This is a genomic window from Hyphococcus formosus (assembly GCF_046736345.1).
Lineage (GTDB): Bacteria > Pseudomonadota > Alphaproteobacteria > Caulobacterales > Parvularculaceae > Hyphococcus > Hyphococcus formosus.
Window position 1 is genome coordinate 1,696,436 of sequence record NZ_CP157210.1, and the last position, 113,887, is coordinate 1,810,322.

Sequence of the window (113,887 nt, forward strand, 5' to 3'; positions counted from 1 at the left end):
AGACCCTAAAATAATGGCCTGACCAAGTCCCGTGCCGGGGCCGATGATTAATGTCGGCTTTCCCTTTTCTACTATGCCGGCTTTGATCTCCAGAAAATCCTGATCAGTCAAAAATTTTATCCCCTCCGCCAGAGCGACAAAGTCATTAACCAGTTCAAACCTTTCTAGCTTGAGCGTCTTCCGAACATTTTCCGCATTGAGGTGCCATTTCGAATTTGTAAAAGTGACCTCGCCGTCAATTATCGGCCCCGCAACAGCAAAACAGGCACAACCGGGGCTGAAGCTGGATAGCTGTAGATATTCTTTTGCCACATCGATAGCGGAATTATGTTTTGCAACCTCATAGCGACGGATTTCGGATAGTGAATACGTATCATCGACACGTTGAGCGATTGCAAAACGTGCGTTTGTTCCCCCAATATCGGCAACCAATATCTGATCAGTTGACGGCACAATCGAAATCTCCGCGTTGATTTGCGTTCTCCCATCCTAACCGGGCACGTGCATCAAGGCCATACAGTTATAACCTTCGTATATTTCTTGCTTTTAATGACTGTTTTTGCGGGTTTTTCTCGGTTCCCTCCTTGCACTGAGCGGTATTCGTCACTTAATAAAATTGTAAGCGGAGGAGAGATTTTTGATTGACGCAATCAATCTAGCAATTCTAATCGGTGCAGGTCTGGTAATCCTCAGTACATTAACCAGCCTGGTCTCTCAACGCATTGGCGCGCCGCTTCTTCTTGTTTTCTTGGGTATCGGCCTACTCGCCGGTCAGGATGGCCTTTTAGGGATTCAGTTTAATAGTGGCGGAACGGCCTATTTCATTGGTTCTTTAGCGCTTGCGATCATTCTCTTTGATAGCGGTTTCGAAACCCCTTTGCGCAGCTATCGTCTTGCGGCCGCGCCTGCGTTGACGCTGGCAACGCTCGGCGTTGTTTTGACCGCTGGCCTGATCGGCGTTGCCGCACATTTTCTCTTCGGCGTAAGCTGGGTCGAAGGGTTTCTCCTCGGTTCAATCGTCGCGTCCACTGACGCTGCTGCGGTGTTTTTCCTTTTGCGTGTGGGCGGTTTAAAGCTCCGCGATAAAGTTAAGGCGACGCTCGAAGTGGAGTCCGGCGCGAACGACCCGATGGCGATTTTTCTGACGGCCATGTTCGTGGAACTAGCTGCCGCGCAAAACAATCCTGATTTTGGGTTCAATCTCGGGTTTATTTGGGCTTTTATCGAGCAGATCGGATTAGGCCTCGTAATCGGCGTAATCGGTGGGGCCGCAGTGGCCGCCCTGTTGAACCGGCTTCGCAGTTTGGATGCGGGCCTTTTCCCGATTGCGGGCCTTTCCACTGCGCTGGTGGTGTTTGCAGCCAGTGGCCTTCTTGGTGGAAGTGGCTTTCTGTCGGCTTATGTTGCGGGGGTAGTCGCTGGCAACCGCCGTGTCATCTTTCCGCAGCGCATTCGGCGCTTTCAGGTCGGCATGACATGGCTGGCGCAAATCGGCATGTTCCTGACGCTTGGCCTATTGGCGACGCCCTCTGAATTCGGCGCGATTATTCTACCCGCGATTGCCCTTGCGATTGTACTTATCTTTTTCGCACGGCCAATCGCGGTCTGGCTATGCTTGCTTCCCTTCAAATTCAAATGGCGCGAAAAGCTATTTGTCGGTTGGGTCGGGTTACGCGGCGCTGTGTCGATTATGCTCGCAATATTGCCGGGGCTTGGCGGCGTCCAAAATGGCGAAACATTTTTCAATATCGTTTTTGTAATGGTCCTTGCCTCACTTTTGATCCAAGGGTGGACCATCAGTTTCGCCGCACATCTTCTGAATATGCTACGGCCACACGGGCCGGGATTGCTGGACCGAATTGAGCTGGAACTGCCAGGTGACGCCGAGCTTGAACTTGTCAGCTATCGAATTCATCCGGAGAGTTCGGTGGCAATTGGTGAGCGGGTTCCCCGCTGGGCACGCCCGGTTTTGATTATGCGCGGAAGTCGCACATATTCCATCCATAATATTGGTCATCTGAAGGCGGATGATCGCGTATATCTATTCGCCTCACCGCGCCAACTCGACATTCTCGACAAGATTTATGCGAGCCCGGCAGACCCGGAAAACCCATCCCTTTACGGAGATTTCGTTTTTGATGGCGACATAAAGGTGTCCGACATCGCGCAGCAATATGGCATCCAGACTGTTGATTTAGAGAGCGACGAGACAGTTGGCCAATATCTGGAGCGAGAATTCAGCGGTGAACCGGTTGTTGGTGATAGGTTATCGGTCGGAAATGTTGATCTGGTCGTGACCGCAGTCCTTGATGACATGCGGGTAGAGAAAGTCGGTTTGATCGTCGATCCAGAGAGTATTGAGCGACCCAGCATGGCGAGACGGTTCACCAATCGAGTTCGTCAATCCATTCGCAAATTCCGGAGCCGCAAAGCGACCGACCCTGCAATTCAGACTACGGAAATCGAAAAACCGTCTCAGGCCAGCTAGATGGCAATTCGTTGCAATCAGAAAAACTGGCCTGATAGAGCAATATAGTCGAAAAAAATTGTTTTGAGACAATCGTTCAGAATTTGCGAAATAGCATTAGGAACGGCGCTGTGTTCGGCGGCATCATCGCCGGGCGGCCGTCTCAATAACCTGCCGCCTGATGCGTTTTATTCAGTCGCCAGTGCGGCCAGGTTATTTTTCGTCTTTGATGTACTGTACTCAATTAAAGGCCCCCCATCTGAACAACGCCGTCTTACACGTCATGGCTGGCGAATGGGTTTTTCATTTTTCCTTGCAACGGGAAGCTTTTTCTTCGGTAACAACCACGTATTGCCGGAAGCATTAAGAACACCTCTCTTTTTGTCAGCGCCCGTATTATTGGTGATTCTTTGGACATTCTATTTTTCGGTAAAAGCCAGGTTTTTATCCATTGGCAGGAAAGTATAATTAACTTGCGGCAATTCGTAATGTCCGGTTTCGCCCGTATCTTGGGCCTCATGATATCCCTTAAACCCGACAAATAGATCGTCGATTTTGGATAACGGCAAGGTCATTAAAACATTCGGTGAGTTGAACAAAGATCAATCTAACGCGAAACCGGTCAAAAACGACCCGGCGCGCTGAATCCCTTCATACCCTTGCGGAATTCTTCCAGAAAACGAGACACAACCGTGCACGGTGTTGCGCGCCCGGAATACTTCAACCGCGACGCCACTTTTTTTTAAAAGCGCAGCATATTTCTCCCCTTCGTCCTTGAGCGGATCAAGGTCTGGCAGCAGGATAAAAGTCGGCGGTGTCTGATCGAGTTTCGGACTCAATATCGGAGAAATCCTAGGATCTTCAGGATCGTTTGCATCGCCGCAATACCATGAGGCGGCACCCAATATCCCGTCTTCGGATAAAAAATATTTTCCCGATCCGAACCGGCGGCGCGACCGATAGCGGGCGGACGGGCGCAAATCGAGCACCGGATAAAACAGAGCCTGGCCTCTAATCGCTTTGGCGAAACGTTTGTCGGAACTGATTGCTGCAGCAAGAGTTCCCCCGGCGCTGTCGCCGGCGAGAAACAAAGGCGCTTCGAATTGAGTCTGCGCCCAGTCCGTTACTGTCACAAGCAACTCATACGCCGCGGGAAACGGATGCTCAGGCGCTTGCGGAAAGTCGGGGACGATAACGCGCATTCCCGTTTCAGCAGCGATAGCGCGGCACAATGGTGCGTAACATAACGCAGAGCCAAGCGACCAGCCGCCGCCGTGAATGAATAGGATCGAACCAACTGCAGAATTTTGCACCGGTTCGACAATGAGCGCATTCGTTCGATGGTCTTCTGAAGCGATTTCAATCCAGTCTTCGCGCGTTGGCACCGCCGCGCCGGCGGTCCAGGCGCTGAAGACCCGGTCATAGGTGGCGCGCACGACATCGATGTCCTCGCTGCCGCGCGTCAATGCCGGTTCTGCCGCTAAATCTTTAAGGACTGCGCGCGTGGCTTTATCTGCCCCCATTGGCCGCCCCTAATATCGAACCGAAGCGGTAATGCTCCAAGTGCGCGGCGCACCGTAGTAACCAAGTTCGTAACCAAGGCTATCCGACAGATCGAAACCTTGCTGTCGATACCGCTCGTCGGAAAGATTTTTGCCGACGGCGCGGATTGCATAACGTCCGTCGGCAAATTCAAACCCTGCGGACGCATCGTATAAAGCGTAACTTTCCTGAAACAGAACAGGGCTGGAACTGACTGTTGGAAAGACGTCTCCGCGATAGGCAAAAGCGCCTGCCACAACAAACTCGGCATTTTGCGTAATTGGCGTGCGGAATTCGGTGCCGATACGCGCCGTCCATTTTGGAGAGTTCGCCGGGGTGAGCACATCGGACACGTCCAGCCCGCCCGCGCCAATAAATTCCTGATATTCTGCATCAAGATAACCGACCGCCGCATCAAGTCGTAGCCCGTCCACAGGGCGCGCTACAGCCTCAAGTTCAAATCCGTAAATCCGCGCAGAAGCGGCGTTTGTGAAAATCGCGGCGAAGTTCCCCGGGTTATTCGGATCGGCAGTGAAACTCGACACCTGAAGATCGCTATAATCATTGTAGAAAAAGGCCGCGCCGCCGCTGAGGCGATTATCATAAAAACTGCCCTTCAAGCCGGCCTCATAAGCCCACAATGTTTCGGCATCAAATGGCACCGCTTCAAGGTCGGAATTTGACCGCCCGTCGAAGCCGCCGCTTTTGAACCCGCGGCTCACGGAGGCGTAACCGGTGACACTATCGGTAAAATCATAGCTTAAGGTCGCGCGCGGCGAGACATTAAAAAAGTCTTCCGATACGTCGACGTCAGTGACGCGCAGGCCCTGCCCTAGGGGTGGCACAAGCGGCGTCGCCGCGCCGAAAAATTCCTGAATGCGCGCAAAATCTTTTTCTTCGTAGGTAAGCCGCAAACCGGCGCTTATCGAGAAACGGTCGGTTACGTCATAGCTCGCATCCGTATAGGCGGCGTAGCTGCGTGTGGTCTGATCGTTGAGCGAATTGGAAATGAACGCGATATCCGGACCGAAAATACCGGATTCCGTAATGTCATGTTCACGGAAAAAATAAAGGCCGCTGACGACCGCCAGATCGCCGCTCTCGACGGAGAGCTGCAGTTCCTGACTAAACTGGTCCTGATCCTCGAAAACAAAGACGCCGAATAGCGGGGCCGCCGTCGCATCAAGGTCAAGATGCGTATCATAGGACATTTCACGATAGGCGCTGATTGAAGTGAGCGTTGCTGTGTCCGATAATTCCCAAACGGCACGTCCGGACAGACCCCAAACTTTGAGGTCGTTCAGATCGTTAAAGTCCGCATCGATAACGAATGGGTCATCATTCGGCGGAAAGGCACCGAATACGGCAGTTTCACGCGCGGGCGTGCGCGACGTATCCGGCTTATCAACGGACCCGTCTGTCGACAGTTCGAAACTGAACCGGTCGGTTGGTTTCGCCAGCAATGAGGCGCGCCAGGCAATGGTGTCCTTATCGCCGTCATCTTCGCCTGTAACGGTGTTTTGCGAATAACCGTCCCTGCGGAGATAAGCGACCGCCGCTTTGCCAAGCAATTTATCGCCTGCGATGGGACCGCTCAAACCCGCTTTAACATCGACCCGGTCATAGTTGCCGTATGTAACTGAAGCGTAAGCCTCGGGCGTCTCTGACGGCTGTCTGGATACGAACTTGATTGCGCCGCCGATCGTATTCCGCCCATAAAGCGTACCTTGCGGACCTCGCAGGACTTCGATGCGCTCAACATCGAAAACGTCGAGGAACGCGCCCTGCGCGCGGCCGAGATAAACATCGTCAAGATAAATTCCGACGCCGGGATCTGCGAAAGCGAGGCTGTCGAGTTGCCCGACGCCGCGAATATAGGCGACTGTATTTTGCGCATCGCCTTCATGCAGGACCAAGTTTGGAGCGGCGGACTGGATATCACCGATTTCAACGGCGTCAAACTGAGTTAACTGATCGGACGATACTGCTGTGACAGATCCCGGCACATCCTGCAGCCGTTCTTCGCGACGGCGCGCGGTCACTACGATGACATCGTCCGCATGTGCGCTTTGCGCGGACGCCGCTCCTTCTTCCTCTTGTGCGTATGCTTCCCATGAAAAAATTGAAATGGCGGATACGCCGGCCAGCAATGCGGCGACATGCATTTTGCGTCTTAGGGTCAAAATCCCCTCCCATCGTTCAGCGCATTGTTTATTTTTTGCGCTTTCACCAGGACTTTGCGACACAAGAAGCAATGGTTTAAGGGAATAGATGTCCGAAATAATAACCGCAAAATCTGCGCCTATCTCTATCCCTGATTGTTGGGCAGAATTTTTTCGCGGGTGCGGATCAGTGTGCGCTGCAAATGGCCGATGATCAGCGTTTCGAGTTCCGGCGTCGGACGCACGATCGCCGCGCGGCCGTCATCGGCACCCTTTTCCTTTACGAGATAACCGTCGTCAACGGCGCGCTTAATCCTCTCTTCGCGGGTGCGATTCGATCCGGATTTCATGCTGTGCGCAAGTTGGCTTACCGTAAGCGGATGGCCGGCCCAGTCTGCGCGCAGGCACCCCACAAGCATATACCAAAATTCTTGCGTGAAATAACTCGGGCGCCCCCCGAAGGATTCGTCCCAATCACGGGCGTAAAATTCAAGCGCATCCATCCACGCCACGAGATCGGCTTGCGCATTTTTGCCGATGGAATTCAAATTGCTTTTCTTAGGTTGTGTCACATCGGTAGAATAGGTCTGTTATGTACGAGGTGGCAACTCGACGAAGGTCGATAAGTCATCGGTGGTGAGTTCGAACGACTTGGCCTGCCCCCGCGCGCGTTCTTCCCCCAGCATCAACAAACACTCCGTGTCATGATGGCCGTTGTGCGATAATTATGTGCATCGCTCACATCTTCAGTTAGTTGGTGGGAATTCAAGGACTGAATGGTGGGCGGTGCAGTCTGCCGCTAATGCTGCTTTGCGTCCTGGTTTTCAAAAACAGGGTATTTACAGGGAATTTGATCGAATCTGGTTCGGTTTTGCGGATTTCCACGTCCAAAAAGCACGAAAAATCGGGCAGTTTTGCACAAATTCCCTGCTCTTTGATAACAGGGAATAGAATCCAAGGGTCAGGGAAGCCACTCGCCAATAACAGCGAATTCCTACTCAAGAACACGGAACGCGATGTTGCCGAAGTCGCGAGTGAGAACGGCTCTTTCTCCTCATCGGCTTGGGAAAAGAAACCCGTGTTTCGGGCGATTTTTGTTGTGATGGGCCTTGATCAAATTCGCGAAAAATAGGAACGTAAGGGGAACAGGGAGACAAAAGAGGAATATTTGAAAAAAATGAAAGGCATCATATCCGATGTTAGAACACCTCAATCCCGACTCGTTAAAGCCCAATCCGCGTAACGCACGCACCCATTCCACAAAACAGATCAAACAAATCGCCGAAAGCATCCGTGCCTTTGGCTTCATCGCCCCTGTTTTGATCGACGAACACTGCATGATCCTTGCTGGTCACGGCCGGGTCGAAGCGGCAAAACGCATTGGACTTTCCACCATTCCCTGCCGACGAGTCAGCTCTCTCACCGCAAAACAAAAACGCGCTTACGTGCTTGCCGATAACAAACTCGCCCTTAACGCCGGATGGGACGAGCAACTCCTCGCCGAAGAACTTGACGAATTGGTCAGCCTGGATCTCGGTTTTGAGATCGAAGCAACCGGCTTTTCGATCCCAGAGATCGATCAGTTGGTGGAGGGCTTAACGCCCGAGGAACCAAATGATCCTGCTGATGACCTTCCCGCGCCTGATGGCCCGGCGCGATGCAGCCTCGGGGATGTCTGGCAACTTGGGCGGCACCGCCTCATCTGCGGCGATGCTCTTGATCCCGATGTCGTATCTCTACTGATGAATGGCCATTTGGCGCAAATGGTCTTCACGGACCCGCCATACAATGTGCCCATCGATGGTCATGTCTCCGGTCTTGGTAAGACCCAGCACCGTGAGTTCGCAATGGCATCCGGTGAGATGTCCGCGCCACAGTTCACGCAGTTTTTGCAAACGGCCTTTCGCAATCTCGCCGAGGTCAGCGTTGATGGCGCTATTCATTTTATCTGCATGGATTGGCGGCACCTGTCCGAGCTCATGGCGGCGGGTAGCGAAGTCTATAGTGAGCTCAAAAACCTCATTGTTTGGGCGAAAGACAATGGCGGCATGGGAACATTCTATCGGTCGCGTCACGAACTGATCTTTGCCTATAAAGTTGGGGATGCGCCGCACATCAACACCTTCGAACTCGGCCAACATGGTCGCTATCGCACCAATGTTTGGAACTATCGCGGCGTCAACACCATGAAAGCCGAGCGGATGGAAGAGTTAGCGCTACACCCCACTGTCAAACCGGTACAGATGATTGCGGATGCCATCAAAGACGTCTCCGGGCGCGGCGACATAGTCCTCGACCTCTTTGGGGGCTCAGGCTCAACCTTGATCGCTGCAGAAAAAACCGGGCGACGCGGATATTTGTGTGAACTCGACCCTATTTATTGCGACCGGATCATTCGTCGGTGGGAAGCCTTCACAAAAGATGAGGCAGAACAAATTATCTGCGGCGTTGCGGCCAATCCAAAGAAGGTGGCCGCATGACCCGGAAAACGATTCAAAAACACAAGCAACGCGCCAAACTCTCGCGATCAGAAACAGGTTACGAGGTTGGGTATGGCAAGCCGCCGAAATCTTCTCGTTTCAAGAAGGGTAAGTCGGGGAATCCAAAAGGCCGTCCGAAAGGGTCTAAGAACCGCCGTCCCTACCTCAATGAAGAGCGGCTCAAGGACATCATTATTGAAGAAGCCTATCGCACCATAGACGTCGTCGAGGGCGGCAAAACCGTGTCCTATCCGATGGCACAAGCCGTGATACGAGCGCTCGCCGTCAATGCCGCCAAAGGGCAACTTAGGGCACAAGAGTTATTTACGAGCCTTCTCGCTTCGACAGAAGACGCAAACAATCAGCTCTATGCTGAATATTTTGACACAGTGATGTCGTACAAGCTGAACTGGGAGCGCGAGCTTGAAGACCGCAAATTGACCGGTCGGATAGGCCCTGAGCCCATCCCTCACCCCGACCACATCGTGGTCGATATGAAGACAGGTTTGGTTGAAGTCAAAGGGCCAATGACGAATGCAGAAAAGCGAATATACGACAAACTGCGGGAACAAAAGGCGTGGGCATTGGAAGAAATCGAGGAACTCACCAAAGATCTAGAAACAGAAACCGACCCTGCCATACGGAAATTAATGGAAGATGATATCCGGCGCGATACAGAGTTAGTCGAGAGAATCAGTCGGGTGATTACGGATTGAGGATGTCGGTCAGTTGCAGGGAACGCAGCACGAGCCGCCATTAATCGAAAGAAAACGACGCTTGCAGCGGTATTGTGAAATATTTTATTCAACGTCACGTTTGTCGCGAAACACCGGTTGCGACCAAGCACGTTTGTCATTTGATCCAATAATTGACGCACGCACATAAATTTCCGATCCCGTAAAGCGATAGCTTGGCGTCAATCCCGCAACGGCTGCAAGCACCTCCCCGTCTTGTCCGATAAAACGCGTTAAATAGCGTGGACCATTTTCTGGTGAATCAATTTCCAAAGTCATCTCTTTGTCGCTCACTCTGTCCAGCCCCGCTCATATAGGCCACTTTTTCATATAGTTTCCGGGACGGACGGACGCATGCCGAGCGCTTGATGCGGACGGACATGATTGTATTGGCGTAGCCAATTTCCGATGACAGTTTTTGCTTGGTCAATAGTCGCAAACCATTCTGCATTCAGCACTTCCCGCCGCAACGTTCCATTGAAACGTTCGTTGTATCCGTTCTCCCATGGACTGCCGGGACATATCTGGATCGGCTTGACGCCGACTTTCCTTAGCCAGGCTTGCAGCGCCTCAGCGGTGAACTCTCTTCCGTTGTCTGACCGAATGAATGCGGGCTTTCCGCGTTTTAAGATCAACGGATAAAGCGCTTCGAGCACGTCCGCCGAACCCATCTTTGGCTTGACGGTGACGCAGAGCGCTTCGCGCGTATACTCATCAATAACAGTCAGCATCTTGTAGGTTCGCCCATTGGCGAGGTTGTCGAACACAAAATCAACGCTCCAGATGTGGTTCTCATATTGCGGGCGCAGGCGGATCACCGACGTATCTTTGTGATAGAGGCGCTTGCGACGTTTGTGCCGTATCGGAAGCTGCAGGCCTTCCTCTCGCCATAAGCGTTCAACTTTCTTGTGATTGACGTTCCATCCCTCAATACGAAGAAGCTTGGCGATCTTGCGATAGCCATAACAACCATATTGTTTGGCGAGCCGGATCAACGCCAGCCGCAGGGCATCATCATCTCGCCAGGGCTTTGGCTTATATTGCTGTGATGAGCGTGCCATGCCGACCGTTCTGCAGGTTCGCCGCTCGGACGTATCCAATTTTTGGCGGACCCGAATGACGGCCTGACGGAGATCGGCGGCGGTCAGGCCTTGGGCTTTAGATAATCAAGCGTTTCTTTCAGGATCAACTTATCGAGTTCGAGGTCAGCGACGATCTTCTTGAGGCGACTGTTCTCCTTCTCAAGGTCTTTCATCTCACGGAGCTGGGACTTTCCCATGCCGCCATACTTCTTGCGCCACGTGTAATACGTCGCATCGCTGATCCCCACTTTGCGGCAGGCGCTCGCTACATCGCTGCCGCTCGAGAGTTCAACCTCAATTTGACGCAGCAGATTCAATACATCTTCATCTGAAAACCGTTTCCGAGCCATCAATCCATTCCCCAACAGACTTAGTGATCAACATATCACATGGCCCAACTTTAAGGGGGAAGGACAAAATGCCAATACACGTCCTTTACCCTGACGAAATGGCTAAAAGGCACCTCCGGTGCAAAAAGCGTTCACCAATAGTCTGTAAAGGTTCAAATCGTTTTCGACCCATTCTATTTCTAAACACACGACTCAAGGGAGGTTTTCTCTTTCACGCTGGTACACTTAATCCAACTCAAATCACGTCTGGGCTGTCCCCTCGAAGTAGCACAACTCATTTGTTAGCGCCGACAACTGTTGTGGAAGCAGGCCAACTTTCGATAAATTTTAAGTTGTGCTGGAAAATTCCGACTTTCGAAAGCCTGTCGTGCCACTAGTCCAGTAGTCCGTAATACCACGGCATGAACAAACTGAAAGTAATCCAAAGCAGTACAACCAATGGCCACCCGGCGCGCATGAAATCTTTGAAACGGTAATAACCCGGGCCCATCACAAGCAAATTCGTCTGGTAGCCGACCGGCGTCACGAATGAACAGCTGGCACCGAACATCACAGCCAGCGCGAAAGGCGTGGGATCAGTGTCCAGTCCGTTCGCTAGACCCAACGCTATCGGGGTAAAAAGGATAGCCGTGGCGTTGTTGGACAGGACATTTGTCAACAGAGCGACAAGCAGAAACAACGCGGACAGGACCGCCGCCTTTCCCGCCGGACCGGCCAGTCCGATCACGCCGTCAGCAAGATACGAAGCCGCGCCAGTCTCCAGCATGGCGGCACCAAGCGCCAAAGATGCGCCCACCATTAAAAATATCTGCCGATCAAGAGCCGCTGTCGCTTGGTTCAGGGTTAAAACGCCGGTGATCAACATCATTACAACGCCGCCGACTGCGGCCGCAGCAATAGGCAGAATACCGGTAGAGGCGAGGAAAATAACGCCGGCAAAGATGCCCCCGGCCATCTTAGCATTGCGGGCCGCCGGGAGTTGCTGGGTGGTGCCGTCAAGCATCACTACGCTGCGATGATTGCGCATACGGTCGAGCGCCTCACGGTCGCCCTGCACCACAAGCACATCGCCTTCTTGCAGCTGAGCGCCGGTAAGATGGCGCTGAATCAGGCGGGATTGCCGCTCTATTCCTAGCACCAGACAGTCATACCGGGCGCGAAACCCGACCTCTTCGAGGGAAAGCCCGGCGATATTCGATCCCGGCGCAATCATTACCTCTGCAATCATCTGGCCCCGTGACAGCCATTTCTTGCGCTCCTCTTCGTCCGCCGGAAGATCCTGTTTTCCCGACACGCTGAACATAAGACGGGAAAATTTGGTTTGCGCTTCGGCTAACGCCTTATGCGTCGCCATGAAAACCAGAATGTCATTATCGCGTATGTTTAATTGCGCGAATGGAGGAATGTAAGCATGTTCGCCACGCTGAACGTGAATAAGGCGAGAACCGCGTATGCCCAGGATGTTGAAACGGGCAGTCTCGCCGACCAATTTAGACTCTCGCCCCACCGTAAGCTGTGCGATGAAGCGCCGGTTCTTGCCTGTCATGTATCGCTCAACGGGCGAGTGACGGCGGGGCAGCAAATGCGGCATTACAATAATGACATAGAGAAGGCCCACGCTCGCAAGCACCAGACCGGGAACAGTGAAATCGAAAAAACCTAGCGGTTCTTTACCGAGCTGACTGAGCGCGCCGGAAACAAGCAAATTTGTTGAAGATCCGATTAGCGTGGTCATGCCAGCGAGGATCGCGATGAATGAAAGCGGCATCATCACTCGGCTTGGCTCCAAAGAAAAGCGCCGCGCAATCGTCTCCATGATCGGAATGAAGATTACGACGACTGGCGTATTATTCACAAATGGACTCGCCACGAACACGGTCGCGAAACAAATCCCAATTGCAAGCTGTCGTCGGTTGCCAACGCGGTCGAGGAAAATGCCCAGAGCCCAATCCAATGCTCCCGAACGCCAAAGTCCGTTCCCGACCACTAATAATGCGAGAACTGCTATAAGAGCGGGATTTGCAAATCCTGCCAGCAATCTAGCAGTATTGAGCGAATTTTCTTCTTCAGACCTGCCAACAGGGACAAGTTCGAACAGTAGGAGCATAGCGGTCAGCAAGAGAAGCGAAGTCACCTCAATCTTAATTCGATCGGATGAGAACCCCACAATAGCCATTACGACCAGCGCAAAAGTCGCCCAGATATGAAAGGCACCTGTCATTGTTTCTGTCATGAGCACGCCATTCACCCTACCCTTCCAAGATGAGGGAGTTCATAAACTCCAGAATTGGCCGCAGTTACGCGCTTCCGCTCAATGTCATTAGTCCGTACAAAAATATTTCTCTTATATTGATTATGCCCATTGTATTGAGAGGCCTCTGCACCCATTTGATAGAGTGCACCAGCAAATCATTGCCGTGCAAAATGAAAGTTACATGACATGTTCAAAAAAAGCGATAATCAAAGCGATAAAGCCCCGAAACAAGAAAACAAAGACTATGTTTCCAAAACGACAGAGAAGGCTGAAAAATCTGCGACAGCTTCAGAAGAAACGGCTGCGCCTGCCAATGAAGACAAGAAATCTTAAAACGCATTGCGGAGGGGCTTTTCTCCTCTCCGCGACCATTTGAAATAGCGCCATGTATCATCATATGGATTTTTCCATTGCGCGCGCCAGTAGTCTTTTCGCGAGTCAATTTCCACCATCCCTTTTCTTTAACAGGCGATGCCGCGATACAGCCTTGCCGGGTCGTAAAGCATCGAAACCCGCGACCGGCATTATTGGACATTCCCGTTCTCTTGGGAGAAAAAGACGAAAGCCACTATCCGATTGCACACGCTGTCGGGGCCGCAAGACAGTCGGCATGAGGTCGAACTTGATCGAGAAATTTATTCTGTGCACTGAAAAGCGACCATTTAGCTGTAGCTGCATGATGTAGGCGATGTCGTACTGCCGATTCCCGCGCCTTCTATGCGGATAAGTGCTTAATCTGTGTGTTGTCAAAGGGCAACTCCACAGTTTTACGTTGAAGCCTAAAACCGTCTCGCGCCATATTCTTCAACATTGAAAGCAGGACATTGAATGGCCAGTAAAATTTTGAAAACTCTCAGGGCCACCATGGTTTGCATGGCACTTCCGTTCACACTGCAGTTGACGGTTTTCGTCGCCGCCCCAGCGTCAGCACAGGCGCAATCGCGCAGCTTCGATCCGCCTCAAAACGGACACAAAAGGAGCTATGGCGGCGGCTGGGAATGCGACCAGGGCTTTCAGGAAGAGGCTGGTGCCTGCGTCGCTGTGGTCGTTCCTGAAAATGGTTATGCCACAAACGTTTCTTATGGGCGCGCATGGGAATGCCATCGCGGCTATCGTCGATCCGAAGGGGCGTGTGCTGAAATCAACGTGCCCGAGAACGGCTACCTTACTTCCTTCGGGGATCAATGGAGCTGCAATCGAGGACACAGGAAGACAAACGGGACTTGCGTTGAAATCACCGTGCCTGAAAACGGCTTTCTTTCCGAGAAGGACTATGGAGAGGGTTGGGAATGCAACCGCGGTTACCGCATCAGCGAGGAAGGCTGCGCTGCTATAGCCGTTCCCGTCAACGCATATCCAACGAATACATCCCATGGTTCTGGCTGGGAGTGCGAGCATGGTCATCGTGCTGTTGGAGACCGATGCGAGGCTATTTCCGTACCAAAGAACGGATTTCTTGTGGTTTCAAGTTATGGTCGCGGTTGGGAGTGCGAAAGAGGTTATCGTGTGACCGATGAGTCCTGCGTCAAGGTATATGTGCCCGAGCACGGATTTTTGACGGGAAACCTCTACGGCTCCGGTTGGGGATGCGAAAGAGGGTTTCGAGCGAACGGAGTAAATTGCGCCGCCGTCATTGTTCCAGAGCGCGCCCATCTCGATTATTCCGGCAATGACTGGGAGTGCGACAAGCTTCACCGGCGGCGGGGTGATCAATGTCTGGCGGAATGACTGCGCCCCCAACCGAATCCGTTTCAATTCTACGCTGGGAATCAGAAGGCGGCTCCGTGACGTCGCAGATGCCACCGCTTTACGGGCGTGACCAAATAGACGGATCTGAGAGCGCCGCGCCGCGCCGCCTCTCAAAATTACGCAATGACGAGGGGATTGCCGAAATCCGGATCGGGATGAGGGAGTTCGAATGTATTGGAGCCTCGCCGCCCCATGACCATCCCCATGTCTATTTGAATATGGGCTTGTCCGATTCCATGCTGTGCCCATATTGCGCGACTGCGTTTTACTTCGATACGGCGTTGGCACCGGACGGCGTCATGCCGAGAGAATGCCTCTACAGGAAGTGTTGATTTTCATTTCTTACCGCCCTTCTTTGGTTGCGGATTGGGCTTGTTTTCAAAGGTTGCAGAGACGCTTGAAAGCTTGCTTTCTGTCTTTTTGGGCTTGTTCTGCTTCGGCTTTTTGGGTTCTCGATTGCCGCGCTTGTGACCTTTGGCCATGTCGGAATATTCCTGTTCAAATAGAATAATTTTGGGAGAACGGCCCGCTGGATGAGGACACCAGCAGGCAATCCTTCTCCCCCAAGGCTCAAATTCATCAGTAACTATGTAGCGAATTGTCAAAACCTGAGCGCCAATTGCGATTACTTCGAAGACGTGCATTGGCCTTTTAAGGATGCGCCTTAAATAAGACATTTGCAAGAAAATTTCCGTATTCTAACTAAATACATAGTACTGCTAGAAAAAGCTACTAAATGTCTTTTTTCGATTGAATAGCGTCGACCGAGTTGCCATATAAATAATTTAAGGAAGTATAGAAAATGGCGGAAGAAATCACTAAAGCCGATATTGTAAGCCGATTGGAAGGCGAGATGCAGAAATATGGGATCAAGTGCGTCCCCGTCGATTATTTTCACGTCAATGGCTTTCGATATACCGACCTTGAGGATGCCATAGCTCAGGCGAAACTCATGAACGCTTCAAAAAAGATTTCAGCTTAAACGACTATCTTACGATATAATTCAGGCACATTATTCGAGATATCCTATGAAGAATAAGGTGGCCGTGCTCGCAAGGAAAAGATTATCGGACGCAGACGTTTTCGATTTGTAACAACAGATAGTGTTGAGCTCGGATTCAGGCCGTGAAGTACCATCAGCGTGTCGTAGAATAAGTGATTGTATCAAAGTAACCGAGAACACTTACCTAAAGCTCGCAAAGGCGGAAGAGAAAAGTGATTCGAACGGTACGCTAATTCCTTATTTCAGAGGTGTACGTTTTAATTCTGTCTAAGCCGACGTTTGATTTGGCAAGTCTCTCATAACCTTTTGGACCTGCCCTTCCCCCTTATGATTAGGGCCAGAACAATAAAAGGATCATCACCAAAAAAAAGTCATTAGAAGAGCCGAATAAAGATGACGCACAGCACACGCCCCCGCCATCCCGGTCTATAGCCATCGCGAAGTGAGAACTCCTAACTAACTCTACGCCGCCTACTGACGTTGTAAGCAAGAGCAGACATTGAGCATTAAATGACAGCAGCTTTTGTTTCTTCGATGAGGCGTCAAGACCTCCATGCCGCACACCTCTTCTCCCATCGTAGAAGCTTTTCCATGGCCCCCTCAAAATGCCAATACACGTCCTTTACCCTGACGAAATGGCAAAAAGGCACCTCCGGTACAAAAAGCGTTCACCAATAGTATGTAAAGGTTAAATCTGTCTCCGGCCCATTCTCTTCCTCATGTTATGAATCGAGATAAATTCTTTCCTTCACATTGCTACACCTAATCCAATTCATGTCAGTGAGCCTGATTAATCTTTAGTGAAGCTCGTCCGCTTAATCCTCTTAGCCGACATAGGGCTCGGAAATACCAATTGCGGGGAAGGCGTAAAACCGAGCATTTAATTTCAGTCAAACGTGGCTGGTTTGGGCAATAAACTATAATTCTGAGCCGCGTACCCCATCACCCGCCAATTCCGAGCGCTTTCAGGATACGAGACAAAAGACCATTGCGCTTGGAGACTTTTCCGTTGGCCGAGGGCGCCGCTTCCGGCTTTACGCGCAGACTAGTTTCAAACGAGAAATAGTTCTCGCGTCGTGTTTGATCTCGACGTCGGCCAAGTGCGATCTGTTCTTTATCCCAGTCGCCCGCCCATTCGATACGATTGCCTGTAATCAGGTAGTGAGATCGGCAGGGGAAGCCCCAATTACCGACGGATGGCCGCATTGTGATGGCCTTTCCGTCGTATGTGAGACGCCAATCGGTAGGGTGGAGCGGCAGAACGACCTTTTCACCGCATCCGCAAGCACATAGGTGCGCCGTTGTGGCAAATTCTATGGAGATATAGAGCACACCTGGCTCAAGCGTCTTGGGCACGAATTCGACGAAACGAGGCGACAGCGCTGTCAGGCCGCCCATCATGCCGCCACCTTGATCAGAGTGCGCGTATCCAGTTGGTAAATCCAGACGTCTTCGCCGAGATTAACATAGAACCCTCGGTGGGCTTTCCAAAGTTGGATCGCCATGTTGGCGTTGAAGCTATTAAGATCGGCGATCTGAATGTTATTTGTATAAAGAGCATCCTCTCCTGGGGCATCAAGAGGTATGTGTGGCCGGACCGCATCACGATTGGCGTCATGGCTCAGCACTGCCCGCAAAGTCCCGCCAATCGTGTCGCCACTTCTGTGAAGGCCCATTCCGACTTCAACATATGGAATGCTTAGCGCTTCGAGCTTTTCTATGATCGAGCGTTTAAATGGACCAAGATCCATGGAGACAAAAGCGAAGGTGATGATTTCGAGCAGATTTAGATTTTCAGGAGTGAAATAAACGGGGTGCGGCTGAATGCCTCTTTTTATTTGACCCAAGCGCTCTGCATGGAAATCGACCTTGAATGGTGGCGGCTGAAGATCGCCACGCGACGGCGTACCCGGCGACCTCAACACGTTGTGTGGATAGTATTTATCCCCGTCGAACGGATGAATCTCCATGACCGGCGATCTCGCCACTTGGTCGAAAATAAACGAGCCCGTACCGCCGAGACCAATGATCGCCACTACTTCCGTGGAAAGTTGGTCGCCGATGTCGGCGATGCCGGCGCGCGCCGACGCTGTGTCTGGGATAATGAAAGGTCCGTCCGGCGCGTCCGTCGCAGGAAGCGCCCCGACTTTTGACGTCGCCGATGGATCGACAGCGTGAACCTCCCGCATAATGATCGCCTCATACGTGACGACCTTCTCATAGAAATCGCGGTAGTCCCGCGGACCTGACGCGCCCCTCGGTTTATTCGAAAAGGCTTGATTTATCTCAAGCTCGCCCACCCGCTGCATCGATGGAGACGTCATTCCCAGCGCCTCGAGTCGGTGCCCGTGCCGATCGCAGGGAAACGCACCGGAAAACCACATGACGTGATCGCCAGCTGGCGGCGTTGCCATCTCGCCATTGGAATGGAACGGACAGACGAACGCACCGCGGCGAACATTTCCGTCGGCATCAAGATAAGGAATTTCTTCAACAATCAGAAAATTGCTCTCGATACGGAGGGCGTAGCCCTCCGCAACGAGTCTGTTGAGATCGGGGCTACGACTTATCAGTTGCTGAGACATTGAACGCCATCCCCTCTACGACGCGAATTTTGCCGCCTTCAAGCAATGCGCCCTCTGGCCGCCGCTTCGGGCCGCGGGAAAATGAAACGGTGAAACAAATCAATTCGCGACCGAAAAGCTTCGGGAAAGCGAGCTTCGCCAGGTCTTCAAAGGTAAGCTTGCCCTTATCGACTGTGATCTGTTCGCCGTTCAGAATGATGGTGACCGTCTCGTCTTTCGGGTCAACCGACCGGACGCGTTCAACGCCCTTCTCCCGGAGAATTACGGCACCGTCATCAGGAATCAGTTGATCGCCATCCGAATCAAGCACAAGGTCTTGGTCGTCAGGGATCTGACCGATTTCCCGAAGGTCCGACGCGGTGATACGGCCCTTTCCCCACACGACCTCCCGTTCATTCAGGAGCGCTCGGAACAGTCGATCTGAGTCGAACGCCCGCAGCACAGGCCCATGGCCTTCATCGAGGCGGAGGGTTTCGTCTAGACCCAGCAACTCGGTGCCGAAATTCTTGTAGATGACAACGGAATAGTCGGAAGCGGATCGGAACCCGCCATATCCGAGAGCGTCCCGAGCCGTGATGGCCGGGTCGTCAGTAGTGAGCGTTTGGTCGTTCAAGACAAACGCAAATTGGTGTTTACGCGCGGCGGTCGCCATTAGGTATCTCCTTTCATGGCCAGCCCTCTCACCGGGTCCGGTGGAGCTTGACGTCAGGCCCGCAGCGTGATTCTGTGTTTCATCAAAAAGACGTTTCACGCAAGAGGCGTATTCTGTCTCACCCATGAAACAGATAGGAGCACCGCCCATGGTTTGTCAAGGGACGCGTCAAGCGACGCGCGCAAAATGAGTCTCACCATTGAAAACCTTAAGAATTTGGTCGCCGAACGCCGCGGCACGCTTGGCGTTCGAGCCGCCGCCAAGGAGATCGGGATCAGCCCTTCCACGCTATCGAGGATCGAAAACGGTCACGTCCCGGACCTCGTTACTTTCGCCGCTATCTGCCAGTGGCTTGGCAAAGACCCCAATCAGTTCCTCGGGATGCGGCCGGCGTCCTCTTCCGAAAGCGCTGCCACAGTCCATCTTAGGAAGAAGAAAACGACGTCAATGGATACGGCAACAGCGCTCGGCGGCATGATCATTCGCGCTCAGGAGGCTCTACGGGACCTCGAAGAGCTTTGACGATGCGGCGCGGCTTCAAGACCCAGGCGGAGAAGCTAGCGCTTCAGCGACGGTCTGCGTTTGGCTTGGCCCCGACGGATCGATTGGATCCCGTTTCGTTCCTAAGGTCCGAGGGACTTGTCGTGTGGCGACCAAATGACATTCCCGGTCTAGATCCGGACCATCTGCATCAGCTGACAGTAATCGGTAAGGATGAATGGGATGGAATGACCATTAAAGAATACGGTTTCACGGCAATAATCATCAATTCGAGCGACGCAAGAACGCGCCAGGCCAATACGCTGATGCACGAGTGGGCGCATATTGAGCTCCGCCATAAGCCGAGCCGGGCTGACCGCTCAGACGGCGGGATTCTACTTCTCAGCGATTATCCGGCTGAACTGGAGGAGGAAGCTGACTGGCTTTCAGGCTGCATGCTGGCCCCGCGCGATGGTCTACTCACACATTGCGGCCGTGGATTAAGCGCGACGCAAGTTGCCGCCCATTACGGCATCAGTCCCCAACTCGCCAATTGGCGAATCCGGATGACGGGCATCCAGAGACAGCTCGGCCGACGGTAGCGCCAAATTCCAAAATAAATAATGCGTTCAAATGAAATTCAGTTTGTGTATTATTGTGACTTTAAATGGATCTATTGGTAAGAGGGGCCATGTCGCAGGCGATACTAAAATGGCTAAGGCTCGCAACACCTGGCCTTATTCTTCTTATTCTCGGTGGATTACTTGGGTCCGTTACTGGGCTTTGGGGGGGTGTATTGGCCGAACGAGCCGAAAGAAGCGGTGGCCAGCCTTAGTGTTCTTATCATCGGCGCGATCTACTACGTCACGCCACTGCGCCACTGGTCTAACCAAAAGTTTTTTAATGACATTACCGAAATCCTTCGCACGCGAATTGTCCAGATAGCCGGTGAGAATGACGACCCTAGCCTTTATTCTTGGAAACGCCTTCGCGGCATTTTTTTCTCGATAATAGATAACGACAAGAGCTTAGCGATCAAAGCGTCTCAAGCTTATTTCAACGGATATATCTGGACGACGTTAGCAGATCTTCGCGTTCTCGCGGCATTGATGACAATACCAAGCGTAGCACTAGCCTTGTTGGGGCAAACTGAAGCTTGGTTCGCGGTTGGTGGCTTTGTGAGTCTCGCGCTTCTGACGATACCGGCGTCCTTCGCTGTCACGAAGACCCACAAGAAAATTGGCGAGCAGCAAATCGAAATAATCGAACACAATCATCTCGACACGCTTCGAGAAAAACTGAGGGGAATTCGTGAGAGATCCGATCCAAGCCATCGCAGCAACCAAGACGGCGATTGAGGAAAACCCTTCAGCCCGTTGGATTATTGGCTTTTCTGGAGGAAAGGACTCTACCGCGGTACTTAAGATTTTTACCTCAGCTTTTCGTAAAGCCAATCCGAGGCCAAACGTTGTCGATATCGTTTATTGCGACACACGCGTCGAAAATGTTTTATTGGATCATTATGTTAAAGCGCTCATCCGTAAACTGAGAAAAGAGTTCAAAGAGGATGAACTCCCGTTCCGCATCAATGTACTAGCCGCGCATGTAAGCGATGGATTTTTCGTCAAGCTGATTGGCAGAGGCTACCCACCGCCCACAAACAATTTTCGGTGGTGCACGAAGAATCTTCGAATTAAGCCTGTAGCAAAATTCATAAGTGAAGCTGCAATCGAAGATGCAATCGTCGTCCTCGGCATGCGCCGTTCGGAAAGTATCCAGCGCGATCGGTCGCTTGACAAAGCAGGCGGCGGGATGTGGCAAGCTCAGCGCGAGGGACGTCATTCGTATCGCCTTTTCCTGCCGATCATCGATCTCGATTTAGGAAACGTTTGGGACGCAGTATTCATGCTGGAACGGCCGCGCAGCATTGATCATAACAAACTGGAGTCCATCTATCGCGGCGCATCGGGCGAATGCCCAATGATCAAAGCACCGGACGCGCCCCCTTGCGCTTCGGGACGTTTCGGTTGTTGGACATGCACGGTAGTAAGGCGCGATCGCTCCGCCGAAGCGCTCATCGAAGCTGGTGAAGTCAGCCTCAAGCCCTACCTACGTTTTCGCGATTGGCTCGCTGATGTGCGCAATGACCCTAACATGCGGTGGCCTGTTCGACGTAATGGCGTCGAACGCCCAGGCCCTTTTACCCTCAAAGCGCGAGGCCGCATTCTCCGTAAACTTGAAGTACTTGAAGCTAAGACTGGCAAAAATCTTTTAAACGCACGCGAGCGCAAAGAAATCTTCCGACTTTGGGAACTTGACATCCCAATTGAACGTCAACTCGGGCTGCGCCGTCGCTAATAGGATACGGTTCGAATTCGCGCTATTGCAAGGATTAGGGTCTAGCGGGTTTTTGGAGATAACCGTCTACTAAAATACTCCGTCGCTACCCACACGTATTCGTGCAAACGACAATGCAAATTCGCACTGAAATCAGATAATCCATTTGGATTGTGGCCATAAAGGGGTCGGCCATTCTTGTTTCGATCCTTATGTCTCCTTTTGCGCGCAAAGCTGACCTTTTTTGAGATCGAAAACAAGCCCCTTTGAATCGGTGCCCAGTAATTTGCAATCGTTAGCGTTCGAACCTACCCCCAACGCATCCGCTATTCCCGAACAATTCACTGGACTTCCTCCTTACAAAGAGCGTTGCTGTGGCTGTCGCGAATGCCTTGTTTCGCCTCCTGCCCGACCGTGTTCGACGCCGGGCTTGTCGCGGTGCAACAACGAGGAGGCAATCATGGGCCAACATGGAAAGATTACGGCTAAGCGCCGGACCCAAAGCAACGCACCTGAAAAATCAAAGAAGGATCGAATTCTAGCGCAGCTACGGCGTAAAAGCGGGGCAAGCCTTCAGGATTTAGCCGCGGTCTCTGGGTGGCAAGACCATTCTATTCGCGGGTTTTTATCCGGCACCGTGAAGAAAAAACTTGGCTATTCGCTGATAACGGAAAAACCAAATAGGGGACCACAGCGCTATTACATCCGAGAGGCTAAATGACCCGGCATGGTGATACCGCAGCGTTGGAACAAGCACTCTCCAGCCTTGACGACCTTTCATTTGGGGACCTGAAGCAGCTCTATCATAAGCACCACAAACAGTTGCCGCCCAAACGCATCGGCCGCACGCTTTTAATCCTCGCCATCGCCTATGAGATGCAGCGTAAATTCCATCGCGTACGTGTTGATCGTCTGCACAAGCGCGTGCTGGCGCTGAGTGCGAGCAGCAAAAGGCGTCAGGATACCTCCAAAGAAAAGACGGCCCCTCGCCCATCCCTGCGGCCGGGCGGGCGGCTGGTCCGCGAATGGCGCGGCAAGCAATATGAGGTCTATGTCGCGGATGATGGATGCTATTTAGACGGTAAGCGCTTTCGATCACTGTCGGCAGCCGCGGAAGCCATTACCGGTGTCAAGCGCAATGGCCCAGCGTTCTTTGGGCTACGGTCGACACGCGTGCGTGCACAATGAAACGCTGCGCCATTTATACGCGTAAGTCGACGGAGGAAGGGCTCGATCAAGCGTTCAACTCTCTCGATGCGCAACGGGAAGCTTGTGAAGCGTATATTGCTTCACAGCGACACGAAGGCTGGAAACTGGTGAAGACCCGTTTTGATGATGGGGGCCTCTCCGGCGGTAATATGGACCGCCCTGCCCTCAAAGCCCTCTTGGCAGAGATTGATGCTGGGCGCATCGATCTCATCGTCGTCTACAAGGTGGACCGCCTCACCCGATCGCTGGCCGACTTCGCTAAACTGGTGGAGCGCTTTGATGCACAGGACGTCTCCTTCGTCTCTGTAACCCAGCAGTTCAATACGTCATCTTCCATGGGTCGGTTAACGCTAAACGTGCTCTTATCCTTTGCCCAATTCGAACGGGAGGTCACAGCCGAACGGATCAAGGACAAGATCGCAGCCTCTCGCCGCAAAGGCCTGTGGACCGGCGGCAACCCACCCCTCGGCTATGACAATATCGATAAGAAGCTTGTGGTGAATGAGACCGAAGCGGTCATTGTACGGTCCATCTTCGATCTCTATCTCAAAACGGGCAATGTCCGTGCAATCGTTGACCATGGCGTTAAACAGCGATGGACCACCAAACGGCGCGCCAGTGGCAAAGGCGGCAAGCCACTTTCTCGGGGACCGCTTTATCACATCCTTGCTAATCCGATTTACGCAGGGCTGATGCGTGAGGGCAAAGATCTTCATCCCGGCAAACATGACGCGATCATTGCGCGTGACTTATGGGAAAAGGTTCAGGAGAAACGCAAAGCGAGCACAAAGTGGACGGGACCAACAGGAATGGTAACAAGTCCCCTCGCGGGCAAACTCTACGCGAACGATCGTCGCCTTACACCAAGCCACACGTCAAAAAGCGGAAGGCGTTACCGCTATTATATAAGTGATGCGAATGGATCCCCGGCAGGTGGTGTACGGATAACGTTAAGAGCGGATGATGTCGAACAAGCGGTCGCTGCGGCACTAGATCGTTGGGCAGAGAACCCGAAATCAGCGACGTTCCAACTTGTAAAGGCCGGCACATCGCTGGCGGTTATAGAGCGCGTTCGAAATGCGCTCGAGCACCATCTTAACGATCCATCGAACCTACCAGCCTCCGACCTCGCGCGATGGGCACCGATCATCGAGCGAATTGATCTCACAGAAGACGCGGTTTCGATCTCCCTTGACGTTGCAGCGCTTCTTCAAACATCGGAGTTGCAGACCCACCTCAGCGCCAAATGCACAATCACCGCACCTGCAACCATCCGCCATTGTGGACAGGAGCGCCGGTATCTACTCGGAAATGTCGACCATCAGCGTGGTCCCGATCCGGCCATATCTGGATTGCTTTCCCGCGCCCACCATTGGAAGAACGCGTGGTTCGAAAACCCTGAAAGAGAGCTTGCAACAATCGTTGACGCAATAGGTGCCGATCAAAGTACAGTCAGCAAAACCATCCGCCTGGCGTTTCTTGCGCCCGACATTATCGAAGCTTTCCTCAGTGGCACGGCCCCCATTGAAATCAAAGCGGAAACACTGAAGCGGCTTTCTCGGCTTCCAGCCAGTTGGGCGGAACAACGCAAACTGCTTGGCTTCGACGAACGTCGATAAGTCAACGCTGGTAAGTCCGAACGACTTGACTGCCCCCGCGCTCGCCCTTCCGCCAGCATCAACAAACACTCTGTATAATGATGGTTGCTGTGCGATAACAGTGTGCATCGCTCGCATTTTCAGTTGGTCGTCGAAAATTGGTTTTAGAGACTTTCCGCGAATTCGGCTCTGCTTTACGCAAATGGAGATCGTAGAGACAACGTCTTCTCGCAAAATCCCGCGGACATGCAGGCCTTGGGGCTTGTTCCAGTTGGTCGGCGTGAATTGGAGGACTGAATGGTGGGCGGTGACGGGTTCGAACCGCCGACCCTCTCGGTGTAAACGAGATGCTCTACCAGCTGAGCTAACCGCCCGGATCAATGAAGGGAGTTCTTAAACTTCCCTCAGAGCCGCAGTCCATAGCGCGAGCTTGCCGCGCATGCAATGCCCTATTTGAAAAAGAAAACGCCGGCCGCGAGTTTCCGCGGGACCGGCGTTTTCAAAGACGAAATTTGCTTAGTTAAGCGCGTCTTTCAGGCCCTTACCGGCCGAGAATTTAGGCTGTGTCGATGCCGGGATCTGGATAGTCTCGCCGGTGCGCGGATTACGGCCTTCACGGGCCTTACGCTCTGCGGCTGAGAAAGTACCGAAGCCAACGAGACGAACATCGTCGCCCGCTTTCAGCGCTTCCGTGATCGCGTCAAACACCGCATCAACAGCCTTCGCTGCATCTGCTTTGCTCATGTCCGCTGTGTCAGCGACTTTGTCGATAAACTCGTTTTTGTTCATTCCTCCGGCCTTTCATTTTGGTGCTTGGAGTTGAGAAATTTCGTTCTGAGCCTGATTTTACGCGGGGTTCAGGGGGCTTGGCCAAGGAAAAATGGCTTAAAATAAGGGTTTGCTTTCCACAACCCCATTAATCCATTGAAATTACTTATATTTTTTCTTTAGAAGAATTGTGCTCTTTTGCCCAAATTTCGTGCTCATGGTCGATACAACGGTCAATTAGGAGCCGCCAAACCGGTTCAGCGATTCGTTTCGAGAGCCCCTGTTTATCGGCTTCTGCCAGCACTTTTGCGACGACATCCTCTATTCGCCAGGGCAAACGCACCTCATCCTTCCGGGGTTTGATCCGGCCAGCAGCCTCTATATAGCGCTGCCGCACTGAGAGAATCGCAACCAATTCCCGGTCGAGCGTATCAATACCGAGACGCACATCTTCCATCGACTGGCAGGCTTCGGGCGGGACAATGTCATGAGCTGTTTTCATGGTTTGAAGTTAGTCCTTTGCCGCCCATGAAAAAAGGTGCGATGGCGTATCACGGCGTCGCACCTTAACTATTTCGTTCAAGAGAGCCCTTAATGCGTGACGACGTTTCCGCCATCATCACCGGCCTCGCCGGCTGGCGTCGGATCGACCGGCTCTGACCAGTCAATTGGCGTCAGCTTTTGCGTCAGCGCATGGCCTAGCACCTCGTCAACGGTGCTTACCGGAATGATTTTCAACTCACTTTTGACGTTGTCCGGAATATCCGCGAGGTCTTTTTCATTGTCCGCAGGGATCAGAACCGTTTTAACGCCAGCACGAAGTGCGCCGAGTAGTTTCTCTTTCAGGCCGCCAATCGCCAATACCCGGCCCCGCAATGAAATCTCACCGGTCATCGCGATGTCTTTATGAACCGGCACTCCCGTCAGAACCGATACAATCGCAGTTGCCATCGCAACACCAGCTGACGGACCATCTTTCGGGGTCGCGCCTTCGGGCACGTGCAGGTGAATGTCGGTCTTTTCAAAGACCGGCGGCTCAATTCCGAATTCAACCGCGCGACTTCGCACATAAGAAGACGCAGCCGATACGGACTCGCGCATAACATCTTTGAGGTTACCCGTTGGAGTCATCTTGCCTTTACCGGGCATCTTAACCGCTTCAATGGTCAATATCTCACCGCCGACAGATGTCCATGCCAAGCCGGTAACCACACCAACCTGATCCCGGCCATCAATCTCGCCGTGACGATACTTTGCGACACCGGCGTAATCCGCAAGATTATCCGCAGTAACAACAATGCTTTCTGCTTTTCCGACTTCAAGATCACGAACAGCTTTTCGCGCAAGCCGCGAAAGTTCGCGTTCAAGATTCCGGACACCGGCTTCGCGCGTGTAAAGACGAATGAGCGCCAGAAGGCCGTCATCTTCGATCGACCACTCACCTTCTTTAAGGCCATGGTTCTCAACCAGCTTTGGAATGAGGTGACGGCGAGAAATCTCAACCTTCTCATCCTCTGTGTACCCCGGAATGCGGATGATCTCCATCCGGTCAAGCAATGGCTGCGGCATGTTCAGGCTATTGGCCGTGGTAATGAACATCACATCCGACAAATCATAATCGACTTCGAGATAGTGATCCGCAAATGTCGAGTTTTGTTCAGGATCCAGCACCTCTAGCAAGGCAGACGCAGGGTCGCCACGGAAATCCTGCCCCATTTTGTCGATTTCATCGAGCAAGAATAGTGGATTGGATTTCTTCGCTTTTTTCATGGACTGAATAATCTTACCGGGCATCGAACCAATATAGGTCCGGCGGTGGCCACGGATTTCGGCCTCGTCACGCACACCGCCAAGCGACACGCGAACGAATTCCCGGCCGGTTGCCGCTGCAATTGACTTACCGAGCGAGGTTTTACCAACCCCGGGTGGGCCGACCAGGCAAAGAATCGGACCTTTAAGCTTGTTCATGCGCTTTTGGACTGCGAGATACTCAACAATCCGTTCTTTGACTTTCTCCAGACCATAATGATCTGTATCCAGAACTTCTTCGGCTTTTTTAAGGTCACTCTTTACCTTTGAGCGGTTGTTCCATGGAATGGCGGTCAACCAGTCGAGGTAATTTCGAACAACTGTGGATTCGGCCGACATAGGCGACATCTGGCGAAGCTTCTTGAGTTCTGCTTCAGCCTTTGCCTTTGCTTCTTTCGTCAGCTTGGTTTTTTGAATCTTTTCTTCAATTTCAGAAAGCTCATCGCGACCATCATCGGACTCGCCAAGCTCTTTCTGGATCGCTTTCATCTGTTCGTTGAGATAATATTCGCGCTGGGTCTTTTCCATTTGCCGCTTAACGCGGTTGCGGATCTTTTTCTCAACTTGCAGCACGCTCATCTCGCCTTCCATGAGTGCATAGACGCGCTCAAGGCGTTCGGAGACGCTCGTGATCTCGAGGAGTTCCTGCTTCTCGTGGATCTTGATATTGAGGTGAGAAGCGACCGTATCTGCGAGCTTCTGGTTCTCTTCAATTTGGGAAATTGAAACGATCACCTCTGGCGGGACCCGCTTATTGAGCTTCACATAGGCTTCAAACTGCGTAACCACTGATCGCGCCAGCGCCTCAAGCTCCGCATCGTCGCCTTCCGTTTCTTCAACGTAGAGCGCTTCAGCTTCGAAATACTCATCGGTGCGGACATAGTTCTCGATTGACGCTCGCGCCTCACCCTCAACCAGAACTTTCACCGTACCGTCTGGCAGTTTGAGCAACTGGAGAACGGACGCAATCACCCCGATATTATAAATATCATCGACCAGCGGATCGTCATCAGTCGCGTCTTTTTGAGCGACCAACAGGATCTTTTTGTCATTTTGCATGACATTTTCGAGCGCATTCACGGATTTCTCGCGCCCGACAAATAACGGCACGATCATTCCCGGGAACACGACGATGTCGCGTAGCGGCAATACTGGATAGGTGACGGTCTCACTCATCGAAAACTCCTTTTGGCGCACAATTATAGCGACGCCCGGCTATTCTTCACGACCTTACTCTATTGGGCAGCGGTTCGACCGGATGCGCAACATTGGATTGAAGCTGCTACGTCACTGATTATACACAACCCGGGTGACAGGTCGGTTAAAGGCCGAACCGCCGCTGTGATACAGCGGCGGTGACTATAGAACCAATGTGGTTTTCAAAATCGCATTTTCAAGTTGTAAAATCGGTGTTCACAACTCTTGTGAGAACCGCGGCTTCGAAAACCCGCGGTTTTCCCCAATTTATGCGCTGGCGTCGGCCTCAACCGCGCCTTTGTCCCGCTCGGCGTAGATATAAAGCGGTTTTGCGTTGCCGTCGACGACTTCAGCGTTGACGACCACTTCGACCACGCCCTCAAGGGTTGGCAGTTCAAACATGGAATCGAGCAAAATGCCCTCCATGATCGACCGCAGACCACGCGCACCAGTTTTGCGTTTGATCGCCTTGCGGGCAATTGCAAGGCACGCATCGTCAGTAAAGGTCAGCTTGACGTCTTCCATCTCGAAGAGGCGCTGATACTGCTTGATGAGCGCATTCTTCGGTGATGTCAGGATCTGTACCAACGCTTTTTCATCGAGATCTTCGAGGGTCGCGATCACCGGCAGGCGGCCAACAAATTCGGGAATAAGCCCGAATTTCAGCAGATCTTCCGGCTCTACTTCCTGAAGGATTGTTCCGATACGGCGATCATCAGGGCTCTTTACCTCAGCCCCAAAGCCGATTGACGAACCCTCTCCACGCTGACCAATCACCTTTTCAAGGCCAGCGAATGCACCGCCGACGATGAATAGGATATTAGTCGTATCAACCTGCAAGAACTCCTGCTGCGGATGTTTCCGGCCACCTTGCGGCGGAACCGATGCAACAGTGCCTTCCATGATTTTCAGCAAAGCCTGCTGCACACCCTCACCCGATACATCGCGGGTAATCGAAGGATTATCAGACTTGCGCGAAATCTTGTCGACTTCGTCGATATAGACGATGCCGCGCTGAGCACGCTCAACATTGTAATCCGCAGACTGAAGAAGCTTGAGAATGATATTCTCAACATCCTCACCGACATAACCAGCCTCGGTCAATGTGGTCGCGTCCGCCATAGTGAACGGTACATCAAGGATTCTTGCCAATGTCTGCGCAAGAAGCGTCTTACCAGAACCGGTCGGGCCAATAAGAAGAATATTCGACTTCGCCAATTCGACGTCATTATTCTTGGCCGCGTGATTCAGGCGCTTGTAATGATTGTGGACGGCAACCGCGAGAACGCGCTTGGCCTGAGACTGGCCGATGACGTAATCGTCGAGGACCTTATGAATATGTTGCGGATCCGGAACCCCGTCCGTCGCTTTTACCAATGAGGACTTCGATTCCTCACGGATAATGTCCATACACAGCTCAACACATTCATCACAGATGAAGACTGTCGGGCCGGCGATCAGTTTCCTGACCTCATGCTGGCTCTTGCCGCAGAATGAACAGTAAAGGGTATTTTTCCCGTCGCCGCTGCTTTTCCCGCCGATCTTGCTCACTATAACTGCACTCCTTCGTCAACGCTGCCACTCACCGCGCCATGCCTGTTTATTATCGCACCCAATTCCGGTAGCGGCGATGCCGCGCCCCTCAAAGGGTGCATGAAAGGCGCCACGGACCTCCGGGATCAGCGCCATAGGACCATAATCCGGTCGGGCCAATCAAGAAACCATTTCCTAATTGACCCAATGAATAAGGTGAATCTTAGGCGTCGCTTTCCGCCGGAGACCCACGTTCGGCCAAAACTTTATCAATCAGCCCGAAGCTGACCGCCTCTTCCGGGTCCATGAAATGGTCTCGGTCGAGCGTTTTCTCAATAGTTTCATAGGATTGACCAGTGTGATCGACATAAATCTCGTTCAACCGGCGCTTAATCTTAATAATATCCTGCGCGTGACGCTCAATATCAGACGCTTGGCCTTGGAACCCGCCAGATGGCTGGTGAACCATGATCCGGGAGTTTGGCAGCGAGAAACGCATATCCTTTTCACCGGCTGTCAGCAAAAGCGACCCCATAGAGGCGGCCATACCAACACACATCGTAGAAACGGCCGGACGGATATATTTCATCGTGTCATACATCGCGAGACCAGCAGAGACCGAGCCGCCAGGAGAGTTAATATAGAAAGAAATCTCTTTCTTGGGGTTCTCTGCCTCAAGGAACAAAAGCTGAGCGATAATAAGGGTTGAGACCTGATCGTGGACCGGTCCTGACAGGAAGATAATGCGCTCTTTCAATAGGCGCGAATAAATGTCGAAAGCGCGCTCACCGCGGCTAGATTGCTCGACAACCATTGGCACGAGCGTGTTCATATAAATATCCAAGGGGTCTTTCATCGACATTCTCTTCCTTTAGCGACCTGTACTTACGTTGGAATATGACCGGCTAGTTAATAATCTTCCCTAACATGGGGACGGAATCTCACTGTACCAGCCCCATTTTTCACAACCCTAACGCGTCTGACTTAAGCGAGGGTTATTCTTTTGAAAAGGCAAGCCATGTTTCACATCGGGGCGATTGCTGATTTTCACCAATTCACCCACATCGAATTCCACACGACATTGTCTCGAAACGGAAACGGGCCGCTAAAATAGCGGCCCGCCCCCAAAAATTCGTGAAAATCCGTTGCTTAGGCAAATGCGCCTTCGCCTTCCGGCTCTTCCATCAATTTTTCTTTGGTGACGGTTTTATCTGTAATTTCAGCCCGCTCGATAATGTAATCGACCACTTTCTCTTCGAACAATGGTGCCCGGATCTGCTGAATGGCCGCTGGGTTTTCCTGATAGAATTTCAAGACTTCCTGCGGAGACACATTCTGACCCTGCATCTGCATCATTTGTGATTCGCGCATCGCCTGCTGCTGGATCGCCTGCTGCAGTTCGTTCGATGGGACCTGAACTTCTGAACGTTTGCCGATTTCTGCCAAAACCAAGCCAAGACGCACACGGCGTTCGGCGATTTTGCGATATTCTTCTTTCAGTTCGTCTTCAGATTTGTCTTTGTCTTCCTCATCCCGCTCAGATGATTCGACCTGACGCCAGATCTGCTCGAATTCAGCGTCGACCATGCCTTTTGGCAGTTCAAAGTCATGCGCTTCGTCAAGTTTATCGAGGAGCGCGCGCTTTAAGTGGCCGCGAGAGAGATTCTTGTAATCAGCTTCAAGACGCTCTTTCAGGCGCGTCTTGAGGTCTTCTAGGCTTTCAAGTCCGAGCTTGGTCGCCAATTCGTCATTGATCTCAACCGCTTCTGGCGCTTTGACTTCATTGACCGTCACCTCAAAGACTGCGTCTTTTCCGGCAAGGTCTTTGGAACCGTAATCTTCCGGGAAAATCACTTTAACTTCAGTTTCATCGCCGGTTTTGACGCCGACCAACTGCTCTTCGAAGCCCGGAATAAAGGTGTTTGAACCAAGTACGAGTTCAATGCCCTCGCCCTTTCCGCCAGCGAATTCCTCGCCGTCAACGCGACCAACGAAGTCGATGACGAGCATGTCTTTGTCTTTCGCCTTGGCAGTCTTGCCGCGTGCTTTGTAGCTCTGCTGCTGCTCAGCAATATTGGTGAGCGCCTCTTCGACATCCGCCTCAGGCACATCACAGACCGGACGAGTCAACTTGAGCGTAGAGACATCCATCGGTTCGAAGGTCGGCAAAATTTCTGCGTGGATATCGAATTCGAGATCCGCCTTACCTTCAATGACGTCTTCAATCTTATTCGCAAAATGCGGATGCGGAGATGTCGCTGGCTGTAGGTCGCGCTCAGTAAAGGCTTTCATAGAGGTCTCATTGACGACCTCTTGGATGATCTCGCTCATCATGCCTTTGCCATACATCTTCTTCAGGAAGGAGACCGGCGCTTTACCTTTACGGAAGCCCTTGAGATTGACCTGTCCTTTGACCTCGTTCAGCTTCGCCACCAACTTTTCGTCTAGTTCAGCGGCAGAGACTTTCACCAGAAACCGGCGATCGAGACCTTCGGCGCTTTTTTCAATGACTTCCATTTGTGCTCTCGTATTTCCTCAGGCCGGAAGGCCAAATTTAATTCTCTTTGTCGGGTGTCTGCCTTCGCAAAATTTTGACCGAGCCAAAATCAGCGAGACCTATTGGTGCGGATGAGAGGACTTGAACCTCCACGCCTCTCGGCGCCAGAACCTAAATCTGGTGCGTCTACCAATTTCGCCACATCCGCATTGCCAACAGGGGCAAACGTAAAACGGGCCGCGGCGTTCGCAGCGACCCCTTACTTAAGCCCGCGCTTCTATAACAGACAAAACCGCCCTGTCGAGCGGTTTAGCGCCTTTTCTCGACGGAGATTGTGACAAATCCATTGCACACCCCCTGTAAGGCGGGTTTTAAACGCATAATTCGCCGTATGGACCGCCCCAAAGACCTATAAATTGCCTCGCCAAATTCAAGTTTTCTGGGCGGAAGCCGAGGATTGTTCCGGCTGATCTTTATGGAACAGCATACGTAATACCTGAGGCACCGCCTCGGGCAAATCCTCTGCGATGAGGCCATCTCCTGCGGCTTGGCCTGCCGCGCCATGGAACCAAACCCCAGCGGCAGCGGCGAGAAACCCGTCCATTCCTTGTGCGCGGAAGCCAGCGATAAAGCCGGCAAGAACATCACCGGAGCCGGCCGTTGCGAGTGTCGGCGGTGCATTCGTATTGATAAGCGCACGCCCATCCGGGGCCGCGATCACGGTATCAGCCCCTTTGTAGACGACCACCGCATTGGCTTCTTTTGCCGCTGATCGCGCCGCTTCGAGCTTGCCCTTCTGCTTTGCCGCTTCCGGGAACAACCGTGTGAACTCCCCGCCATGGGGCGTTAGAACGTCGTTACTGCGCAATGAAGAGAAAAGCGTTTGTGGCTCTTTTTCGAAACTCGTGAGCGCATCGGCATCCAGCACCGCCGCTGCATTAGATTTCAGCATGGCCAATACATTTGCGCGGGTACCCTCGCCGACACCGGCAGCGGGGCCAATTACAGCCGCCATAGGGATTTTATCAGCCGGTCGAAGCGCCGCTGCGATCGCCTCCGAATCATCGGCGACTTGAAGCATGATAGCGGTCAGATGTGCGGCATGAACCGGCGCAGCAGTTTGGGGGGAAAGCATTGTTACCGCTCCGGCCCCAATGCGAAGCGCCCCACGCGCCGCAAGTCGTGCTGCCCCCGTATTCAAGGGACCACCCGACACAACCATTACCGAACCACGACTATATTTGTGACCACCCCAATGCGGCATCGGCAGGTGTCGGCCCCACACACCCGGCTGATTAGAATAGGTCTGTGCGCCCGTCTCGGCGGTGATTTTTTCTGATATGCCGATATCGACGATATCAACACCGCCACAGAGGACCCGACCCGGAAACAAAAAATGTGCCGGTTTCTGGGCATGGAAGGTTACGGTTCGCATAGCATGCACCGCAGCGCCTGGCCCGGTGCCTAATACGCCACCCGTATCTGTTTCCACGCCCGACGGGAGGTCGATTGCCAATACAGGTGCAGGATGGGCATTCATCGCGGCAATGGCCTCATTGGCCTTGCCTTCGACTGGCCGCGACAGGCCGGTTCCGATTATCGCATCGATAATCAGGCCACATTCCCCAAGCGTGTCGCCATCAAACGATACAACTTCGCCATCGAAATGATCGGCCATCAGTTTCGCGTCGCCCGAGAGTGAATCGCGTGGGCCAATTAGCGCAACCCGGACCGGCCAGCCCGCAGCCTTCATTATGCGGGCCGCGACAAAACCATCGCCGCCATTATTACCGGGGCCACACACAACAACCGTGGGGCGCGGGGTCCAAAATCGCATTGCGTGCTCCGCAACGCCATTTCCGGCCTTTTCCATTAGCGCTGCAGAGGCTATTCCTCCGTCAATTGCAGATTTTTCCGCCGCACGCATCTCATTTGCTGTTAGGATAATAAATGGGTTCACGCTTGACACCTCCTGAGACCCACTCTCTTTTTGGCCCGACTTTGTACACTGGGCCCAGTTCTAAACGAAACAAGGCATGAAGCCATGAAGAAAATTGAAGCTATTATAAAACCTTTCAAACTCGACGACGTTAAGGAAGCGCTACAGGAGGTTGGCCTCCAAGGCATGACCGTGACCGATGTACGGGGTTTTGGCCGTCAAAAGGGGCACACTGAACTTTACCGCGGCGCAGAATACGTTGTCGATTTCCTCCCCAAAGTGAAACTTGAACTCGTGGTGAGCGACAATCTAGTTTCAACCGCTGTCGACGCCATCAAAAACGCCGCCCATTCTGGCCGGATTGGAGATGGCAAGATCTTCATTTCCAATGTCGAAGACGCAGTCCGGATCCGCACCGGGGAAACGGGTCGCGACGCGATCTGATGGAATTAACTGGATCACCTACCAAAAACGATGAAGACCGGATATTCGCGAGCGTAAAAACCTCACTCGCGAATGCCGAGCGCTTTAACGCGCCCTACACTCATTGGTATTTGACCGGCCTTTTCCCTGATGACATCGCTGCTGCCTATCGCAACCTTGCCTTCCCCGTTTCTGCTGTTGGCGATCTTTCGGGCAAACGCGAATATCACAATGACACCCGGCACTATTTCGATACGGACAATATCGCGAAATACCCATGTATTGCCGCAGCCGCGAATGCGTTTCAGGCTCCGCGGATGATTTCCGTTGTCGAAGAGTTCTTCGATATTGATCTCGAAGATACGTTTCTGCGAATCGAATATGCGCAAGACACAACAGGCTTCTGGCTCGAACCACATACGGATCTGGGCGTTAAAAGACTAACCTTGCTAATCTATATCTCTGATGAACCTGCACACGACACCTTGGGAACCGACATCTTCAATGCGGATAAATCCTGGGCGAAGCGTTCCCCATTTGCACCAAATTCCGCCATGGCATTTGTGCCCAGTGATCATACGTTTCACGGCTTCAAACAACGCGAAATAAACGGTGTCAGGAAATCGCTAATCCTGAATTACGTGACAACTGATTGGCGCGATCGAGATCAACTGTGCTTCCCCGAAAGAACCGTTTCGCGTTCCCGCTAAAGTAATTTCGCTTCGAGCGGCTCAATTAATTCCGGCCCGTCATTCCTTGGAGAGTTCACGGCAGTCGACACCGCAAAGCCAGACCATGTTCCCTTGTTCGCGGCACGAAGCAGAGGGTTCAGCTCCTTCAGGTCGCGCTCGTCGGCTTCGAGCCATAGCGCATAATGCTCGCGATCAATCACAACCGGTTCCCGGCCATGGATTGATTTGAGATCTGGCCCGGAGGCAACAGTCAAAATCGCTAGCGTATCTATCTCCCCGCCATCGGGATCTTGGGCGGTCTCCCAAATCCCCGCCAGGCCGAACACAGCTCCTTCGTTTCGTTGGAAAATATATGGCTGTTTTGGGCCGTCCTTCTGCTTCTTCCATTCGTAAAAACCATCCGCTGGCACCAGACATCGCCGCCGTTTAAACGCGGATCGAAAGCTGGCCTTTTCCAGAACCGTTTCACTGCGCGCATTGATCAATGGCTTGCGGGCGAGATTGTCCAGAAACTCACCTTTTGCCCAGCTCGGTATGAACCCCCAACGCATCAACCCATATTGGCGTGCATTGCGTTCATTCTGATAGACCACAGAAACTGGCTGCGTCGGACAGATGTTGAACCGTGGCGGAAAATTATCGCGCACATCGACATCAAACTCTGCCCCAACTTCAGCCGGTGGAGATTTAAGGGTATAGCGACCACACATAGTCATAGGGTAGCAGCGAAAGATGAACGCAAGCGAGAACATTTTTATCGGCGTCGGCGCGGTAGTTTTCCGGGGCGATGACGTTTTGCTGATCAAACGCGGGAAAGCACCATTTCTTGGACATTGGTCGATCCCCGGCGGGCGGCTTGAATATGGTGAGCGCTTGATCGACGCCATCACCCGCGAAATTCACGAAGAAACGGCAACAACAGTCAGAATTCTCGGCTTGCTCGATGCCTTTGAGGCACTGCCACGAACCCCGCAGCAATTCGACCGCCACACCATCATGATCGACTATGTCGCGGAATGGGTGTCTGGCGAACCCGTGGCCGGTGATGACGCAACTGAAGCTGAATTTGTTTCAATCGACGAAGCGATGACACGCCTTTCGTGGGACCAGACCCGGCTGGCGCTGAGCCGAGCAATCGAATTACGGCCGTCGTTCGCTAAAGCGCCATAATGACGCTATAATTGCGTATAGAAGGTTAGAATCATGAAACGCAATTTGATCATTATCGGCCTGATATGCCTGCTTGCACCGCTCGCACACGCGCAGGGGCTAGAGCAATATCAAAACCGCCAGAGCGACCTGACCAACCTTGCGGGTATTTTCGGAGAACTGCACCATTTACGCCGAACCTGCGAGCCCCGATTTGAGGCTGATGTCTGGCGGGACCGAATGAAAAAGCTGCTCGATCTGGAAGAGCCACAAGCCACGGATCGAGAAAAAATGATCGCAGCGTTCAATAATGGGTATCGTGATGCCCAACGGCGCTATCGCGGTTGCGATCGGCGCGCTCGTGACTATGCGGCAAGCCGTGCAAGTGACGGTGATATTATCGTCAGGCGGCTGACCGCGCAGTTAAGACAAGATGAAGGGCCCGAACTGGTTGTCGGACCCCGTCCCTATTAACGGCCAAGCGTTTCTTGAAAGCGAACGGGCTTACCGGCCGCATCGCCAATTATTTCATCGCCCCACATGACCTTCCGCCCACGGATGATGGTACCAACTGGCCAGCCGGTTACGTTCATGCCGTCAAAAGGCGTCCACCCAGATTTGGTCGCTGACCATTCATTCGTAATGGTGCGTTTTTCTTTTAGATCAACAATGGTGAAGTCGGCATCATACCCCATTGCCAATCGGCCTTTACCCGCAATACCGAATACACGGTTTGCGCCGTGACAGGCCAGATCGACGAAACGCGCGAGCGACAACCGCCCTTCCGCCACATGGTTAAGCATGAGCGGTACATAGGTCTGGACACCGGGCATTCCCGAAGGTGATTGCGGATATGGCTTTGACTTCTCTTCAACCGTATGCGGCGCATGATCAGAGCCAATGACGTCAAATACGCCCTGCCGCAATCCATTCCAAAGGCCCTCGCGATGACGAGAGTCTCGAATTGGCGGATTCATCTGCGCAAAGGCTTTCAGGCGCTCATAACAATCTGGCGCTTCTAGCGTTAAATGCTGGGGCGTGACCTCACATGTCGCCACATCTTTGGCGGCCGCTAGCATCGGAATCTCGTCCGCCGTCGAAATATGCAAGACGTGAATCCGCCGACCCGTTTCACGGGCTAGCTTCAACAACCGCTCCGTACACCGAACAGCGGCTTCAGCGCTGCGTGCTTCCGGGTGGGACGTCCAGTCCCCTTCCCTCGCCTTTGCCTTGCCTTCACGTAGCAAATATTCGTCTTCTGAATGGATCGCCACGCGGCGTTGCCCATGCGCCAGTACTGCGCGGACGCCCTCATCATCTTCAACCAAAAGATCACCGGTTGATGCGCCCATAAATATTTTAACGCCGCATACACCGGGCAACATCTCAAGTTCAGCTAGTTCGACCGGGTTGCCATGAGTTGCGCCAACATAAAATGCATGGTCACAGAACATGCCGCCATGATCGACCTTACCGGCCGCGCGATTGAGCTTGTCTTCGATGGCTTCCTGAGTAACGGTCAGCGGCGAGGTATTCGGCATTTCAAACACTGCCGTGACACCGCCCAAAACTGCGGCCCGACTACCTGATTCCAGATCTTCCTTATGGGTTGGTCCCGGTTCCCGAAAATGAACCTGAGTATCAATCACCCCGGGCAGGACATGAAGGCCGGAACAATCGATGATTTCCGCTGCATCTGCGTTGCCGGAGATTCCGATCTCGGCAATTTTCCCGTCGCGAACCCCAATATCCCTCAGGCCCTCGCCATCATGGTTGACGACGGTGCCGTTCTTCAAAATCAGATCAAATGTGTTTGTCATGCCCGTTGTTTAACGCCCGGCGCAGCATTCGCAAACATGAATTGGCGATCTAAATCAGATTCCGTTGGCCGGATGTCCGATTTTGGGCCTTTGCGCGATGAAGATTTGTCCATATATGCGGGCGTATGAGCAATATTGAACATTTAAAAACCCGCCGCATCATCCGACTCGAAGGCGACGACCGCCGCAGTTTCCTTCAAGGACTGATCACGCAGGACATCGACCAGCTCACCCGCGAAAATGCCATTGCTTCGGCTCTTTTAACGCCGCAGGGCAAAATCCTCGCGGATTTCTTTGTTGCGGAGATCGACGACGCGTTTCTTATCGATTGCCATCACGAAATCTCAGAGGCGCTAATGAAGCGCTTATCGATGTACAAATTGCGGGCGAAGGTCACTCTCTCGCTTGACGACACTCTTTGCGTATTTGCCAGCGCCGGTCCCATCGAATCTGCGGCAAGCACCTTTAAAGACCCGCGAGACGAAAGCCTTGGCTGGCGCGCAATTGCAGAACCGGACTTAGACTCAGCATCAGAAGCTGAATATCATGCGCGCCGTATCACGCTTGGCGTACCGGAATTTGGCTATGATTATGATGCGGACGACAAGTTTTTGACCGATGTAAATGCGGATCATCTCAATATTGTGCATTACAAAAAAGGTTGCTTTATCGGTCAGGAAGTAACGAGCCGCATGAAGCGCAAAGGCGAAGTGCGCAAACGCACACTTGTGGCTCAATTCGTTCAAGATGCACCCGCAAAAGGGACGCCCGTGACCGCAGGGACATCGACACTTGGCGATGTCCTAAGCAGTTCAAACGGCCGCGCATTGGCGTTCATTCGTGCTGAACGCTGGGAGAAAGCGATGGCCGAGAATACTTCAATCGAGGCCGAAGGCACACCACTGCAATTGCGCTTTCCCGATTATCTAAAACAGGACTAACCTCCCCGTCAGGCCTGCATCAAACAGGCGATAAATGGGAGGCGTATGATGACACCAACAGCGACGACCCTACTCGGCCTAGTAGCTTGGTCAGTATTTCTAGTGCTTTGTCTTGGTTTCCTTCGAAGCGCGCTTGTGATGACCGGCAAGCGTGCGGCTAATGCGTTTAATCCCTCAGGCGAGGACATGGAAGCGTTTGGCAAGCGCCTCACACGAACGCACGCAAATTGCTACGAGAATTTACCCGTTTCTGCCGCGATTTTACTTTATGCCATCGCAACGAACCAGATGGGCGTTACTGACGGCCTCGCCTATATTTTTCTTGGGGCGCGGATCGGTCAATCTCTCGTTCATTTGATATCGACAAGCCGAACCTTTGTATTGATCCGCTTCAGTTTTTTCGTAATACAAATATTGATATTACTCGTCTGGCTTTATTCGCTTTTCGTCTAACGCCACCCTATTCCAGAGGGCCCAATGACCAAGAAAGATTATTGCCTTTGGGCCCCGTTGGATGACGCGATCTACCGTCAGTATCATGACGAAGAATGGGGCGTGCCGGAATATGATCATCGCGCCCTATTTGAGAAACTGATACTCGATGGATTTCAGGCAGGCCTTTCTTGGCGAACCATCCTTTATAAGCGCGACAATTTTCGCAAAGCATTTGATGGTTTCGACCCGGAAAAAATTGCGCGTTATAAACCAGCAAAGATCGACAAGTTATTGAGTGATGCGGGTATTATCCGCTCAAAGACAAAAATCAACGCCGCCATTGGAAATGCCAAAAGTTATCTCGACATTATGGAGAAAAACCCAGAAGGGTTTACTGGCTTTTTGTGGAAATTTGTTGATGGCGAACCGATCAACAACAAAGTCAAAAATTACCGCGACCATATGGTAAAATCGCCCGAAAGCGAGGCCATGTCGAAAGAGCTTAAAATGCATGGTTTCAAATTTTGTGGTCCCGTCATCGTTTACGCTTTTATGCAGGCCGTAGGCATGGTCAATGACCACGAATATGCCTGTCCGCGTTGGAAGGAAGTCCAAAAGTTGAGTAAACCCCTATGAACCTGAACGAAGCCAAATCGCCATATGTCGATAACGAAAAACGCCTCGCAGACGTTATTGCGGCGATACAGACATTGGGTACCTATCGCTTTTATAAAATGGATTTTAAGGGGTGGGCGGATCGAATCTCTGGCGATGAAGCCATGAGTGACCATTGGGAAACCGTATTCAAGGAGCATCCCGAATTTTTTCGGTTGGATGCAACCCGAAAACAGGTTTCACTGGTGATCCGGCGTCAGCACAACAAATTGTTCAATGTCGACAGCCATGAAGAGATCACAAAAAGCGAATTTTTATCGCTTACAGATGAGCAAAAATCGCGCATTTCACGAAGCCCCCTTTCTCCCGATGAAATCTCCACCCTCATCAACACGGCGGTTTTGCTGCACGCCCGCGCGATTGAGCACAAAAGGAATTTGCGATGGTGGATACCGATTTTGACGGCGGGCATCGCCGGGCTTAGTGCCACAATTGGCGCATTTATCGGTTCTATGTCGGGTAACAGCTAAGATGGCTGGACAAAGCCAGAGGTTGAAACACCTTACATCTGCGGGTCGATGCCGTTAGAATATAAAACAATCAATTAGGACACAACGATGAAGAACTCTGACGTGCGCATCGCCGCAACCGGTCTTTACACCCCGCCCCACTCGATTTCGAATGACGAACTGGTCTCTGCATTCAACGCCTATGTGGATCAGTTCAATGAAGAGAACAGCGCGGCAATTGAAGCAGGCAAAATTCCCGCACTGCAAAAATCCTCAGCAGAATTCATCGAAAAGGCTTCCGGCATCAAATCACGCCATGTCATGGATAAAGATGGCATTCTCGATATTTCGCGTATGGCCCCCTATTTTGAGCCGCGCTCAAATGACCAATTGTCCGTACTCGCTGAAATGGCCGTTAACGCGGGCCGCGAAGCCATGCGAAATGCTGATTTGACCGCAAAAGATATCGATGGCGTGATCTGCGCCGCGTCGAATCTGCAGCGGGCCTATCCGGCAATCGCGGTCGAGATACAAGCCGCACTGGGCATCGACGGCTATGCTTTTGATATGAATGTCGCCTGTGCCTCTGCGACGTTCGGTATTGAAACCGGTCTTGGTCTTATCCGTGCTGGCGCTAAGCGAATTTTGATGGTGAACCCTGAAATTTGCACGGCGCATCTGAATTTCCGTGACCGTGACAGCCACTTCATTTTCGGTGATGTCTGTACAGCCGTCATCCTTGAGCGCGCTGAGGGCGAAGCGAATGGCGAAGCTTGGGAAATTCTTGGCACCCGCCTGAAAACTCAGTTTTCGAGCAATATTCGCAATAATTTCGGCTTTTTAAATCAGGCCGAGCGAAAAACCGGCGAAGATGCAGACCAGCAGCGCGACCCGTTTACGGACAAATTATTCAAACAGGAAGGCCGTAAAGTATTCAAGGAAGTCGTCCCGATGGTGAGCGCGCTGATCAGCGAACATCTTGAAGAAACGGGCGTTAACGCCGATCAGGTCAAACGCTTTTGGCTCCACCAGGCCAATCTTTCCATGAACGAATTCATCGCGCGGAAAGTGTTGGGCCGCGACGCAACCCGCGAAGAGGCTCCGGTCGTTCTCGATGAATACGCAAATACCTCATCTGCGGGTTCAATCATTGCATTCCACAAGCACCGGGAAGACTTTGCGCCGGGTGAGGTCGGCGTAATTTGTGGTTTTGGTGCCGGATATTCTGCAGGATCGGTCATCGTCCGTAAGATTGCCTAGGGCCGCGGCTTCACAATTCTTTTGAGAGTGCTAAGCCCTGTCAGCAAGAACGCTGACACTGAGAGATAAAAGCCATGACGAACCACCTGCACAAAGGCGACCTGCCAGAGGGACTAGATTTGGGCCCCGTTGTTGCGGTCGATAGCGAAACAATGGGGCTTATCCCTCATCGCGATCCGCTTTGTCTGGTTCAGTTATCGGCGGGCGATGGCGATACCCATCTGGTTCAACTGGACCGCAAAACCTATGACGCACCGCGACTGAAAGCACTCTTGAGTGACACGAAGGTGCTGAAGATTTTTCATTTTGCACGATTTGATGTTGCTGCTTTTCAGCAATGGCTGGGTGTGGTCACCGCGCCGGTCTATTGCACAAAGATCGCGTCGAAACTCTGCCGCACCTATACTGACCGCCACGGCCTTAAAGACGTGACCCGGGAATTGGTCGGTGTCGACCTTTCCAAACAGCAGCAATCGTCGGATTGGGGCGCTGAAGAGCTCTCTGACGCGCAAATCGAATATGCGGCTTCGGACGTTCTTTACTTGCATCAATTGCGGGAAAAACTCGACGAAATGCTCGCCCGCGAAGGTCGCACCGCCCTCGCCCAAGCCTGTTTCGATTTTCTTCCCGTACGATCTGCGCTCGATATTGCCGGATGGCCAGAGACTGACATTTTCGCCCATTCTTGAGGAATTTGCCCCAACTAGGCGAAAATCAGGCGATTTCTATGAAAATTGTCCCTATTGCTTCCCTCGCGGCCGCGCGCGACTATATGGAAATAATGGCCGATATGACATTATCGAGCTTTCTTAACTGTCTGGAATATTAGGGAAACGCAGCTGGGCATGAACAGCACCGCTAATCATCAGAACCAAGCGAGCGATCCGCCAAAAACGGACCCGCAGCGCCGCGTTCTGGATAGCCTGCCGATGGAAGCCCGTACGACTGGCGACCAAGCCGCTGCCCGGTCGCGACTGGTACGTCGGCTTAGGGTGATCCTGCCCATTACGGCGCTCGTGCTTGTGGCCGCCTTTTTCTTTAATACCCAATCCAACACGGTCGATGATGCATTCCTCGAAGACTTCAAGGATATTTCCGCTTCGGCTGAGGAATTGCGCATGGCGAGCCCCAAATTTGTCGGCACCGACGGCAGCGGCAAGCCTTTCGAAATCAGTGCAGATACGGCCCTTCAGCATACTTCTGAAAAAGACACGATTGAATTAGAGAAACCCCGCGCGGTCCAAGGCGAAAATTCCGAAACCACGGTCGTCACCGCCGAAAAAGGCGTTTACCGCACCGAGACGAAAATTCTCGAGCTACGCGATAGTGTCACCCTTGAGCATGAAGTCGGTGATGAGATTTACATTTTTCGCACCCCGGCCGCCACGGTCTCAATTGACGATGAGATCGTCACGAGCGACACCGGCATCGGCGGAAGCGGGCCGGATGGGCGCGCTCTAAAGGCCGACAAGATGAAGGCCTATAACAGCGAAGGCCGGGTCGTTTTCGAAGGAAATGTTCACATGCGCATCTATCCCAAGAACGTGACCTCATCCAAAGATGAACCGAATGGTGCTAACCCAGCGCCGGAATTAAAAGACCCAGAAATAGAGGCGCCGCAATGACATTGAAAAAATGGATGAGTTCCGCCCTTTGTGCAGTTAGCTTTTTAGCGGCGAATGCGCAGGCACAATTGATCGCGAATGACAGTAACGAACCTGTCGACATCACTGGTGACACTGCTGAATTTCAAGACAATGTCGCGGTTTGGACCGGGAATGTCCGCGTCGTGCAGGGCGAAGCGATCCTCACAACGGAACGGCTCGAAGCCCAAATTTCAGAAGACGGGAATTTTGAAACAATCACCGCGATTGGTTTGGTGCGCTATTCCAACGGCAAAGAAGCGATTACCGGTGAGCGCGCGGTCTTTGACGACGCATCCCGCACAATTACAATAACGGAAAATGTGATCGTTACCCAAGGCAAGCAGGTCATGTCTGCGGGTAAGATCGTTTATTGGGTCGATACAGGTAAGGTTTTGTTTACCCCAGAGGCTGGCAAACGCATTCGCGGCCTATTTTTCACCGGAGAGACCGAAAAACCGATATAGTCGGTAAAATTTTAGCTTTCACCGAACGTTAAAGAGAGACGCGCTTAATGAGCGATAAGATGGAAACACCCGTAGATACCCAACCGGCAGCCAATGAGGCCGCGCCAGTAAAACCCAAGGTGATTTCGGGTGGCGGTTCGCTTTCCGCCGAAAATCTCGGCAAATCATTTAAACGCCGTCCGGTCGTCCGTGGCGTTTCCATGAGCGTAAAACGCGGCGAAGTTGTTGGCCTTTTGGGGCCGAATGGCGCTGGTAAAACCACCTGCTTTTACATGATTACGGGGCTTATTCCGGCGGACCGCGGACGTATTTCCATTGACGGAAACGACGTGACCAACCTGCCGATGTATCAGCGCGCACGCCTCGGCGTTGGTTATCTCCCGCAGGAAGCATCTATTTTCAGGGGCCTGACAGTCGAGCAGAATCTGCGCGCTGTTGTGGAGCTGATCGAGCGCAATAAAGACAAGCAGCAAGCGATCATCGATGATCTCTTGAACGAGTTTCATATTACCCATTTGCGCGGTGCGCCGGCGATTGCCCTCTCCGGTGGTGAGCGTCGCCGAGTTGAAATTGCACGGGCGCTCGCAACTGCGCCGTCATTTATGCTCCTTGATGAGCCATTTGCCGGTATTGACCCTCTCGCAATCGCGGAAATTCGCGAATTGGTTAAACATCTTAAGGATCGCGGTCTTGGGGTTCTCATTACTGACCACAATGTTCGCGAAACTTTAGACATTATTGACCGTGCATACATTATTCACGAAGGCGAGGTACTACTCGAAGGTGCGCCTGGCGATATCGTCGGCGATAAGGACGTTCGCCGCGTTTATCTGGGTGATCGTTTTCAAATGTAGGATGAAAGTTTAAAGGGGGCATCGTGGCGTTAGGCCCAAGATTAGAATTCAGGCAGTCGCAGCAACTGGTGATGACGCCGCAATTGCAGCAGGCGATCAAGCTGTTGCAACTTTCCAATCTTGAACTCACCGAATATGTCGAGGAACAGCTCGAACAGAACCCCTTCTTAGAGCGTGACGAGTCTCCTGTTGACGGTCCTGCCGAACGGCGCGGGGAGCGCGATCGAGAGCAAAAAGACGAGAAACCCAGCGAAACTTCAGGCGTTGACGAAACGTCCGCCAAAGAAGCCAGTGAAGCGCTAGACGCCGAATATGACGATATCGATCCCGGTGCCTCTGGCAGCGATGCAGCTTATGGCGATTATCAGCCAAATGATTGGGCAAGCTCGTCCGGTGGCGGCAGTTTCGATGGCGACGACCGAGAATTTGGCTCGAACCTCAAGAAAGAGATTTCGCTCGCAGAGCATTTAACCGAACAACTCCACGTTGCGACCCGCAATCCAATGGAACTGATGATCGGGGCCTATATCATCGACATGATCGATGAGGCCGGCTATCTGCGCGAAGATCTGGAAACCGTGGCTGATCGTCTTGGTGCGGAGCTTAAAGACGTCGAGACCACCCACAAAATGATCACTTCATTTGATCCTTCTGGGGTTGGCGCTCGCGATTTAAAAGAATGCCTAAAATTGCAGCTTATTGACGCCGATCGTTTCGACCCGTCAATGCAGGCTTTTGTCGAAAATATCGAACTTCTTGCGCGCAGCGACCTTAAAGGCTTGATGAATGCGACGCAGGCGGATGAAGAAGATGTTCGCGACATGATCGCGGAAATTCGCGCCCTCACCCCAAAGCCGGGATATGCCTATGGCGGCGGCGTCGTCCAGACAATCGCGCCAGACGTATTTGTGACGAAATCGCCTGAGGGCGGCTGGAAGGTCGAACTGAACAGTGAAACCCTACCCCGTGTTCTGGTCAATCAGCGCTATTACACCGACGTAAAAACCGTCAATGGAACTGGCGAGGAAGACAAAACCTATATCGCTGAACAATTTGCAAGCGCGAATTGGCTGGCAAAAAGCCTCCATCAACGGGCACAAACGATCCTCAAGGTTTCGAGCGAGATTGTCCGGCAGCAGGATGCATTCCTCGCTTATGGCGTGAAACATTTGCGCCCGCTAAATCTAAAGATTGTAGCGGATGCTATAGATATGCATGAATCGACAATTTCTCGGGTGACATCAAATAAATATATTGCCACCCCTAGAGGATTATTTGAGCTTAAATACTTTTTCACTGCGTCCATCGCGTCATCAAGTGGCGGCGAAGCGCATTCGGCTGAGGCTGTCCGCCATCGGATTCGCGAGATGATAGAAGCCGAAACCAAAGACAGCGTCTTATCGGATGACAAAATTGTTGAAATCTTGGCAGCGGAAGGTATCGAAATTGCCCGCAGAACAGTAGCCAAGTATCGGGAAACGTTACATATTCCTTCTTCGGTACAGCGCCGGAGGGCTATGCTACAAACGGCAATTTAACCCTTTAAACGGTGCCACCGACCACAATATGATGACTATGGAGCGGTTGTTACACGACTGCCATTTTCAGGAGGTCCAATGGACATTCAGGTCACCGGCAAAAACATGGATTTGGGCGATGCTCTTCAAACTCATGTTTCCGATAAACTCGCCGATAGCGTAAAAAAATACTTTGATCGGGGCGCAGAAGCGTCCGTTACATTCACCAAAGAGCGCCACCTCGTAGAATGCGATGTGACGGCCCATTTGGCCTCGGGGGTCTTTCTGGCTGCCCATGGCGAAGGTGGGGACGCCTATGGCGCTTTTGACGCAAGTGTGGAGAAGCTTGAGAAGCGGATCCGCCGATATAAGCGTCGTTTGAAAAATCACCACGCGAATGGGAAAGAACCATTTCCCGCAGAGAATGCGTCATATTATCTCCTCGAGCCCCTCGGCGAGGAGTCTGATGACGATTCCGTCGATGATGATCATAACCCAGTTGTCGTCGCTGAAGGGCAGACTCCCTTACGCGAAATGACTGTAGGCGCTGCGGTTTTACAGCTCGATATTGCCGAACAACCAGCGGTTGTTTTTAAAAATGCCGCTCACGGGCGAATCAACGTCGTATATCGGCGGCGAGATGGTAATATTGGATGGGTTGATCCTTCGGCCTCATAGGTCTATTGGCGTGCGGCCCGCATCGGAGATCTCGTTAAGATTTCCATCGGGCCCACGACGAGGCGACGGATGAACCAGAGCCAGTGGTAGAACCAATGCGATACGCGCCAGTGAAATGAGTAAGTGTGAGTGTCATGGGACTTGAAGATCTGCTCAGCCCTGAGGGCGTGATCCACAATCTCCGAGCCAAGTGCAAGCGGGACGCACTGCAGGCCCTCGCCGATCAAGCGAGTGTCATTATCAATCGACCTGCGTCCGACATTATGGCCACCCTGCTCGAACGCGAACAGCTCGGCTCGACCGGCGTTGGCGACGGGGTTGCAATTCCTCATGGGAAAATGGAAGACCTCAATAAGATTGTTGGTGTTCTCGCCCGCGTCGAAACACCAGTGACTTTTGATTCAGTGGACGATCAGCCAGTTGATCTGGTGTTTATGTTGCTAGCGCCTGCTAATGCCACTGCGGCACATCTCAAAGCCCTTGCTAAAGTATCGCGCTTGCTTCGCGATCCCGAGGCCCGAGATGCCTTGCGCGGCGCAGAATCCGCCGAAGCGTTGTTCGCGATTGCCACGTCTGACCGCAAAAACCACGCGGCGTAAAAACCAAATTTTCTGAAAATACTTGTGTAGCGTTTAGTGGACGCTGACGGGATTCATCTCATATTGCCGGGCCGCAGCAAATGCCAGCTCCCGGCTGCCGACGAGCGCAATGCGCTCACCGCTCGAAGAGTGAACCGAGTAAAGCGTATCATCGTCTTCGACCTCAATCGCTAACTCGCCGTCGTCGTCGAGCAGATCATCAAGAACATCACGCGCGACCACGGTGCGAATATAGACCAGCTTGCGCCCGCCCAATTCGGCAAAGTCACGGGCCGACAAAGGGATACTTTGCCCTTCCGTTGCAATCGCTCCGTTCTTCATTATCGCCATCGGTTCTCACTTCCTTGGTCAACAGCGTTTGATTTCGCTTCCAGTCATCGACGCGTGACGCGCTCTATTTTGCCGTATTATTGGCTAGCAAAATGTGAACGCCGACCACATAAATCGAAGAATTCTTTCAACGACTTACACACCAAAAATTGGTTTCTGATCGATTAAGTTAGTGTCTTCTGCTGACAGAATTATATGTGAGGCTATTTTATATCGTTTCAATAGCTGCCTTTTCCACACTCGCAAATGTGAATTTTACACGACAACGATATAAGCAATTGATTTCCGGTCTATTTCCGCGGAATCGGCTGGCCGTCCAAAATCGCTGAAAAGATAGCCGGATCAACATTTCCGCCGGAGAGAACGATCGCTGTCGTCTTTCCGCGCCCATCAAACTTGCCCGATAATATCGCGGCCAGCGCCGCTGCGCCGCCCGGTTCAACCACCAGCTTCAAGTTCTGGAACGCAAAGATCATCGCCGCGCGAATATCGCTTTCCGTGACCGCAACGCCGCCACGGACCAGCCGTTCCATAATTGGCAGAGTCAATTTTCCAGGCTGCGGCGTCGCAATAGCATCGCAAAGAGTCCAACGGCTAACATCGGCAATTTGCGGCTTTCCGTCACGAATAGTCGCCCAAGTCTCGTCATAATGCTCAGGCTCCGAGATCCACACTTCTGTGTCGGGCGAAACCGCCTCTAACGCCAGCGCGCTACCCGCCGTCAGCCCGCCACCACCGCAACAGATGATGAAGCTATCCAGGTCGGTTTCTCGCTCCAACGCATCTTCAAAGGTTTCGAGCGCCATTGTGCCCTGCCCCTCAATCGTATGCGGATGATCAAATGGCGGCGCGATCGCCAATCCATATTTCTCGATAATAGGCCGCGCGACTTCTTCGCGGTCCTCTGTGTAGCGATCATAGGTGACGATATTTGCGCCTAAACGTTTGACGTTTTCCGCTTTTATTTTTGGCGCATCTTCTGGCATGACAATGGTGGCATTGATGCCAAGAAGCTTTGCTGCAAAGGCGACACCCTGCGCATGATTACCCGATGACCAGGCAATGACCCCGCGCTCGCGCGCCTCCGGTGCGAGCTGAGATAATAAGTTATATGCGCCTCTGAATTTGAATGAACCGTAGTGCTGAAGAACCTCCGGTTTAATTATCACTCGTCCGCCGACAGCCTCATTCAGAACGACGCTTTCGATAAGGGGGGTACGGATTGCCTTGCCCTTAAGGCGCTCTGCTGCGCGCATAACTCCGTCAGCGGAAATCAAAGCTAAATCTTCAGTCTTGGACAGCATTTTAAATTCCTAAACTCTTCGACGTATTTGTGGCGATAGATAGCGCCCGCGCCAAGACATTTTTATGGCAAATCGAAGTTATTATGCAGCCATCAATTGCCCTGCAAAGACCAGAAGCAAAATCCCAAAAATTACCCGGTAAATAACAAATGGGGTGAAACTCATTTTTTGCGTAAGGCGCATCAAAAAGGCAATCGACGCGAAAGCGCAAATAAAAGACAAAACAGCGACCACAAATGCGCTGATCATATCTGCGCCGGCACCCTCTTGAGCAATCTTGATGGCAGCAAAGAAACCCAGCGCCAAAATGGTTGGGATCGCCAAAAGCATTGAAAAACGCGCCGCTTCTGGGCGTGAGAGGCCTAGATAACGACCGACGGTCATGGTGATACCGGAACGGGAAACACCCGGAATAAGCGCGATCATCTGCGCCGCCCCAATTGAGAGCACATCCCGCCAAGTAATTGTATCAAGTCCTTCTCGGGCACCTTTGGAGCGATCACCATGCCAAAGCAACAATCCGAAAATGATACTGGTACAGCCGATCACAAAAGGCGAACGCAGCATGTCAGAAATGCCGAAGGTGACAAAAACCCCCGCAAGCAAAAGCGTTGGGACGGTAGCAACGGCAATAAAAAGAAAAAGCTTTCTATCGTCACTGGCGCGGAAAAAGACGGTGTCCATTCCGCCGCGAAATAGTTTCGCTGTCTCCACCCGAAAATAGAGCAACACCGCCACCAACGAGCCTACATGCGCCGCAATATCAATTAACGCGCCTTGGTCTTGCCAGTCCTTTACGGCAATCGGCGCAAGAATGAGATGCGCAGATGATGAGATCGGCAGAAACTCCGTGATCCCCTGAATGATGGCAAGAACGACAAGTTGTATAAGGGTCATATGCCGCTCTTATACGGGTTTGCGCGATTAGTAAGCTAATAAATAAACTGATTGGCGTGGCAATATTGCGGCCCGTCTATGGCAGACGAACCCGTTCCACCATCAGCCATTCGCAGAGAGTAATTCAGGGTGCTCTTCGGCGTCGATCAAGCCCAGTTCTGCGAGCTTACTTGCGATGGCAAATTTGTCGAATGGCTTTAGAATGTGATGATTGGCACCGGCTGCCCGAGCGAGCGTAAACTGCTGTTCGTCATTCTCCGTCGCGCAAAGAATGATTTCAGGCTTGCACGCGCCCTCGAAGTTGGCGGCACCCCGCAGGAAGTCCAGCGCGCCCATCGATGGCAAATCCCAATCAAGGAAAACCGCTGCCGGAGCCTCTCCGCGACAATATTCCATGGCCTCTGAAGCGTTGGAGACGCCTTTAGTCTCCAAGCCAAGATCAGTGATAATGCGCATTGCGATTTCGCGGATGACGTCAGAGTCATCAACAACAAGGCATGTTTTTGTGGCGCTCATGTTCCGGGTCCATTCAATGAATATCCCCCTAATTCTGCCCGCTTGTCGTTAGCGCACTGTTAACGCATCACTATGATTGCCGCGAATATTCTATGATTCAGCATTAAATGCGGCTTTGAACGTTACAGCCTCTTCTGTTTTCGTCACCTTCACAACACCGCCGACGGAACTCACTAATTGAGACGCGATCAATGCCGGGGTGTTTTTCGGGGCGAGTTCGGATGCATCGCCATTAAGGGCTTTGACAAGATCATCGTTGAGCAGCAATTTTTTGCCTGTCGCGACGATCGTAAAACTCTCGATATCTCCGGAAATAGAAACCAGACCACCACGCGGCACACAGTCAGCCGCAGCGTAAGCAAGCACCAGAAGTACTTTCACATTTTCTTTCGCAGCCAATCCCGAACCGATCCCCCATTCTAGATCAGCTTTGGTAATGTCGAAAAGTCCTTCTAAGGCGCTCCGTGCATCTTCGAGGCTGATCTGCGCGCCAAAACCACCCGCAGCGCCATAGGCGAGACGCGCATAGGACAACAAAGCGATCGCTTTTTTGGCACCCGCGCGAATCAAATCCATCGCCGCGTCGTGCATTGTCTCTTCCATCGAAGGGTCGTCCAGCACTTCTAGCCCTGAACTAAGTGCACCAACGGGATTAATCAGGTCGTGACAAACCCGCGACGAAAGTAACGCGGAAAGCGCCAACGCATCTGGGCCTTCATCATCAGGGGGTGTGAGATCAACAGCTTCGGACATGGATAAGAGACTCTTGTTGCTAAGAGTCCCTTATCCACGATTCGTATCTGGTTGGCCCGTGTAAAATCGGTTTCTGGCTAAACCTTCACCCACTGACCGGCCTGATTGCGGATGCATTGTCCGGCAGTCGCACCGTTTAGCAACTTTTCTGCCGTTAGCGCAGCAGTGACCTCAATCGTCACACCATTTCGCTTTGCGAGATTCGCATAAGCGGTTTTACGCTGTTGATTGATATCACGAATTTCACGCCGGAGTTCGTCACTTACATTCGCACCAGTAACGACCCCGAGATAACCATCCGCTTGTTCACCAACAATACAACGGTTTTTGGCGTTTTCGACCAGCGCACTTGCCGCTGACACAGGTGACATCGTTGCGGCTAGTGCAGTGCCTGCCGCGACCAAACTCATCAATATTTTTCGCATCGAGTTTTCCATACCGGCTTTCCCCCTAGAATATGTCCGGATTGTCTGAAATCAAATCCTCGATCTCACGATCGAGTTTCACGCGTACTTCCTGGTCGATCTTTACGTTCAGATTGACCACGATCGGCTCGTTTTCGTCACCTTTCAAAGTGACGGTTGTGCAGGCCATGAGGGCTACTGCGATAATTGGCCCAAATAACGCTAGCCTTATTTGCTCTGCCTTGATCATACCGGAACGCCCTCCGCCAGTCTGCCCATTAATCCAAGAATGGATTTTTCGATTTAATTTTCATTTGAAACTCAGAACGCTACTACCATAGCCTGACCATCAGGCAAAAAATAGGCGGAATTAAGCGTCCTTGGCGCCGATTTCGCCTTATTCCACATTTTGCAGGCCCCGCTCGATCTGCAATTGGAAACTTCGCGACAGGTTGGCCTGCTGGAGCAACTCCAGTAAAGCGGCATCAAGGCTGATGGTATATTTAACCGGAACGCGCCCCTTGGCATTTTCCATGTTAACTTCGCCCGTTCCTTCGAAAAACATCTGGAAATCAAGTCGGCCATCAAGCGCGCCATTTACGCGAACTTCCATCGAGTTATATCTGAGGTCTCGCAGAATATCGAAGGCGATTTTGGCATTACCGCCAGCAGCAGCGGCCTGTTCCGCAGCCGCGCCTTGATACCGAATTGCGCCCGGCCCCGCTGATTTGAAATAGCCATCCTCAATACGGGCTTTGCCATCCTCGAATACTACCGGTAAGACACCATTCATGACCCCCTCGCCGGAAAGTCCATTAACGTCGACATATTCGAATATCTGTTGGAGGTCGACATTATCAGCACGCAGAGGCACTTTGGCTTCTCCTGTCAATGACGCCTCAGCATCATAAACGCCAATCACTCCACCGAACCAGGGAAACTCCGCCTGCGGAATGATAATTGTATCATTTCCTGGCACGTCAAATGTTATTGTTCCATCCACCAGTTTGAGCGCATCCATGTCGACGACATCGACCGTCACGGTTTGTTGCCCATCAGTTTGAACGGGCATCAAATTGGTCAACGCTACGGCTCCATTAAAGCCGCTCGTCCGCGTAACCGCGCGCGTTGGGCCAGCAAAAGAAATATTATCAAAACCGAAATTGGCGGCGGAAGTCACCCCATTTGGTCCCCATTCAAAGACCATCTCCCCGCCCATCTCGCCATTGGCAGCATCGACAAAACCTTTCAGAACAGGCGAGAGTTTATTTGGCTGCACCCCTTCGGGTGTGAAGGATAAGCCTTCAAAGGAAAAGACGGTTTGACCGCTGGCCTTCTGCATGTCTTGCGTACCGGTTCCAGTGCCTAACCGTTCACCGACTGGGGTTGAAAGGACGTAATCGAATTTTGCATTCGTGCCGCGAATGTTAGCGGTTGCGTTCGCGATCACTGGCGAAACCAATGGCGCATCACCATGTTGTTCGATCAACAAACGGTCCACGATCGCATCGATAGTCATGTCCGTTTCATTCAACGTAAATTCGAAACCGCCATCAACGGCAGACATGTCCAAAGCGTTGTTGAGGGTCATATCGCCTTTTGCGACATCGCCAATAATGCGCGTGACATCTTCGATTATGTGGTAATCGGCATCAAACTGAATGATCGGTGGCTTACCTTCGGCTTTTGTCTGGCCGATCCGAAATTTGGCGTCTTGCGCCGACAATTCACCATTCAATGTGCTCGATATCCGGTCTGTCCAATTCAAGCGCGCGAGGCTGCCGCCCTTATTGCACAGCTCCACGCCGTTTAAATGCACCTCCATATCTTGCTCAGCCAAAAGTGCATGCGTTCGCGCAAAAGCTAAACACTCATCCTTATTGATGATAACGGCGCTTTGGGTATCGATGTTGGCAGCAATTTCGAAGAAACCCGTAAATGGCGTGTCATCTATCGTCAGCCTACCAATATTAAGTTTTTTGAGGCCGGATTTGAGCGCAAGATCTGCCCTTATATCGGCACCAGTTGATTGGAATTCAATATCAATAAGCGAACCGCTCAGCGCAAGTGCAGGCGAATCATAGGCCGCAATATTAATGGGTGCGATAACACGCCAATTGCCATCGATATATTCCGCATCAACCGCCCCCTCAGCATTTACTCCGCTTCCGGAAATTTCAAACTGAAATGACGCGATATCGCTTTGATCACTATGGACAAGAAATGGTACGCTTCCCTGCGGCGATAAAGTTAACTCTGTGCCCTTATTCGTAACTAGCGAAAGTCGGTGAGTGGGTTCGGAAAAACTGACTTCGACCACGCTATTCGAAAGCGCAATATCGAACGCCCCCTCGGCAGCACCCCCCGTAACGACACCGCCCAATAGGGCTTCCATTGTAGATGTACGCAATGTTTCAAAAAGGGCAGCATTTTGAACATCAATATTGGGTGCGCTTGTTTGAATTTTTCCCTGCCCCATCAGGGATGCGTAATTTCCCGAAACGGCTTCGCGCCAAGATCGCCCAGCGGCTTCAAAGCCGATCGCAATGTCACTGGCAAGCGCGCCTTGAAATTCGAGGTCACTGTTAAAAGTACCTGAAATCGAAATATCTCCGTTATCGGATAAATTCAGGTCAAACCGGGTGTTGCTTCTCGCAAATGAATAGCCCGCGAACTTTAATTGCTCACTCGATATGTCTAGCGTCGCACTCCCGCCCGAGCGGAAATCATAGTCCGCTGAAATACTGCCCGTCGCGCCGCCGTCAGGCGCATCAACCAGCACTTCTACATCAGCAAGCGATAGCTTTTGAAACGGCAGAGCTGGCATGTCACGCTCGTTGCCACCGCTTCCCGCCCGGAAACCCGGCAAAACAATATTGCCCTCGTCGTCAATTTTTAGGCGAACCAACCCCGGGCCGATTGCAACCCGTTCAACCATCCGTTCCGTTAATAGCTCGCGCCAGTTATACGCGCTTTCAATCCGGTTCAGGCGCAACCCTTCTCCACCATTCGGACCGACCGACAGGTTTTCAATTCGTACCTGATTCAGGGTGAGCGCGGTCACCGTCGCCTGAGGGTTTTCAAGCCCCGCGCGAGACATTGCCTCCCGCACGCCCCAACTCGCGATGGGAAGGCGGACCAGATAAAGCGCCCCCGAAAGCACCACCAACGCAAGAAGGACGATACCGAACAAGCGGATCATTCGCATGATATTACCTGTATCCCTCAAACACGACCGTCGCTTTTCTCTATTGATTAATCACATTTTCGTCTAATGAGCATTGCGACGGACCAAGCATGCCGAAAATTGCAGCGTTTGGCGAGGCGTGTAAAAACGTGACAAAATCGGGCGATCACGAATATATGCGATGAAAACAGCCCGATAATACCAATGGCGAGAGCGGCAACGGCGGAATGACAGACGAGTTTGTTCAAACAGGTCAAACCCTTACGGGTGAAAACAGCGCCTATTGCCCACTCGAACGCCGGCGTCGTGGTGGGGCAGCTTTGGCTGCGGCTTTAACGGTTATGATCGCTGGCGGAGGTTTTTTAATTTATTCGGCGGCTTCAACGCCGGAACAAGCGACGAAAATAGCCTCTCAAACGCCGAGCCCCGTGGAAATCGCATCAACTGACCTAATTCCTGCTCACACAGCGCCCGAGACCGAGCCTCCTACCCGTAAGGGCACCGCATCAAAACAATTACCTCAGGAAAATGCGAAAAGCGCAGTCGATGCCGCATTGGCTGAATCCCGTGCTGCACGCGCCGGCACCACTTCCCCGGAACCCATTGGTCTGATCCCGCGGATCAAACCGGACGTCGCACCGGAAGTGGCAGCGGCCACTACGCCATCAGACGCGAAAGCCCTTACCGCGCCAATACCTGTTTTAACCGCGAAATCTGCAGCATCGGTAACGCCCCTAGAGCATGTTGGAGCGGTTAAATATGCGAGCGAATTCGACGCACCGCCCCCGTTCTTTTTCACAGCTGACATCGAACCGGTCGTTATCACGCGGAAAATACCGGCAATCGCCTATGCGACCGATATATCGCGTGCGCCACAAGAAGTTCGTATAAAAATTAATAAGGGCGAGAACTTTGTAGATGCTTTGAAACGTGCGGGCGTAACAAACAATGATGCAAATATCGCTGCCTATGCCTTTGGGGAGCACCAAGATTTGCGCCGATTGCGTCCCGGCCAGGAACTCGCTCTGACCCTTGCTTGGCCAAATCAGACCTTGTTCCAATTGGCAGCGCAACAAGCGATGCCACAGGCGCGCCTGATGGGCCTGGAATTTCGAGCCGACGCAGAAAATCGGATCGTTTTGCGCCGCGACCACACAGGCGAGATGTCAGCCGAAAAGCACCTTGTACCGCTGACGACCCGCGTAATGTCTATCGCAGGGCAGATAAATGGCAGTCTCTACATGTCAGCAAAGACCGTCGGTGCCCCCGATGAAATCATTGCCAACCTCGCTGACGCATTTGCCTATGATGTCGATTTCCAGCGAGAAATTTTTGGCGGCGACGAATTCGAAGCGATTTTTGAAGTCCGCTATGACGATTTAGGCAAGATGGTTTCGGCGGGTGACATCCTATATGCGCGCCTCAAATGGCGGGGCCGTTCTCGCGAGAAAGGGTATTACCGCTTTTCCGAAGATGGCGAACGCGGTGATTTTTACGACGCAACCGGGCAAAGTGCTAAACGGCTATTGATGAAAACACCCATCGATGGTGCGCGACTTTCATCAGGGTTCGGTACGCGGAAGCACCCTATTCTCGGTTACCGCCGGGCCCATAAAGGGGTCGATTTCGCCGCCCCGCGCGGAACCCCAATCAAAGCCGCCGGCGACGGCACGGTGCTTCGCGCTAACCGCTATGGCAGCTTTGGTAACTATGTCAAAATTCGCCATGCCAATGGCTATGAAACAGCCTATGCCCACCTCAATGGTTTTGCTCGGGGTATCCGTGCCGGCAAACGCGTCAGACAAGGTGACATCATTGCCTATGTCGGAACGACCGGTCGATCAACCGGCCCTCACCTACATTATGAAGTCCACCTTAACGGCAAGGCGGTCAATCCGCAGCGATTGAAAATTGCAACAGGCAAGCAACTCACCGGTGCGGCGCTTGAGCGGTTCAAAGCCGCGCGTGATCGTATTAATGCGATGCGTATGCCGGAAGAAGAACGCGAGGCACTTTACGCGCGCGAAACCGTGGCCGCGCGCGACGCTCTTTAACCCTCCTCACCCCAAGGGGCAGGCGGCGAAGAAACCGGTTCCGTCAGATCAAATTCAGCCCTGAATGTTCTGCCATCACGGAACAATTCGTAGACGAATTGACCCTCTGTTAGCTCCAGCGCCCATGTATTGGTAACAGCAGCTGTCAGGCCTTCTTTTTCGAAAAGTTCAACCGAATATTCATCGACCGGGAATTCGACCCGGTGTTGTTCAAAACGGTTGGCATCACCGCCATAATTCGTAACCGGATCAAGTTGACCATCCATATGCCGATGCCGGTGCTTTAAACGCAATCCGTTTTCAGTTTTGGTTATAATCCAAGTCCGGGAACGATTATCATCGATATGAAGCGGTATAAGAATTTCATTATCGGAACATTCACGCAGTTCCATGACCAGCGGTGCATCCGCATAATCCGCGTCCGCAGGATCGTCTGAGGTGATCTCACCGCCATAGGCGTTTCCGCAATGAGCGTTTAAGCGTTCAAAAAATAATTCGGCAGGCGTTTGTTTCGGTGAACACCCTATAATGCTCAACATTGTTATGAGTAACAGAACACGCATCCGGTATCGCCTTTCTGGTTATGGCCAGCCTGGAAAGCTTTCGACGAATTCTACTTTAACGTCTGGAAAGCTATTCACATACTGAATTTTGAAATCAGGAAAACTTTCTACAAATTCCCATCGGCCGCATTTATCCGGGAAACTCTCAACGGTTTTGACCCGAAGATCCGGGAAACTCGTGACGATTTCGACTTTGATATCGGCGAAACTTTCAACCACCTGTACACGACCGAAAAGAGGTATCCCGTTCCACGTGCAATCATCGCGATTAAACCCGTCCGCTGCCTGAGATTTGCTCCCCAACATAAGACAGAAATAAACCGCATATATTGCGCATATTTTCGTTAATCGATCCGTCATGTGATGATTTTAGGCAACAAAACCAAAGGATGCCAACGGCCTCGGGGGATTAAGCGTCTGTGATTGTTGACTCTTGGGGGAAAGATCCTTACGTCCGGCCTCGCAATGTTGCAATGCAGCGCGCGCAATCGGCCAAATGGCGAGTTTTTTCGCCGGCCCCACGATAAGACGCCAGCGCATCAAGCATAGTAACCGCGCCCTAAGGGCCGCAAATTGCAGATGACGCATCGCTTCCTCGGCGGAAGAGCGGGGCGTTGGAGTTAACCCCGCCGATGTGACTAAAAAGTCTGGAAATTTTTGAGATACCAAACCGGCTAGCCGCCGATTTCGCTCGTTTATAACCAGCAAAAAATACAAACGGAGACTGAATGTCCTTTGCCGATCTCGGCCTATCGCCGAAACTCCTCGAAGCTATCACCGCTGCTGGCTACGAGAATCCTACGCCGATTCAAAAAGAAGCCATCCCTCCTGCGCTTGAGGGCCGAGACGTTCTCGGTATCGCGCAGACTGGAACAGGCAAAACCGCTTCTTTTACCCTCCCCATGATAGACCGGCTCGCCAAAGGCCGTGCCCGGGCGCGTATGCCACGATCATTGGTATTGGCCCCGACTCGTGAACTCGCAGCCCAGGTTGCCGAAAATTTTGAAAAATACGGCGTTAATCACAAGCTTTCGATGGCACTCTTAATCGGCGGTGTTTCCTTCGGCGATCAGGATGCAAAACTGACACGCGGCGTTGATGTTCTGATTGCGACCCCGGGCCGCTTGATCGATCACTTTGAGCGAGGTCGCCTCTTGCTCAACGGGATAGAATTGATGGTCATCGACGAAGCAGACCGAATGCTTGATATGGGCTTCATCCCTGATATCGAAAAAATCTTTAAATTAACGCCAATGACGCGCCAGACATTGTTCTTCTCAGCGACAATGCCGCCGGAAATTCAGCGCATAACGGATCAATTCCTTCATGCCCCTGCCTTTGTCGAAGTCGCACGGCCCGCAACCACTGCGGAGACAATTACGCAGCGCATCATTAAAGTGCCCAGCCGTGATGATAAACTGAAACGAACGGTCTTACGTGAATTGATCAAGGACGATGCCGTCAAAAACGGCATCATCTTTTGCAACAGAAAATCGACGGTCGATATTGTAGCGAAATCACTGCAAAAGCATGGCTTCAATGCTCGCCCTATTCACGGTGACCTAGCACAAGCCTTCCGCATGGAAACGCTTGATAAATTCCGCAACGACGAAATTCAGTTTCTTGTTGCCTCAGATGTAGCAGCACGGGGATTGGATATTCCGGCCGTGAGTCACGTTTTCAACTATGATGTTCCGATCCACGCGGATGACTATGTGCATCGTATTGGCCGTACGGGCCGCGCGGGTAAAGAGGGTGCAGCGATGATGCTGGTCTCCCCTGCTGACGATAAACATTACGATCAAATCCTCAAGACGATTTCTCAATCTGAAATCGAAGCGCTCGATTTTTCCAAGTTTTTCGAAGAAAATCCGGTTGGCGAAAAACGTCGCGCCAAGAGCAAAACGGATGGCCGCAAGACCAAACGCAAATCCCGTAAAGACGAGGAAGAAACTGCGTCTGCGGATAATGATCGGCCGGAAACTGACTCGAGCGCTAATGATAGCGATAAAAAATCAGAGGCCAGCCATTCCACAAGGCGCGGCGGACGAAAATCGCGTCGCCGAGAAACACCGCCCACACCTGTTGTGGGCCTCGGTGATCACGTACCGGCATTTATCCTGCGCGAAGTGGCCCGTTAATCAAAATTTAAGGCGAATATTCTTTTTCCGCGAACCGATTAATTCGGGCGACTGTTTTAGGCATTATTTTACTCTACTGACCTAATTTTTCCCTCCAAGGGGAGAATCCCTCGCTACGAGGAATTACGGGGCAGTATGACAGAAAGATCAGACGATACACATCGCTTTGCGGAAATGGCGCTCGCGGCGCTCAAAGCGACCGGACTGAGCGCGACACCGCGCAATTACGAACTTTGGTTCGCACATGCGGAAGGTAAAAACCCGGCACTTTCCGCACATATCCAAAAGGCGATGGATGAGACCGGAAAAGTAAGCCAGGAAATGGCGGATAAGCTTTATGATCAGCTTGTTCAGCACAATGACATCTCGAATGACGTCATCAATCTGGTTACGCGCTTTCACACCGAAGTTACTGATCTTTGGGATCTGGTTGAAAAGACCGGCGAGAGCACCAGCGGTCACAACAAAGAACTTACCAATCTGAGCGAACAACTGCGGGAATCGACAAATAGCTACCCCGCTGTCGGTACCCTGTTAGAAGGCGTATTGTCTGTCACTAAAAATATGATGGCGGAGAACGCCAAACTAGAGAACCGATTAGCCGCTTCCGCCGAAGAAGTGACCAATCTCCAACGCGACGTTGAAGCGATCCAAGCGGAAGCGATGCGCGATGCTCTCACCGGAATTGCGAACCGAGCAACCTTTGATCGCTCGCTCGACAAGCATATGAACGAAGCGACCGAAGCGAACGAACCGTTGGCCTTAGTTCTCAGCGATATCGATCATTTCAAGAAATTCAACGATACTTGGGGACATCAGACCGGCGATCAGGTCTTGCGATTTGTTGCCGATGTGATGAATTCGAATGTAAAAGGCAAGGACTTGCTCGCGCGCTATGGCGGGGAAGAATTTGCGATCGTTCTTCCGGGTACTTCACTTGAGAATGCCCATATGTTGGCTGATCGGATCCGCAATGCGGTCGAATCGCGCCGACTGCGTAAACGGCGAACCGACGAAGACCTCGGTATTGTAACAATGTCTATGGGGGTAGCACTTTTGCGTGAAGGCGAATCTATGGAATCGCTCATTGATCGCGCCGACAGTTGCCTTTATGCGGCAAAGCGGGCGGGCCGTAATCGTGTAATGGATGAAAACGAATACGAAGCCCTCGCCCAAACGGACGAAAAGGGTGTAGCCTAGTACACCCTATTTTTCGCCTAATCGCCGCAACAAGAAATCACGTGCTTCATTGATTTTTGCGGCCAGGTAATCCGTACCGCCCCGATCGGGATGCAACTGAGAAATCAGTTTTCGATGGGCCTGCCGGATGTCTTCGGGGTTAGCTCCTTCTTGCAAGCCTAGGACTGAGAGCGCCTCGTCTTCGGACATTGCGCGGGCCGGCACCTTTGGGCTTTGGGACGCTTCATCAAGTTCCGGATCACGCCCTCGCAAGGCTTCAATCGCCGCGACCCCGCCTGCAGCGAGCAACACCATAAATGCCAACGGCCAAAGTTTTGCCGCCAATAGAGCACCGCTGAGTGCCAACCATGCGATTACCTTCAGGGCCGTCATGTTTCGGCTACTGCTATTTTGCTTATTGCCGGCAAGACGAAACAGCAGCCATCCGGCTGCAATGATCGCAACAATAAGAGCAAGGACACCTACCAGCATGGCATGGATCATACTCGCATCCGCCAAACCATGCGAATGCAATCGACCTAAGCCGCAGCCGCTTCTTTTTCAGGCTTCGCCTCTTCTTCCGTCGGTAAATTAAGCATCGCCACCAACGACCGAATTTCCAACCGTGCTGTCACGTGGCTCATGGTAGACAGACGGACCGGTGAATCGACCCCGCCAAGATCTAGCAATGTCAGTCCGATCGGGAATAGCTCCCGATAAATCACCCGGTCACCAAATCCGCGGGCTAGCCGGAAACCGATCCGAGACGATAACTCCTCTAGCTTATCGCCCATCACCTTTTTGTTGCGTGCACGGGTTGCCGACAATCGGTTGCGCATGACCACCCAATCTATACCGCCGGGAACCCCCGACATCGCCCGATGCTTACGGGCGGTCCAGACCATTTCGCTATAAAGGCTTGGGCCGGTAACCTTATTCGTTTCCGGGTCTATTCGCGCAAGCAAATCAAAATCGACGAAACTATCATTTAGCGGCGTGACGATAGTGTCCGCATGAAGATGGGCGAGACGCGATAAATGCGTATTTGCCCCCGGGCAATCGATCACCACAAAATCACATTCACCAAGCGTGCTTAATGCGGACTGCAAATTCTTGGTTTCTTGCGCTTGGGAGTCCGCGCGGCTGTCCAAACTCGACGACTCAACTTCTACCAGAACAGGAATTTCTAGCTCTTTATTATTGATTTCACAGAACTTTTTTCTATTCTCAATATATCGCGTTAGGCTACCTTGCCGAAGATCTAGGTCCACCGCCCCGACCTTTTTCCCGGACTTTAAGAGCGCCACAATCAGGTGCATTGCGGTCGTCGATTTGCCCGAACCGCCCTTTTCGTTCCCGAGCACGATTACGTGAGTCATTCCGAAATCCATTCGGGCCGAAAGCCCGATTTAATGATGCTTGCTTACCTTAGGGAAACGACTCCCCGCGTAGAAGTAAGTCTGCGGCGATTCTGGTGCTTATGGCGATAGTGGTTAATTTCTGTGTTTCTCTGCTTTTGACGCTTCTGGCCGTCACCTACGCCCATGCCGATATGGGCCTGGCACCATTAAGACAAGTTCTGAGCGTAGAGCAGCCGCGAGGGACATTCACCGTTTCCAACGCCTCCGAACACATTATGGACGGCCGGGTTTCCTGGGTGGACCTCAGCGCCACCGATATCGGCTACGCGCCTGCCACACCGGATGCGCGATCCCACTTGAGCGCCGCCCCCTATTTAATGGTCTCACCTGCTCAATTCCGGCTCAAACCGGGTGAGCGCATGCAAGTAGAGGTGTGGATCAAGGACGGTGTTGAAATCCCCAAGGGCGAACGAAGATCTCACCTGCTCATTGAAACGGATGCGTCGCGGACACCCATTCGGAAAGCAAGCAATAGCGGCTTACAGGTTGATGTTGGCCTTGGCATCTCAGCGCCAGTCATCCTGCGCAATGGAGATGACGCCAAAGCGAAAATTACAGAGACGCGTCTTCTCCGCGATGATCAGGGGTTATTAATGCTTGAAACCACAATTGCCCCCCGCGGGAATATTTCGAGCTATGGGCGGATGGTCGTAAATTTCACACCAGAGAATGCCCCCACGCGCGAATTAGGAAGGCGCGAGAATGTAGCTGGTTTTCTTGATGCGCCAGAGCGGATAATCACTATTCCATTTGGATTTGTCGCGCTGAACGCCGGTGAATTGGAACTACGTTTTGAAGGATCCGATGAATTTGAGGGGGTTCTTTTTGATCGGCGCCTGTTCGACGTCGCACCGCCTGACTAACCCTGATCCTCAGCAAGCGACAAACGCTCACCCTCAAATCCGGTTACTGAACAAAAAAGCCCGCGCGACTTCAGCTGAAGACAAAGCGCTTCGGCTTTATCGCGCGATGCGAATCCGCCCCCAACCAATCTCACAAAATTGCCTTTGCCGGTTACTGCCACACTTTCAATGCGCGGTTCCAACAGGCCTAATTCTTCGGGGTTTTCACGCTGTAACTGACGCCAGCCGGCGCGCGCTTCGTCCGGCTTTCGATAGGACGCCAGATGGACACCGAAGAGAACGCTTTCTGTTTTGATGTCGCCTTCTGCTTCGTTTTCAAAAACTGTTTCGTTTGATGCGAATGTCGGCTGAACAAGTCGCGGAGAGGTTTCTACCGGGACTTCACTTTGAGCGAGCGCTGGCGAAGGCGCGTCATCAACGACCGCCTTTTGCTTGGAAGGTTCATCGGTGACGATCATTTCGGGTTTGGGGGGCAGTTCCGGTTCAGGATTCGCCTCTTCTAGCGCCAGGCGGTCTTTGTCGCGTTGAAGCGCAAGCACTTCGTTCGAAAGGCGTGCATTCTGGGATTTGAGCCTCGCAACCTCGGCCTCCAGGGACGCAACCTGCTCTAGCGTCGCGATATAATCGACCGAATTAGCGTCAACGACCGGCGAATCATTCGGCGATGACGCACACGCCGAGAGCGTCGCAAAAACGATAGCGGTACCGAGAAATTTGAACGATCCGAGTGGATTTGAAAAACGCAGTAACGAGATCGATTTTTTTAACGCTGACACTGTTCGGCTTCTCCTAAAAAAGCCCCCGATTCGACCCTATCATACCCCCGGATGAAAGGTCATCCAATCCTTTCATTTAGTTTTCAGAAAGTTTCAAGATAGCCGAGATTAGCCGCCAGCGGCAGTCACTGGCTTGTCTTCGAATTTCAGCGGCGTAAATCGCAGGGAAGCATTCTCCCTATCCTTTTCGAGCAACCCGGTTTGGTAAAATCTGGCTGTCCCGTCCGCTACCATCCCCGCTGAAAAGGCCAGTATTTCTTCAACCCCGTCATTGTCGAAATCCGCATTCGCTAATTCGGTGAGATAAACCGTCTGGTCACCCATGGTGATTTCCCATTGGAATCGCTGAGATTGCGAAACCGACACCGTATCAAGTGCCCCGTCAATGAATTCACCAAATCGAATATTTGGCGCGAGCGATGCCACTTCTTCATCCGTTGGGGAACCATTTGAAAAATGTTGCGTTGATGCCTCTTGCGCTTCAAACAGAACCGTCAGCACACCACAAGCGCGTTTAAAATATCCCTCACGACGCATATCCCGCGTCGTCATGGCAAACCAACCGTCGAACACATATTCGCGATACTGACGACATGTCGAGGCTTCTTCTATTGCGATGCTCGCGTCACTTGGATGCGTTAGGCTAACACTGACGGCATCACCGTCGCGGTTCACAAGCGGCCTATCAAGCAAGACATAAATTTGTTTTCGATTATAACATTGCGCCTTAACGTCCTTGAATAATGACAAGGAGGATTTGAGGCACATTTGATAGGTGTCCGCTATAGCATCAGCGGATTCGTTATCAGGACCTTTGAAGACCGGCTGCGACAGCAGTGCTAGGCTTGCCGCCCCCAAAGCGCCTGCCCCCGCTGCAATTGTTTTAACTGTCGGCATTATAAAAGCCCCAATTCTGCAAGCTCGCGTCCAAGTTCAGGCGACATTCCCTTTTGTCTTTTGCCCCTTTTTATATCACGTGGTGCGTCTTCGGCTGTCAGATATCGCCAGCCTTGAAACGCTCGTCGTGGCTGTGGCTCGGTCAGAACGAACGCTGGATCGAGTAATATTGCAGTGCGTTGAATACCATCCGTTCCCGTTCGCTTCTCAAAACCAATAATAGGCTGCCGCGCCGATACGATCCCTTTGATCACCCAATAAATTGACCCGCCGTCGAGCAATTCACTTTCCCGGCGCGGATGCATTCGGGTTACGTGGTCGTGCACCGAACCGACACCAGCGGCTTTATTGATTCGCACGCGACTCTCGATACGCGCGACCAAGTCATCAATGGTCTCAGCCCCGACACAGAGTTTTACTAAATTGAGGGCCGTCATACTGTGCTGTTGCATCCGCAGTTACTGTGCAGATGCATATAGGCGCTATTCAGCGATACGCAATTGGGCGAGGTCCCGCGCCCGTTGCCGCTTTAGGTCGTGTCGCGCCGTACGTTTAACGAGGATATAGAGGATGAAATAACACATCGCTGCGCCGATAGCGGAAATCCAGATCGGCAGGCTTTCAAAGATCGTCGCAAATCGCTCATAGGTCAGGCCCATTGCTTCCGCGAGTCCCGGTGCTTCTTGCCCGATAAGCAGGAGCGCCCCGATACCGGTCATCACCAGTGCGAGTAGCCCGGCAAGTACGGCACCAACCGTAACCCCCATATCCGCCCGTTCTTCGGCCTTTGAAATGATCATTTTCGTTGGCTCGCCCGATAGGGCCTGCGTGGCGGCAAATAATGCGCGTGTACGTGCGGCGCGTTCTTCCGGGGCTAATGCCTTGTTAGAATCATCTTTAAGACTATCAAAATCTACAATCGGTTTTGCGTTATACACTCGGTCAGAAACGTATTCCGGCTCGCATTCCGGTGCCGGATTCACGTCAGATGTTGGGACAACCAGCGCTGCATCGGTCGGCATTAGAAACAGCGACTTTTCCGCAGCTCTACGGCGAACGAGGCCATCAAGGGTAACCAGTTCATTATTGACGTAGGCTTTGGTCCAATACTCAAACGCGTTCGCAGCGCCTAATTTATCGCCCGCATTGAGTTTCCGCAGTGCGGTCGAGCGCTTCCAGTTGTCTTCGCCGATATTGAAAATAAGCGAGACTAGGGCATCATGCTCGTTTTGATTGAGCGGCGCCCTAACAGTATCGCTGATAAGTTGTTCGATTGGCTGAACGTCGTCTTTTAAAAGACGTTCCGCGTCACCCTCAGTGACACTCATGCCATGGCGTGCTGACCCCGTGTGACCATAGCCGACTGTCCACTGTTCCGTCGGGGCATAATGCGCCGACATTCGCAGACCTTCGTACCCCTTGATCAGATTAAGCCCGGTCTCTCCCGTCCGCATCAGACCCGCTAAACCCCTCTAGACTACTGTTCCCACTGAGGTCGCCGTTCCGCATCTACGCTTAGCGAAAATCACGGCTTCCCCCACGAATTTACCGTTAACGATTCCTAACATGTTAGCGTCGAATTGGGTAGATGCACCGCCCCGATCTCGCATTGATCTGAGAAATTTGCCCCGAAGCGGCACAGTTTTGCCGCACATCAATACCAAAATGGGTCAGTCTAAATAGCGTATAAATTTTCAGATTTTTTATAATGCACTGTTTTTGTTTAGTTTTTGATTTTTTTCAACAGACCTACGAGTTCAATTTTATGGCATAATAATTGGGAGTATCGTCGCGAAAGACTAATCGCGTCACGCCAAATGCGATGACTTCGCATAATTTGGGGAATTGCGTGGCGCGTTGTGAGGTAACTTATGATGGGTAATGGGATTACGAACATTGTTGCCGCTGCGATCATAGCGTTGGCAATTTTGTTCAATGGTGGTTTTGGTGGCGGGAGCGACAAATCCACGGGCATGAGTGACGAAGAATTTGCCGCTTGGTATGCCAGAGCAGTTGGCGACATCAGAAATGATATAGTCGTCAATTGTGGTTGCTGCGGCGAAGGCGAGCAAAAGGTCACCAAAGATTCTTTTTAGCACCCCGCCCGGTTCCAACACGGTTAGCCGGTTATAACCCGGTATCACCAGTAGAGCCGCGGCGGGTTCCGAAAGAAGCGCCAGTAGCGCCTCTGGCCAATCCTGAGGTCAAGGAGGAACCTTATCCGCCTTATGTTCCGGTTTTCTTGCCGGACTGGCCACGCCAACCGCCTGTATTGGTACCGCCGGTCGTCATTCCGCCTGTAACGCCGCCCTGTGACGAAGACGAGGACGAAGAATGTAAACCGCCTACGGAACCACCCGTAGATGCACCGGAACCAGGTTTGCTGTTACTATTGATGATTGGCGGCGCAATGTTGTTGTTCATCCGCCGGAAAGATCAGCACACAGCTTAACCCGGATTAGCTTGCCGCGGGCAGCAGGACTGCTGCGGCAAGCCCCAAAAACACAAAGAAACCGACAATATCCGTAACCGTCGTAACAAACACGGCAGATGCGACCGCAGGGTCAGCGCCAGCCCGCTGCAGCCCGATGGGGACCAAAATTCCCGCAAGCCCTGCCGCAAGTAGATTGATGATCATCGCGGCCCCGACAACAATTCCGAGCCGCACGGCTTCGATTTCTGTTCCCCAACCGCTGGCGAAATACCAAACGCCGGCAAGCGCCCCCATAATCAGCGCAAAGATGACACCATTTAAAAATCCGACGGTGGCTTCACGAATGACAACGCGGGCTGCGTTTGTCGCGGTCAAATCCTTGGTGGCAAGCGAACGAACAACCACGGTAAGTGTCTGCGTTCCGGCATTACCGCCCATTGATGCTACGATCGGCATTAAGACAGCGAGCGCAACGATCTGTCCAATTGCCGCGTCAAACAGAGCAATCACTAACGATGCCATGATCGCGGTACCCAGATTGATCGCAAGCCATGAAAAGCGCGAACGCACTGTTTCGATGACCGTATCGGATAGGCCGGTATCTGCCTCAACACCCGCCAATGCAAGCATGTCTTCGTGGGTTTCTTCGCGGACCATTTCGACCACGTCATCCACAGTGATCATCCCGATTAATCGGTCCGCGTCATCGACCACCGGGGTCGAAATCAGGTTATATTGCTCGAATAGATAGGCGACCTCTTCCTGATCCATCGTGACCGGAACCGTACGCATATCCCGACTGTTCATCAGATCTTCGATAACCGTTTCACGCGGCGCTTTTAACAGCGTCGATAGCGGCACTGATCCCATCGGCTTAAATGCCGGATCAACGACAAAAACCTCATAAAATCGATCGGGCAGTTCTTCCGCGCTACGCAAACGGTCAATGATCTGGCCCACGGTCCAAAAGGCCGGTGATGCAAAAAATTCCCGCTGCATCAGGCGGCCGGCACTCTCTTCCTCAAAATCGAGCGCAGCGCGCAATGCAACCCGGTCTTCGACCGGCGCAAGCGCTAGGATCTCAGCCTGTTTTTCTTCATCAAGGTCTTCGAGCAGGAATGTCGCGTCATCGGTGTCGAGTTCGACGACAGCCTCAGCGACCTTGGCTGGCTCCATCGCATCGATGACTTCCTCAAGGAGGTCTCCATCAAGTTCCGCAAGTACGTCCGAGGGGATCGCGCCGCCCATCAAGGTAATGAGGGATTCGCGCTGATCCTCGCGCAACAGCGCCATCAAATCAGCGAAATCGGCCGCGTGCAGCTCTTCGGTCAGCGCCTTGAAGTTATCCGGATCATTGGCATCCAGGGTATCGACAACGGACCGAACAAATTCCGGCGACAGCGTGCGGTCGTCCGCAAACTGAGCGTCATCTTCCGGCTCTTCCGGGCGCAACTCGTTCTCGGCGGGCGCGATTTCGCTCATAGACAGCCCTCGCCTCTTGTACCTATGGAAAGAATTGATTGAGGTCTTGCTATGATAGCCCATTCGCAATGGCAAGGGCAGACGGCTATGAAAATTTTTCTGCGGCTAGCGCCGACAATCAACCGCCAAATTTAAATATCCCGCTAAGGATAATGGCGACGGTGACCGCCCAGAAAACCACCGTGATTTTGGTGGTGAGCCAGGCCTTCGCGCCGATATTTGGCTTTACAGGTGCGCCGGGATCAGCGCCCTTAACACCGTCATCAGGGGATTCCCATCGGCCCTGAATGTCACGCGGTAGAACAGCGAGAAAGATTACCCACCACCAAACGATAAATATAACGAGTGCGCCTGTGGGATTCATCTCCGTATCCTATCCTGCAATTCTGTGGATCTGGGTCATAACGACGGGGCGTTTACCCCAGACATCATCAAAATATATCCTGACCGCGCGCTTTACGGCCAATGAAACCGCCTCATCATCAGCGCGCTTGGGCTTTGGTAAGGCAAGAATAGCATCTTCTATTTCATCCGGTAGGTCCGAGAAATCGTCGCTTTCATCCTCGCCACCGACGATGCCATAGCCGTCAATACCAATATCGTCTGCAAGTTTATGGCCGTCAAATACCACCGACACCATGAGTATCCCGGCATAAGATAATTTCCGGCGTTCCTTTATTGGGGCGGCCCCATCGGGGAGCAGAATATCGCCATCGAGATAAATTCGGCCTGCCGGCACTTCGTCTATACGTTCAGGGCCATCAGGCGCGATGCGAATAAGGTCACCGTTGCGCGGAGCAAAACTTCGCTTCGTTCCTAATTCTAATGCGAAATTAGCATGCTCTTCGAGATGGCGAGCCTCGCCATGTACGGGAATAGAAATTTCCGGGCGCGCCCATTCATACATGGCCCGCAATTCTTCTCTGCACGGATGACCGGAAACATGAACGAATTCATCTTTCTCGGTAATGATTTTGACCCCAAGTTCAACAAGATCATTTTGGAGCGTGTAAATTTCGCGGTCATTCCCAGGTATAATTTTAGACGAAAAGATCACCGTATCCCCTGCGGACAAAGTCAGGTCTCTGTGGTCGTTTCTCGCAATTCTTGAAAGTGCTGCTCGAGCCTCTCCCTGACTACCGGTGCACAAATACAATACATGCTGGCGCGGTAAAAACCCAGCATCGCGCGGCTCCACAAACTGTAGCCCCTCAGGAAGGATTCCGGTTTCTCGCGCGACATCAACAATTCGCAACATTGACCGACCCAATAGGCAAACACTTCGATCCGCCGCCATCGCCGCTTCACATATAGAAACAACGCGAGACACATTCGAAGCGAAGGTGGTAACCGCAACCCGTCCCTCTTGTTCCGCGATCAATTTCGTCAATGATTTGCGCACGGCAGATTCAGAACCGGACTCGCCAGACGAAAGCACATTGGTGGAATCACAAACCATGGCCAAGAGACCTTCATCCCCCAATTTTTTAATGCTCGCGGAATCAGTGGTTGGGCCCAATGTCGGCTTTTCGTCGATCTTCCAATCACCGGTATGGAGAACATCACCCAATTCCGTTCGGAGAATGATGCCGCTTGGTTCCGGTATCGAATGAGTTAGCGTCACATATTCAATATCGAATGGACCAAGCGAGAAATGCTCATTCATATCGATAATGTTTAGCTCTACATCAAACTCGCCGTTTTCTTCGAGCTTTCTTGCAACCAATGCCGCAGTAAATGGCGTCGCATAAACCGGACACCCAAGCTTAGGTGCCAATAGAGCAACTGCGCCGATATGGTCTTCATGGCCATGGGTTAAAAGCAAGCCATGTAATGCTTCTTTTTCTTCGAGAATAAATGATGGGTCCGGACAAATTAGGTCTATACCCGGGGTCGAAAGGTCGCCGAACATTACGCCGCAATCGATCATCAGCCATTGACGGTTTGCGGGCGTTCCGAACCCATAAAGGTTCATATTCATACCGATTTCGCCGGAACCGCCGAGCGGTAGGAATACGAGTTCTTTTTTCGACATTAATTCACATCCGGCATATTTTTGCGCTCAGACTTAATGCGCTTATTTATTTCTAACAGGCCGCGGATCGTCAGATCGTGGTCAAACACATCAATCGCTTCGGTCTGGTCTTCGAAAAGCGATGCAATTCCACCCGTGGCCACGACCTTCATTGGCTTACCGTATTCGGCTTTGATGCGTTCGATGAGGCCCTCTATCAAACAGATATACCCCCAATAGACACCAGTTTGCATCGCGCCAACTGTATCGGTACCGATGATTTTTTCCGGCTTTTCGATCGCAATGCGCGGCAGACGTGCGGCAGCTTCATGCAGTGCTTGCATCGAAAGGTTTATACCAGGCGCGAGCACCCCACCTTCGAAACCACCATCAGCACCGACAATATCAAAATTCGTCGCTGTACCGCTATCGACAACAATTAGCGGGCCGCCATGCGTCGTAAACGCACCTACCGCGTTTACCAATCTGTCCGCGCCTGCTTCAGAGGGTTTGGTAATACGCACTTCTAGTCCGGGAATATTATCGTGGCCGATGACAAAGGGTTCGCGATTGAAATATCGGCGAGACAAATTGCGCAGATGAAAAAGCGACTGCGGCACAACCGTAGAAATGATGCACTCACTAACGTCGGTTAGCTTGTAATTTGCCATGCCCATTAATTGCGATAGCCACACCGCATATTCATCTGCGGTTCTGACAGTCGATGTCGAGGACCGCCATTGCGCGACCGGCTTGTCGTTATCAAATAACGCGATTACCGAGTTGGTGTTACCGACATCAATCGCGAGTAGCATAGGCAATTCCCATTCCCATTACGGTTGAGGCCCGAAAAAGACCTCTCCGGCTGTAATCATCCGCTTTCCGAGGTCAGAGCGCAATATCAGCGCCCCACTATCGTCAAGCCCTTCAAATATCCCAGAAAGTGTTTCATTCGGGAGGCGCACAGTAATCTCTGTTCCGATGCCAATAGCGCGCTCTAACCAACGCTCTTTAATTTCTCCAAACCCCGCCTGCCGCCAAATGCGATAGAGCGCCCAGAAATGATGATCCAACCGTGCACAAAAGCTGTCCGGCGTCGGGACGTCTTTTATAAAATCCAGTAATCGCGTTGTTGGATACGCCAACCCTTTTGGCGCATTGACCAAGTTCACGCCGATCCCGATGGCCAGATACTGACCTAAATTCTCAAGCAATATGCCTGCACATTTAGCGCCGTTCAGCATCACATCATTCGGCCATTTCAGCCGGATTTGATCTTCATGAAGATATTCATCAAGCGATTGTGCGAGGGCAAGCGCGACAATGAATGACAGTTGCCCAAGATTGTCTGACGCTCCTTCGGGCGCAAATAGCAACGTACCAGCAAAATCACCGATGGATTGCTCCCATTGGCGACCCCGCCGCCCATAACCTGCGGTCTGAGCAAGAGCAACAATCCAACGCGGCTCAGCGACGCCCCTTTCGGCACGCCGCTTTGCTTCTAAACTTGTTGAATCGAGGCTTTCGTATAGCTCAATTGCTGTGCCGGAGGGTAACCGTGCCACGCGTTAAAAGAGAGACGCAGCGGCGCGGCCAGCGGCACTTGCCAACGGTCCCATAAAGATTGTCAGAACAGGGAACATCAAGATCGCAGAGCCCCAAGCAGCAATCGTCAAGACAGGTCCGCTATCACGCTCGAATGCCGGTGCCGGTTCATCGAACCACATGAACCATACAACACGCAGATAATAGAATGCAGAAACTGCACTAAGAACTGCACCAGCAACGGCGAGCCAGATCAATCCGGCATCAACGGCGGCGATGAACACAAACCACTTACCGAAGAAACCAGCCGTAGGTGGCACGCCAGCAAGCGAGAACATTAGAACTGTCATGATCACGGCCATTGGCATATTTGTACGCGCGAGGCCTGAGAGATCCGACACGTTTTCTGTCATGCCGCCGCGACGACGCATCATAAGAATGATCGCGAATGTACCGATCGTCATCGCGATATAAATCGCCATATAGATCAATACGGAACCAACGCCATCATTCGTGCCTGCAGCTAAACCGATAAGCGCATATCCCATATGGCCAATCGATGAATATGCCATCAGGCGTTTGATGTTCGTTTGAGCAATCGCCGAGAACGCACCGACGACCATCGACGCCAATGCAATCAACGCAATCACAGGTCGCCAATCATCCAGAACGTCTAGGAACGACCCTGTCAGCAATCGCGTAAACAAAGCCATTGCAGCGAGCTTTGGCGCGGCGGAGAAGAAAGCCGTGACCGGCGTCGGCGCGCCTTCGTAAACATCTGGGGTCCACATATGGAACGGTGCCGCCGAAACCTTGAATGCAAGGCCCGAAACCATAAAGACGAGGCCAATAACGAGGCCATGATTTTCAGTTGATGACGCGGCGATCCGCGCAATCTGATCGAAGCTGGTCGCACCGGTAAAGCCATAAACGAGCGAGGCACCGTAAAGCAGCAAGGCGGATGACAGCGCGCCAAGCACGAAATATTTCAAGCCCGCTTCAGTCGAACGGCGGCTATCGCGATTAAACGCCGCTAGAATATAAAGCGCCAAGCTTTGCGTTTCGATGCCCATGTAAAGCGAAATCAAATCGGTCGCAGACACCATCAGCGACATACCGAATGCCGCAAGGACAATCAGGATCGGGTATTCGAAACGGCCTTTTTGCTCATTTGCGAGGTAACGATCCGACATCAAAATCGCGACCGCAGCCGCGCCGAAAATCAGCACTTTGCAGAAGTCAGAAAACGCATCGATCTGAAACGCACCGTCAAACAGCGACGCAGTTGGCGCGCCGGGTGCAAACAAAACCAGAAGCGCCGCGACAACCAACAACAAGGTTGCCCCCAGTGAAATCTGTTTTGCAGATTTATCACCGACGAAAACGCCAGCGAGCAACAGTCCCATTGCCCCGACCGCGAGAAGCAATTCGGGATATGCAAAGGAAAGGGTTTCAGCGAGGCCCATTAGTTTCCTCCGCTAGCGGCTAGAGCCGCGTCGTAATTTTCAATCAACAAATCAACTGCCGGGCTGAACACAGATAATGCAGGCCCCGGATTAAAACCAAGATATAGCGCAAAGGCCATCAATGCCCCGAGCATGATCAGCTCACGACGATTGACATCTGTGATTTCCATCAAGGCTTCCTTGGTCAGCTCACCAAACACAACCTGACGATATAGGCGCAATGCGTAAGCAGCTGATAGAATAACGCCAAACGCTGCAAAGAACGCAATCCAGCTATTCACCTTAAAGGCACCGGTCATTGTGAGAATTTCACCGACGAAACCACTTGTGCCCGGCAAGCCTACATTCCCCATCGTAAAGAACAGGAACAGGAAGGCATAAATCGGCATGCGATGAACAAGGCCACCATAGGCTGCGATCTCACGCGTATGCATGCGGTCGTAAACAACACCGACACACAGGAACAACGCACCCGAGATAAAGCCGTGTGAAAGCATCTGGAACAGACCGCCCTCAATCCCCTGCGCTGTACCGGTGAAGATACCCATCGTCACAAAGCCCATATGCGCAACAGATGAATAGGCAATCAGCTTTTTGATATCTTCCTGCGCCAAAGCGACAAGCGAGGTATAGATGATCGCAATCACCGAAATCGCATAAACGAAAGGCGCGAAATCAAAGCTGGCCAGCGGAAACATCGGTAATGAGAACCGCAAGAAGCCATAGCCGCCCATTTTCAAAAGGATTGCCGCAAGAACTACCGAGCCAGCGGTCGGTGCCTGAACGTGCGCGTCAGGTAGCCAAGTATGCACGGGCCACATCGGCATTTTCACTGCAAATGATGCAAAGAAAGCAAGCCACAACCATTTTTGCGCGCCAGCGGCGAAGTCAAAATTCTGAAGGCTTGGGATATCCGTAGTTCCGGCCTGCGCATACATCCATGCCATAGCGACGAGCAGCAGCAGCGAACCAAGCAGTGTATAAAGGAAGAACTTGAGCGACGCATAAATGCGGCTCGGCATTGTAAAGCCAGCAAACTCTTTCGTGCCCTTCGATCCCCAAACGCCAATGATCAGGAACATCGGGATTAGGCTGCCTTCAAAGAAAAAGTAGAACAGGAACAGATCGAGCGCACAGAACACGCCAATCATCAGTGTCTCAAGGATCAGGAAGGCGATCATATATTCCGCGACGCGGTTTTTGATCGAATCCCATGATGCCCAGATACAAATCGGCATGAAGAATGAGGTCAGTAGAACGAACAGGATCGAAATCCCGTCAACGCCCATTTTGTAGCTGATGCCACTTCCGATCCAGGACACTTCCTCAACGAGTTGGTAACCAGCAACGGAAGTATCGAATAGTGCATAAACACCAAGCGAGATGATGAAGGTGCCGATGGTAAACACCAACGCAATGATACGCGCATTGCGTTCAACATTTTCGAGGTCGCGCCCGACAATGATGCCGTCATCATTTTTTCGCGCCATCATCTGCGCAGCGACAATAAACAACGCCCCGATCAACGGCGCGAATGTCAACATCGACAGCCAAGGCTGGTTGGCGAAACTTTCAGTAATCACTGGCCGCCCCCTGCCCGAATAAGGATGTAAGTTACGAACACGGCGATACCGATGAGCATCGCGAACGCGTAATGATAAACATAGCCACTCTGCATTTTTACGATACGCCGTGCACCAACCGCGACCGCTGCCGCGATCCCGTCAGGGCCAACACCGTCAATGGTTTTGCCGTCACCGTCTTTCCACAGGAAACGCCCAAAGCGTAACGTGGGTTTGACGATCAAATAGTCGTATATTTCGTCGAAATACCATTTGTTCTTTAGGAACGCGTATATCATGCCGCCTTCGCGCAGAAGCCCCGGTCGTAGCGGGTCGCCGCGAAGGTAATGGAACATTGCCGCACCCGTACCGATAATCATCGCAAATAGCGGTGCCCAAAGGACCCACGTCGGTACGTCATGTCCGCCATCACCATGCGCCTCATCGGCGTCACCATGACCATCGCTCGCGGCACCGTGGCTATCGTCTGCATGGGAAGTCACCTCACCATGATCACCAGCGGCACCATGATCGTCAGCGGCCAGTGCTGCGACTTCAGCGGCATTGAGGTGATCTGCCGGGTTCACGACCTCTTCATGATGAGCGTCGGCTTTGTAAATTGCGCCGTTCCAGAATGTTTCTGACTTATCGCCGATGAAGTTCGGATAAAATACGATACCGGCGAATAATGCACCGATCGCAAGCGGAATAAGCGGCATCATCATTGTGTCAGGCACTGCATGTGGATGCTTGCGGACATGTTCTGGCGCACGTGATGGCCCCCAGAACGTCAAGAAGATCAATCGCCATGAGTAGAACGCCGTCATGACGGCTGCGAGCATACCAAGGGTAAAGGCGAAATAACCAAACGCTTTGCCCGCGTCACCACCGAGGAACGCTGCTTCGATGACCATATCTTTTGAAACGAAACCTGCGGTCCCGAGCGGCGCACCAAAAACTTTGACACCGGGAATGCCGACACCGGTAATTGCGATCGTTCCGATAATCATCAGGATATGGGTGAAGGGCATCAGCTCTTTAACGCCGCCCATTTTTTTGATGTCTTGCTCGTGATGCATGCCGATAATGACCGCACCAGAACCGAGGAATAGAAGCGCCTTGAAAAATGCGTGCGTGAACAGGTGGAACATCGCCGCGTCATACGCGCCAACACCAGCGGCAAAGAACATATATCCGAGCTGAGAACAGGTCGAATAGGCAACAATTTTTTTGATGTCATCCTGCAGGAGACCAACTGTCGCCGCGAAAAACGCGGTAATCGCACCTACGAACGTAATCATCGCTGCCGCATTGGGCGCATATTCATAAATTACTGACGCGCGGCAAACGAGAAACACCCCGGCGGTCACCATGGTCGCTGCGTGGATCAGCGCCGACACAGGTGTTGGCCCTTCCATCGCGTCGGGCAACCAGGTGTGAAGAAGGAATTGCGCCGACTTACCCATAGCGCCGATAAACAGAAGAACGCCGATAACCGTCAGCGCATGGAACGACTGGCCAAGGAAAGTAATGGTGAGTTCCTGAATGGGCGCTCCGACAGTCTGCCCAAATGGGATGACCTCGGCATTTGCCGCAACAGCGGAAAAGACATCATCGAACTGTATGGAACCGAAGACGTAGAAAACGCACATGATCCCGAGGGCGAAACCGAAGTCGCCTACCCGGTTAACGACGAACGCCTTGATCGCAGCGTCGTTTGCCGACTTTTTCTTAAACCAGAAACCGATAAGCAGATATGATGCGAGGCCAACACCTTCCCAGCCAAAGAAAAGCTGGAGGAAGTTATCCGCCGTAACAAGCGTTAACATCGCAAAGGTGAAGAGCGAAAGATAAGCAAAGAACCGAGGCTGCTCACCGTAGTCCTTCATATAGCCCATGGAATACCAGTGAACGAGGAACGAAACCGAGTTCACTACCACGAGCATGACAGCCGAGAGCGTATCCAAACGAACGGCCCAATTCGCTTGGAAAGCACCAGAACCAATCCACTCGAACAGCGTTATGGTACGGGCATTACCCCCAAGTGCGACGTCAAAAAACAATGTCCACGCGATGATCGCGGCGATCAGCAACAAGCCAGTGGTCAACAGCTCGGCTGCGCGCGCGCCAGACAGACGCCCGATCGGCACCGCGAACAATGCTCCGAAGAGCGGTAGGAGAACGACTAGGGCCTCGAAATTCATTGTTATCAGTTCTTCATCAAATTGGCGTCTTCGACGGCGATATCGCCACGATTGCGGAAATACGCGACAAGGACGGCAAGACCGACCGCCGCTTCAGCAGCAGCAACTGTCAGCACCATGAACGCAAAAACTTGACCGGTCAGGTCACCCAGGAATTGCGAGAAAGCAACGAGATTAATGTTCACCGAAAGCAACATCAGTTCGAGCGACATCAGAATGACGATGACATTTTTCCGGTTTAGAAAAATGCCCGCCATACCAACCGCGAACAGAATCGCAGCGACGATGAGATAATGAGAAAGACCAATTTCCGGCATTTTACGATCCCTTCCTCATGACAATCCCTGCCCCGATTGAATATCGACGAGCTCAACGCCCTCTTCGCGCTTGCGCGCAATCTGCGCTGCCGCATCCTGTTTTTTGATGCCTTCACGGGTGCGGAAAGTCAGAATGATTGCACCGATCATTGCCACCAGAAGCACGATCCCCGCGATCTGAAAATAGTGAACATAATCGGTGTAGAGAATAAGACCCAAAGCCTCGATATTTGTCGGCCCATTCGGGTCAGAGACCGTCTGCGCTGCCGTCGGGGCCGGATGGGCCCGTGCGAGTTCCTCGTCGGATGGGAATGCCCAAACCGAAAACACTAAAAGCAATTGCACGACAACGATACCGGCCAACACGACGCCGAATGGCAGATATTGCAAAAAGCCCTGCTTCATTTCGACGAAATCAACATCGAGCATCATGACGACAAACAGGAACAATACCGCGACGGCACCGACGTAAACCACGACAAGCAACATCGCGAGATATTCAGCCCCCATGAGGACGAACAGTCCCGAGGCGGAAATAAACGCGCTAATCAGGAACAGAACCGAATGAACCGGATTCTTTGACGCGATAACCATCACGCCTGAAGCGATGACAGCGAAAGCGAAGATATAAAAGGCGATGACTGCAATCATAGGGTTTCGCGGCTTTAGCGTCCGTTCCGGCTAAGTTCTAGTTGATGAAAGGTCGGCAGAGAGGAGAAAACCGACCCGTTGGCGGTCCTTCTAACGGTATGGGGCATCAAGTTCTAGGTTTCGGGCGATTTCTCTTTCCCAACGGTCACCATTCGCGAGCAACCGATCTTTGTCATAGAAAAGCTCTTCGCGAGTCTCGGTCGCGAATTCGAAATTCGGCCCCTCGACAATTGCATCCACCGGACATGCCTCTTGGCAATAGCCGCAATAGATACATTTGGTCATATCGATGTCATAGCGGGTCGTACGGCGCGATCCGTCGTCACGTGGCTCGGCCTCGATTGTAATTGCCTGTGCCGGGCAAATCGCCTCGCAAAGCTTACAGGCGATACAGCGCTCTTCGCCATTTGGATAACGGCGTAGCGCGTGTTCACCACGGAAACGCGGGCTTAGCGGTCCCTTTTCAAAGGGATAATTGATCGTCGGCTTCGGCTGCACGTAATATTTCATCGCCAGAGCGAATGCTTTGAGGAAGTCCTTCAGCAGGAAGCCGTTTATCGCTTGTCCAATACGCGACATTAGTATCTCCAGCTCTGGAACCAATCTTCAAGCCCTGGGATTGCCAGCATCAAGCCCGCGACCAGAACGACCCAGAACAATGTGAATGGCAGAAAGAGCTTCCAACCAATCCGCATGAGCTGATCATAGCGGTAACGTGGCACGATGGCTTTCACCATAGCGAAGAAGAAGAAGAAAAAGACGATTTTCAGGCAGAACCAGAAAACCGGCACGGTTTCGAGCGGGGCCCAAGGAATTGGCGAATGCCAACCGCCGAAAAACAAGATCGTCAACATCGCGCACATCAATAGGATGTTCGCAAGCTCGCCAATCATGAACAGGAGGAACAGGGTCGAAGAATATTCAACCTGATAACCCGCAACCAGCTCTGATTCAGCCTCCGGCAAATCGAATGGCGGGCGATTGGTCTCGGCGAGCGCCGAGATGAAAAACACCACAAACATCGGAAATAGCGGGATGAAATGCCAGTTCAAAATACCCAAACCGCGCGACTGGCTTTCAACAATATCGGAGAGATTGAGCGATCCCACCAGAAGAAGAACCGAAATGATCACAAAACCAATCGAAACTTCGTAAGAAACCATCTGTGCTGCGGACCGGAGCGAGCCCAAGAACGCATATTTCGAGTTTGAGGCCCAACCACCCATGATCACGCCATAAACGCCCAGCGACGAAATGGCGAATAGATAGAGGATACCGACATTAATATCTGCGCCAACCATGCCCGGCCCGACAGGGATGACCGCCCAGCCTACGAGCGCCAAAATGAACGTGATCATTGGCGCGAGGACAAAGACGACCTTATTCACCCCAGAAGGGATCAGGATTTCCTTGAAGACGAATTTGAAAAGGTCAGCAAATGACTGAAGCAAGCCAAAAGGGCCAACGACATTCGGCCCTTTGCGCATTTGGACAGCCGCCCAGACCTTGCGGTCGAAATACATCAGGAAGGCCTGCGCAAGCAGCAATGTCACAATTAGCGCCAACGCCTGAATGACTGTTGGCACGAGCCAGCCTACCCAGCCCTGGTCCGCGGGACGGGTCGACAAAAATTCCCAGATATTGGTCAGCATTTCCATGGGCCCGCGTCATAATGCGGATTGCATCGCTAGTCACGGGGGTAAAAGGGGCCATTCGGTCGCAATTAGCCCCAAGATGGAAAAAAAACTGCCTATTTGGCCCCAGTTCACTGAATGGAGATGTCAGAAAGGAAGCTTGTCTGCTTTTCGACGCGCTTCGGGTCACCATAAATTTCGACGGATCCCAGCCCATACACGGCTGCGTCGGCTGATTCGGAGGCGAAAATTTTGGCCTCGCCCAGCCCGGAAACCGCCACATCGGCATTCTCACAACGTAACCCCTGAGCATCTAGGTCACCTAGCCCCGACAGTTGGGCCTCCAGTTTCCGGCATCGGCCCGACAGCGTGATATCTGAAATGCCGGACGCATCAACCAGAAAATAGTCGGAATCGATACCGGTAACCCTTCCATCAGCGACACCAGAGACATCCAGTCGCCTCAATTCCGGGAGCGTCACCTCAACCGTCATCCCGGCATCGCGCCAGCGCCGCTTGCCGTTAATTTCGATAGAGGACTGGTCTACGGACAGAGTCCCGCCTTCAACCCCGACTTCGAGTTCCCGAAACGCGTTTTCCGGACCGGAAATCGTGACGGCAAAATCGCCACCCGTGGTGATTTCGAAATCGAAGATTCCGCCGATTTCGACGCCATCAAAATCCGCGACCTCAAATTGTTCGGTTATATCTTCTGACCGATCACGTTCGCTTACATCAAGTAATGGTCCAAAAGCATAATAGGCCGCCCCCGCCGCAATTGCAGCGGCCAATACCAAACCTATTAGTATTCCAAGAATGATCCTCATAACGCCCCTCTTGATCGCTGGCGCGTAATAATATCACTCTTTAGACGGCGTAAAAATACCGCCTAGCGCGGCGAGGAACCGTTCCACCTTATTGGCGATTTCTGACATGCGTAAAACCAGCGACTTTGATTCCTGCTTCGACGCACGCAACATCGTTGACAGGGGCCTCGCCCGAGGCCGCTGCCGCACCCAGAAATGTTTTTCCGTCTGAAGAGTAAACCGGTACGCCACCAGGAACCGTCACAACCCCGGGCGCAAACTGAAACCCGGGTGTGTTTTTCGCCCCCTCCTCCATGCCCGCGGTAGCAAAACCCCACATGGCTACAGCCTTGGCTTTCTCCATTGAAAATAATGTTGCACCCGCACTGTTTCCGTCCATTCGAAGCACGGCAATTGGCGCTCCGGCCTTGTCATAAACTGCAATGGCGTGACTTCTTCCATTTTCTATTGCAAAGGCGCGGCAGCCATCGATTATACTTTGCGCCTGCACTGCACTTAGTGCTTGCGCATTTGCAGCCCCCGCAAATAGACCGGTTATAGCAGTGATTGTTATCATCGTTTTCATATGATCCTCCCTTTTGGGGGGATTTTAAATCAATGAGATCGCTGATGATCGCACTTCATCTCTGAAAACATTCTGTTCACCGCATATAATTATCGCTTAGTGGATAGTTATATCCGAAAACATACTGCCATTTTTGCGTACATCTTCAGGAGATCCAAAAACTTCGATATCCCCCATCCCGGTCACACGCGCATCCACGGATTGCCTAGCATATACGCTCGCGCTTCCAACGCCAGATACTTTGACTGTGACCTCACCACATTGAAGATCTTCAGCATTCAGATCACCAACGCCCGATACTTTTGCCTCAAGAGCACTACACTGGCCAGATACTTTGAGGTCCCCAACACCTGAAAGGTCAAGGTTGAACTGATCTACGTCGACCCCGCTTATCTCACCCGCGACCACGCCAGAAACTTCGAGAGCCTTTAAATTCGGCAAGGTGATGACTGCATCAATGCCGTCACGATGAATACCCTGATCTTCTTTTTCCCGATCAAGATATAAAACGCCGTCGCGAACAGAAACTTTCGCCAGACTCATTTCCCGTTTGGGCCCGGTCAATGTAATCGAAAATGGAGAACCAACTTCCACCTCCAATTCGTAAACACCGGCAATATCAATCATATCGAACCCGGCTAAATCGTAAGATTTAGTGACCTCGTCTTGCGCCCACGCATGCGGCGTTCCGATCACAGCAAACACAGCCGATGCGACACCAATATTCCGATTTCTGTTCATATATCCCTCCATCCGTTGCGACGAACGTAGCGCGCGAATTTTAGCGCGTGAAGCTCGGCCCGTCGCAGCGGCCACCCATCCCGTCGATTGCCGTGGAAAATCAGTGCAACCTAATGATATTTGAGGGTCTATCGCGCTCGGCGGCTTGGGCTTCAGCCTTTTCAGCAGCGCGCCACACAGGAACCATCAATCGTGCGAACATGACCGCGATAAATATTGCCGGGATAAAAATTTGGACCAGTGTCTTTAGCGTAAAATCAGACGCCTGAGGAAGACCGCCAGCAGACACAACGAATGAAGCAATAGCAACCGCGCACGCTGCTGCCAAATAGGGCCACACATTCCGTCGCTTATTTTTCTCGAGCCACACGAAGAGCGGCGCACCGATGGCGACGCTGGCAAAGAAACCAATAAGAAAAGTTAGAAAACTTGCGAGCAATGTGTTCAGCAATGCCGCCAGCAAAGCACCAAAGGAGAGCCCGCCAAGGACCATTCCGGCGAGGTCTAACAACAATGTCAGCCCCCCGCCTATTGCTGCGCCGGTCAGAACCGAAAAGACTAACTTTTCAAACGCGATATTTACGCGGATTTGATCAATTGTTTGTTGCGCCTGATCTTCTGTCATGCGCAACAATCTTATTCAGCGGCGATCTTACGCGAACCGCTCATTACTGCGGAACATTCGGCCATCGTTTTCGATGCCCGAGCAATCGGATTGGTTAGGTAATAATCCTGAATTGGCGACACCAACGGCGCACTATCAACAGAACCCGCAGCACCCACCGCACTCAAATCAAATGCAGTCTCCTCTCCACCAATTTGATCGATCCGGCCCATAGATGGCGCATCGTCCAACATCGCCTGACGTAGTGCAAACATATCGTCATAAGACAACGTCTTGCCAAGGTGATCCGAGAACGCCCGAATGATCGCCCAATCCTCGCGCGCCTCTCCGGGAGGGAATGCCGCGCGGCTCGCGAGCTGCGCTCGGCCTTCGGTGTTTACATAAATAGCGTTTTGCTCGGTGTAGGCTGCGGCCGGGAAAATGATATCCGCATGACGCGCACCGGCATCACCATGGCTGCCCTGATAGATCACGAACGCATCGCGCATTTTCGACGTGTCGCATTCGTCTGCACCAAGATTATAAACAACTTCGATATCGCCAGTTTGGGCACCATCAAGGATCGCCGCGAAACCTTTACCGCCCTCTCCCGGCAGAAAGCCAAGGTCCAGGGCACCTACGCGGCCAGCGGCCGTATGCAGAACGTTGAAACCGTTCCAATCATCGCGAACCGCACCAACCTGTTTCGCAAGCGCCGCCACTTCAGCAAGGATAGCCGCACCATCATCGCGAGCAATCGCGCCCATTCCGACAATGATCGCGGGGTTCTTCGCGTCTTTCAACGCGGCCGCGAAGTCGCCTTCACCATTGGCAATGGCTTTAAGGCTATCAGGACCAGCGCCGATATAATCATATTCGAAGGAAAGGTCTTTTTGCTCACCAATCAATCCGATTTTGACGTCTAGCTTGTTTAGCCAAATCTTACGAAGGCGGGCATTGATCATCGGCGCTTCAGCGCGCGGATTGGTACCGATCAATAAAATCGCATCGGCGTTTTCAATACCCGCAATACCGCTATTAAAAATATACGACCGGCGATCACCGCCACCGATTTTTGCGCCATCCTGGCGGCAATCGATATGGCTTGTGCCAATCGACGCCATAAGATCTTTAAGCGCTTTTACCGCTTCTGCCGGTGCAAGATCGCCCACGATGGCGGCGACTTTATCGCTTGCAGTGTTCTTAAGTTTTTCGGCGGCCAGACTGAACGCTTCATCCCAACTCGCCGGAACCAACTTACCGTCTTTATGCACATATGGCCGGTCGAGGCGCTGGCGCTTTAGACCGTCCCAGATGAACCGCGACTTATCCGCGATCCACTCTTCGTTGATGTCCTCATGCAATACCGGCAGTATCCGCAATACTTCGCGGCCACGGGCATCGACACGAATATTGGAACCGACGGCATCCATCGCATCAATAGTTTCGGTTTTTCGTAGTTCCCACGGGCGCGCATTAAACGCGTAAGGCTTTGAAGTGAGCGCGCCGACAGGGCACACATCAATTAGATTGCCAGTGAGTTCGCTTTCAACGGCCTTTTCGAGATAGGTCGTGATTTCTGCATTTTCGCCACGGTTCACAAGGCCAAGGTCATCAACACCCGCAATCTCTGTCGCGAAGCGGACGCAGCGGGTGCACTGGATACAGCGCGTCATGATCGTTTTGATCAACGGGCCCATGTGCTTTTCTTCAACGGCGCGTTTATTCTCCTCGTATCGAGAACCATCGCGGCCATAGGCCATCGCCTGATCTTGAAGGTCGCACTCACCGCCTTGGTCGCAAATCGGGCAATCCAGCGGGTGATTGATGAGCAAAAACTCCATCACACCTTCACGGGCCTTTTTGACCATTGGGGTATTTGTAAACAGTTCCGGCGGTGCCCCCTCCGGTCCGGGACGCAAATCGCGAACATTCTGCGCGCAGGAAGCCACCGGCTTGGGCGGTCCGCCTTTCACCTCAATGAGGCACATACGACAATTCCCAGCAACCGACAGGCGCTCGTGATAGCAAAAGCGCGGAATTTCTTCCCCCGCAGCTTCGCAGGCCTGAAGCAATGTCAGGTTCGACGCGACTTCAATTTCACGATTATTGACCTTGATAAGGCGAGTGTCGGACATCTTGGAGCGTTCCCATTACGATTCGCGAAAGCAAACAGGCTTCGACATACCGCGGATTTCCTCAATGACAAGGGCCTAGAGTGGGCGCGGTTTGTCCCATCCCTCGCTCGCACGCTTTGCGCGAAAGGAAAATAGGCGTTTTCCGGCGAAAATCGCTCAAAAAATTCCAAAGAATTTTTGTGCCCAACCGATAGATCAGAGAATCACACAGGGCAAAAAAGACAATGAATTTGAGGTTTTAATGACGCTCAGCGTCACTCCTGAGCTTTAGACGCTGAATCACGCTGGCCATCCGTTGGGTCTCCTGATGCAGTTGATCAACCCGACTATCCATTGCGCCGATCGCATCAGAAATTTTTTGCAAGGTCAGTTCGATGTCTGAAAGACGCTCATCGGTGCTCTTTTCTGCATTCTTTGACACAACCACGTTTCATTACTCCTTTGACCTGGCTAACCGGTCCCGAGCGATTTGCCATCAATCCTACGTAAATAAGGCAACAAACGGGCCGAAATCACTTGGTCAATTAAATTAATGCGTTTCCAAAGTCATTGGATCGTCGAAAATTGCGTTTTTATCAACAGTTAAATCCAATTGTTGCGGTTTTGTCCATCGATTTTCAAGCCCCATCGGCACATCTTGCGCAAATGAAGCAAGAAATCGACTGGATTTTGAAAGCGCTTGAGGACGACCCGGAAAAAACGAAAACCGGGCTTGCACGCGCGCTTAATGTCGATAAGTCCGCAATTTCGCGACTACTTCGCGGAGAACGCCGGCTCAAATTCGATGAGGCGCAAAAAGCATCTGTTTATCTCGGGGTCAGCCCCACAGGGATTCCAACGGGCTTTGAAGAACCAGGGGCAGAATTCACAACAGAAAGCGCAACTCGGCCAACAGCCCCATTTTATCGCGTCGTTGATACAACCGGCGGGATTTGGAAACTCGACCAGTCCTCACCAATAGAATTACGCAAACGCCCGTTGGATTTTGAGACGGTCGAAGGCGTGTTCGGTTTTTACGTCCCTAATTCGGACATGTATCCGCGTTTTCGCATTGGCGAGTCCGTCTGGACCAGCCCGAACCGCCCAGCAGCGATTGGCGAGGACGCCTTGATTATGCCTTATGGCGAAAAACTTCCGCAGTTAGATGTATTTCTCTGCGTTTTGAAATCTATTGATGATCAAACCATCACTGCACACCAATATGGATCAGCGCGTGAAAGACAATTCAGTCGCGCGGATTGGCAAGCGCTTCATGTTCTGGGGCGGAATTAACCCACCCGCTCATGATATTTTTTAGATTATCAACCAAACTAGAGCACGATCAGGCACAAAAGAAATAAGCCTGCGGTACATTTAATGACAACAAACCACGACGCTTACCTCGCACGATCCTATTTCCCGGGCCTAGATGGCGTTCGAGCGATCGCGATTATCGCCGTTGTTTGGCACCATTGCGTAAGAGCGGATTTCCTTCCGATCATGTCACGCGGTTTCGCAGGCGTTGATTTATTTTTTGTCCTTAGTGGATTTCTAATTGCGACATTGCTCATTCGCGAAAAGGCCAAAAGCGGAGCAATTTCACTTCGTAATTTCTGGGCTCGCCGATTTCTCAGATTGATGCCGGCCTACTACCTTTTGTTGTTTTCGTTATTAGCGGCTTACATGCTGTTAAAACCGAACGATCCAAATGCCCAACGCTTCATCGAAGGGTTCCATATATACGCGTTATATTTATCCAACTGGTATAATCCCGGCACGAACAATATGGGGATCACCTGGTCGCTGTCGACGGAAGAACAGTTTTATCTCGTCTGGCCATTGATCGAATCTTTTGCGGCTCCTTTTTTTCGACTGGGATTTTGGATTTTTGCAATCTTCATCAATCAGCTAATTAATTTCGGCATTTTCGACACGACTATTCAAAATATTTTTGGTCCCGGCGCGCATGAAAAAGAAATTCTAGAATCAACATTCACACCAATTCTTTTTGGTGTTGCGCTCGCGCACATTCTCGATAACCCGAAATATTATGAATGGGTTAGGCGCACTGTCGGCTTTAAATATGCGCCAATCGCGACGCTTGGGTTTTTGATTGCTTTGATGAACATCCCTGCCAGCGATATATCGGGCCTATTTCGCTTAGCTATGCATCTGGGCATGACTGCGTGGATTGCGGCAATTGTTATTCAACCCCAGAGCGAATTGACAAGAACACTTGAATGGCGGCCGATCGCTCTCATTGGCGCAATTAGTTACGGCATGTATCTTTATCATATGTGGTGCATTCATATTGTACGGGTGCTGATTGATAAGGTTGGGCTATCGCAAAACTGGTTACAGTTTCCCCTATCACTCGCCCTCACAACACTCGTCGCCGCAGGCAGTTATTACCTATATGAAAAGCGCTTTTTGAACTGGCGTAAAAAGTTTCGGAAATAAAAAAACGCCCGGCTGCGATGCGCAAACCGGGCGTTTCTGTACGAATAAAATCCTGCGCTTAAAGAACGCGTTCTTTAAGGTCTTTTGCAGGACGGAAAGCAACTTTCTTGGAAGCTTTGATCTTGATAGATTCGCCAGTTGCTGGGTTGCGGCCCATACGCGCTGCGCGGTGACGCACAACGAGGATACCGAGACCAGAGATGCGAAGCTTCTTACCTTTTTTGAGGTAGCCGCCCATCCGATCGATGAAATCAGCAAGGATTTCTTCTGTTTGTTTTTTAGACAACTCATGCGTTTCAGAAAGCTCAGCCGCGAGGTGCTTAAGGGTAAGCACTTCTGGCAATGCTTTCTTCGTTGCTTTCTTCTTAGCAGGTGCTTTACGCGCTGGTGCCTTTTTCGCAGCAGTCTTCTTCGCAGCTTTTTTCTTTGCTGGAGCTTTGCGGGCCGTAGCTTTTTTCGCTGCCGTCTTACGGACAGGAGCTTTCTTTGCTGGGGCCTTTTTAGTGGTTTTCCGTTTAACGGCCATGTCGTTATTCCTTTAATCAGTAGTAGCTGAATGCAGACAGAATCACGCAATTGCCTGCAACACAAGCATTAATGCGCGTGATTCGGTATATTTAGAGAAACATAAAAGTGCGTTTACGCCTATAAAATCGCAGTTTTTTAAGTTTTGAGATGCCCGCGCTTCATAATCCATTCCGGATCGGGATGCTCGCCAACCATAAAAATGTAGTCTTGAACCTTCTCAAAACCATAACGTTGATAGAGCTTTTGCGCGCGAGGATTTTCGGAATAAACGCCAACATAAAGATGCTCAAAACGCGTTTCGAGCCATGCAATTACGATGTCCATAAAGGCGCGACTAAGGCCAGTGCCGTGCTGCGCAGCATCCAGATAAAGGCGATATAACTCCCCTGAATTTAAAGGCATATTGTCAACCGGCAGTCCACACGGCCCCGCCGCGCAATAACCGCAAAGACGACCATTATTGCCGTCAGCAACCCAGACCGCACACTCGTCATCGGACAACAATTCATCGTAATATTCGCGCGAATGCCCTTCGCTCAGATAGGCATCAAGGTCCTTCGGATCGTACAATCCGCCGAAGGTGTCCATAAAGGTTTTGGTACCGAGGTCTTTGAGCGCAGATAGGTCGGCAGGAACAGCACGACGAATTCTAACGCCGTCGCGTTCCCACTCGACTATTGCGTCGGCGCTCACTCCGCAGCGACGCCCGCCATCGAAACATGACCGCGGTCGCTACGATAAGTGTTGATACGCTCTTCGATTTCATGACGGAAATGGCGAATGAGACCCTGAACAGGCCACGCAGCCGCATCGCCGAGCGCGCAAATAGTATGACCTTCGATTTGGGTCGACACTTCAAGAAGCTTGTCGATTTCTTCGGTTGTGGATTTACCGACCGCCATACGCTCAAGAACGCGCCACATCCATCCCGTGCCTTCGCGGCAAGGGGTACACTGGCCACAGCTCTCATGCTTATAGAAATAGCTGATACGCGCGATTGCGCGCACAATATCGGTCGAATTGTCCATGACGATTACGCCAGCGGTACCAAGACCGGAACGCACATCACGAAGCGCATCAAAGTCCATTAAAACGTCGTCGCAGATATCGCGCGGCAAAAGCGGCACTGAGGAACCGCCCGGGATTACTGCTTTCAAATTATCCCAACCACCGCGAACACCGCCGCAATGTGTATTGAGCAATGTCTTGAGCGGTATCGACATGGCTTCTTCGACATTGCACGGCTTGTTGACGTGGCCGGAAATGCAAAAGACTTTTGTCCCGTGATTGTTTTCGCGCCCGAATGAGCGGAACCAGTCTGCACCGCGTCGCAAAATCGTCGGAACGACCGCAATTGATTCGACATTGTTCACGGTCGTTGGGCAACCATACAGCCCTGCCCCAGCTGGGAATGGCGGCTTGAGGCGCGGCTGGCCTTTCTTGCCTTCGAGGCTTTCAAGAAGCGCTGTTTCTTCACCGCAAATATAGGCACCCGCGCCATGGTGGACATAAATATCAAAGTCCCAACCTGATCCGGCGGCGTTCTTGCCTACGAGGCCGGCCGCATAGGCTTCATCGATTGCCGCCTGAAGATTGTTACGCTCATCGACATATTCGCCGCGAACATAAATGTAGCAAGCATGCGCCTGCATAGCGAACGACGCGATCAAGCAACCTTCGATGAAAAGATGCGGATCATGACGCATCATCTCACGGTCTTTACACGTACCCGGCTCTGACTCGTCGGCGTTTACGACAAGATAATGCGGACGGTCTTTAACCTCTTTCGGCATGAACGACCATTTAAGACCAGTCGGGAAACCCGCTCCGCCCCGACCACGCAGACCGGAATCTTTTACCTGCTGGATCAGCCATTCCGGCCCCATCGCCATCAGGTCGGCTGTACCATTCCAGGCACCGCGCTTTTTCGCTTCTTCAAGCCGCCAGTCATGGCGGCCATAAAGGTTAGTGAATATCCGGTCTTTATCTTCGAGCATTGTTCAAACCTTGTCGCTCAGTCCGATTTTACATCGCTATTCGGCTTCGCCTTTAGGGCTTTACCGTGTTCGTTAAACCACCTTACGAACATCGGACCGAATATTAGTGTCGACCCGACGATCCCGCCGATCAAATGGACGAAATTGTTCGTATAAAAATAACCCCCGACCACCGCCAACAAAACGACACCTTCCAGCATGGCAATGTTAATCAATGCCTTCACTGCTTCTTGCCGTTTTTGCTCTTCGATCGAGGTCATCGTTTTTTACTCAGCCGGTGCCGGCGGAGCGGCATTCGGAATTTCCTTTAGCGGCTCTGCGCGCGATCCGTCATAGAGTGATGGATCGGTCAAAGACGTATTGTCCCCTTCCGGATCTGATGTGTGACGACCGGGGTTTTGTGTTCCGATTTTCACTTCTTCACCGCGGCGCAATTTGCCGAGCATTTCTTCGAGAATTTCCGGCGTCAGATCTTCGTAATAATGATCACCATCATTCGTCGATATCTGGATCATCGGCGCATTTGCACATGCGCCCAGACATTCGACTTCGAGCCAGGACAACTTACCGTCTTCGGAAACTTGATTCTCTGGCCCGATCACTTTCTTGCAGGTCTCACGAAGCTCCTGCGCACCGCGCAACATGCACGGCGTGGTGCCGCAAAGCTGGACGAAATATTCCCCAACCGGCGCGAGATTGAACATCGTATAGAAGCTCGCAACCTCGTAGACACGGATATAGGGCATGTCGAGTTGACGGGCGATTGCTTCCATCATCGGGATGGAAATCCACCCTTCTTGCTTTTGGCCACGCCACAAAAACGGGATCACGCAAGAGGCCGCCCGGCCTTCGGGATATTTCTTGATCTGTTCTGCGCACCATTCCGAATTTTCGGGCGTCCATTCAAAGGACGCGGGCTGGTCTTTCGCGGGGCGTCGGCTCGCCATGGTCTCTCCTCGTCGCTGATGTCGTCCAGGCTTTCAGGCGTTTCCCAGACTAGCGTGAATCTTGGATCGCAGACATACCGGATTGGGCGCGAAACGGAAGGGGTGAGATGCCGCAATTAACGCGCTTTTGGCTCTATTCGAGCTCAATTTCGTTAATTGCCGCCGCATCTTCGAAGCAACCAAGGCAAATTACCCCAATATTATCGGGCCCCAGAGCCTCAAACGCCTCCTGTGAGAGGTTGTTGCAGTCGGTACAAACGGCATCCCAGACGCCGTCTTCGCCCCGGCTCCACCAGAATCCTTTAGGTTCGCCATCGCGTAATGATTCGATGATGTGAACGCAGACAAAGGTCTGCGGCTGTTTGCCGTGGGTACCACAGGTGACTGATGGGACTTTCATGGCGCGGCTTTTAACGCCGCTCCGCTAGCGGCGCAATAGGCGCACACCCTAAGCTAGCGTCAAGCACTTATGATTCCTACCGGTCGATCTCGCCAAACACGATATCAAGCGATCCGAGGACGGCAGAGACGTCGGACAACATGTGACCGCGATTGATCCAATCCATCGCCTGAAGGTGTGGATAGCCAGGCGCACGGATTTTGCAACGGTAGGGTTTGTTCGACCCATCGGAAACGAGATAAACACCAAACTCACCTTTTGGTGCTTCTACCGCTGCGTAGACTTCGCCCGCAGGGACATGGAAACCCTCAGTGTAAAGTTTAAAGTGGTGGATCAATGCCTCCATCGAACCTTTCATTTTGGCTCGACGTGGCGGGGTAACCTTGCCGTCTGTTGACATCACAGGTCCAGGCGTTTCGCGTAGTTTTGCGACGGCCTGCTTCATGATGTGTACAGACTGGATCATCTCTTCGACGCGGCACAGATAACGATCATAGCAATCGCCATTTTTGCCGAGCGGAATTTGGAACTCATATTCATCATAGGATTCATATGGTTGCGCACGGCGCAAATCCCATTGAATTCCCGAACCGCGAACGAGCACGCCGGAAAAACCCCACGCCAAGGCTTCATCCTTGGTAACAACGCCAATATCCACGTTGCGCTGTTTGAAGATGCGGTTGTCAGTAAGCAGCGTTTCGATATCTGCGAGCTTTTGCGGGAATTGATCACACCAGCCGTCAATATCGTTGATAAGGTCTTCTGGCAGATCTTGGTGAACGCCCCCTACCCGGAAATACGCGGCATGCATACGAGAACCGGAGGCGCGTTCATAGAACACCATCAGTTTTTCACGCTCTTCAAAACCCCAGAGCGGCGGCGTTAGCGCACCAACATCCATCGCCTGAGTGGTGATATTGAGAAGGTGTGAAAGAATGCGGCCAATTTCCGAAAACAAGACGCGAATATGCTGCGCGCGTTTTGGCACTTCGAGCCCCAAGAGCTTCTCTGCCGCAAGGCAGAACGCGTGCTCTTGATTCATCGGTGCAACATAATCAAGCCGGTCAAAATATGGGATCGCCTGAAGATAGGTCTTATGCTCGATCAGCTTTTCTGTGCCGCGATGCAATAGCCCGATATGCGGATCAACGCGCTCAACGATCTCGCCATCAAGTTCGAGCACCAAGCGCAAAACACCGTGGGCGGCCGGGTGCTGCGGGCCAAAATTGATCGTGAAATTACGCTCGGAAGAAGCGTCAGATGTCGAATCTTCGGGATTGATATGTCCGTCAGCCACGCTTATGCGCCTTTCTCTTCTTCAGCCTTTTCGTCACCGGGCAGCACGTATTTCGCGCCTTCCCAAGGTGAGAGGTAATCAAAATTCCGATATTCCTGAACGAGCTTTACGGGTTCATAAATGACGCGCTTTTGCTCGTCATCGTAACGAACCTCAACATGGCCAGTTAACGGGAAGTCCTTGCGCAATGGATATCCCTCGAAACCATAATCGGTCAGGATACGGCGCAAATCCGGGTGGCCAGAGAACACAATGCCGTACATATCAAAGGCTTCGCGTTCGAACCAATCCGCACAGGGGTAGACATCTGTAATCGTTTGAATTGTTTCATCCTCAGCAACCTGCGCCTTAACGCGAATGCGAGTGTTATTGTGCATCGACAAGAGGTGATACACCACGTCAAAACGCTTCGCCCGGCCCGGATAATCAACGCCCGTAAGGTCAATCATCACGAGGAATTTTGCCAGCGGATCATCGCGCAGGAATTGCATTACCTGCACGATGCGATCGGCGCGCACATCAATGGACAATTCGCCATATTCAACCCGCCAGCCACGGATATCCGCGTCGATAGCAGCGGCAATATGGGAGCCTAGTTCCTGAAGTTCTTCGCTCATAAAAACCTAGCGGACAATCGAGCCTTCACGGCGGATTTTCTTTTGAAGTTGCAAGATGCCATAGACCAACGCTTCAGCAGTTGGCGGGCAGCCCGGGACGTAAATATCAACTGGCACAACACGGTCACAGCCGCGAACCACGGCATAAGAATAGTGATAATAACCGCCCCCATTCGCACATGATCCCATCGAAATCACATAGCGTGGGTTTGGCATCTGATCGTAAACCTTGCGAAGCGCCGGTGCCATTTTGTTGGTCAAAGTTCCCGCGACGATCATCACATCAGACTGACGTGGGGAAGCGCGCGGCGCAAAACCAAAGCGCTCAACATCATAGCGGGGCATGGACGCCTGCATCATTTCAACCGCGCAACAAGCAAGGCCGAAGGTCATCCACATCAGCGAACCGGTACGCGCCCAGTTAATCAGGCCATCCGCCGGAGCTGTAAAGAAGCCGCGATCAGCCAGTTGGTCAGACAATTCACCAAAGAACGGATCTTTCGCAGACGGGTTGTAACCCGGCGAACCAGCGCGCGCGCCCGTCCCGTATGGAAGGGCAGAAGCATTTGGGAGTTTCGAAGCGTCTAGCGCCATTCGAGAGCACCTTTTTTCCACTCGTAAAGAAAACCAACGGCGAATACCGCGATGAATACGAACATCGACCAGAAGGCGAAAATCTGAAATCCGCGATCCGTGCCTAGCTCGGGGTTGAACATTGCAACCGCCCAAGGGAACAGAAACGCCACATCGAGGTCGACGATAATAAAGAGAATAGCAACGATATAGAACTGAACGTCGAATTTCATGCGTGCATCATCAAACGCATTAAAGCCGCATTCATAAATAGAGACCTTTTCCGGGTCTGGGTCATTTGGCGCGATGATGGACGGCGCGAGAACGAATCCCACTGCCAGTGCCACCGCAATTCCCAAAAATACGATGATCGGCAGATAATCGAGCAGAAAATCGGCTGTCGCCACGGTCGGTCTCCTCAATAGGCATTAGGCCCCAAATCAATGCGGGGCCGCAATTCTGGCCGGAACCTAGAAAGGTGCGCCCGCAAACGCAACGCGAATCCGACCCGATGAGGCCGAAAACCGCAGGGATTTCGCTTAAATAGCCGCCTATTGGGGGTCTTGTGCGTCAATTTCGTCGCTATTGGGGAATTCTCCCTCCTGCCCATCGCGCAAAAACTGGTCCCAATCTTCCAGTTCCCAGAATCGCTCATCAAGCAGGCCATCACGAATATTGTCGGGCAGGCTATCCGGTGTAAGCCCTTTCTGGGCATCACGATCAGCGGCAAATGCGGCAAGATCGGCAATTTCATCGGCTGTAAGGTAGATTGTATAGCCCAATTCGATCGACTGAAGCTCGATCATGGCTGGTGCGCCGAGCCACATGCGCGCCGCGAAATCTAGCGGATCAACTGGAGGGGCTCCAATCTCCGCGTCAAGCGCCGGTGCCGCCTTCCCGCCCACGCCATTTGTCGAATGACAAAGAACGCATCCTTTAGAGACGAATAGGTTGCGACCGTTTATCGGGTCCACATCACGCGTCACCACGGGCTTCAGACTGACCGAGGCCTGACTTTCGGCGGTCGTACCCTGTCCGCTGTCACTGCCACAAGCGCCCAGAAGTGCCGCGCAAATTCCAATGATAAATCGTTTCGCCATGATGCCTGTCCCCTTCGACATTTATGTGCAGTTTCGCGCCGTTTCTTGATCTCTGCAACGGGATAAAACATGAAACCCGCGTAAATGAAGGCTCACCCCTAGCTTTCTAATTGTTTATGCGTCGTACTTTCTACGAAGTCTGCGATTATTTCGGCAACGAGCTCTGGTTGCGTATGGTGCAAAAGCTGCCCTGCTCCCGCAATCGGCGTAACCTGCGTATGTTTGTATTTCTGGGCGAAGCTCTGTGCCCAAATCAGCGGACATACCGTGTCTTCCTCGCCGATGACATAATGCAAGGGCACTCGCATGCGGTCGACGAATTCCGACCAGTCCCCAAAAATACGTAATCCGTCGCCAACAAATCCATCAAAACCATTATGCGCAATCATATCCAGCCCTTCGATCAACAACTGACGAATTTCTGTCGTCGCAATGGCTTTTGTATCCGATAATGAATGCCCATAGGCGCGCTCTATAATTCTGCGGCGACCTTTTTCACTTCGATAAAATACGGTCGACGATCCGAGAAAAAACCGCAGCGCGGTTGGCGACATATGCGCGGTGCGAGACATAATCCGCACCTGTGTCGGATAATCCGCCAACATCGACAGATCACTGATCGGCACGCCCCCCGCCAGCGCACAAACCCCATTTATCCGGTCCGGAAAATTCGCCGCAGCGACGCAACCGTAAAGAACGCCTGTTGTATGAGTAACAACCGTCACCTTTTTTAGATCAAGCGCATCAAGAAGAGCCGGGACCATAGACGACCAGTGTTCGACGCTTTTACGCCAATCGCGATACGGATCCGAACGACCATATCCCGGACGATCAATGCAAATCGCCTTTAGATTATGATTGGCCAATTCATCGGTGAATCGTTTTGTAAAACCGTGCCCGACGGCCATTCCGTGCAGAAATAAAATCGCCGTTCCGTCCGCCGCGCCTTTTTGGGTCCACCCCAATCGCGATCCGTCTGGCAAGGTGACCATCCCCTGACCTGCCCCGACGTTTGGCGCACTGGTTTTTGGTGAGCGACCGACAAACACGAGATGAAACTGCAATGCTATTCTGACCGCGTCTTCGCGACTGGAGGCAAGCATTTTCCGGTAGATAGAACGCGCCTGCGTTTTTAATGTTTCTACTGAACGATTAGTTTCATCAGCAACATCGGAAAAACGATCACCTATCGTCATGCGCCGGAGCAATGCTAGCTCGGCATCAGTAAGCTTAAACTCTGCGGCGATCAAGCGCCCAATATCATCGGACCAGAGAGTTCGCGTCATCCGTACGAGATATCGCGATGGCGCTTCCCCATGGGGTGAGAACAAACGACGTATCGCAACGCCGGTCGTTGAGCCTTCGCACAAAGTAAGTTGAATAAAACCCGTTCGGGGTTCGGCGATATCATGAAGCGACATGACAACTGACCGCAATCGCTCACGATCATCCAGTTCCGAACATATATCCCACAAGGTGGATGACGTCTGTGCGATTCCGTTTCGCCAACCGATATTACATGCAATGATATCGCCAGATGCTTCGATTAAAGCAGCCGGCCCTATTTCAGAATCGACCAAAAGCTGCGCATCTGGCTCGTCCAAAAATACTGTGTGCAGCCGGTCAAGTATTGTCAGAGCTTTTTCGAAATGTTCGTGCAGATCAACGCCATCGTCCGCAATCGGATCAACCTGAGCAATATAAGCGTCCCATTGCTCGGCAAAAGCTTCATAGTGATCCGGCGTCAAAGCAACTTCATAGATCGCATTAATCGTATCGAGCAGTTGCTGCGGCGACGGCGTATCCGTTTGATTACTCCCCACTTCCCCCTCGCAAATTTCGGCTGTGCAATATTCGCCCCAATGCGAGAGGTACTATCGATTTCCCCAATTGCCAACAGCTACCAAAGCTAAACTGCAGCCGCCAACCTTTTACTGCAAGGATTGCGCGGCAAGCCCGGCCATCGCATTATGTTGTGTGCGATCATAAGAAGGGTTTTTGCCAGCCTCACGCAAAGCAATGAGATCACCTTCGTCATACCAGATGCCATTACGCATCACGCCCGATGGTTCTTTGAGGCAATCAATATCGGCAAGAGGATCACAATCATAAAGCGCGAGATCAGCCTTATATCCGGTCGCGATGCGTCCGCGCCGATCTTCTTCTCTCAATACTTTCGCAACATTGAATGTCGCCGTCTGCAATGCCTCAAACGGCGTTAGGCCCGCATCGACTAATAAATTCAATTCGTCAATGAGAGACTCGCCGGGTATGTTCAGAAATATCCCCGCATCAGAGCCTGCAACAAGCAAAACATCTTCCTCGTTCAGAATGTCGGTCATGCGCTGATAGAATATTGCATTATCACCGACAGATTTTGGCGATTGTGAACGCCAAAACTCTACGACGTCATATTCAGTTTCTCTGATGAAGGGATTCAATAATTCCGTTCCCGCACGATTGATGAAATTATCTTTTTCTTTTGCTGCACGATAAAGGTTATAATGAGCCACCAATGTCGGGGTTACTGCGACACCGGCATCTGCAATTTTTATCGCAACAGCGCGCGCAGCTTCTTCATCATGGCGGTCGCGCAACGCATGCCAAACAATAGATTCAACATGTTCGATTGTGGTGAATCCATCATCCAGAATATCCTCAAAAGGAATATCAAAAGGCTTTTCGGCGGGCATGCCCTCTGTCCGCACACCTTCTGGTGTATGCCCCATGATCGTCATCCCCAACGCAGAGGCTTCGGATCTAATCGCGTCATAAGCTTTACGTTTTAGGTTAGAATATACTTTCAGGTCGCGGTACCCGGTCTCATACTGACCACGAACGGCTTTTATCGCGTCTTCGCTTGTCTCAACGATTTGATGATTTAATTGTACATTCGGACCATCGCTGTTCAAAATTGGACCGGTCGTCAATAATCTTGGTCCAACTTTTTCACCGGCATCGATTTGCTCTTTCAGAATCAGATGAAACGGCATCCCAGACGCATTTCGGACGGTGGTGATGCCGTAGGATAAATAGCTAGCTAATTCGGCCTCATCCCAGATATGAACATGCATATCTGTAAGCCCTGGAATCACGGTCATACCGCCTGCATCAATTATGTTTGCGGCTTTCTCTGCTATTACTTTATCGCGCGCCCCCACGGAAACAATCTTGCTTCCATCTACGACGATAGACATGCCGGTCTGTATATTTGGAATATCGTCGTAAAAGTGAACTATCCGCACATTTTCAAACACGGTCGTAGCCTCACCGGCGACGAACATATCGTTTTTATTGCTGCACGCCACAACGGCAATCAATGAGCATACTGATATTATGCTCGCCTTTAACGCGTCATCGAATATTCGATTTGATTGATATTTCATAATACCCCCGCCTTCATAACGGTAATTTATTCGGGCCAAAAATTCAAACGTTCATAACTTGAAATCATGTTTCGAAAGAAATGCTACCTAAACACCTCAGCGCCATGTTCGGTTTTTAATCGATATTATATGCACGAAGACCTTATGAAGGTTTCCGCGCAACGACAAAAAGCCCTTTGCTTTTGCCCGGTTGCCATTCATATTCAATTACAAATCCCGCGTCGCGCAATTCATCGAGAAACTCGTCCTTCGAAAAAAAGCTTACGTAAGGAAGCTTTCCGATTTGCCGGCCAATCCATAGAAACGGTCGTAAAAAGCCCGTCGAATCTTTGAGACATGCGGTGCTCGAAATAAATGCGCCGTTAGGTGCCAATAGCGAGTGTATCTTCGTCAAAGCGGCCTGACGATCCGGCAAAAGATGAATAATCGACATTCCCAAAACAACGTCGAAGCTGCCGGGTTGTGCGTCGTACTCTTCAATTCTTGATCGGATAAACTCGATGTTATCGATATTTGCATCAAGCGCTTTTTCGCGTGCGATCGCCAGCATGTTTTCGGAAACATCTATAGCTACAATATGCGCGACTTTAGTTGCGTGAATAATAGCCGTCGAACCAGTACCGCAGCCGAACTCGAACAATTTGGTGTCAGCCGTCAGGTATTGCTGCGTGACTTCTAGCTTGTGCTCATAAGCGGCCTGATCGGCGATTGGCTGGCGCGCATATTTGGCGGCAATTCGATCCCAAAACCCTTCATTCGTCTTCCGCGCAACCGCCATAATAGGCTCCCCCTCGAAAACGGTTAAACATATGAAGCCTCATATACAGACGGACGCACCATACGCATATTGCCTAAATTCCTTGAACTGCTATACGTTTTTATATGAACTGGCAGGCAGTATCGTTCGATTGGAACCAGGCACGCGCCTTTCTCGCGACAGCCGAGGAGGGTTCATTATCCGCCGCCGCCAGAGCGCTCGGGGTCACTCAACCAACGTTGAGCCGCCAAGTCAGCGCATTGGAACACAATCTCGGCGTTACGCTGTTTGAGCGTGGAACCCGCAACATGGTCCTCACCGAGGCCGGACTAGAATTGCTCGATCATGTGAGAGCAATGTTCGATGCCGCAAGTCGTGTTTCACTAACCGCCTCCGGACAATCACAATCCATCAAGGGCGCGGTGAAGATTTCAACGACCAACAACATGGCTACATTTCATCTACCGGCCATCGTCGCAGAAATCAGAGCAATATACCCGGAAATTGAGATCAACATAACGACGTCGAATGCCGTACGAGACCTGACCCGTCGAGAAGCCGACATAGCGATCCGGCATGGCCGCCCCACCCAACCAGAGCTAATTGCAAAACTCGTTCGCGAGACGACCGCGCATTTATATGCGTCTACTGAATACCTGGATAAAAAGGGTAATCCCCAGACTATCAATGATATATTAGATGCCGATTTTATCGGGTTTGAATATCCAGAGCAGTTGATCCCTGCCTATGCGGAACGCGGCATTCATTTGACCCGTAAAAACTTTCCGATCAATACCGAAAGCGGCACGGCAATAATCGAGATGATCCGTCGAGGACTTGGTATCGGCATACTTTTGCGCGAAGAAGCAGTGAAATTTCCCGAGCTTGAATGCGTCTTACCGGACCTAGAGCCAATCACGGTGCCAGTCTGGTTGGCAACACATCGAGAACTCCATACTAGTCGTCGAATCCGGCTAGTCTTCGATATTCTGGCGGAACGACTAAATACTGCCGACTATTAGTCTTTGATCCTAGTCAAGTTTTCCATCCTAATGATCCGTTAGCGTCAATACCGCGAATCTCGCGTGATAGCGGCGCGCGGATATCTATCCTGCGCTTAATTGTTGGCGGCAAAAATGTTCGGAATGAATATACGCATATTTCGCATCCTCGGGATCGACATAAAGGTCGATATAAGCTGGGCCCTTATTGCGACCTTTATTGCCGGGGCGCTCGCGCAGGGCGTTTTTCCGCGGCTATACGAGGGGTTAAGTCCGTTCGCTTATTGGTGGATGGCTTTAACGGCAATAATCGGGCTCGCCTTATCGATAATTCTGCATGAACTCGCCCATTCCCTCGTTGCCAAATTTCTTGGATTACCACTGAAAAGCATAACACTATTTGTTTTTGGCGGCATCGCGGAACTTGAGGCAGAACCCAAAAGTCCGCTTGCGGAATTTGCAATGGCCATAGCAGGCCCCTTGATGAGCGTCGCTCTTGCCGTTCTCTTTGGCTGGACTGCAGCAAACCTTGCCGCCGTTGAAATGCTGTCTACGATCAGCAAGGTATTTGAATATCTTGCTCTTATTAATTGGGTATTAGCAGCATTCAACATGCTTCCGGCCCTTCCTCTCGACGGCGGTAGAGTTTTCAGATCAATTGTATGGGCGTTAACAGGTGACCTGACAGGCGCGACACGTATTTCAGCAAAGCTCGGGATGGCATTTGCAACTGCCATCATGATCCTTGGCGTCTTCTGGGCGCTTCTGGGCCAGTTTGCCGCCGGTTTATGGTGGATACTGATCGGTTTGTTCATTCGCAGTGCCTCCGCAAGCACAGTATATCAGGAGTTGATGCAAAGAGTATTTAAAGGCGCACCATTACGGGAATTTATGAGCGCCGACCCGATTACGGTACCGCCCGGGATCACAGTCAGCAAACTGGTCGAGGACTACATATACGAATATCATTTTGACCTGTTCCCAGTCGTGAGCGAGACACGCCTTGTGGGCGCTGTCGGACTGAAAGAAACAAAAAATACCCATAGAGATAATTGGGCAACGACCAAAGTCAGCGACATCATGGTGCCGATCTCCGACGAGATAACAATTGATATCAGTGCGGATGCAATGGACGCACTCAAAAAAATGCACAGCAGCAAACATAGCCGCCTACTCGTTACCGACAAAGGAAACCTTGTCGGTATGATTGCTCTCAAAGACTTGCTTGACCTCCTGTCGCTCAAAATGGCGCTCGAAGGGCGCTGATCGGAGCGGCGAATTTTATGCTCAAAGTGAAAAAAATTGCTATCGATACCGAGCCGGAAAACACCGTATTTCTTTCGAAGCATTGTACTTCGTACCGCGCCGAAGAATTTCGAGCCTTGAAGAAGATTGAAATTCACAGTCAGGATCAGACCGTTAAAAACAATATACTTGCGACATTGCTCATCGCCGATGATCCATCACTGGTTGCGCCTGATGAATTGGCCTTGGGTGAGCAAGCATTCCGGCGGCTCGCACTTCCCGAAGGGTCGATTGTTAGTATAGCGCAAGCGCAACCGCCAACCAGTTTAGACGCAGTTCGCCGAAAAATAACTGGCGAAGTAATGACTGCTGATGAAATCGACGCAATTATCGAAGACATCGCCAACTACCGCTATTCTCCGATGGAAATCGCTGCCTACTTAATCGCCTCAGCGAGCTTCACGACGACTGAGGAGGTATTGGCAACGACAAAAGCGATGGCCAAGACCGGCACCCAATTGAGCTGGGAGTCGCCGATCATTGTCGACAAACATTGCATTGGCGGGGTGCCTGGCAATCGCACGTCCATGATTGTCACGCCTATCGTCGCGGCGCATGGGCTACAAATGCCCAAAACCTCGTCCCGCTCGATCACCTCGCCAAGCGGCACAGCCGACACGATGGAAGTTCTTGCCAATGTTTCGCTATCAATCGACCAGATGCGCAATATCGTGCAAAAGGAAAGCGCGTGTTTGGTCTGGGGCGGTCGGGTAAACCTATCTCCGGCAGATGACGTATTGATTACTGTCGAACGCCCGCTCGCAATAGACACGCGCGAGCAGATGGTTGCCTCTATACTTTCGAAGAAACTAGCTGCTGGGTCCACGCACATCGTATTAGATATTCCTGTCGGACCCACCGCCAAAGTTCGCACACAAAATGATGCCGTCCGACTTCGAAAGCTGATGGAATATGTTAGTTCCGAAATTGGCCTCGTCATAAACACTGTTTTTACCGACGGTTCACAGCCGGTCGGGCGCGGTATAGGCCCAGTGCTGGAAGCCCGAGACGTCATGGCCGTGCTTAGAAACATGCCTGATGCCCCGGCCGATCTAAAAGCCCGGTCATTGTTATTGGCTGGTCACGTACTCGATTTTGACCCTGTGCTTCATGGGGGCGCGGGACGTGTACGGGCTCAAGAACTCCTCGATTCAGGTGAAGCCCTCGCCGCGATGGAACGGATTATTGACGCCCAAGGGCGAACAAACGAAACGATCTGTCCGGGTAACCTAACCGCCGAGGTAGTGGCACCGGGTAATGGTCAGGTAACGGCGATGAACTGTTTTAGAATAGCCCGTATTGCCCGCCTCGCAGGTGCGCCAATGGACAAAGGGGCGGGTCTCGACCTTTTCAAGAAAGTCGGAGACCGGGTGACAAAGGGTGAACCGCTTTACCGCATCCATTCTTGTTTTTCCTCCGATTTCCAATTCGCAAAAGCAATGGCTTTTGAAGATGCTGGAATATCTATCGATGCAATAGAAGTTCAGGAAAGTATCAGCAAGTGAATGACCATGTGATAGCTGCTATGCCCGGCGAACGATCGCCTGCGTCAACACTTGCAGAACAACTCAACCTTCCGCTCTGTGAGATTTCAGTTCATACATTTCCGGATGGTGAAAGTCTGGTTCGGGTACCGCAATCCGCATCTACGGTCATCGTTTATTCGTCACTTAATCAGCCTAATGATAAGCTGATTAATTTGTCTTTAGCCGCATCCGCTCTACGGGATATCGGCGCGCAACGAGTCATCCTTGTCGCACCTTATCTATGCTATATGCGACAAGATAAGGCTTTTAATGAAGGGGAAGCGGTATCCCAGCGGGTTATAGGTGAGATGCTAGCCAGTTGGTTTGATCGGATAATTACTGTCGAGCCCCACCTGCATCGCACGCAATGTCTTGATGAAGTTTTTTCCGACACAGATATTACTGTTCTTTCTGCCGCTCCGTTATTGGCCGAGATCGCAACGCGGACCCAGCAAAAGCAAGGAAATTCGATCATCGTTGGACCGGATAAAGAGGCATCCCGTTGGGCAGAGGCCGTGGCAACAGCATCAAACCTTCCGTTCATAATATTGGATAAAACCCGTACCGGCGACACATCTGTTTCAATATCTAGTGCGGAAACTGGTGCCGTTCGGCATAAGGATATCATTCTCATTGATGATGTCGTCTCAACAGGCACAACCCTGATTTGCGCAGCTCAGTATCTGAAGGACTGTAATGCTAAAAGTATTAAAGCCGTAGTTGTGCATGCGCTATTTGGTGAAGCCGAATATACGCAGATGCGCAATGCGGGAATTAAAGCCGTTCATTCGACCGACAGCGTCCGACATCCGACAAATAGTATCAAGATTGCACCTCTCCTTGCGAAGACTTTATTGCAGGAACTCAATTCATGAGCATACGTATTAAATTCTGCGGAGCAGCTGGTACGGTTACTGGATCATGTTATCTAATCCGACATAATCAGGGAGCATTTCTCGTCGATTGTGGCATGTTCCAAGGGTCAAAAACGTTAAAGGAACTGAATTACGGGGACTTTCCTTTCGCCGCGAGCGAAATAGATTTCGTGTTACTAACCCACGCCCATATAGACCATAGTGGGTTACTTCCCAAATTGATGACCGATGGGTTCCGAGGGCGGGTCTTTGCGACGGGTGGAACCAAAGAGTTATTGGGGTTTATGTTACCGGATAGCGGTTACATCCATGAAATTGAAGTTATGTATTTAAACCGGCGCAATAGCCAACGAGGCATTCCGTTAGTTTCGCCGATTTATACCCGGGAAGATGGCGAAGTCGCAGCCGAAAAGATTACCCCCGTAAAATATCAGACATGGATTGAACCTGGCCATAATGTTCGCGTCCGTTTTTGGAATGCTGGACATATCCTTGGTTCGGCTTCGATCGAAATCGAAATCGAAATACAAACAGAGAACAATGATCGACGCATCACTCGCTTGCTTTTCTCCGGAGATATCGGACCGGATCACAAGCTATTTCATCCGGACCCTGAAGCACCTTCGAATCTCGACTATGTTGTATCGGAATCCACTTATGGAGCACGGCAACGAATTGCGCTTCCACCAGCCGAACGCCGTAAAGAACTAAGTCAGCATATTAAAGAAGCATTTGATCGAGGTGGTGTTCTCGTCATGCCGGCCTTTAGTGTCGAGCGGACGCAGGAATTGTTAGCCGATATCAGTATCCTTATCCACGAAGGAATATTAAAGGACAGGCTCGTATTTCTTGACTCGCCGCTCGCTATCAAAGCTACAGAAACGTTTGCTGCGCATGCTGAGAATCTTGAGGATATAGGCGACCATGGTGGATTGTTTCATCACCCGTCCTTTCATTTCACGCGAACACCAGAAGAAAGTAAGGCGATCAATAATTACGAGAATGGTGTAATTATCATCGCCGCTAGCGGTATGTGTGAAGCGGGACGAATACGTCATCATCTTAAACGGCGGCTTTGGGATGACAAAAACACAATTCTCCTCAGCGGTTATCAAGCCCCTGGAACATTAGGCGCATTACTTGAGAGCGGAAAAAAAGCCGTTCGAATTCAGGGGGATGAAATCCAAGTGAATGCATCAATAAAAACTATTGATTGCTATTCAGGGCATGTGGATAGCGAGGGTTTGGTAGAATGGATCCTCGCGCGACGGCCTATTAATCGAGCTGTCTTCCTCACTCATGGAAGTGACGAAGCACGCGAAGCCCTGCGCGACCAGTTATTGAAACACAGCTTCAACAAGAAAGAAGTGATACTTCCGGTGCTCGACGAAGAAATAGTGATCGAGGGACGCGCAAAAACAAAACCAACCAGCCCGAAACGCCTTTCCCCAGATGTTATCAGCGCACCTGACTGGCACAACGACCTCGCTCAACTCACGCTGGATATCCGTGCCGAAATAGACAAGGCCAGTGATGAGCGTTCACGGAAAATCATTATAAGGCGTATTCGAAAAGCGCTTGAAAACAAAGCCTGATCACTTTTCAGCCATACCGCGGGCAAATGATAATATTGATCTACGTCAATATGGATACGTTATTCTTTCGTATTATTCCAAAAAAGGAGCATAAATATGAAGTTGAAAAGTATCCTTGTTCCATTTCTTGACGACAAAACCGCCGGTCCCGCCTTCGAAACCGCTGCCCTTCTCGCGCGCGAGAGCAAAGGGCACCTTTCATGCGTACATATCCGGCAAAGGCCAGTGCCGTCTACGACGGTTATCTACCCGCTCGGTGGCGTATTTACGGAATTTACCGAGGACTTTCTGGAATCTGAAAATAAACTCGCAAATGACCTTCAGGCTCTTTTCAATAAGCTTGCCCATGACGCAAAGATCGGCTTCAGCACGCTAGCCAAACACTCCTGTGAAAAAGGCGTCACAGCATCCTGGGACGACGAAGCTGACGATGTGTTTTCAGCTATGCCGCGCATCGCTATGACGAAAGACCTTGCAATATTCGTTGGTGTTGGCGCTGACGCGCCTCCAGTGGCTACGATGTTGGCCGAGGAACTTCTTTTTCAATCTGGACGCCCGCAATTGCTATGCCCTTCGGCAGGCATGTTATCACTTCCCAAACGAATTACCGTTGCTTGGAATGGCAGGCAGGAAGCCGCCCGTGCGGTCGCCGCGGCACTCGACTTGCTGCGCGATGCAGAGGCCGTCAACGTATTGACCGTGCGAAAAGCGGAATCTCTTGCGGTGAATACGGACGAAATAACGGATTACCTCAGGCTTCATGATGTAGAAGCAACGCAAACGGATATTGAACTGGCCGACGATGACGGCGAAACCGAAAGACTGGATGAAGAAATTAGAGAATTTAACTCAGATCTATTGGTAATGGGTGCCTATTCTCACAATCGGTGGCGCGAAGCCATATTAGGTGGCTTTACAAGACACATCCTTAAAAGTTCGACGATACCCGTATTTATGAGCCAATAAGCCCCCCGATAAACTGTGGGAGCCGACGTTTCGTTGTTCGCCACACAACCACCCATCGGAGGGGTTGCACTCGGGAATACCAAAGACATCATCAAACCGCCGGATCCGATTTGATCCGGAGCATTTCGCGCTGAATAATGAAAAATCCTGGTAGCAGCGGTAACCATAGGGATAGCCCCCTATAAATTAGCGTTGCTGTTAATGCGTTTTCGACGTCCACCCCAGCGGCCGTTAGCGTGGCGATCATGCCGCCTTCAAAGCTTCCCAACCCCATCGGAATAGGCGCAATCGTGGCTGCAACAGATGCAAGTACCACAGCTATAAAGCATAAATAGAACGACGCCGACCCATCCACCGCATAGATCGCTAACCACAAGGTAACGCCATCGAGTATTCGCTCTGTAAGCTGAATAAGGCTTGTTTTTAAAAATAATAATGGATTTGATTTGATATTTTCTGCCGCAGCCGCGATCAGTTCAAATCCTCGTTCCCCGGCAGGAATTTTTGCCAGCCACTTTGGCGGCTTACGCGGCTGAAATAACAAGAATGATATTATCGCAAGAACTCCGAATAATATAATTGCCGCAAATGTTGCGATACTATCAACGAGGTCTGACCCTACGTCGCCCCCATCTGCGATTGAGAAAAAGCTAACCATCGCTGATGCTAAAAATGCGAAAAGGAATGCCAAGGAAACAAACGCAAATACCGAAAACGCAGCCTCCTGCGGAACATTCCGCCGACCAAGCGCATATAGAAAGAACGCCCCGCCTGAGACCCCTGCCGACGGGATCGCTTGATCTGCGAAAAGCTTCGCTACCGATAGCGGTAAAAGCTTAAGCATCGTCAACGAACTACCAAGCCGATGCAAAACAATCTTCCAAGCAGCAGCATCGCAAAAATAAGTGAGTATCTGAGAAAGAAATGCCAAGATTAGCCAGATTGGCTCTGCGCGTGCCGCCTGCGCTGCGAAACTGCCGATCTCAGAGGAGTTTACCGCAACAAGAATGACCGCTGCCAGCGCCGTGATACCAAAAAGTAAAAATGCAATCTGCTGCCGCACACGCGGACTACTTGTTAGGGCATAATCTTTTCCCATTTTTCTTTTCTGGTCGCGCTTTGGAATTTTTGCGGTCAATTTCTGCCTCGATCAGCTGATTGCTCTATCGATCTCATCATCCCGACCGCCGAACCGAGTTCATGCTTCCAAAGAGGACGGGACCGAAGCAACTTATATAACTCTCCAACGACCAATACTGTCGCCGCAAGACCAATCATAGCGCCCCACTCACCAATACTGACAACATTGACGTCTAACAGCTCTTGAAAAAATGGAACTTGCATTGCCACGATGTGAATAGACTGTGCGGCGATCACGCTCCAGATCAATAATGGATTGTTCCGTAGTGGAATTGAAAAAATTGAACGCGTTTCCGATCTACAGTTCAATGTATGAAAATTGTTGAATGACACAAGAAATAACAAAACGAGGTTTCGTGCGAGTTCGACATCATATCCCAGCTCAACATATAACCAATAGAATAAACCAAACCCAACAACGCTTATATAGCCCCCAATGACGAGGCACTGCTCAATCATCTGCCGATTGAATATTGGCTCTTTTGGGCGCCTGGGATTTCGACGCATTAAGTCCTGCTCTTTACCCTCACAAGCTAGAGCGACATCCTGAATTCCTTCTGTGACTAAGTTTAGCCATAAGATTTGTACTGGCGTTAGCGGAATCGGCAAACCAATAACCAGCGCCATTGCGAAAATCACCACTTCTGTAATTGCTGTACTGATTAATAACCAAACAATTTTTCGAATATTATCGTATGACGCCCGGCCCTCTTCTATGCCGGAAACGATTGAGGCGAAATTATCATCTGAAATAATCAAATCGGAAGCGGCCCGTGCGACATCGGTACCACATGCGCCCATGGCGACGCCGACATGCGCCGCTTTTAACGCAGGCGCATCGTTTACACCATCGCCCGTAACCGCAACAAAATGACCAGCATCTTGCAATGAACGCACGATAATTGTTTTTTGCGTCGGCTCAACTCGCGCATAAATGCTCGCTTTTTCAATCGCCTGGCGGAGATCATCACCCTCTAGTCGATCCATTTCGGTACCTGTTAACACTGTATCTTCGGGCCAAGACGGATCTAGCTTGGATGCTATCGCCATAGCGGTTTCGGGATGATCCCCGGTGATCATCCGAATATCCAGACCAGCAGCACGAGCAATTCTGACCGCGTCAGGTGCTTCGCTTCTGAGCGGGTCAATCAATCCGACAAACCCTAAAAAACGCAAGCCCGCCAAACTACTCTTTTCGAGTTGGCATTGGCTTTCGCGCAATTGCCCGGCCGCAAGGGCGATTACCCTGAAACCCTTTTTAGTAAGACCAAGTAGCGCCCCATCAATTACCTTTGTGTCGCCAATTTTACACATGGGCAATATAATCTCGGGTGCCCCCTTTACCGAAATAATCCCCCCTTCCGAATTTACGTGTAACGAAGATGAAAACCCGTTGGCCGGTTCGTAAGGAATAGAGTCGGAATGCCTAAATGTATTGTTGAGGTCCGCACTTGAAAGTCCGCGTTTTTCCGCAAGGACCAAAAAAGCGATATCTACAGAATCGCCTCGCGCTTCAACAACGCCATCTGTCCATTTTAAATCCCCTTCGTTCGTTAGTGCACCGACAAGCGCCAACTCATCGATCGCCGCTTTTGCGTCACCATTTCCAACACCTAAGAGCTTAGCCGCCCCCTCAAGCTCTAATCCTTCGCCTTCTATTTCAAATAGGCTTCCATCCGGCAATGCGATTCTTTTCGCCGTGAGTTGATTAGCGGTAAGCGTACCGGTTTTGTCGGTCGCAATAATTGTACAAGACCCCAACGCTTCGACAGCGGGTAGCCGCCGAACAATGACATTTCGTTGCCCCATCCGAGAGGAAGCAACTGACAAAGCGACGGTAATAGCAACAGGCAACCCTTCCGGAATGGCTGAGACCGATAATGCGACAGCCAAGAGGAAGACGGATTCTAATGGCACATTTTGGTATAATTGTAACAATCCAAGCGCAATGGCTATTGAAACGATCAAGACACCTATACGGTTAGAGAACCTCTCCATACGTATTAATAAAGGTGGCCGCATGTCTCGCTCACCTAATTGAGTCGCGATTTCTCCGATTTGAGATTTTTCTCCAGTTGCATAGGCAATTCCTATACCTCTGCCGGCCACAATCATCGTACCTGCGAAAGCCAAATTACGTCGATCACCGATTGCTGAAGTTACCGGGCATATGACTTTACTGTTTTTTTCGACGGGCAATGACTCGCCTGTAAGTAATGACTCATCTGCTTTTAGATCATGCGTTGAAACGAGACGCATATCGGCGGGAACCATAGAGCCGGATTCAAGATGAACAATGTCGCCAGGCACTATCTTGTTCAATTCGATCGTTCGACGCGTTCCGGCCCGGATTATTGTTGGAAATATCTGCAGCGTCTTTTTCAATGAGGCGGCGCTGGCCTCCGCACGCCATTCTTGGAACGCACCTACCGACACGTTGATTATAACCACGGCGCATATAAAAAAACCGTCTGTCTGCTCCTTCAGAACAAACGACACCGTTGCCGCAAATAACAAGATATAGGTAAGCGGGTTGTTCAGCTGCCGGAGTATAATCGAAATTCTCGTGGGACATTCTGGGTCTGGGAGTTCGTTCAGCCCAAATTCCTCTATTCGCCGAATCGCCTCTGTTTCACTCAGTCCACCAGAGTTCGTATTTAGCGATTTAAATGCTGCGTCTATCGTTTCTGTATGAATGGTGGTTGGGCTTGATAGCATGAATCCGTAAACTCTTTTGTATGATCGCCGACACCAACACTTCTATCGAGTTACGCTAAAGCCTATCCCCCAATAGCACCTTGAAAAATTCGTACCCAGGGCGACAAGCAAAAAGAGAAAATTGATCCCTATTCGGGTGTTTCTTCCAATGGGATCCGATCGCCTCGCTCCTTATATTCAGACCAATCATCAGAACGCCAATATGGTGTGTTCAAAAACCATTCCTGCATAGAGACAGGTATCGATTCTAATGTCAGAAAAAGGCGTTCTTCATTGGAGGCCGCGAAAGCTGCGAGGTCCGCAATATCCTGCCCGTCTAGTTCTATGACGTACCCTAGCTCAACCGATTGTAGTGAAATCATAGCCCCTGCCCCTCGCCACATTCGGGCAGAAAACTCTATTGGATTTACACTCGATTGATTTGCAGGCCTATCAAGTTGTGGAGCTGCTGTTCCACCTACATCATTTATCTGATGACAAATCACACAGCCTTTCGTGATGAACAAAATTCTCCCGCGACGCGGATTTACTTCTGGTAACTCAACGTCAATTTGAGCGGGTGGTTTACTCAGCGCTTCCAGTCGTTCCGTCGAGCGTTCGACCCCATCTGATTGCTGTATGGATTCGTCTATCCCTCTTTCCGATTCTCGGACACAGGCTGTGACAACGAAAAATAATCCCAAGGCAAACGGCAACCGATAGAGCGGGAGGTTTCTATTCGAATACCTGTTCATCCCATTTCCAATCAACTCATCATTCGCTTGATCAAAGGCACCGGATCTCAGCTAGCCTTTTATAAAGCACCTCCCCAAATGAGTATTGATGCAGGTCAATTCTCTCGATCTGAATATTAGTAATGTGCAGGCAGGATGGAATTGAAAACACGGAAATCGAAATGCCCTTCGCAAAAAGGAAAACTTGATTTTTGGTTACAGACGGTGCAAAAGCACGCTTGTACGAAAGCCAAGGGCCTCGAACCGACTTTTCACTGAAGAATGAATGGTTGGAAAAGGAAGCCCGTACTCCGTCTCGCGAATTAGATAGCGAGCGGCCGGTCCGTGGACGTACGATAGGAACTGGTGCGCCATACGCTGTTGATGTCCCATCATCACATGAAAAGGCGAAAGCACATTTTCTCTCGGCAAGGGCCGAGGACATAAATGCGGGTCATGAAGACGCGAAATTTGATCAACTGGTAATTGCGGCCGCTCCGTCGGCATTAGGGATATTGCGTAAAAAGCTATCAACGGATGTAATTACGAAACTAATTGCGATATTGGACAAAGATCTTACAAACTTCTCGGACCAGGACCTACACTCATACTTTATTGAGCGACTGGAACGTTGGTGAAACGCTCACCCACCTTTGCTGCAAAACTCTAGCTGTATCGCGCTTTCAAAGGTGCATCGTTACCACTGCGCCAATCTACTGAACGATACGTGCAGTTTTTATCGAATCATCGGGTCCAACAGAAAACTTGACTTACCTCAATGGCAGGAACGTCAGTTTCGGCAAGATAGCATGGAATATATTGAGAAAGGGAAGCGACATGCTTGTTGAAGAAGTCATGACTAAGGGGATTCGTATTGCGGAGGCCGATGAGAAAATCGCTCACGCAGCAAAGAAAATGCGCACGCAGAATATTGGTGCATTACCCGTCATAGACAATCATAAACTGGTCGGCATGTTGACAGACCGAGATATTGCTATTCGGGCGGTCGGCGCAAATAAGGACCTAAGCGAGACAACTGTTCGTGATGTTATGTCGGAAGAATGCTTTTGGTGTTCAGCATCTGAAGACCTTGAAGATGCAGTCCGTATTATGGAACAAAATCGAGTCCGTCGGCTGCCCGTGATGAATAAGCAGCAAGAGATTATCGGCATGCTTAGCCTCGAGGATGTCGCGCTTTATGCGCCAGCATCATTGACCGGCGAAGTTTTGAAAGCAGTTGCAAACCGCGAATACGAAATCGTGGCAACTTAAGACGTAATCGCCAAAGTTCAGGCGAGCCGCCTTCAATTACTCAACTGCGAATGGCGTCGCCATGAAAATGGCAATCAACTCGATAACAGGTCTCGTTGCTCGGGTTTAAGTCGTTCAATCAGGCCGGGGAGTTATGTGATGACCTTACAGAATATTCTGGTGCCGTTTCAAAATATAGAAACCGGTGTCCAGGCCTTTAACACCGCGACACTGCTGGCCAAACATTTTAAAGTCCACCTCAATGTCGTCCATATTCGTCAAAAATTTCCTTTGCCGGCTGGGTATTACTACCCAATTGCTGGCACCTATTTTCAAGAGAGTATGAACGCGGAGACAGCCGGGGCCGGCCGACTGGCTAACGAGTTGAAAACCAAATACGAGGAGCTCTGCGAACAACGAGGGATTGCGCGCACCGGGATGGGTAACCACGACGAATCTCTGGGCACCACCGCCTCATGGGACGATCTCTATTCAAATTATTCATTCGATTTTGCGCGCGAAGCTCGGCTTGCCGACCTTGCAGTCGTCGCCAGAACGAAAGGTACCCCATCAACAGACAACAGCGCCATGATCGAAGAACTGATTTTCCAATCAGCCCGCCCAGTACTCATTGATACAGCCGCTGGACCAATAGCAGAATTTCCCAAAACCGTTGTCGTTGCGTGGGATGGTGGGCGCGAAGCCGCGCGCGCACTTAGCGCAATAATACCCATGCTAAAAGAAGCGGAAACTGTGTTCGTTAGCTCAATAGGCGAACTGGAACCTGCGGCCGCCCTACCTGAAAGAGCCGCGGCCTTTTTACGTTTGCATGGAATTCACGCGCTACCTAATCATCCCAGCGTTAGAAAAGGGCAAAGTCGCGAAGAGCGGTTCCTAGAGCACGCGGAAAATCGTGACGCAGATATGATTGTGATGGGCGCGTATTCTCACAGTAGGTGGCGCGAGGTAATATTGGGCGGTTTTACAAAGTTTATGTTGCATCACGCGAACACACCAATTGTGATGGCGCATTGAAGACGACATAATTTTCTTTGCCGCCGGAACACAATAATAACCCCATAGATTAATTTGAATTGTGCGTTATCTCTTCCAGCGAAGCCGTGTCCTGAATTGAGAAAAGCCGCGCGGATTCAAATATGATTACGCCACGTTTTTTCATTTCGGTCAGCGCTCGACAAACCGTTTCAATAGTAAGCCCTAAGTGATCGGCTATATCCTGTCGGCTCATTATAAATCG

118 protein-coding genes, 2 tRNA genes and 2 pseudogenes (2 of these 122 cut by a window edge) are annotated in these 113,887 nt (G+C 51.6%); 48 read left to right on the forward strand and 74 right to left on the reverse strand.

All coding sequences use genetic code 11. From position 1 onward, the window contains the following. Positions 1-453 carry the 5' end (the start) of a glucokinase gene (gene glk / locus ABFZ83_RS07665; RefSeq protein WP_411815961.1) on the reverse strand. The gene continues 513 nt to the left of window position 1, outside the view, so only the first 453 of its 966 coding nucleotides appear in the window; the start codon lies at positions 451-453; its stop codon lies off the left edge, out of view. Between the two features lie 184 nt (positions 454-637). Here glk and ABFZ83_RS07670 point away from each other — a divergent pair, with 184 nt between their 5' ends. Continuing rightward, positions 638-2,488, forward strand: a complete 1,851-nt coding sequence (locus tag ABFZ83_RS07670) for a potassium/proton antiporter (protein WP_411815962.1) — start codon at positions 638-640, stop codon at positions 2,486-2,488. 63 nt (positions 2,489-2,551) lie between these two features. Continuing rightward, positions 2,552-2,935 (forward strand): hypothetical protein, encoded by a 384-nt coding sequence (locus ABFZ83_RS07675; RefSeq protein ID WP_411815963.1) that lies wholly within the window; start codon positions 2,552-2,554, stop codon positions 2,933-2,935. A 134-nt stretch (positions 2,936-3,069) separates the two neighbouring features. On the opposite strand, the gene ABFZ83_RS07680 is transcribed toward ABFZ83_RS07675, so the two are convergent. The 3 genes from ABFZ83_RS07680 to ABFZ83_RS07690 all read right to left on the reverse strand — a co-directional run bounded on the left by ABFZ83_RS07680 (position 3,070) and on the right by ABFZ83_RS07690 (position 6,719). Beyond that, a complete protein-coding gene (locus ABFZ83_RS07680) occupies positions 3,070-3,990 on the reverse strand; it encodes an alpha/beta hydrolase (RefSeq protein WP_411815964.1) in 921 nt (306 codons plus the stop codon). Positions 3,991-3,999: 9 nt separating this feature from the next. Further along, the gene (locus tag ABFZ83_RS07685; RefSeq protein ID WP_411815965.1) at positions 4,000-6,192 is read right to left on the reverse strand and encodes a TonB-dependent receptor; all 2,193 of its coding nucleotides are present in this window, start codon (positions 6,190-6,192) and stop codon (positions 4,000-4,002) included. A gap of 125 nt (positions 6,193-6,317) precedes the next feature. After that, a complete protein-coding gene (locus tag ABFZ83_RS07690; protein WP_411815966.1) occupies positions 6,318-6,719 on the reverse strand; it encodes a hypothetical protein in 402 nt (133 codons plus the stop codon). A gap of 648 nt (positions 6,720-7,367) precedes the next feature. On the opposite strand from ABFZ83_RS07690, the gene ABFZ83_RS07695 reads away from it, so the two are divergent. Together ABFZ83_RS07695 and ABFZ83_RS07700 are read left to right on the forward strand one after the other, a co-directional pair. Continuing rightward, complete coding sequence (locus ABFZ83_RS07695) at positions 7,368-8,651, forward strand: site-specific DNA-methyltransferase (RefSeq protein ID WP_411815967.1); 1,284 nt, start codon at positions 7,368-7,370, stop codon at positions 8,649-8,651. After that, complete coding sequence (locus ABFZ83_RS07700; protein ID WP_411815968.1) at positions 8,648-9,367, forward strand: DUF5681 domain-containing protein; 720 nt, start codon at positions 8,648-8,650, stop codon at positions 9,365-9,367. The genes ABFZ83_RS07695 and ABFZ83_RS07700 overlap by 4 nt, the downstream gene beginning before the upstream one ends. Before the next feature lie 84 nt (positions 9,368-9,451). Here ABFZ83_RS07700 and ABFZ83_RS07705 read toward each other — a convergent pair whose 3' ends face one another. From ABFZ83_RS07705 to ABFZ83_RS07715, 3 genes and pseudogenes are all read right to left on the reverse strand, one after another. Further along, positions 9,452-9,679, reverse strand: a complete 228-nt coding sequence (locus ABFZ83_RS07705) for a hypothetical protein (RefSeq protein ID WP_411815969.1) — start codon at positions 9,677-9,679, stop codon at positions 9,452-9,454. 32 nt (positions 9,680-9,711) lie between these two features. Beyond that, positions 9,712-10,817, reverse strand: a pseudogene (locus ABFZ83_RS07710) (IS3 family transposase). Positions 10,818-11,190: 373 nt separating this feature from the next. Further along, complete coding sequence (locus ABFZ83_RS07715) at positions 11,191-13,050, reverse strand: SLC13 family permease (RefSeq protein WP_411815970.1); 1,860 nt, start codon at positions 13,048-13,050, stop codon at positions 11,191-11,193. A gap of 207 nt (positions 13,051-13,257) precedes the next feature. Between ABFZ83_RS07715 and ABFZ83_RS07720 the strand changes: the two genes are divergently transcribed. From ABFZ83_RS07720 to ABFZ83_RS07730, 3 genes are all read left to right on the forward strand, one after another. Beyond that, positions 13,258-13,404, forward strand: coding sequence for a hypothetical protein (locus tag ABFZ83_RS07720; RefSeq protein ID WP_411815971.1), 147 nt, complete (start codon positions 13,258-13,260; stop codon positions 13,402-13,404). Between the two features lie 495 nt (positions 13,405-13,899). Further along, entirely contained in the window at positions 13,900-14,799 is a 900-nt protein-coding gene (locus tag ABFZ83_RS07725) for a hypothetical protein (protein WP_411815972.1), read from the forward strand. After that, a complete protein-coding gene (locus tag ABFZ83_RS07730; protein ID WP_411815973.1) occupies positions 14,784-15,152 on the forward strand; it encodes a zinc-finger domain-containing protein in 369 nt (122 codons plus the stop codon). The genes ABFZ83_RS07725 and ABFZ83_RS07730 overlap by 16 nt, the downstream gene beginning before the upstream one ends. A gap of 3 nt (positions 15,153-15,155) precedes the next feature. Here ABFZ83_RS07730 and ABFZ83_RS07735 read toward each other — a convergent pair whose 3' ends face one another. Then, positions 15,156-15,464, reverse strand: coding sequence for a hypothetical protein (locus ABFZ83_RS07735; RefSeq protein ID WP_411815974.1), 309 nt, complete (start codon positions 15,462-15,464; stop codon positions 15,156-15,158). A 158-nt stretch (positions 15,465-15,622) separates the two neighbouring features. Here ABFZ83_RS07735 and ABFZ83_RS07740 point away from each other — a divergent pair, with 158 nt between their 5' ends. Next, positions 15,623-15,802: a hypothetical protein gene (locus ABFZ83_RS07740; protein WP_411815975.1), complete on the forward strand. Its 180-nt coding sequence runs from the start codon at positions 15,623-15,625 to the stop codon at positions 15,800-15,802. 963 nt (positions 15,803-16,765) lie between these two features. Here the strand turns inward: ABFZ83_RS07740 and ABFZ83_RS07745 are convergent. Genes ABFZ83_RS07745 through ABFZ83_RS07755 form a run of 3 tightly spaced genes read right to left on the reverse strand, consistent with a single transcriptional unit; the run spans position 16,766 to position 19,060 of the window. Then, positions 16,766-17,224, reverse strand: coding sequence for a DUF6527 family protein (locus ABFZ83_RS07745; protein ID WP_411815976.1), 459 nt, complete (start codon positions 17,222-17,224; stop codon positions 16,766-16,768). Next, positions 17,221-18,408 (reverse strand): ThiF family adenylyltransferase, encoded by a 1,188-nt coding sequence (locus ABFZ83_RS07750; protein WP_411815977.1) that lies wholly within the window; start codon positions 18,406-18,408, stop codon positions 17,221-17,223. The genes ABFZ83_RS07745 and ABFZ83_RS07750 overlap by 4 nt, the downstream gene beginning before the upstream one ends. Further along, positions 18,383-19,060 (reverse strand): multiubiquitin domain-containing protein, encoded by a 678-nt coding sequence (locus ABFZ83_RS07755; RefSeq protein WP_411815978.1) that lies wholly within the window; start codon positions 19,058-19,060, stop codon positions 18,383-18,385. The genes ABFZ83_RS07750 and ABFZ83_RS07755 overlap by 26 nt, the downstream gene beginning before the upstream one ends. A gap of 186 nt (positions 19,061-19,246) precedes the next feature. On the opposite strand from ABFZ83_RS07755, the gene ABFZ83_RS07760 reads away from it, so the two are divergent. The 7 genes from ABFZ83_RS07760 to ABFZ83_RS07790 all read left to right on the forward strand — a co-directional run bounded on the left by ABFZ83_RS07760 (position 19,247) and on the right by ABFZ83_RS07790 (position 24,705). Beyond that, complete coding sequence (locus tag ABFZ83_RS07760; protein WP_411815979.1) at positions 19,247-19,582, forward strand: helix-turn-helix domain-containing protein; 336 nt, start codon at positions 19,247-19,249, stop codon at positions 19,580-19,582. A gap of 2 nt (positions 19,583-19,584) precedes the next feature. Next, the gene (locus ABFZ83_RS07765; RefSeq protein ID WP_411815980.1) at positions 19,585-20,142 is read left to right on the forward strand and encodes an ImmA/IrrE family metallo-endopeptidase; all 558 of its coding nucleotides are present in this window, start codon (positions 19,585-19,587) and stop codon (positions 20,140-20,142) included. A gap of 189 nt (positions 20,143-20,331) precedes the next feature. Then, positions 20,332-20,898, forward strand: a complete 567-nt coding sequence (locus tag ABFZ83_RS07770; protein WP_411815981.1) for a hypothetical protein — start codon at positions 20,332-20,334, stop codon at positions 20,896-20,898. Next, positions 20,852-21,898: a phosphoadenosine phosphosulfate reductase family protein gene (locus ABFZ83_RS07775; protein WP_411815982.1), complete on the forward strand. Its 1,047-nt coding sequence runs from the start codon at positions 20,852-20,854 to the stop codon at positions 21,896-21,898. Before ABFZ83_RS07770 ends, ABFZ83_RS07775 begins: the two co-directional genes overlap by 47 nt. Positions 21,899-22,337: 439 nt before the next feature. Beyond that, entirely contained in the window at positions 22,338-22,598 is a 261-nt protein-coding gene (locus tag ABFZ83_RS07780; RefSeq protein ID WP_411815983.1) for a DUF3489 domain-containing protein, read from the forward strand. Then, positions 22,595-23,065, forward strand: a complete 471-nt coding sequence (locus ABFZ83_RS07785; RefSeq protein WP_411815984.1) for a DUF2924 domain-containing protein — start codon at positions 22,595-22,597, stop codon at positions 23,063-23,065. The genes ABFZ83_RS07780 and ABFZ83_RS07785 overlap by 4 nt, the downstream gene beginning before the upstream one ends. Next, positions 23,062-24,705 carry a recombinase family protein gene (locus ABFZ83_RS07790; protein WP_411815985.1) on the forward strand — a complete coding sequence of 548 codons (1,644 nt, stop codon included), beginning with the start codon at positions 23,062-23,064 and terminating at the stop codon, positions 24,703-24,705. Before ABFZ83_RS07785 ends, ABFZ83_RS07790 begins: the two co-directional genes overlap by 4 nt. A 277-nt stretch (positions 24,706-24,982) precedes the next feature. Here the strand turns inward: ABFZ83_RS07790 and ABFZ83_RS07795 are convergent. The 9 genes from ABFZ83_RS07795 to ABFZ83_RS07835 all read right to left on the reverse strand — a co-directional run bounded on the left by ABFZ83_RS07795 (position 24,983) and on the right by ABFZ83_RS07835 (position 34,448). Next, positions 24,983-25,058: transfer RNA gene (locus tag ABFZ83_RS07795), tRNA-Val, on the reverse strand. A 142-nt stretch (positions 25,059-25,200) separates the two neighbouring features. Next, a complete protein-coding gene (locus ABFZ83_RS07800; protein ID WP_411815986.1) occupies positions 25,201-25,473 on the reverse strand; it encodes an HU family DNA-binding protein in 273 nt (90 codons plus the stop codon). Between the two features lie 145 nt (positions 25,474-25,618). Further along, positions 25,619-25,954, reverse strand: coding sequence for a chorismate mutase (locus ABFZ83_RS07805; protein WP_411815987.1), 336 nt, complete (start codon positions 25,952-25,954; stop codon positions 25,619-25,621). Between the two features lie 89 nt (positions 25,955-26,043). Beyond that, positions 26,044-28,437: an endopeptidase La gene (lon, locus tag ABFZ83_RS07810; protein WP_411815988.1), complete on the reverse strand. Its 2,394-nt coding sequence runs from the start codon at positions 28,435-28,437 to the stop codon at positions 26,044-26,046. Between the two features lie 288 nt (positions 28,438-28,725). After that, positions 28,726-30,009: an ATP-dependent Clp protease ATP-binding subunit ClpX gene (clpX, locus tag ABFZ83_RS07815; RefSeq protein ID WP_411815989.1), complete on the reverse strand. Its 1,284-nt coding sequence runs from the start codon at positions 30,007-30,009 to the stop codon at positions 28,726-28,728. A 205-nt stretch (positions 30,010-30,214) separates the two neighbouring features. After that, positions 30,215-30,847: an ATP-dependent Clp protease proteolytic subunit gene (locus tag ABFZ83_RS07820; protein WP_411815990.1), complete on the reverse strand. Its 633-nt coding sequence runs from the start codon at positions 30,845-30,847 to the stop codon at positions 30,215-30,217. A 293-nt stretch (positions 30,848-31,140) separates the two neighbouring features. Beyond that, positions 31,141-32,508, reverse strand: coding sequence for a trigger factor (tig, locus tag ABFZ83_RS07825; protein WP_411815991.1), 1,368 nt, complete (start codon positions 32,506-32,508; stop codon positions 31,141-31,143). Between the two features lie 103 nt (positions 32,509-32,611). Next, positions 32,612-32,696 (reverse strand) — tRNA-Leu (locus ABFZ83_RS07830). A gap of 222 nt (positions 32,697-32,918) precedes the next feature. Then, complete coding sequence (locus ABFZ83_RS07835) at positions 32,919-34,448, reverse strand: NAD(P)H-hydrate dehydratase (protein ID WP_411815992.1); 1,530 nt, start codon at positions 34,446-34,448, stop codon at positions 32,919-32,921. Between the two features lie 84 nt (positions 34,449-34,532). Between ABFZ83_RS07835 and ABFZ83_RS07840 the strand changes: the two genes are divergently transcribed. Beyond that, positions 34,533-34,871 (forward strand): P-II family nitrogen regulator, encoded by a 339-nt coding sequence (locus tag ABFZ83_RS07840; protein ID WP_411815993.1) that lies wholly within the window; start codon positions 34,533-34,535, stop codon positions 34,869-34,871. Then, positions 34,871-35,560, forward strand: a complete 690-nt coding sequence (locus ABFZ83_RS07845; protein WP_411815994.1) for a 2OG-Fe(II) oxygenase — start codon at positions 34,871-34,873, stop codon at positions 35,558-35,560. Before ABFZ83_RS07840 ends, ABFZ83_RS07845 begins: the two co-directional genes overlap by 1 nt. Here ABFZ83_RS07845 and ABFZ83_RS07850 read toward each other — a convergent pair. Beyond that, positions 35,557-36,258 carry an SOS response-associated peptidase gene (locus tag ABFZ83_RS07850; RefSeq protein WP_411815995.1) on the reverse strand — a complete coding sequence of 234 codons (702 nt, stop codon included), beginning with the start codon at positions 36,256-36,258 and terminating at the stop codon, positions 35,557-35,559. The genes ABFZ83_RS07845 and ABFZ83_RS07850 overlap by 4 nt on opposite strands. A gap of 16 nt (positions 36,259-36,274) precedes the next feature. Between ABFZ83_RS07850 and ABFZ83_RS07855 the strand changes: the two genes are divergently transcribed. Both ABFZ83_RS07855 and ABFZ83_RS07860 read left to right on the forward strand, forming a co-directional pair. After that, positions 36,275-36,712, forward strand: coding sequence for an NUDIX hydrolase (locus ABFZ83_RS07855; protein ID WP_411815996.1), 438 nt, complete (start codon positions 36,275-36,277; stop codon positions 36,710-36,712). Between the two features lie 33 nt (positions 36,713-36,745). Next, complete coding sequence (locus ABFZ83_RS07860) at positions 36,746-37,165, forward strand: TIGR02301 family protein (RefSeq protein WP_411815997.1); 420 nt, start codon at positions 36,746-36,748, stop codon at positions 37,163-37,165. Here ABFZ83_RS07860 and ABFZ83_RS07865 read toward each other — a convergent pair. After that, the gene (locus ABFZ83_RS07865; protein WP_411815998.1) at positions 37,162-38,511 is read right to left on the reverse strand and encodes a dihydroorotase; all 1,350 of its coding nucleotides are present in this window, start codon (positions 38,509-38,511) and stop codon (positions 37,162-37,164) included. The genes ABFZ83_RS07860 and ABFZ83_RS07865 overlap by 4 nt on opposite strands. A gap of 125 nt (positions 38,512-38,636) precedes the next feature. On the opposite strand from ABFZ83_RS07865, the gene ABFZ83_RS07870 reads away from it, so the two are divergent. From ABFZ83_RS07870 to ABFZ83_RS07925, 12 genes are all read left to right on the forward strand, one after another. Beyond that, positions 38,637-39,452: a YgfZ/GcvT domain-containing protein gene (locus tag ABFZ83_RS07870; RefSeq protein WP_411815999.1), complete on the forward strand. Its 816-nt coding sequence runs from the start codon at positions 38,637-38,639 to the stop codon at positions 39,450-39,452. A 45-nt stretch (positions 39,453-39,497) separates the two neighbouring features. Then, entirely contained in the window at positions 39,498-39,905 is a 408-nt protein-coding gene (locus ABFZ83_RS07875; protein ID WP_411816000.1) for an MAPEG family protein, read from the forward strand. Positions 39,906-39,929: 24 nt separating this feature from the next. Continuing rightward, positions 39,930-40,523 (forward strand): DNA-3-methyladenine glycosylase I, encoded by a 594-nt coding sequence (locus ABFZ83_RS07880; protein ID WP_411816001.1) that lies wholly within the window; start codon positions 39,930-39,932, stop codon positions 40,521-40,523. Beyond that, the gene (locus tag ABFZ83_RS07885; protein ID WP_411816002.1) at positions 40,520-41,032 is read left to right on the forward strand and encodes an N-carbamoyl-L-amino acid amidohydrolase; all 513 of its coding nucleotides are present in this window, start codon (positions 40,520-40,522) and stop codon (positions 41,030-41,032) included. Before ABFZ83_RS07880 ends, ABFZ83_RS07885 begins: the two co-directional genes overlap by 4 nt. 87 nt (positions 41,033-41,119) lie before the next feature. Beyond that, positions 41,120-42,271: a beta-ketoacyl-ACP synthase III gene (locus tag ABFZ83_RS07890; RefSeq protein WP_411816003.1), complete on the forward strand. Its 1,152-nt coding sequence runs from the start codon at positions 41,120-41,122 to the stop codon at positions 42,269-42,271. A 74-nt stretch (positions 42,272-42,345) separates the two neighbouring features. After that, complete coding sequence (locus ABFZ83_RS07895; RefSeq protein WP_411816004.1) at positions 42,346-42,960, forward strand: ribonuclease D; 615 nt, start codon at positions 42,346-42,348, stop codon at positions 42,958-42,960. Positions 42,961-43,116: 156 nt separating this feature from the next. After that, positions 43,117-43,896, forward strand: coding sequence for an LPS export ABC transporter periplasmic protein LptC (gene lptC / locus ABFZ83_RS07900; protein WP_411816005.1), 780 nt, complete (start codon positions 43,117-43,119; stop codon positions 43,894-43,896). Next, entirely contained in the window at positions 43,893-44,381 is a 489-nt protein-coding gene (locus tag ABFZ83_RS07905) for an LptA/OstA family protein (RefSeq protein ID WP_411816006.1), read from the forward strand. The genes lptC and ABFZ83_RS07905 overlap by 4 nt, the downstream gene beginning before the upstream one ends. A 47-nt stretch (positions 44,382-44,428) precedes the next feature. Continuing rightward, positions 44,429-45,235, forward strand: coding sequence for an LPS export ABC transporter ATP-binding protein (lptB, locus tag ABFZ83_RS07910; RefSeq protein ID WP_411816007.1), 807 nt, complete (start codon positions 44,429-44,431; stop codon positions 45,233-45,235). A gap of 23 nt (positions 45,236-45,258) precedes the next feature. Beyond that, positions 45,259-46,773, forward strand: a complete 1,515-nt coding sequence (gene rpoN / locus ABFZ83_RS07915; RefSeq protein ID WP_411816008.1) for an RNA polymerase factor sigma-54 — start codon at positions 45,259-45,261, stop codon at positions 46,771-46,773. A 78-nt stretch (positions 46,774-46,851) separates the two neighbouring features. Then, a complete protein-coding gene (gene hpf, locus ABFZ83_RS07920; RefSeq protein ID WP_411816009.1) occupies positions 46,852-47,430 on the forward strand; it encodes a ribosome hibernation-promoting factor, HPF/YfiA family in 579 nt (192 codons plus the stop codon). Between the two features lie 134 nt (positions 47,431-47,564). Next, entirely contained in the window at positions 47,565-48,029 is a 465-nt protein-coding gene (locus tag ABFZ83_RS07925; protein ID WP_411818814.1) for a PTS sugar transporter subunit IIA, read from the forward strand. Positions 48,030-48,062: 33 nt separating this feature from the next. On the opposite strand, the gene ABFZ83_RS07930 is transcribed toward ABFZ83_RS07925, so the two are convergent. The 8 genes from ABFZ83_RS07930 to ABFZ83_RS07965 all read right to left on the reverse strand — a co-directional run bounded on the left by ABFZ83_RS07930 (position 48,063) and on the right by ABFZ83_RS07965 (position 55,441). Further along, complete coding sequence (locus tag ABFZ83_RS07930; RefSeq protein ID WP_411816010.1) at positions 48,063-48,359, reverse strand: DUF1150 family protein; 297 nt, start codon at positions 48,357-48,359, stop codon at positions 48,063-48,065. Between the two features lie 290 nt (positions 48,360-48,649). Next, entirely contained in the window at positions 48,650-49,663 is a 1,014-nt protein-coding gene (locus ABFZ83_RS07935; RefSeq protein WP_411816011.1) for a threonine/serine dehydratase, read from the reverse strand. Between the two features lie 81 nt (positions 49,664-49,744). Further along, positions 49,745-50,560 (reverse strand): undecaprenyl-diphosphate phosphatase, encoded by an 816-nt coding sequence (locus ABFZ83_RS07940; protein ID WP_411816012.1) that lies wholly within the window; start codon positions 50,558-50,560, stop codon positions 49,745-49,747. Positions 50,561-50,662: 102 nt separating this feature from the next. Next, a complete protein-coding gene (locus tag ABFZ83_RS07945) occupies positions 50,663-51,076 on the reverse strand; it encodes a response regulator (RefSeq protein ID WP_411816013.1) in 414 nt (137 codons plus the stop codon). A 90-nt stretch (positions 51,077-51,166) separates the two neighbouring features. Beyond that, positions 51,167-51,829, reverse strand: a complete 663-nt coding sequence (locus tag ABFZ83_RS07950; RefSeq protein ID WP_411816014.1) for a histidine phosphotransferase family protein — start codon at positions 51,827-51,829, stop codon at positions 51,167-51,169. Positions 51,830-51,906: 77 nt separating this feature from the next. Then, positions 51,907-52,266, reverse strand: a complete 360-nt coding sequence (locus tag ABFZ83_RS07955; RefSeq protein ID WP_411816015.1) for a YdbL family protein — start codon at positions 52,264-52,266, stop codon at positions 51,907-51,909. A 13-nt stretch (positions 52,267-52,279) separates the two neighbouring features. Next, positions 52,280-52,483 (reverse strand): YnbE family lipoprotein, encoded by a 204-nt coding sequence (locus ABFZ83_RS07960; protein WP_411816016.1) that lies wholly within the window; start codon positions 52,481-52,483, stop codon positions 52,280-52,282. 147 nt (positions 52,484-52,630) lie between these two features. After that, on the reverse strand, positions 52,631-55,441 hold the full coding sequence (locus tag ABFZ83_RS07965) for a YdbH domain-containing protein (protein ID WP_411816017.1): 2,811 nt from the start codon (positions 55,439-55,441) through the stop codon (positions 52,631-52,633). A gap of 206 nt (positions 55,442-55,647) precedes the next feature. Here ABFZ83_RS07965 and ABFZ83_RS07970 point away from each other — a divergent pair, with 206 nt between their 5' ends. Further along, positions 55,648-57,474, forward strand: a complete 1,827-nt coding sequence (locus ABFZ83_RS07970; RefSeq protein WP_411816018.1) for a peptidoglycan DD-metalloendopeptidase family protein — start codon at positions 55,648-55,650, stop codon at positions 57,472-57,474. On the opposite strand, the gene ABFZ83_RS07975 is transcribed toward ABFZ83_RS07970, so the two are convergent. Together ABFZ83_RS07975 and ABFZ83_RS07980 are read right to left on the reverse strand one after the other, a co-directional pair. Next, positions 57,471-58,037: a hypothetical protein gene (locus ABFZ83_RS07975; protein ID WP_411816019.1), complete on the reverse strand. Its 567-nt coding sequence runs from the start codon at positions 58,035-58,037 to the stop codon at positions 57,471-57,473. The two genes, ABFZ83_RS07970 and ABFZ83_RS07975, sit on opposite strands and share 4 nt — an antisense overlap. Positions 58,038-58,055: 18 nt before the next feature. Beyond that, positions 58,056-58,397 carry a hypothetical protein gene (locus ABFZ83_RS07980; RefSeq protein ID WP_411816020.1) on the reverse strand — a complete coding sequence of 114 codons (342 nt, stop codon included), beginning with the start codon at positions 58,395-58,397 and terminating at the stop codon, positions 58,056-58,058. A gap of 368 nt (positions 58,398-58,765) precedes the next feature. Between ABFZ83_RS07980 and ABFZ83_RS07985 the strand changes: the two genes are divergently transcribed. Together ABFZ83_RS07985 and ABFZ83_RS07990 are read left to right on the forward strand one after the other, a co-directional pair. After that, a complete protein-coding gene (locus ABFZ83_RS07985; RefSeq protein WP_411816021.1) occupies positions 58,766-60,178 on the forward strand; it encodes a DEAD/DEAH box helicase in 1,413 nt (470 codons plus the stop codon). Positions 60,179-60,313: 135 nt separating this feature from the next. Then, entirely contained in the window at positions 60,314-61,378 is a 1,065-nt protein-coding gene (locus ABFZ83_RS07990) for a GGDEF domain-containing protein (RefSeq protein WP_411816022.1), read from the forward strand. Between the two features lie 6 nt (positions 61,379-61,384). Here the strand turns inward: ABFZ83_RS07990 and ABFZ83_RS07995 are convergent, their stop codons facing one another. Next, positions 61,385-61,861: a DnaJ domain-containing protein gene (locus ABFZ83_RS07995; RefSeq protein WP_411816023.1), complete on the reverse strand. Its 477-nt coding sequence runs from the start codon at positions 61,859-61,861 to the stop codon at positions 61,385-61,387. A 35-nt stretch (positions 61,862-61,896) separates the two neighbouring features. Next, positions 61,897-62,736 (reverse strand): division plane positioning ATPase MipZ, encoded by an 840-nt coding sequence (locus tag ABFZ83_RS08000; protein ID WP_411816024.1) that lies wholly within the window; start codon positions 62,734-62,736, stop codon positions 61,897-61,899. Between the two features lie 101 nt (positions 62,737-62,837). Here ABFZ83_RS08000 and ABFZ83_RS08005 point away from each other — a divergent pair, with 101 nt between their 5' ends. After that, entirely contained in the window at positions 62,838-63,641 is an 804-nt protein-coding gene (locus ABFZ83_RS08005) for a hypothetical protein (RefSeq protein ID WP_411816025.1), read from the forward strand. Here the strand turns inward: ABFZ83_RS08005 and ABFZ83_RS08010 are convergent. The 4 genes from ABFZ83_RS08010 to ABFZ83_RS08025 all read right to left on the reverse strand — a co-directional run bounded on the left by ABFZ83_RS08010 (position 63,638) and on the right by ABFZ83_RS08025 (position 66,768). Beyond that, positions 63,638-64,417: an SPOR domain-containing protein gene (locus ABFZ83_RS08010; RefSeq protein WP_411816026.1), complete on the reverse strand. Its 780-nt coding sequence runs from the start codon at positions 64,415-64,417 to the stop codon at positions 63,638-63,640. The genes ABFZ83_RS08005 and ABFZ83_RS08010 overlap by 4 nt on opposite strands. A gap of 108 nt (positions 64,418-64,525) precedes the next feature. Continuing rightward, positions 64,526-65,314, reverse strand: a complete 789-nt coding sequence (locus ABFZ83_RS08015) for a hypothetical protein (protein WP_411816027.1) — start codon at positions 65,312-65,314, stop codon at positions 64,526-64,528. After that, positions 65,314-65,766, reverse strand: a complete 453-nt coding sequence (locus tag ABFZ83_RS08020; RefSeq protein WP_411816028.1) for a DUF1489 family protein — start codon at positions 65,764-65,766, stop codon at positions 65,314-65,316. The genes ABFZ83_RS08015 and ABFZ83_RS08020 overlap by 1 nt, the downstream gene beginning before the upstream one ends. A 30-nt stretch (positions 65,767-65,796) precedes the next feature. After that, a complete protein-coding gene (locus ABFZ83_RS08025) occupies positions 65,797-66,768 on the reverse strand; it encodes a lysozyme (protein WP_411816029.1) in 972 nt (323 codons plus the stop codon). Between the two features lie 417 nt (positions 66,769-67,185). Here ABFZ83_RS08025 and ABFZ83_RS08030 point away from each other — a divergent pair, with 417 nt between their 5' ends. After that, the gene (locus ABFZ83_RS08030) at positions 67,186-67,410 is read left to right on the forward strand and encodes a hypothetical protein (RefSeq protein ID WP_411816030.1); all 225 of its coding nucleotides are present in this window, start codon (positions 67,186-67,188) and stop codon (positions 67,408-67,410) included. A 146-nt stretch (positions 67,411-67,556) separates the two neighbouring features. Further along, positions 67,557-67,766, forward strand: coding sequence for a PEP-CTERM sorting domain-containing protein (locus ABFZ83_RS08035; RefSeq protein WP_411816031.1), 210 nt, complete (start codon positions 67,557-67,559; stop codon positions 67,764-67,766). Positions 67,767-67,772: 6 nt separating this feature from the next. Here the strand turns inward: ABFZ83_RS08035 and mgtE are convergent, their stop codons facing one another. The 18 genes from mgtE to ABFZ83_RS08125 all read right to left on the reverse strand — a co-directional run bounded on the left by mgtE (position 67,773) and on the right by ABFZ83_RS08125 (position 85,919). After that, positions 67,773-69,230 carry a magnesium transporter gene (gene mgtE, locus ABFZ83_RS08040; RefSeq protein ID WP_411816032.1) on the reverse strand — a complete coding sequence of 486 codons (1,458 nt, stop codon included), beginning with the start codon at positions 69,228-69,230 and terminating at the stop codon, positions 67,773-67,775. 118 nt (positions 69,231-69,348) lie between these two features. Continuing rightward, positions 69,349-69,594, reverse strand: a complete 246-nt coding sequence (locus ABFZ83_RS08045) for a DUF1467 family protein (protein ID WP_411816033.1) — start codon at positions 69,592-69,594, stop codon at positions 69,349-69,351. Between the two features lie 9 nt (positions 69,595-69,603). Next, on the reverse strand, positions 69,604-71,265 hold the full coding sequence (locus tag ABFZ83_RS08050) for a ribonuclease J (protein WP_411816034.1): 1,662 nt from the start codon (positions 71,263-71,265) through the stop codon (positions 69,604-69,606). Beyond that, the gene (locus ABFZ83_RS08055; RefSeq protein ID WP_411816035.1) at positions 71,265-72,059 is read right to left on the reverse strand and encodes a type III pantothenate kinase; all 795 of its coding nucleotides are present in this window, start codon (positions 72,057-72,059) and stop codon (positions 71,265-71,267) included. Before ABFZ83_RS08055 ends, ABFZ83_RS08050 begins: the two co-directional genes overlap by 1 nt. A gap of 18 nt (positions 72,060-72,077) precedes the next feature. Beyond that, positions 72,078-72,809 (reverse strand): biotin--[acetyl-CoA-carboxylase] ligase, encoded by a 732-nt coding sequence (locus ABFZ83_RS08060; RefSeq protein ID WP_411816036.1) that lies wholly within the window; start codon positions 72,807-72,809, stop codon positions 72,078-72,080. 3 nt (positions 72,810-72,812) lie between these two features. Next, positions 72,813-74,255, reverse strand: coding sequence for an NADH-quinone oxidoreductase subunit NuoN (nuoN, locus tag ABFZ83_RS08065; RefSeq protein WP_411816037.1), 1,443 nt, complete (start codon positions 74,253-74,255; stop codon positions 72,813-72,815). Next, positions 74,255-75,838, reverse strand: coding sequence for an NADH-quinone oxidoreductase subunit M (locus tag ABFZ83_RS08070; protein WP_411816038.1), 1,584 nt, complete (start codon positions 75,836-75,838; stop codon positions 74,255-74,257). The genes nuoN and ABFZ83_RS08070 overlap by 1 nt, the downstream gene beginning before the upstream one ends. Further along, positions 75,835-78,021, reverse strand: a complete 2,187-nt coding sequence (nuoL, locus tag ABFZ83_RS08075; RefSeq protein ID WP_411816039.1) for an NADH-quinone oxidoreductase subunit L — start codon at positions 78,019-78,021, stop codon at positions 75,835-75,837. The genes ABFZ83_RS08070 and nuoL overlap by 4 nt, the downstream gene beginning before the upstream one ends. Before the next feature lie 5 nt (positions 78,022-78,026). Beyond that, positions 78,027-78,338, reverse strand: a complete 312-nt coding sequence (nuoK, locus tag ABFZ83_RS08080) for an NADH-quinone oxidoreductase subunit NuoK (RefSeq protein ID WP_411816040.1) — start codon at positions 78,336-78,338, stop codon at positions 78,027-78,029. A gap of 15 nt (positions 78,339-78,353) precedes the next feature. Beyond that, positions 78,354-78,989, reverse strand: a complete 636-nt coding sequence (locus ABFZ83_RS08085) for an NADH-quinone oxidoreductase subunit J (RefSeq protein ID WP_411816041.1) — start codon at positions 78,987-78,989, stop codon at positions 78,354-78,356. A gap of 90 nt (positions 78,990-79,079) precedes the next feature. After that, the gene (gene nuoI, locus ABFZ83_RS08090) at positions 79,080-79,568 is read right to left on the reverse strand and encodes an NADH-quinone oxidoreductase subunit NuoI (protein WP_411816042.1); all 489 of its coding nucleotides are present in this window, start codon (positions 79,566-79,568) and stop codon (positions 79,080-79,082) included. Next, on the reverse strand, positions 79,568-80,641 hold the full coding sequence (gene nuoH / locus ABFZ83_RS08095) for an NADH-quinone oxidoreductase subunit NuoH (RefSeq protein ID WP_411818815.1): 1,074 nt from the start codon (positions 80,639-80,641) through the stop codon (positions 79,568-79,570). Before nuoH ends, nuoI begins: the two co-directional genes overlap by 1 nt. Before the next feature lie 113 nt (positions 80,642-80,754). Beyond that, on the reverse strand, positions 80,755-81,450 hold the full coding sequence (locus ABFZ83_RS08100; protein ID WP_411816043.1) for a head GIN domain-containing protein: 696 nt from the start codon (positions 81,448-81,450) through the stop codon (positions 80,755-80,757). Positions 81,451-81,538: 88 nt separating this feature from the next. Continuing rightward, on the reverse strand, positions 81,539-82,015 hold the full coding sequence (locus ABFZ83_RS08105; RefSeq protein ID WP_411816044.1) for a heme-binding protein: 477 nt from the start codon (positions 82,013-82,015) through the stop codon (positions 81,539-81,541). 96 nt (positions 82,016-82,111) lie between these two features. Further along, complete coding sequence (locus tag ABFZ83_RS08110; RefSeq protein WP_411816045.1) at positions 82,112-82,756, reverse strand: head GIN domain-containing protein; 645 nt, start codon at positions 82,754-82,756, stop codon at positions 82,112-82,114. Positions 82,757-82,856: 100 nt separating this feature from the next. Then, positions 82,857-83,381, reverse strand: coding sequence for a hypothetical protein (locus tag ABFZ83_RS08115; RefSeq protein ID WP_411816046.1), 525 nt, complete (start codon positions 83,379-83,381; stop codon positions 82,857-82,859). An 11-nt stretch (positions 83,382-83,392) separates the two neighbouring features. Beyond that, the gene (gene nuoG / locus ABFZ83_RS08120; RefSeq protein WP_411816047.1) at positions 83,393-85,498 is read right to left on the reverse strand and encodes an NADH-quinone oxidoreductase subunit NuoG; all 2,106 of its coding nucleotides are present in this window, start codon (positions 85,496-85,498) and stop codon (positions 83,393-83,395) included. A gap of 238 nt (positions 85,499-85,736) precedes the next feature. Then, positions 85,737-85,919, reverse strand: coding sequence for a hypothetical protein (locus ABFZ83_RS08125; protein WP_411816048.1), 183 nt, complete (start codon positions 85,917-85,919; stop codon positions 85,737-85,739). 143 nt (positions 85,920-86,062) lie between these two features. Between ABFZ83_RS08125 and ABFZ83_RS08130 the strand changes: the two genes are divergently transcribed. Next, complete coding sequence (locus ABFZ83_RS08130) at positions 86,063-86,770, forward strand: helix-turn-helix domain-containing protein (protein ID WP_411816049.1); 708 nt, start codon at positions 86,063-86,065, stop codon at positions 86,768-86,770. Positions 86,771-86,854: 84 nt separating this feature from the next. Then, the gene (locus tag ABFZ83_RS08135) at positions 86,855-87,937 is read left to right on the forward strand and encodes an acyltransferase family protein (RefSeq protein ID WP_411816050.1); all 1,083 of its coding nucleotides are present in this window, start codon (positions 86,855-86,857) and stop codon (positions 87,935-87,937) included. A 58-nt stretch (positions 87,938-87,995) separates the two neighbouring features. Here ABFZ83_RS08135 and ABFZ83_RS08140 read toward each other — a convergent pair. The 14 genes and pseudogenes from ABFZ83_RS08140 to ABFZ83_RS08205 form a co-directional block, all read right to left on the reverse strand. Next, a pseudogene (locus tag ABFZ83_RS08140) lies at positions 87,996-88,307 on the reverse strand (HU family DNA-binding protein); the annotation flags it as partial. A 293-nt stretch (positions 88,308-88,600) separates the two neighbouring features. Continuing rightward, complete coding sequence (locus ABFZ83_RS08145; RefSeq protein WP_411816051.1) at positions 88,601-89,158, reverse strand: N-acetyltransferase family protein; 558 nt, start codon at positions 89,156-89,158, stop codon at positions 88,601-88,603. Continuing rightward, entirely contained in the window at positions 89,155-90,462 is a 1,308-nt protein-coding gene (nuoF, locus tag ABFZ83_RS08150; protein ID WP_411816052.1) for an NADH-quinone oxidoreductase subunit NuoF, read from the reverse strand. The genes ABFZ83_RS08145 and nuoF overlap by 4 nt, the downstream gene beginning before the upstream one ends. A 17-nt stretch (positions 90,463-90,479) precedes the next feature. After that, the gene (locus ABFZ83_RS08155) at positions 90,480-90,722 is read right to left on the reverse strand and encodes a hypothetical protein (RefSeq protein WP_411816053.1); all 243 of its coding nucleotides are present in this window, start codon (positions 90,720-90,722) and stop codon (positions 90,480-90,482) included. Between the two features lie 6 nt (positions 90,723-90,728). After that, positions 90,729-91,409, reverse strand: a complete 681-nt coding sequence (nuoE, locus tag ABFZ83_RS08160) for an NADH-quinone oxidoreductase subunit NuoE (RefSeq protein WP_411816054.1) — start codon at positions 91,407-91,409, stop codon at positions 90,729-90,731. Between the two features lie 133 nt (positions 91,410-91,542). Continuing rightward, a complete protein-coding gene (locus ABFZ83_RS08165) occupies positions 91,543-91,809 on the reverse strand; it encodes a hypothetical protein (RefSeq protein ID WP_411816055.1) in 267 nt (88 codons plus the stop codon). 76 nt (positions 91,810-91,885) lie between these two features. Then, positions 91,886-93,091: an NADH-quinone oxidoreductase subunit D gene (locus ABFZ83_RS08170; RefSeq protein ID WP_411818816.1), complete on the reverse strand. Its 1,206-nt coding sequence runs from the start codon at positions 93,089-93,091 to the stop codon at positions 91,886-91,888. 17 nt (positions 93,092-93,108) lie between these two features. Then, entirely contained in the window at positions 93,109-93,723 is a 615-nt protein-coding gene (locus ABFZ83_RS08175) for an NADH-quinone oxidoreductase subunit C (RefSeq protein WP_411816056.1), read from the reverse strand. Between the two features lie 6 nt (positions 93,724-93,729). After that, positions 93,730-94,317, reverse strand: coding sequence for a NuoB/complex I 20 kDa subunit family protein (locus ABFZ83_RS08180; RefSeq protein ID WP_411816057.1), 588 nt, complete (start codon positions 94,315-94,317; stop codon positions 93,730-93,732). Then, a complete protein-coding gene (gene ndhC / locus ABFZ83_RS08185; protein ID WP_411816058.1) occupies positions 94,308-94,703 on the reverse strand; it encodes an NADH-quinone oxidoreductase subunit A in 396 nt (131 codons plus the stop codon). Before ndhC ends, ABFZ83_RS08180 begins: the two co-directional genes overlap by 10 nt. A gap of 144 nt (positions 94,704-94,847) precedes the next feature. After that, the gene (locus ABFZ83_RS08190) at positions 94,848-95,396 is read right to left on the reverse strand and encodes a hypothetical protein (protein ID WP_411816059.1); all 549 of its coding nucleotides are present in this window, start codon (positions 95,394-95,396) and stop codon (positions 94,848-94,850) included. A 98-nt stretch (positions 95,397-95,494) separates the two neighbouring features. Continuing rightward, on the reverse strand, positions 95,495-97,219 hold the full coding sequence (locus ABFZ83_RS08195; RefSeq protein ID WP_411816060.1) for an alpha/beta fold hydrolase: 1,725 nt from the start codon (positions 97,217-97,219) through the stop codon (positions 95,495-95,497). Positions 97,220-97,327: 108 nt separating this feature from the next. Beyond that, complete coding sequence (locus ABFZ83_RS08200; RefSeq protein ID WP_411816061.1) at positions 97,328-98,782, reverse strand: amidohydrolase family protein; 1,455 nt, start codon at positions 98,780-98,782, stop codon at positions 97,328-97,330. A 142-nt stretch (positions 98,783-98,924) separates the two neighbouring features. Beyond that, positions 98,925-99,560, reverse strand: coding sequence for a class I SAM-dependent methyltransferase (locus ABFZ83_RS08205; protein ID WP_411816062.1), 636 nt, complete (start codon positions 99,558-99,560; stop codon positions 98,925-98,927). A gap of 104 nt (positions 99,561-99,664) precedes the next feature. Between ABFZ83_RS08205 and ABFZ83_RS08210 the strand changes: the two genes are divergently transcribed. The 6 genes from ABFZ83_RS08210 (at position 99,665) to ABFZ83_RS08235 (ending at position 106,807) form a co-directional block, all read left to right on the forward strand. Next, a complete protein-coding gene (locus ABFZ83_RS08210; protein WP_411816063.1) occupies positions 99,665-100,561 on the forward strand; it encodes a LysR family transcriptional regulator in 897 nt (298 codons plus the stop codon). Positions 100,562-100,684: 123 nt separating this feature from the next. Further along, a complete protein-coding gene (locus tag ABFZ83_RS08215) occupies positions 100,685-101,806 on the forward strand; it encodes a site-2 protease family protein (protein WP_411816064.1) in 1,122 nt (373 codons plus the stop codon). Between the two features lie 17 nt (positions 101,807-101,823). After that, positions 101,824-103,350, forward strand: a complete 1,527-nt coding sequence (locus ABFZ83_RS08220) for a thymidine phosphorylase family protein (protein WP_411816065.1) — start codon at positions 101,824-101,826, stop codon at positions 103,348-103,350. Positions 103,351-103,358: 8 nt separating this feature from the next. Beyond that, entirely contained in the window at positions 103,359-104,246 is an 888-nt protein-coding gene (locus ABFZ83_RS08225; RefSeq protein WP_411818817.1) for a ribose-phosphate diphosphokinase, read from the forward strand. Then, positions 104,243-105,841 carry an MBL fold metallo-hydrolase gene (locus tag ABFZ83_RS08230; RefSeq protein ID WP_411816066.1) on the forward strand — a complete coding sequence of 533 codons (1,599 nt, stop codon included), beginning with the start codon at positions 104,243-104,245 and terminating at the stop codon, positions 105,839-105,841. The genes ABFZ83_RS08225 and ABFZ83_RS08230 overlap by 4 nt, the downstream gene beginning before the upstream one ends. Positions 105,842-105,937: 96 nt before the next feature. Further along, positions 105,938-106,807: a universal stress protein gene (locus ABFZ83_RS08235; protein ID WP_411816067.1), complete on the forward strand. Its 870-nt coding sequence runs from the start codon at positions 105,938-105,940 to the stop codon at positions 106,805-106,807. 91 nt (positions 106,808-106,898) lie between these two features. Here the strand turns inward: ABFZ83_RS08235 and ABFZ83_RS08240 are convergent, their stop codons facing one another. From ABFZ83_RS08240 to ABFZ83_RS08250, 3 genes are all read right to left on the reverse strand, one after another. Further along, a complete protein-coding gene (locus ABFZ83_RS08240; protein WP_411816068.1) occupies positions 106,899-107,906 on the reverse strand; it encodes a lysylphosphatidylglycerol synthase transmembrane domain-containing protein in 1,008 nt (335 codons plus the stop codon). 35 nt (positions 107,907-107,941) lie between these two features. Beyond that, positions 107,942-110,665 (reverse strand): cation-translocating P-type ATPase, encoded by a 2,724-nt coding sequence (locus ABFZ83_RS08245; protein ID WP_411816069.1) that lies wholly within the window; start codon positions 110,663-110,665, stop codon positions 107,942-107,944. Between the two features lie 128 nt (positions 110,666-110,793). After that, positions 110,794-111,399 carry a c-type cytochrome gene (locus tag ABFZ83_RS08250; protein ID WP_411816070.1) on the reverse strand — a complete coding sequence of 202 codons (606 nt, stop codon included), beginning with the start codon at positions 111,397-111,399 and terminating at the stop codon, positions 110,794-110,796. Between the two features lie 191 nt (positions 111,400-111,590). Between ABFZ83_RS08250 and ABFZ83_RS08255 the strand changes: the two genes are divergently transcribed. The 3 genes from ABFZ83_RS08255 to ABFZ83_RS08265 all read left to right on the forward strand — a co-directional run bounded on the left by ABFZ83_RS08255 (position 111,591) and on the right by ABFZ83_RS08265 (position 113,664). After that, on the forward strand, positions 111,591-112,016 hold the full coding sequence (locus ABFZ83_RS08255; protein ID WP_411816071.1) for a host attachment protein: 426 nt from the start codon (positions 111,591-111,593) through the stop codon (positions 112,014-112,016). Between the two features lie 199 nt (positions 112,017-112,215). After that, on the forward strand, positions 112,216-112,650 hold the full coding sequence (locus tag ABFZ83_RS08260) for a CBS domain-containing protein (protein ID WP_411816072.1): 435 nt from the start codon (positions 112,216-112,218) through the stop codon (positions 112,648-112,650). Between the two features lie 138 nt (positions 112,651-112,788). Then, positions 112,789-113,664 (forward strand): universal stress protein, encoded by an 876-nt coding sequence (locus ABFZ83_RS08265; protein ID WP_411816073.1) that lies wholly within the window; start codon positions 112,789-112,791, stop codon positions 113,662-113,664. A 49-nt stretch (positions 113,665-113,713) separates the two neighbouring features. On the opposite strand, the gene ABFZ83_RS08270 is transcribed toward ABFZ83_RS08265, so the two are convergent. Continuing rightward, on the reverse strand, positions 113,714-113,887 hold the final stretch of the coding sequence (locus ABFZ83_RS08270; protein WP_411816074.1) for a helix-turn-helix domain-containing protein. 504 nt of this gene lie beyond the right edge of the window; only the last 174 of its 678 coding nucleotides appear in the window; its start codon lies beyond the right edge, outside the window — the gene reads right to left on this strand; its stop codon occupies positions 113,714-113,716.

What these genes read in the sequence shown, in the direction of transcription:
- ABFZ83_RS07680 (WP_411815964.1), bottom strand. Translation starts at nt 3,990, where the DNA reads ATGGGGGCAGATAAAGCCACGCGCGCAGTCCTTAAAGATTTAGCGGCA.
- ABFZ83_RS07695 (WP_411815967.1), top strand. Translation starts at nt 7,368, where the DNA reads ATGTTAGAACACCTCAATCCCGACTCGTTAAAGCCCAATCCGCGTAAC.
- ABFZ83_RS07700 (WP_411815968.1), top strand. Translation starts at nt 8,648, where the DNA reads ATGACCCGGAAAACGATTCAAAAACACAAGCAACGCGCCAAACTCTCG.
- ABFZ83_RS07715 (WP_411815970.1), bottom strand. Translation starts at nt 13,050, where the DNA reads ATGACAGAAACAATGACAGGTGCCTTTCATATCTGGGCGACTTTTGCG.
- ABFZ83_RS07720 (WP_411815971.1), top strand. Translation starts at nt 13,258, where the DNA reads ATGTTCAAAAAAAGCGATAATCAAAGCGATAAAGCCCCGAAACAAGAA.
- ABFZ83_RS07725 (WP_411815972.1), top strand. Translation starts at nt 13,900, where the DNA reads ATGGCCAGTAAAATTTTGAAAACTCTCAGGGCCACCATGGTTTGCATG.
- ABFZ83_RS07730 (WP_411815973.1), top strand. Translation starts at nt 14,784, where the DNA reads ATGTCTGGCGGAATGACTGCGCCCCCAACCGAATCCGTTTCAATTCTA.
- ABFZ83_RS07735 (WP_411815974.1), bottom strand. Translation starts at nt 15,464, where the DNA reads ATGCACGTCTTCGAAGTAATCGCAATTGGCGCTCAGGTTTTGACAATT.
- ABFZ83_RS07740 (WP_411815975.1), top strand. Translation starts at nt 15,623, where the DNA reads ATGGCGGAAGAAATCACTAAAGCCGATATTGTAAGCCGATTGGAAGGC.
- ABFZ83_RS07745 (WP_411815976.1), bottom strand. Translation starts at nt 17,224, where the DNA reads ATGATGGGCGGCCTGACAGCGCTGTCGCCTCGTTTCGTCGAATTCGTG.
- ABFZ83_RS07750 (WP_411815977.1), bottom strand. Translation starts at nt 18,408, where the DNA reads ATGTCTCAGCAACTGATAAGTCGTAGCCCCGATCTCAACAGACTCGTT.
- ABFZ83_RS07755 (WP_411815978.1), bottom strand. Translation starts at nt 19,060, where the DNA reads ATGGCGACCGCCGCGCGTAAACACCAATTTGCGTTTGTCTTGAACGAC.
- ABFZ83_RS07760 (WP_411815979.1), top strand. Translation starts at nt 19,247, where the DNA reads ATGAGTCTCACCATTGAAAACCTTAAGAATTTGGTCGCCGAACGCCGC.
- ABFZ83_RS07765 (WP_411815980.1), top strand. Translation starts at nt 19,585, where the DNA reads ATGCGGCGCGGCTTCAAGACCCAGGCGGAGAAGCTAGCGCTTCAGCGA.
- ABFZ83_RS07780 (WP_411815983.1), top strand. Translation starts at nt 22,338, where the DNA reads ATGGGCCAACATGGAAAGATTACGGCTAAGCGCCGGACCCAAAGCAAC.
- ABFZ83_RS07785 (WP_411815984.1), top strand. Translation starts at nt 22,595, where the DNA reads ATGACCCGGCATGGTGATACCGCAGCGTTGGAACAAGCACTCTCCAGC.
- ABFZ83_RS07790 (WP_411815985.1), top strand. Translation starts at nt 23,062, where the DNA reads ATGAAACGCTGCGCCATTTATACGCGTAAGTCGACGGAGGAAGGGCTC.
- ABFZ83_RS07800 (WP_411815986.1), bottom strand. Translation starts at nt 25,473, where the DNA reads ATGAACAAAAACGAGTTTATCGACAAAGTCGCTGACACAGCGGACATG.
- ABFZ83_RS07805 (WP_411815987.1), bottom strand. Translation starts at nt 25,954, where the DNA reads ATGAAAACAGCTCATGACATTGTCCCGCCCGAAGCCTGCCAGTCGATG.
- lon (WP_411815988.1), bottom strand. Translation starts at nt 28,437, where the DNA reads ATGAGTGAGACCGTCACCTATCCAGTATTGCCGCTACGCGACATCGTC.
- ABFZ83_RS07820 (WP_411815990.1), bottom strand. Translation starts at nt 30,847, where the DNA reads ATGAAAGACCCCTTGGATATTTATATGAACACGCTCGTGCCAATGGTT.
- tig (WP_411815991.1), bottom strand. Translation starts at nt 32,508, where the DNA reads ATGGAAGTCATTGAAAAAAGCGCCGAAGGTCTCGATCGCCGGTTTCTG.
- ABFZ83_RS07840 (WP_411815993.1), top strand. Translation starts at nt 34,533, where the DNA reads ATGAAGAAAATTGAAGCTATTATAAAACCTTTCAAACTCGACGACGTT.
- ABFZ83_RS07845 (WP_411815994.1), top strand. Translation starts at nt 34,871, where the DNA reads ATGGAATTAACTGGATCACCTACCAAAAACGATGAAGACCGGATATTC.
- ABFZ83_RS07850 (WP_411815995.1), bottom strand. Translation starts at nt 36,258, where the DNA reads ATGACTATGTGTGGTCGCTATACCCTTAAATCTCCACCGGCTGAAGTT.
- ABFZ83_RS07855 (WP_411815996.1), top strand. Translation starts at nt 36,275, where the DNA reads ATGAACGCAAGCGAGAACATTTTTATCGGCGTCGGCGCGGTAGTTTTC.
- ABFZ83_RS07860 (WP_411815997.1), top strand. Translation starts at nt 36,746, where the DNA reads ATGAAACGCAATTTGATCATTATCGGCCTGATATGCCTGCTTGCACCG.
- ABFZ83_RS07865 (WP_411815998.1), bottom strand. Translation starts at nt 38,511, where the DNA reads ATGACAAACACATTTGATCTGATTTTGAAGAACGGCACCGTCGTCAAC.
- ABFZ83_RS07870 (WP_411815999.1), top strand. Translation starts at nt 38,637, where the DNA reads ATGAGCAATATTGAACATTTAAAAACCCGCCGCATCATCCGACTCGAA.
- ABFZ83_RS07875 (WP_411816000.1), top strand. Translation starts at nt 39,498, where the DNA reads ATGATGACACCAACAGCGACGACCCTACTCGGCCTAGTAGCTTGGTCA.
- ABFZ83_RS07880 (WP_411816001.1), top strand. Translation starts at nt 39,930, where the DNA reads ATGACCAAGAAAGATTATTGCCTTTGGGCCCCGTTGGATGACGCGATC.
- ABFZ83_RS07885 (WP_411816002.1), top strand. Translation starts at nt 40,520, where the DNA reads ATGAACCTGAACGAAGCCAAATCGCCATATGTCGATAACGAAAAACGC.
- ABFZ83_RS07890 (WP_411816003.1), top strand. Translation starts at nt 41,120, where the DNA reads ATGAAGAACTCTGACGTGCGCATCGCCGCAACCGGTCTTTACACCCCG.
- ABFZ83_RS07895 (WP_411816004.1), top strand. Translation starts at nt 42,346, where the DNA reads ATGACGAACCACCTGCACAAAGGCGACCTGCCAGAGGGACTAGATTTG.
- lptC (WP_411816005.1), top strand. Translation starts at nt 43,117, where the DNA reads ATGAACAGCACCGCTAATCATCAGAACCAAGCGAGCGATCCGCCAAAA.
- ABFZ83_RS07905 (WP_411816006.1), top strand. Translation starts at nt 43,893, where the DNA reads ATGACATTGAAAAAATGGATGAGTTCCGCCCTTTGTGCAGTTAGCTTT.
- lptB (WP_411816007.1), top strand. Translation starts at nt 44,429, where the DNA reads ATGAGCGATAAGATGGAAACACCCGTAGATACCCAACCGGCAGCCAAT.
- hpf (WP_411816009.1), top strand. Translation starts at nt 46,852, where the DNA reads ATGGACATTCAGGTCACCGGCAAAAACATGGATTTGGGCGATGCTCTT.
- ABFZ83_RS07925 (WP_411818814.1), top strand. Translation starts at nt 47,565, where the DNA reads ATGGGACTTGAAGATCTGCTCAGCCCTGAGGGCGTGATCCACAATCTC.
- ABFZ83_RS07930 (WP_411816010.1), bottom strand. Translation starts at nt 48,359, where the DNA reads ATGGCGATAATGAAGAACGGAGCGATTGCAACGGAAGGGCAAAGTATC.
- ABFZ83_RS07935 (WP_411816011.1), bottom strand. Translation starts at nt 49,663, where the DNA reads ATGCTGTCCAAGACTGAAGATTTAGCTTTGATTTCCGCTGACGGAGTT.
- ABFZ83_RS07940 (WP_411816012.1), bottom strand. Translation starts at nt 50,560, where the DNA reads ATGACCCTTATACAACTTGTCGTTCTTGCCATCATTCAGGGGATCACG.
- ABFZ83_RS07945 (WP_411816013.1), bottom strand. Translation starts at nt 51,076, where the DNA reads ATGAGCGCCACAAAAACATGCCTTGTTGTTGATGACTCTGACGTCATC.
- ABFZ83_RS07950 (WP_411816014.1), bottom strand. Translation starts at nt 51,829, where the DNA reads ATGTCCGAAGCTGTTGATCTCACACCCCCTGATGATGAAGGCCCAGAT.
- ABFZ83_RS07955 (WP_411816015.1), bottom strand. Translation starts at nt 52,266, where the DNA reads ATGGAAAACTCGATGCGAAAAATATTGATGAGTTTGGTCGCGGCAGGC.
- ABFZ83_RS07960 (WP_411816016.1), bottom strand. Translation starts at nt 52,483, where the DNA reads ATGATCAAGGCAGAGCAAATAAGGCTAGCGTTATTTGGGCCAATTATC.
- ABFZ83_RS07965 (WP_411816017.1), bottom strand. Translation starts at nt 55,441, where the DNA reads ATGCGAATGATCCGCTTGTTCGGTATCGTCCTTCTTGCGTTGGTGGTG.
- ABFZ83_RS07970 (WP_411816018.1), top strand. Translation starts at nt 55,648, where the DNA reads ATGACAGACGAGTTTGTTCAAACAGGTCAAACCCTTACGGGTGAAAAC.
- ABFZ83_RS07975 (WP_411816019.1), bottom strand. Translation starts at nt 58,037, where the DNA reads ATGCGTGTTCTGTTACTCATAACAATGTTGAGCATTATAGGGTGTTCA.
- ABFZ83_RS07980 (WP_411816020.1), bottom strand. Translation starts at nt 58,397, where the DNA reads ATGACGGATCGATTAACGAAAATATGCGCAATATATGCGGTTTATTTC.
- ABFZ83_RS07985 (WP_411816021.1), top strand. Translation starts at nt 58,766, where the DNA reads ATGTCCTTTGCCGATCTCGGCCTATCGCCGAAACTCCTCGAAGCTATC.
- ABFZ83_RS07990 (WP_411816022.1), top strand. Translation starts at nt 60,314, where the DNA reads ATGACAGAAAGATCAGACGATACACATCGCTTTGCGGAAATGGCGCTC.
- ABFZ83_RS07995 (WP_411816023.1), bottom strand. Translation starts at nt 61,861, where the DNA reads ATGATCCATGCCATGCTGGTAGGTGTCCTTGCTCTTATTGTTGCGATC.
- ABFZ83_RS08000 (WP_411816024.1), bottom strand. Translation starts at nt 62,736, where the DNA reads ATGACTCACGTAATCGTGCTCGGGAACGAAAAGGGCGGTTCGGGCAAA.
- ABFZ83_RS08005 (WP_411816025.1), top strand. Translation starts at nt 62,838, where the DNA reads ATGGCGATAGTGGTTAATTTCTGTGTTTCTCTGCTTTTGACGCTTCTG.
- ABFZ83_RS08015 (WP_411816027.1), bottom strand. Translation starts at nt 65,314, where the DNA reads ATGCCGACAGTTAAAACAATTGCAGCGGGGGCAGGCGCTTTGGGGGCG.
- ABFZ83_RS08020 (WP_411816028.1), bottom strand. Translation starts at nt 65,766, where the DNA reads ATGCAACAGCACAGTATGACGGCCCTCAATTTAGTAAAACTCTGTGTC.
- ABFZ83_RS08025 (WP_411816029.1), bottom strand. Translation starts at nt 66,768, where the DNA reads ATGCGGACGGGAGAGACCGGGCTTAATCTGATCAAGGGGTACGAAGGT.
- ABFZ83_RS08030 (WP_411816030.1), top strand. Translation starts at nt 67,186, where the DNA reads ATGATGGGTAATGGGATTACGAACATTGTTGCCGCTGCGATCATAGCG.
- mgtE (WP_411816032.1), bottom strand. Translation starts at nt 69,230, where the DNA reads ATGAGCGAAATCGCGCCCGCCGAGAACGAGTTGCGCCCGGAAGAGCCG.
- ABFZ83_RS08045 (WP_411816033.1), bottom strand. Translation starts at nt 69,594, where the DNA reads ATGAATCCCACAGGCGCACTCGTTATATTTATCGTTTGGTGGTGGGTA.
- ABFZ83_RS08050 (WP_411816034.1), bottom strand. Translation starts at nt 71,265, where the DNA reads ATGTCGAAAAAAGAACTCGTATTCCTACCGCTCGGCGGTTCCGGCGAA.
- ABFZ83_RS08055 (WP_411816035.1), bottom strand. Translation starts at nt 72,059, where the DNA reads ATGCTACTCGCGATTGATGTCGGTAACACCAACTCGGTAATCGCGTTA.
- nuoN (WP_411816037.1), bottom strand. Translation starts at nt 74,255, where the DNA reads ATGGGCCTCGCTGAAACCCTTTCCTTTGCATATCCCGAATTGCTTCTC.
- nuoL (WP_411816039.1), bottom strand. Translation starts at nt 78,021, where the DNA reads ATGAATTTCGAGGCCCTAGTCGTTCTCCTACCGCTCTTCGGAGCATTG.
- nuoK (WP_411816040.1), bottom strand. Translation starts at nt 78,338, where the DNA reads ATGCCGGAAATTGGTCTTTCTCATTATCTCATCGTCGCTGCGATTCTG.
- ABFZ83_RS08085 (WP_411816041.1), bottom strand. Translation starts at nt 78,989, where the DNA reads ATGATTGCAGTCATCGCCTTTTATATCTTCGCTTTCGCTGTCATCGCT.
- nuoI (WP_411816042.1), bottom strand. Translation starts at nt 79,568, where the DNA reads ATGTCGCGTATTGGACAAGCGATAAACGGCTTCCTGCTGAAGGACTTC.
- nuoH (WP_411818815.1), bottom strand. Translation starts at nt 80,641, where the DNA reads ATGCTGACCAATATCTGGGAATTTTTGTCGACCCGTCCCGCGGACCAG.
- ABFZ83_RS08100 (WP_411816043.1), bottom strand. Translation starts at nt 81,450, where the DNA reads ATGAGGATCATTCTTGGAATACTAATAGGTTTGGTATTGGCCGCTGCA.
- ABFZ83_RS08105 (WP_411816044.1), bottom strand. Translation starts at nt 82,015, where the DNA reads ATGAAAACGATGATAACAATCACTGCTATAACCGGTCTATTTGCGGGG.
- ABFZ83_RS08110 (WP_411816045.1), bottom strand. Translation starts at nt 82,756, where the DNA reads ATGAACAGAAATCGGAATATTGGTGTCGCATCGGCTGTGTTTGCTGTG.
- ABFZ83_RS08115 (WP_411816046.1), bottom strand. Translation starts at nt 83,381, where the DNA reads ATGACAGAAGATCAGGCGCAACAAACAATTGATCAAATCCGCGTAAAT.
- nuoG (WP_411816047.1), bottom strand. Translation starts at nt 85,498, where the DNA reads ATGTCCGACACTCGCCTTATCAAGGTCAATAATCGTGAAATTGAAGTC.
- ABFZ83_RS08135 (WP_411816050.1), top strand. Translation starts at nt 86,855, where the DNA reads ATGACAACAAACCACGACGCTTACCTCGCACGATCCTATTTCCCGGGC.
- nuoF (WP_411816052.1), bottom strand. Translation starts at nt 90,462, where the DNA reads ATGCTCGAAGATAAAGACCGGATATTCACTAACCTTTATGGCCGCCAT.
- ABFZ83_RS08155 (WP_411816053.1), bottom strand. Translation starts at nt 90,722, where the DNA reads ATGACCTCGATCGAAGAGCAAAAACGGCAAGAAGCAGTGAAGGCATTG.
- nuoE (WP_411816054.1), bottom strand. Translation starts at nt 91,409, where the DNA reads ATGGCGAGCCGACGCCCCGCGAAAGACCAGCCCGCGTCCTTTGAATGG.
- ABFZ83_RS08165 (WP_411816055.1), bottom strand. Translation starts at nt 91,809, where the DNA reads ATGAAAGTCCCATCAGTCACCTGTGGTACCCACGGCAAACAGCCGCAG.
- ABFZ83_RS08175 (WP_411816056.1), bottom strand. Translation starts at nt 93,723, where the DNA reads ATGAGCGAAGAACTTCAGGAACTAGGCTCCCATATTGCCGCTGCTATC.
- ABFZ83_RS08180 (WP_411816057.1), bottom strand. Translation starts at nt 94,317, where the DNA reads ATGGCGCTAGACGCTTCGAAACTCCCAAATGCTTCTGCCCTTCCATAC.
- ABFZ83_RS08190 (WP_411816059.1), bottom strand. Translation starts at nt 95,396, where the DNA reads ATGGCGAAACGATTTATCATTGGAATTTGCGCGGCACTTCTGGGCGCT.
- ABFZ83_RS08200 (WP_411816061.1), bottom strand. Translation starts at nt 98,782, where the DNA reads ATGAAATATCAATCAAATCGAATATTCGATGACGCGTTAAAGGCGAGC.
- ABFZ83_RS08205 (WP_411816062.1), bottom strand. Translation starts at nt 99,560, where the DNA reads ATGGCGGTTGCGCGGAAGACGAATGAAGGGTTTTGGGATCGAATTGCC.
- ABFZ83_RS08210 (WP_411816063.1), top strand. Translation starts at nt 99,665, where the DNA reads ATGAACTGGCAGGCAGTATCGTTCGATTGGAACCAGGCACGCGCCTTT.
- ABFZ83_RS08215 (WP_411816064.1), top strand. Translation starts at nt 100,685, where the DNA reads ATGAATATACGCATATTTCGCATCCTCGGGATCGACATAAAGGTCGAT.
- ABFZ83_RS08220 (WP_411816065.1), top strand. Translation starts at nt 101,824, where the DNA reads ATGCTCAAAGTGAAAAAAATTGCTATCGATACCGAGCCGGAAAACACC.
- ABFZ83_RS08230 (WP_411816066.1), top strand. Translation starts at nt 104,243, where the DNA reads ATGAGCATACGTATTAAATTCTGCGGAGCAGCTGGTACGGTTACTGGA.
- ABFZ83_RS08235 (WP_411816067.1), top strand. Translation starts at nt 105,938, where the DNA reads ATGAAGTTGAAAAGTATCCTTGTTCCATTTCTTGACGACAAAACCGCC.
- ABFZ83_RS08240 (WP_411816068.1), bottom strand. Translation starts at nt 107,906, where the DNA reads ATGGGAAAAGATTATGCCCTAACAAGTAGTCCGCGTGTGCGGCAGCAG.
- ABFZ83_RS08245 (WP_411816069.1), bottom strand. Translation starts at nt 110,665, where the DNA reads ATGCTATCAAGCCCAACCACCATTCATACAGAAACGATAGACGCAGCA.
- ABFZ83_RS08250 (WP_411816070.1), bottom strand. Translation starts at nt 111,399, where the DNA reads ATGAACAGGTATTCGAATAGAAACCTCCCGCTCTATCGGTTGCCGTTT.
- ABFZ83_RS08260 (WP_411816072.1), top strand. Translation starts at nt 112,216, where the DNA reads ATGCTTGTTGAAGAAGTCATGACTAAGGGGATTCGTATTGCGGAGGCC.
- ABFZ83_RS08265 (WP_411816073.1), top strand. Translation starts at nt 112,789, where the DNA reads ATGACCTTACAGAATATTCTGGTGCCGTTTCAAAATATAGAAACCGGT.